Raw genomic sequence first — 115,343 nt, 5'->3', positions numbered from 1 at the left:
GATAAGAATACTATTTGGCTAGCTGACTCAGCATTGGGTAATCGCACCTACAGTAAATCTCAGTTTTTAGATATGTGGGACACTAGAAATGATGAATTGTTAAAAGGAAAGATATTAGCAATATTACCTAACCATAAAGTTAAACAGTCGGTTGATTTTTTCACAAAAATACCGAAACGACAAACTTCTCTTGCAAGTAGTTTACAAGCATTACATAACTTGTAAAATAATAAATGGGGACAGTAATAAATGAGAATAAATGGGGACAGGCTACTTTTATCATAGTTTTTTCTTATTTTTTGGTCTTCCTCTAGCCTTTAGAGTTGACAGCAAACCATGCTTCTTTGCCATTTTTATAACCCAGTTTTCATTGCCAAGTGGTGCTTGTCTATTAATACTGTTTCTGATTTTATCTATTTCTTTTTGAGTTTGTGGCGTATTGACATATTCCACCCAGTTATCTAGTTCTCCATAAGGCTTGTTCAATATCTTTCTATTTCTAAAAACTCTTTCTGATAATGACCCGTATTGCCAATCTTGTGCTGTTTTGCTTAAATCAGCCCTTAATGCATTAGCCTCTATATAGCGCATCAAAGTTAGATAATAACTGTCTTTTTCAACAATAAAACTTTTAAATCTACCTTGCCAAATATGTCCTGAAGTTTTGTTTTTATTATGATAATAACGCACATGAGAAGTCATCACCCATTGCATAAATTTACTCAGACTATTTTCACCTTGTGGTACAAGTAATAAATGAAAGTGATTAGGCATCAGGCAATAGGCGTGTAACTCAATATTCTCTCTTTCTAGCCCTGTTTTTAATAATTTTAGGAAAAACTCGTAATCATCCTCATCATCAAAAACTTGCATACGCATATTTCCTCTATTGATAATATGATAGATTCCGCCTTGGGTTTGACCTCTTGGTATGCGTGGCATTTTAGTGTTGGGGTAAAAGTGGGGAATTATATCATAAAAAGTAGCCTGTCCCCATTATACCATGATGAAAGATGGCGTTTTGATGATTATTCATATTTATGCAAAGGTCTCTTCTATAATTTAAAGTTTGTTGCTGCAGTTAAAAAAAATACCCAGAAGTTAGACTTTTTGGGTATTTTTTTTTGCGGCACCGCTTTATATGGTTGCCCTTTGTGTTTGCTAAGGTTTGGAATTGTTTCATGCTATAATTCATTTTATAATTATAAAATGAATCGATACCTATGTTTGATAATGGGTACTATTTGCTAATGAAAGGCGCAAATATTAAGCAAGAGGCTCTACCATTAGGAGCAGAGTTACATAAATTATCTGTTCCCAATGTTTCAGATGAAAGGTTTTTAATAAAAATAGGAAAAGAAAAATGAAAAAAGTTATTTATAAATTATTAGGCTTGGTTGTTGTTTTGGTTGTTGCTGTTGTCTTTTTTATTGATTCCATTGGCAAAGATTATGCTCAAGATTATGCTCAAAAACTACTCAAAACCCCTGTTAGTATCAGTCAATTTGACAGCCATATTCTTGATAAAAGCCTGAATATTAATTTTATTGAGGTGCAAAATCCGCCTAACTTCAAAGGTAAAAACGCCTTTTCTTTAGACTATTTTTCGTTAAAAATAGGCGATATTTCCGATAATTTGATTGTCATTGATGAAATCAAATTTGATGGATTGAAATTTACCTTAGAGCAAAATGCTAATAAAGTAAACTTAACTCAATTATTGGATAATTTAGAAAAACAAAATAAAAGCACATCAGCAACAACTTCAAAAGCCCAAGAAAACCAAGAAAAACGCATCAAAATAAAACGCTTTAAAGTCAATAATATCAGTCTTAAAGTTGATACTAAATGGCTAAAAACCACACTCAAAGTGCCTAACATTTCAGTACACAATTTTGGCGGAAACTCAGGCGCTAAAATTGACGAAATCGGCAAACAAGTCATCAAAGAAATTTTGCACAGTCTAAAAAAGGCATTGGAAGAAAAAGGCATTGAAGCAGGTAAAAAAGAAATCGAAGCCGATCTTCGTCGTAAAATTGAGCAAAAACTCGGCATTCAAGGCGGCTTAGACAGCCTTAAAAAGCAGCTTGACACGGATGAAATTAAAAGCAAAGCCAAAGATTTATTTAAAAGTTTCGGGTTTTAGTTTATGAAAAAAATAGAAGCAATTGATTTATTCTGTGGCGTTGGTGGTCTAACATATGGTCTACAACAAGCAAAAATAAAGGTACTCGCTGGTCTTGATAATGATAAATCATGCGAGTACTCATACGAAAGAAACAATGGTGTTAATTTTATCTGTGAAGATGTTTCTAAATATGACTTTAAAACTATGAAGAATATGTATTCTAAAGGTAGTATTAAGGTTTTGGCAGGCTGTGCGCCCTGTCAAACATTCTCATCTCACACTTTTAAAGTCAAAAATAAAGAAGACGATAAAAGATGGAATATGATTGATCATTTTTTGCGAGGCATTAAAACCATAGAGCCAGATATTATTTCTATGGAAAATGTACGAGGGATAGCGAAAACCCAAGTATTTTTTGATTTTGTTAAGCAAGTAAAAGAGATGGGGTATAAGGTTTCTTACGAAGTTGTTAATTGTGCGGATTACGGTATTCCACAAAATAGAAATAGGCTGGTTTTTTTAGCCTCTAAATTAGGCGATATATCTGTGCCGCAAAAAACCCACACAAAGGATAACCACATTTCAATTGACAAAATTATTAAAACCCTGCCAACACTAAAAAGTGGCGAGGCTTGCAAAAAAGACAAAGTGCATAAATCTAGAAACCTTTCTAAATTAAATATAAAAAGAATACAACAATCAAAACCGAGCGGCACATGGAGAGATTGGGATAAAAAATTATTACCAGAGTGCTATAAAAAGGAAAGCGGTCAAAGTTATGCAACCGTTTATGGTCGCATGAGCTGGGATAAAGTTTCCCCCACGATAACAACGCAATTTACCAGTTATGGGTCGGGTAGATTTGGGCATCCTGAGCAAAATAGAGCTATCTCTATTCGAGAAGGTTCTTTATTGCAAACATTTCCCAAAGACTATGATTTTGGTGATGATATTAAAATAGTTGCCGTAAGTAGACACATTGGCAATGCCGTTCCTCCAGAGTTGGGGCGAGTAATTGGTGAAACAATTGTAAAGCATATAGGGGGAAACTGTGGCTGATAATAATTCAGAATTTAATTTCAACATATCCCTCAGCGTATTAGACCATCTAGGTAGAAATTTATACCGTAGTTTTATTACAGTGATTGGTGAGGCGATTTCCAATTCATGGGATGCTGGTGCAGAGAATGTGTGGATTACCATTAATAGGGAGGAAAACTACTTCGTTATTAGGGATGATGGTATCGGAATGAGTAAAGAAGATTTTCAAGGGAAATTTTTGAATATTGGCTACTCAAAGAGAAAAGATTCAAATATACAACAATTAAAAGGAAGGCATTTTATAGGCGGAAAAGGAATTGGAAAGTTAGCGTTATTGTCTTGTGCAAAAAAAATTAGCATTATCACCAAGACATCTGAGACAGATTATGTGGGGGGTGTTATTGATAATAATAAATTAGACCAAGATATTAGTGATGGTGTAAATGCACAAGACTCAAAACTTAGTGAAATTGATGATGTAGTTTTCTTAGATTATAAAAAAGGGCATACAAAGGGAACAATCATATATTTTGAAGATATTCATGAAGGTATAAAAAATAAATTAGGTTATATAAAAACATTGATAGCATTATCTTTTAAATTTTCACTCATAGACGAGGAATTCAATATCTTTGTGGGGGGTAAAGAAATCACCATAGAAGAGCTTAAACCTTTAGCAGAAAAGACTCAGTTTTTTTGGAATATTAATGCCATAAGCGACCCTTATCTTGATATGTTGGAGCAACAGAATAGTTTAAAAAATAAAGGGAGTGTGGACTCCGAAATAGGTGTTAATGGATTTATTGCTTCTACTGAAAAACCTAGCGGGTTAACAATTAGAACAATGGATGAAAAGGTAGGTGTTGACCTTTTTGTTAATGGAAGGCTAAGGGAAAAAAATATACTTAGCCATACACCTGATTTTGCAACAAGACATATTGCAAGTTACCTTTATGGTCAAATTCATTTTGATCTACTAGATGATGGCACTCTAACAGATAGGATGACGACTAGTAGAGAAGGCATTAAAGAAGGTGATGAGGAATACGCAAAACTTATTAAAGAATTTAAAGATAATATTTTTGAACAAATATCTAAGGAATGGAATGAGTGGAGAAATGAAATCAAGGTTATTAAGCCTGATATAACAGATACTTCATTATCAACTTTTAGTGCTTTTACAGAATCTAAACAAACGGCTATTAATGAGTTTCTTAATGTGGACGAAGGAGAGGATTTAAAAGAAAAAGCTAAACAGATGATTGCTAACATTTCTCCAGCAGAATCATCTAATAAGAAAATATTAATAACACACTCTAGTGAAGATTCAGAGCAGGCTAATATTATTTATGAATTATTATTATTCTGTGGATTTTTACCAAAAGAAATTCTTTATACCTCTAGCAATAATATAGATTCAAAAACACCCGAGGGGACAAATACCCTTGGTTATATTAGGAAGTTTTTTGTAAATGATTGGTTTAAAAAGCCTTATGTTTTTTTTATAGCAAGTCAAAATATGGAAAACTCTTGGTATGCATGTTTAGAGGTTGGTGCATTTTGGGTGGTAGAAAATACACATAAAATTGCAACTATAAAACCGTATGAACCAAAATTACCGCTAAATCCAGATAATCATATATATTTAACTTTTAATGATAAGAATCAATGCGATAAAGAATATTTATTTGAAATGTTTAAAGAAATATCAGAAGATTTTAATAAAGATTGCCTTGATAAAAAAAGTTTTTTAAATGAGTTTTCACAAATAATTTCGGCTTCCGATACAGAAAAATGCAAATAATTGACTCCCATTGCCATCTTGACCGAGTTGATTTATCGGCCTTTGGTGGCAGTATGGAAAGTTTATTGGCACATGCCAAGACCTTGTCGGTTGAAGAATTTTTATGTGTGTGTATTGACTTAGAGCATTTTGATGATGTGCTTGCTATTGCGCAAAAACACCCCGAAGTTTATGCTTCTGTTGGTGTGCATCCCTGTGAATTAGATGGCAAAGACCCAAGCGTTGAGGAATTATTGACATTGGCGGATGATGATAATATTATTGCTATTGGCGAGACGGGGTTGGATTATTTTCATGTGCAAAAGGACGGGGCTGATTGGCAACGAGAGCGATTTAGACGGCACATTGCCGCATCCAATCAATCGGGTAAACCAATGATTATTCACACCCGCAATGCCAAAGCCGATACCATTGCAATTATGCGAGAAGAGAAGGCGGAAAAAGGGGTGATGCATTGTTTTTCAGAGGATTGGGAAACGGCAAAAGCAGCGATGGATTTGGGTTTTTATATTTCATTTTCGGGTATTGTTACTTTTAAGAATGCAGAAGATTTGCGTGAAGTGGCAAAAAAAGTGCCACTGGATAGAATTTTGGTGGAAACCGACTCACCTTACCTTACACCTGTGCCGTATCGTGGCAAGCCTAATTCCCCTGCCCATACTTATTATGTTGCTGAAAAAATGGCCGAAATTCGTGGTGAAACCATCGAAACTATTGCTAATGCCACCACCCATAATTTCAACACACTTTTTAACTTGGCACTAAATTTAGAGGCAAAGCCTCTAAAAAATTGAGAGAGAGTATGGGGGTTATTTTTCAAACGGTTGATGAATTTTCTGTGGGGCAACGACTGGATAATTATTTATTGAAGCATTTGAAAGGTGTGCCGAAATCACATATTTATCGTATCATTCGAAAGGGTGAAGTGCGGGTGGATAAAGGCAGAAAAAAAGCAGATTATAAATTAATATTGAATAATGTGGTGCGTATTCCGCCGATTCGTATGTCTGAATCCAAACTCACTAAAACTTCTGATAGTCTTAAAAAACTATTGACCGATAGTATTTTATATGAAGATAAAGGTTTGTTGATACTCAATAAGCCAAGTGGATTGGCAGTGCATGGCGGTAGTGGTATTGATATTGGTGTGATTGAGGCGTTGCGGGACATGTCCAATACACCCCTAGAATTAGTGCATCGCATTGATCGTGCAACTTCGGGCGTATTGTTGATTGCTAAAAAACGCTCAGTGTTAAAAAATTTGCACGAGCAGTTGGTAAATCGTCATATGGAAAAGCGTTATACCGCTTTAGTTAAAGGCACTTGGTCAAAAAAACGCCATACTATTGATGCACCTTTGTATCAAAATTCTCGTTGCACAATAGTGGATGCTAAAGGCAAAGAGGCAGTGAGTCATTTTCAACCACTCAAAAATTTCGATAGTATTGATGCCTCCTTGGTGGAAGTGCTGATTGAAACAGGGCGTATGCACCAAATCCGTGTACACGCACAATATGCGGGACATCCATTGGTAGGAGATGACAAATACGGCGATAGAGACTTTGACCGCAAAGTGCATTCACAGGGCTTAAAACGCTTATTTTTACATGCACAACAGTTAACTTTTACCAACCCAACCACCGATACAATCCAAACGGTGAAAGCCCCATTGTCCGCTGAATTGACAGCGTTTTTGGCAACATTATGAACGCCTATTTTCGCCTAATGCGCTTGGACAAACCTGTTGGCATTTATTTGTTGCTCTACCCGACATTGTGGGCATTATTTTTGGCAGAAAGTGGGTTGCCTGCGTTAAAATTGTTGTTAATTTTTGTGTTGGGCGTAGTATTAATGCGTTCAGCAGGCTGTGTGATTAATGATTATGCCGATAGGAAAATTGACAAATTAGTCAAACGAACGCAGGATAGACCGATTACCACGGGTGAAATTAGCCCAAAAAAAGCGTTATTTTTGTTTTTTTCTTTGCTTATTCTGGCATTTTTGTTGGTGCTGATGACTAACGGGCTAACCATTCAATTGGCAATGGTTGCCGCATTGTTGGCAATTCTATATCCATTCACCAAACGCTGGACGCACCTGCCACAGTTCGTGCTTGGCTGTGCATTTGCGATGAGCGTACCGATGGCATTTGCGGCAACGCTTGGCAATGTGCCTAGTAATGCGTGGTGGATTTTTTTGGCAACGGTTGTTTGGACAGTGATTTATGATACGATGTATGCGATGGCAGACAGGGAAGAAGATTTAAAAATTGGGGTGAAATCTAGTGCAATTTTATTTGCAAAATACGATATAATCATCATTGGTGGCTTGCAAATTTGCTTGTTACTGATATTAATGAAAATATCAACTGTTTTTAATTTGGGTATCTTTTACGATATTGCATTAATTTTAAGTGCATTGTTGATGGTTTTTCATCAAACGCTAATCAAAAATAGAGAAAAAAACGCTTGCTTTCAAGCGTTTTTGCACAATCAATACATTGGTATTAGCGTGTTATTAGGTGTGATTTTTAGTGTGAGTTTTAACCAAGGGGTTATATGAGACCTCTGCATAAATATGAATAATCATCAAAGCACCATCTTTCATCAAATTGAAAATTGTTTAAAAACACCCTTAACCCTACTAGGAGTGGATTTAAAAAATTTCCAATTTAATAAAATCTGTCACTTTGCTAATCACCCCTATTTATACAAAGGTCTCTATATGAAATTTTCTAAAATTGTAACAAGTATTTTACTGCTAGCGTCATCTTCATCCTACGCACAATCAAATTATCAATGGGTGCAAATGGTGCCCAATAACCAACTTAGTATTAGAGTGGTTTTATTGGACGATACACAATGTCCCAAAGTTGAGGTCAATAACAAATCCCACTTAATGACATTAAGAGCCGATAAAACAGCAGATTTCCCCGCAGTATGCGAGTTGTTGGTCGGTCGTGATACCTATTCAATCAAAATCAATCAACATTCATTGCCCACTTTGCCTAGTCAGATAGATCGTGTTGCCATTCTAGGCGATACAGGGTGTCGGATTAAAAATAACAGTGTTCAAGCGTGTAATGACATCGAGGCTTGGCCGTTTCGTACATTAAGTGCCAGTCTTGCTGCAAAAACAGCCGATGTGGTTTTACATGTAGGCGACTATTTGTATAGAGAATCCCCTTGTCCTAAGGGCAATGCAGGTTGCAAAGGCTCCCCGAGTGGCTATAACTGGGATACTTGGAATGCCGATTGGTTCGCACCTGCCAATCCATTGTTGCAGTCTGCAGTAATGGCATTTGCCAGAGGCAATCACGAAGACTGTAACCGAGCGTATAACGGCTGGTTCCGTTACTTATCGCCATGGGCCTATCAAGCAAAGGCACAAAAATGCACCGAGATGGAAAATCCTTACATTCTCACGCTAAAAGGCGTAAATTACATCATATTTGACAGCAGTTATGGCAAGGATAGCAGCACTTCTGACGCACAATTGGCATTGTATATAGCCGCAATAAAACAGTTGCAATTGGATAAAAATTTAACTTATGTACTGCTCACCCATCGGGCTATGTGGACTTATAACAAAATGAAGTCAAAATATTATTATGGCAACCTCACTCAGCAAATAGCATTTAAAGATTTACTTCCAAGCAACACACTCTTTATGGCTGGGCATGCACACTATCTACAAACACTGGACATGCAAAGTGATTACGATCAACTGGTTATTGGCAATGGTGGCACACAATTAATTAAAGTCGGCAATACAATACAAAAATCAGTGGACATCGACAAACACCTCGCCAATTTTGTGTATTCTCGCTCAGGTTTTGGCTACAGTATTTTAAGCAATATCGACAAAAAGTTTAGGTTTTACAATCAAAACGGCACCCATATCGGCGAATGCGTATGGTTACTTGATAAACAACAATCCTCTTTGAGTTGCCAATAGTTTTAAGCAAAAAAAAACTCATGAAAATGATTAAAACCACAATATTCACTAACTTTTGAGAGGCAAGGCCTCTATAATTTGGTAATTTATGACAGGGTCAATAAGTATCTCTTTAGTGGTATTATTTTTTATAAATGGTATGACTGCTGTTTTTAGATTAGGGTAAACAAAAAAACCCACTAAAAAGTGGGTTTTTTTCAGTTTTAAAAGGTTAAATACCTCTCAACAACTCGTTAATACCCACTTTGGAGCGAGTTTTAGCGTCAACTTGTTTGACAATAACCGCACAATAAAGTGAATAACTGCCGTCTTTACTTGGTAAATTACCAGACACAACGACTGAACCAGCAGGGATGCGTCCGTAACTAATTTCACCTGTTTCACGGTTGAATATTTTGGTGGATTGTCCGATGTAAACACCCATTGAGATGACAGCGCCTTCTTCGACAATAACGCCTTCAACCACTTCTGATCGGGCACCAATAAAACAATTGTCTTCAATGATGGTTGGGCTGGCTTGTAAAGGTTCTAATACGCCACCGATGCCGACACCGCCTGATAAATGTACATTTTTACCAATTTGTGCACAGGATCCGACGGTTGCCCAAGTGTCAACCATGGTGCCTGAATCAACATAGGCACCGATATTGACATAGCTGGGCATAAGCACGGTATTTTTGCCGATGAATGAGCCACGGCGCGCGGTGGCGGGTGGCACGACACGAATGCCCATTGTATTAAAATCGGCTGGTGACATATTGGCAAATTTTGAAGGCACTTTATCGTAATATTGCGTAAAACCACCTTCCATTGGCACATTGTCTTCTAATCTAAAAGAAAGCAACACTGCTTTTTTTAGCCATTCATTAACTGTCCAATCACCAACGCCTTGTTGCTCGGCAACACGTGCCTGACCTGAATCAAGCAGATGAATTGCCTCAGAAACGGCTTGTTTAACTTCGCTACTTGCAGTTTGTGGGTTGATGTTAGCTCTATTGTCAAAAGCTACTTCAATAATATCTTTCATAATGTATCCGTCGTTCAAAAAACAGACATTATATCAGGGCGAAGCACTAATCTTCGTGACAATGGTTGTGATGGTGTTCATAAGTTGCCATTAATTCATCCATTTGGTCGGCGAATAAATCATTAAATTGACTATTTTTAATAATGGTTTCAGGCTGCCCCATGCAACAAATATGATGATACAGGCATAATACTTGTGTGGATTCTTTCATCACTCGGTGCAAATCGTGAGAAATCATCAGCACTGCACAGCCTTGTTGTTGATGGATGTCTTGGATGAGTTTGTAGAGTTGCATTTGTCCACTGACATCAAGGTTTTGTGCGGGTTCATCGAGGATTAAAACATTCGGTTTATTGAGCAATGCACGCGCTAATAAAACGCGTTGCAATTCACCACCAGAACAATTTTTTAACAGATTTTTTAGCAAACCTTCAATGCCAGTAAGCGCCACCGTCTGATGCAAAAAATCAGGTGCAACTTTTTGATTAAGATTAAGAAAATCAATCACAGAAATCGGAATGAATGGATTTGGGTTAAAAGTTTGCGGTGTATAGCCCAGTTTAATATTTTTAGAACGCACTACCTTGCCACTATCTGCTTTAATCAAACCGAGTAGAATTTTGATAAGTGAACTTTTCCCTGCCCCATTTGGACCAATGACAGTCACAAAATCGCCTTGTTTTAACTCAAAACTTACCTTATCCAGTACACTTTTTCTACGGTGCGTTAGACAAATATCGTGAGCGCTAATTAATGTTTGTGGTGTGATTGTAGTCATGTGCTTATTTTATACCGTTGATAAATAGTTTAAGTGTGTAAAATTCATCTTATGTCACAGCAACTTATTCTATTAGATGGGTCAGCCTTTTTATTTAGGGCTTATTTTTCCACGCTTGCACAAAATTTGACCAATGAGGAAGGCTTTCCAACAGGTGCAATGTTTGGTGTTATTAATGCGATTAAGCGTTTACAGAACCAATACCCTGAAGCAAAACTTATCGCAATTTTTGATGCCAAAGGTAAAAACCATCGCCATGATATTTACCCAGAATACAAAGCCCATCGAAAACCTGCCGAAGATGATTTAGTCGTACAAATTGAGCCTTTGTACGAAATTATTCGCGCTATGGGCTTTCATTTTATGTGTGTGCCAGGGGTAGAAGCAGACGATGTGATTGCGACATTGGCGATGGTTGCCGATGAGCAAAAAATGCAAACTATCATTGCCAGTGGCGACAAAGACTTGATGCAATTAGTTAGCGATAATATTTCCCAGTTGGATATGAAAGGCAAATTATACGACCGCCAAACCGTGATTGAAAAAATGGGCGTTGCACCTGAGCATATTTTAGATTTATTGGCACTTACAGGCGATAGTGCGGACAACATTCCAGGTGTGCCGAGCGTTGGGCCAAAAACGGCGTTGAAATGGTTGGCACAGTTTAAATCCATTGCAGGTATCAAGGAAAATGCCGAAAAAATTGGAGGCAAAGTCGGTGAAAAGTTACGCGAAAATTTTGACAAATTAGACCTATCTTATCAGTTAGTGCAGCTCAAATTTGATGTGGAATTACCCTGCAATATTTTAGACGACGAGCCGAGTGCTAACGATGTAAAACTCGCCAGTTTATATCAGCAATATGGATTTGCAGCTTGGCTCAAACAATTAGGCAGTGTTCCTGCCCAAATAACAGACACAACAGCAACGCCTATTGCTGAAACAGAAATCAAAAAGCCGATAACTGAGTGGTTAAAAGAATACACACAAACCGTTATTTTTGAGCCAACCGATTTTGACGATTTAGTTAAACGATTAGAATCATGCAAAAATTTTGTCTTTGATTTAGAAACCACATCGCTTGACTATATGAATGCCAAAATCGTGGGTTGGGTGTTCTTAGTTGATAAAGACAGTTTTTATATCCCCGTCAGCCATGATTATCTAGATGCACCAAAGCAGTTAAATTTTGATATTGTGCTGACACTACTAAAACCTATTTTAGAAAACAAATCCATCGGTAAAATCGGACAAAACCTCAAATATGATAGCCATATTCTCGCAAATTATGGGATAGCCCTTAACGGCATTGTTGATGATACCATGCTCAAATCCTATTGCTTGAATTCGGTCGCCTCAAGGCATAATATGGATGATCTATCTGAGCATTATTTGGGGCATACCACCATCCATTTTTCCGATATTGCAGGCAAAGGCAAAAAACAAATCACTTTCAACCAAGTCAGTATTAATGATGGCGCTCCGTATGCCTGTGAAGATGTTATTGTAACGCATAAGCTCAACGAAGTTTTGGCACAAGAATTGGTGAATTATGCCAAACTTTACAAACTTTATCAAATGATAGAATTACCCCTAATTGCTGTTCTGGTAACTATGGAACGCAATGGCGTAGAATTGGACGCTACTATCTTAGGCAAGCAGCAATTTGATGTGGCTGCACAAATGGAAATCATTAAGGCGCAAGCATTTGAATTGGCAGGCGATGCGTTTAATTTAGAATCGCCAAAGCAAATCCAGCAAATCTTATTCTCAGAAGAGGGTTTGGGGTTAGAGCCGAAAAAGAAAACCCCGAAAGGCGCACCGTCAACCAACGAAGAAGCGCTGAAATTATTAGACCATCCATTAGTAGATTTGATACTCAGTTATCGCACATTAACCAAACTCAATTCCACTTATTTAGAAGCATTGCCTAAGCAAATTGACCTACACACTAAAAGATTGCACACTTCTTATCATCAAGCAGGCACTGCCACAGGTCGCCTATCATCTAGCAATCCCAACCTACAAAACATCCCCATTCGTAGTGAACAAGGTGCCAAAATTCGTTCGGCTTTTATTGCCAGCAAAGGTAATGTCATTATCGCCGCAGACTACTCCCAAATTGAGCTTAGAATTATGGCACACATATCCCAAGACGAACATCTGCTAAAAGCCTTTAATAACGACGAAGATGTTCATCGTGCCACAGCATCAATGATGTTTAACCTCCCAATTGAGCAAATTACCAACGACCATCGTCGTAAGGCCAAAGCCATTAATTTTGGTTTGATTTATGGTATGAGTGCCTTCGGACTTGCCAAGCAAATCAATGTCTCACGCACCGAAGCCAAGCAATATATTGATGCATATTTTGCAAATTACCCAAGCGTACTCAATTATATGGACAGCACCAAAGAATTGGCAAAAGAAAAAGGCTTTGTGGAAACGCTAATAGGCAGGCGTTTATACCTGCCACAAATTAACGCCAAAAACAAAATGTTACAACAGCACGCCTTACGCACCGCCATTAACGCCCCGATGCAAGGCTCATCCGCCGATATTATCAAACAAGCCATGCTTGATGTTAATGCGTGGATAGGCAAAAATAACCCTGACATTAAAATGATAATGCAAGTCCATGATGAATTGGTATTTGAAGTCAACGCCTCAAAAGCCGACGAATTTGCCCATAAAATACAAGGCTTGATGGAAAACGCTTACCCACTAGACATTCCCCTTAAAGTTGATGTTGGTATTGGTGGTTCTTGGCAGGAAGCACACTAAGCAAAAATAAACAATCAAATGTTACTTTTGTTTTATAATGTTGACTTTGCAATACAATGAATGACAAATGAATACAACACCTAGCATCGCTATCTCCACTAGAATCCCAGCAGAAATGGTTAAAGGACTGGATGAAGTCGCAAGTCTTACTGAAAGAAGCCGTAGTTTTCACATTAAAAAAGCGCTCAATTTATATTTAATAAATTGCAAACAACAAAGTGTAAAAAATGATACTTTACAAGAGCTTGACTCCGCTTTTTCAGAATTAAATGCAGCGTTAAAAAATCAAAATAATCTCAGTACTTTAGATAACTTGATTGATGAACTTGAACATAGAGACCTTTGCATAAATAGGGATGATTAGCAAAATGACAGATTTTATTAAATTGGAAATTTTTTAAATCCACTCCTAGCAGGGCTAAGGGTGTTTTTAAAAAGTTTGTAATTTGATGAAAGATGGCGTTTTGATGATTATTCATATTTATGCAAAGGTCTCCAAAGATTAAAAAACTGTTCAAAAAGCACAGAAGCGGAAATCAAAGGGTTAGTATCACTTGATTTTATGAATAATTAGGGTAAAAAATCAAGTGATACTAACCCCTTTGATTTCAAATGACATTATTACTGACTATAATATCGGTATTAGGGCAAAAGATTGTTTAATAATGGATGGGCATCAAAAAACCCCAGATATTCTAAGGTGCAATGTTTACAAGGGGTGTCGTTTGGTAGTAATTATTTTGTTGCCAATTTTGATAAGATAACTGGTAGAGATTTAAGGTTTAAGAAGGTTGATAGATCTAAAAAAAGGGTGGCGTCCCCGCCCTCTCCCTTTATTCTTATTTCCATAGGATGGCTTAACATATGAAACAATCATTTAATAGCGATAATTTTATAAAAATATTTTATAGCGAAAATAAGAAGGGGGTGTATTTGGAAAGTAAATACACCATATTTAAACCAATTAAAAAGCACACAAATTCAATATCAAAAATAAATCAAAACTTTAAAGATAATCAATACAACTCTGAAAAATTAAAGGAAAAAGCCAATAGAGTAAAGGATAAGCTCAAAGAAAGAAAATATCGCAAGTTGGAAGGTATTTTTTCTGATTTGGAAAATACAATAGAAAGCCAAGGTATTAACTTTAAATTAATATCAGGCAAATCAATAAGCAATAAGCAAACTTATAAAATAGAAAACACAGGGGACAGCCCTGAGATTTTTTTTGCATTAAAGCAAGTTCAAAATAATATTAAAGCCTCTTTCAAGGTAAGACCATCAAATAGATATGAAATATCAAATCAAGTAATAAATATGCTTGATAATGATTTTCCAAAATGTGTTATTCGCACAGATATAGAAAGTTTTTTTGAGTCAATACCGCATGATAAATTAAAGGAAAAATTAAATAAAAATTATATTCTGAATGCAGAATCAAAGAATATTATTAATAAAATATTGGGTCAATATAGTAAGCTTTCTAAAACGGATAAGGGTATTCCTAGGGGGGTTGGTGTTAGTCCATATCTTGCAGAACTATATATGAGGGATATTGATAATAAAATAAAAGCATTGCCAAATCTTACTTATTATGCTCGCTATGTTGATGATATGATTTTGGTATTTACACCAAATACAAAATATGACAAAACTTGTCATTTGAATAAAATCCTGAAAATTATCAAAAGTGAGGAGTTGCAGTTAAAGGAAGAAAAAACAAAAGCATATAATTTATATGAAAATTCCTGTATTCAATTAGACTTTTTAGGGTATGAAATTGTTAAGGTCAATACGATTAAAATTAATGTATCGATAACCGATTCAAAAGTAAGTAAATACAAAGAAAAAATAGACTCATCAATAAAATACTACACCAGAAGCATTAATTACGATGAAAAATCAGCAAGAAAATTATTAAGAAATAGACTAAAGTATTTAACAGGCAATACAAGACTACTAAATGTCAAAAAAGATATTTTGATTGGTATTTACTTTTCCAATATATTGCTTACTGATACAAAAAAACTTAAAGAGCTTGATGATTATTTAAAATACAAGTTAGACAAATTAAATCCAACAATAAATTTACAGGATAAATTTAGTAAATATAGTTTTGAAAAAGGATTTAAAGAAAAAACTTTTTATAAATTTGATGTAAAAACATTAAAAGCCATCTTAAATATTTGGAGGTAATTATGAACACAAAGAAAAAAGAAAAAATTGCCTACAAAAAAGAAAGAGTTGTTTTATCTGATATATTGCCGTATGAAGTGCCTGCAATATTTAACAATTACATTACCCCAAAACCTCAAACAACTTTCTAAATTTTCTTATATAGCAAACCCTAAGAAGCCCTCTTCTTTTTCTGATTCAATTTTATACTTTCTTGATACACATCCATTGGTTTTTTATATTTCAATGTTTCATGGAATCTTTGGTGATTATAAAACTCAATATAATCATCTACATCCGTGGTTAACTCACTGATAGTTTGGTATTCGTTTAAATAAATCCTTTCACATTTAGCACTTCTCCAGAAGCGTTCAATGCAGATATTATCTGTGGCTCTGCCTTTGCCGTCCATTGAGATAGTAATACCCAGTTTTTTGAGTCGCTTGGTGTGCACCTCACTGGTGTATTGACTGCCTTGATCGGTATTAAATATCTCTGGGTGCGGGTATTTTTCTAAAGCATCGTTGAGTACGCTCATCACTAACTGTGAATCCATTGTGTTGGATATTCTGTGTGATAAAACAGCCTTGGAATGCCAATCAATAATAGCAGCCATATACACCATACCTCCCGCAATCTTAATGTAGGTGATGTCTGTACTCCAAACTTGATTAGCGTGGTTAATACCAAGACCTCGAAGCTTATAACTGTATTTTTTATGTGCTTTGATTGGTATGGCTGTATTAACCTGTTTAACCGCTAACACCGCTTTTAACCCCAACGCTTGGCGATAACGAGCCACTGTGTTTAAACTTACCTTGTAACCGTCTTCAAGTAGTTGTTGATGCACTTTTTTCTCACCGTAAATAGGTATTTGTTCAAACACCTTGGTGATATGAGATTTAATTTTATCTTTACGCACATTGGTACGCGGTGTGTAATATAAGCCACTCCTGTTAATGCTCAACAGTTGGCATTGTTGATTAATTGATAAAGGTTGTGTTGCAGATGTTGAAGACGGCTTGAAGTCAACTAATTGTTTAAGATTAGATAAGCCCAAGCTTTTTAGCTTTTTTGCTAACCATTCCTTCTCTACGGTTACCTTGCCTACCAGAGCTGTTAAGCGCTCATTTTGTTTTTGTGATTTAACAAGCTCTTCTTTGTATTCTTTAACCGCCTTGGATGGCTCCATGGCAATTTCAGCATTAGCAAGGAAGGTTTTCTTCCAGTTTTGTAGGTTTTGTGGAAGGATGTTATGCTTGCTAGCAATCTGTACCAAGGTACTTTCATTTTGTAATAACTCAAGCACTAATTTTGTTTTAAATGCTGAGGTGTATTTGGTTCGTTTTTTACTCATTTTTTTACTCCGATTTTTTTTGTTTAGTTTAACGGGTTTTAAATAAGAAAGTTTAGATTGTTGTCTGAAATTGTTGGGGTTTTATAAATAGATACTTTTATCGATTTTTGGTGGAAAACGAAATTGGGTTAAATGGTGAAAAAATTAGACATAAAGAGGGAGCTAAAAAAGGATTGAATGATGTTATCAAGATAATTTTTAGTCCAATACCTAGAACAATACCTTTTGAATTTAGAATATCACATAAAGACAATAGTTATCGTTCATTGGCAATTATTCATCCTTTAAACCAGCTCCATGTAGTGGCGTTTTATAATGAATTTAAAGAAATCATCAAATATTTTGCTAATGTTAGCCAATATTCAATCAGAAAGCCATATAAAGTTGCAAAAACTAGATTTGTAAATGACTACATTCATCAGCATCAACAGCAAGAATCAGAGAATGCTAGTAATATAGAGATATATAAAGATAAAGATGAAAATCTTAAAACATTTTTCTCATATGAAAAATATAGCAATATTTATAAATTTTTTGAGTCGCACGAATACCAAAGAGCTGAGAAAAAATTTACTCATTTGTATAAGTTTGATATTGGTAAATGTTTCGATAGTATTTATACACATTCTATCTCTTGGGCGTTATACGAAAAAGGAATTGTAAAAGATAACATACCATCATCCAAAACAACTTTTGCAGGCAAGTTTGACACTTTAATGCAGAGTATGAATTATGGAGAAACTAACGGAATATTAATTGGACCAGAGGTATCTAGAATTTTTGCTGAATTATTATTACAGCAAGTGGATAAGGCTGTATTTGATGAGTTGTTTCATGATGGAAAAATACATAAAAAAGATTATGAAGTTTTTAGATATGTCGATGACTACTTTTTATTTTGCAGTGACGAGATGTTAAAAAATACTATAAAAGATAAGTTTATCCATCATCTAAAACAATACAATTTATTTATCAATGAAGCAAAATCTTATGAATATTCTCGCCCAATTATTACAGACTTAACCATTGCCAAAATAAAGATTGTAGATTTGATAGATGATAAATTAGGCATTAAAAAAAATAAAGAGAAAGAGAAAGGGTGGAGTATTGGCTTTAAGTCAAAGGATTTAATTACAAGATTTAAAATTATTATTAGAGAATCCAATATTGAATACAAGGATGTAGTAAATTATTCTATTGCTATTATTGAGAAAAAGGCATTAAAGGTTATTTTAAAAATAGAAAATGAAGAAGATATCAAGCCTTATAAAAAAGATTTTATTAGCTATTTTTACAATATATTGGATTTAATATTTTTCATATACTCAGTTGCACCAAGGGTGAGTGGTACCGTCAAAATTGTCTCTTTATTGAGTAAATTGCTTGCTTTTTTGAAAAAAAATGAAAATATAAATAAACATCAAAAGGATGCTTTATATAAAAAAATATTTGACGAGTCGCATCAAATAATTAAGGGCAACCAACATAAAAAATATGTTCAAAATGAAACCTTGTACTTATTGATAATATTAGCTGAATTAAATCAAGAGTGTTATTTTATAGATAATGACACTTTAAAAAAATACTTTCTTTCCAATACAGATAATACAGAGGTGAATTACTTTGTAATTACAACATTGCTGTTTTATATTAAAAATCAAGAAATCTATAAAAATATTAAGATGGAAATTATTAAAGAAATTTATAAAAAAATCAATAACTGTAATAAAGATAATCGTAAAAAAGATTCTGAACTTGTGATGTTGTTGCTTGATTCATTAAGTTGTCCTTTTATTAGTGAAAAAGACAAGAGGGGTCTTTTAAAATCTTTTGGAATAACTGAGAATGAAGAAAATTTAATAGACTTTAGAGAAGAATGGTTTATTAAATGGGAAAATTTTGACTTATCAAAAGAAATGGAACTTAAAAAAAGTCAAGAAGTTTATAGTTAGATAGTTTAAAATTGGAAGTTGCACTACTGCCATCAAATTACACACACAAGTGTAGAGTTAGCAAACTAAGCAGTGCTTGCTAGCCCCTTATCATTAAATAAAGGTAAATAAAGGGATGCACTCTTTTATTGTAAAACTTTGCTAAGACAGACTTTATACCAAGACAACCTAGTAATATATTTACTAACATCCCTTATCATATCACCCAAAAAGGAAATCACAAGGAATATATTTTCTTTTCCCGACTTCCGCAAAGCACCACACAAAAAATCCGAAAAAAATAAAAAACCCATAAAAATCAAAGACATAAGATTTTAAACAAAAAATTCATTTTGTAGTGCCCTGTAAATATTATATTTACAATCAAAGGGGTCAGTATGCGGTTCCCCCACTTGACTGGACACCACTTCAATAAATTATACCCTTGTTCTTTTTGATTGAACAATGGGGTTAAATCTTTGAGGTATACCGTAGGGGCAACCCTTGTGGTCGCCCGAGCCCGAGGTAATTTGGATATCGATTCTAAAAACAGCAATAAAAAAACCACTGACAATCGTGGCTGAGTGTTGGATAACTGTATTTATATTAAACGCCGTTCGGGCGGGATTAGCGGTAGCGGTTGCTAATTGAAAAGAATTTAATTTTAAATTTGATGAAAGCCTGAATTTAGGCGTTGTGCCTTTTGCACTGAATGATGATAAAATGAGGGACTTTGATTTACAAGCATTACCTAAAACAAATCCTTAATCTAACAATCACACAATGAAAACACAACTACAAACACTATTAAAACAAGCATTAAACACATTGATAAAGGACGGCGTACTGGCGTGTATGCCGGATAATATTCGTATTGACCATTCTAGGGATAAGACCCAGGGAGATTTTGCGACCAATATTGCGATGGTATTGTCGAAGCAGGCGAAGTGTACGCCACGGGTGTTGGCGGAGCAAATTTTGGCGAATTTTCCTGATGATGAAATGGTGGAAAAGGTGGAAATTGCAGGGCCTGGGTTTATTAATTTCTTTATGTCGCAAGATTGTGCGGCTTCAGTGGTTAGTCAGATTTTAGAGCAAGGGATGGAATATGGCACTTCAACTGTGGGGGCTGGGCAGCGGGTATTGTTAGAGTTTGGTTCGGTTAATCCAACTGGGCCTTTGCATGTTGGGCATGGTCGTGGTGTGGCGTATGGCTCAACTATGGCAAATATTTTGCGTGCCATTGGTGTTGAAGTAGATTGTGAGTATTATGTCAATGATGCAGGGCGGCAAATGGATATTTTGGCGGTTTCGGTGTATATGCGTTATATTGATGCAGATAAATTTCCTGATAATGGCTATCAAGGCGATTATATTCAAAATATTGCCAATCAAATAAAAAGGGTTGAAAAGTTGGATATTTTTTCAGGGGTTACTTGTAAAGATGAACGAGACGGCGGCGATAAAGAGCAATACATTGATTCGTTGATTGCAAACTGTAAGGTAATGCTTGGTAAGGATTATAAAACTATTTTTGATTTGGCAATTAAGGATGTATTGGCGGATATTAAAGAAGATTTGTTGGAGTTTGGGGTTGAATATCAGCAGTGGTTTTCAGAGCAATCTTTGATAGACAACGGTTTGAGTGAAAAAATTGTCCAACAGTTGCAGGCTTCTAATCATATCTATGAAAAAGATGGCGCATTGTGGTTTAAGACGACGGATTTTGGCGATGATTTGGATCGTGTGGTGGTGCGTGATAATGGCATGCACACTTATTTTGCCTCAGATATTGCCTATCATTTTGAAAAACTTGAACGCGGTTATGGGACGATTGTTGACATTTGGGGGGCGGATCATCATGGCTATATTGCTCGTGTTAAAGCGTCTATTAAGGCACTTGGAAACGACCCTGAAAAACTGAAAGTATTGCTTTCGCAGATGGTGCATTTATATCGAGGGGGCGAAAAGTTGAAGATGTCCACTCGTAGTGGCAAGTTTGTAACTTTAAGAGAATTGCGTTATGAAGTGGGTAACGATGCGGCGCGTTTTTTCTATATTTTGCGTAAATCGGAGCAGCATATGGATTTTGACTTGGATTTGGCAAAGTCTAAAACTAATGAAAATCCTGTGTTTTATATTCAATATGCTCATGCGCGTATTTGTTCGGTGCTTAGTAAAGCGCAGGGTAATCAAACGCCAGATTTGACGCTACTTAATAATGAATATGAGCAAGCGTTGATAAAGCAACTCAGTCGTTATAGCGACATAGTAAAAACCTCAGCCCTCAATTACGAGCCCCATTTACTGGCCTATTATTTGCGTGATTTGGCGGGCGATTTCCATAGTTATTACAATAATTGTGATTTTTTAATTGCAGATAAAACCTTACAAGCCAGTCGTTTAGAATTGGTGAAAGCCACAAAACAAATACTTCAAAATGGTTTGGGGTTGTTGGGTGTGAGTGCGCCTGATGAAATGTAATTTAAAATAGGGTTAAAAGTGAAATAAAGTTAGGTTTTGGTTAAAAAACAGACAAAATAGAGGTTTAATTTAGTTAAAAATTGAAATAAAGGGCTTTTAAAGGAAATATGAAGGGTGGTGAAAATAATGAACAATTCTTTATTAAAATTGATTTATATGTTAAATAAAATTGTATTTTTGACAAATAATGTTAAAATGTTTACTTTAATTCAATTTTAATGTGATTTAGATATGCTTTTAGAATTCAGTGTTACTAATTTTCGATCCATTAAGGAGAAACAAACGCTTAGTTTGTTAAAAACCAACAAGAACGAACTGCCCAATAATTTTACAACCGTCACCCTGTCCACAGGTAAAACGCTAGATGTGCTTAACAGTGCTGTGATTTATGGTGCGAATGCGAGTGGTAAGTCTAACTTAGTCTTGGCACTCACCACTATGCTAACTATTGTAGGTAGTTCATTTAATTATAAACAAAATGAAAGTATTCCAGGCGTTGAATCATTTGCATTTACTAGTAATGGTGTTAGTGAATTTGAAATTGACTTTATTAACGATAAAGGTGTGCGTTTTGTTTATGGATTTTCTGCTACACAAGAAAAATTTATTGATGAATGGCTATATCAATACCCAAAAGGCAGGCCACAGATTTTAATTAGTCGAGATAATACAAGTACTTGGGGAGAAATGAATGCCCTCAAAGGGAGTAAAAAACTACTTAAGGATAGCACAAAGGAAGTTTCGCTTTTCTTATCAACAGCCTATCAGTTTAATAATGAACAATTATCAAGTGTATTGCAAGATATTTTCACACTAAAGACTACAATAGTTGACTTTCAAGACCCTCATTTTACAATTGCACAAGTTGAAGAGAACAATAAAAAACAGTCTGTATTAGACTTTTTAAATAATGCGGACATAGGTATTGAGGACATTATTATTGAAAGCCATGAAGTAAATGTTGATAATGTTCCAGAAATGGCAAGAATGATTGTGGAGGTAGATGGCATCCAACAAAAACCTAAATATATTGAAACTAAAATTCATATTGTCCACACTGACGGAATTAGATTTGATCTACATCAAGAGTCAAGTGGAACGCAAAAATTATTCTTTTTGATTGGCGTTTGGCTAGATGTTATAGAAAAAGGCTACACTTTAATTTTAGATGAATTGCAAAATAGTTTACACCCCAAACTGGTAGAGCATTTGATAACAATGTTCCACGATTCAAAAGTCAATAATAAAGGAGCGCAGTTAATCTTTGTTACACACGAAACTTCATTGCTTAGCCAAGAAATTTTCCGCAGAGACCAAGTTTGGTTTTGTGAAAAAGAAAACAATGCGACAGAGTTGTTTTCTTTGGCTGATTTTTCAGTGCGGAAGGGGGCAGAAAATGTAGAAAAGTTTTACTTATCTGGGCGCTATGGTGCTGTGCCGTATTTGAGAAGTTAATGGCAAAACGCAAACCAAAGCCACAATATAGCCCTAGAAAGACGAATATAAGGCAACCTTATGATAGGGTTTTAATTGTTTGTGAGGGCAGTAAAACGGAGATTAATTATTTTAACGGCTTGATTAACCATTTAAAACTAAGCACTGTTAACATTCAAATGTTAGATATTAAACAGACAACGCCCGATAGTTTATTTAGGGAGGCAAAAGAACTTTATCAAGATGCAAAAAGAAAAGGGAATTCTTATGATAAAGTGTATTGTATTTTTGACAAAGATAGGCACGCCAAATATCAAGAAACTAAAGATAATATAGAGCAAGCTAAAAACTTTTATGTTGCTTTTTCAGAGCCTTGTTTTGAATATTGGTTGTTGTTGCATTATGAAAATACCACTAAACCGTTTACTTGTTTCGACGAATTAAAAAAAGACAAAATGTTTAAAAAGCATTTTCCTGATTATCAAAAAAATCAGGATGTTTTTACAAACTTGCAAGATAAGATACCAACCGCTTGTCAAAATGCAGAAAACAATCCACACACCAATATTCATAAACTAATAAAATATTTGCAAAACATTAAAAACCGATGAATGATCAAACCCAACGCCAGAAAGCCCTAGACATTAGCCAGTCTTTTATTGTGCAAGCACCTGCGGGGTCGGGAAAGACGGAATTACTCACACAACGGTATCTAAAATTATTAGCAAATTGCACTGAGCCTGAGAATGTGATTGCGATGACATTTACGAATAAGGCGGTGGATGAGATGACGCATCGAGTGTTGTCGGCGTTAAAATTGACTAAGCAATCTCGTCCAGAAGAGCCACATAAACAGGTTACTTATGATTTAGCAAGGGCAGTTATTCAGCATTCAGATAAGCAGGGGTGGGATTTGTTGCAAAATCCGAAACGGCTGAAAATATCTACCATTGACGGGTTGTATAGTTTGATTACCAATCGTTATCCATTGCCAAAGCAACTAGTCCCCCGCCAAATTATGGCACAGCAGTGGGAGCGTGATTGGGCTTATCAGTATGCAGCGCGTGAGACTTTGAAGATGATTGATGATGCGGATTATGGCAAGGATATTAGGTATTTATTGTTGCATTTGGATAATAATGTTAATAAGTTTGAAGGTTTGGTGATGCAGATGTTGTCCAAACGCGACCAGTGGTTGGGGCGCTTGTATCAAGATAATGTGTTGGATTTACAGATATTGCAAGATAGTGCAAAACGCATTATTTTGGAGCATTTGCAGGCATTGCATAGCTTGGCGGAACCGTATTTTGGTGAGGAATTTTTTGCGTTGATGCTGTCTAGTAATAATTTAGACTACAACAAGGTTGTATCTTTGCCGAATGCTGATTATCTAGATTTGGAAAAATGGCAATTGATGAGTGATTTCTGTTTGACCAAAAAGGGTACTTGGCGCAAGACTTTGGAAAAAAAATTACCAACAGATATTTTTAACGAAGCGTTAAGAGAAAGTTTGCAACAATTAAATGTCTTGCCCGATATTGATTTCTCTCAGGCACAGGCGGACACTTTAAAGACGATTGCACAAGTGTTAAAACTGTGCGTGGCGCAACTCAATATTTATTTTGAAGACCAGCAAATGCACGATTTTATTGAGGTGGCATTGAATGCCAATCAGGCACTGGATGATCAGGTGGGCGTGAGTGATATTGCTCTGTTTCTGGATTATAAAGTGCAACATTTATTAATTGATGAGTTTCAAGACACCTCAGCGTCGCAGTTTAATACTCTTGAAAAAATGATGAGCGAATGGCAGACAGGTGATGGCAAAACGCTGTTTTTGGTGGGCGATCCGATGCAGTCAATTTACCGATTTAGAGAATCGCAAGTGGGATTATTTTTGCAAGTTCGAGACAAGGGTATTGCTCAACTGCAGCCAATATCGTTGGTACTAGAGACAAATTTCCGTTCATCGCAGAGTATTGTGAAGGGTAATAACGAGATTTTCCAAGGTATTTTTCCAAAAAATGATGAAGTACATCAGGGAGCGATTTCTTACTCGTCATCGACGGCAAATTCAGAGGTAACTGAGGAACGGGCCATTACTTTTCACCCCTTTGCACACGACCAATGCTTGCTTGAAGCACAAGCGGTGAGTGGTGCGGTTAAAAACGCGTTGGTAAAAAATGCAAGCGGCACAGTGGCAATTTTGGTGCGTACGCGCAACCATTTGACACATATTACTCAGCAACTTAAATGCGATAATATCGAATTTGAATCGGTGGATATTACCCAATTGCAAAATCATTTATTGACCCGTGATTTATTCTCCTTAACAAAGGCATTATTACACCTTGGTGACAAATTGGCATGGCTAAGTGTGTTGCGTGCGCCGTGGTGCGGGTTAATTTTGAATGATTTGTTGATATTATCTGACAATGATGATTGTATTATTTACCAACAATTGAATGATACGGGAGTGGTGTCAAAGTTGAGCAAAAACGGGCAAAAACGCGTCAAACATCTGCACCATTGCCTACAAAAGGTGGTTAATAATCAGGGGCGATTTAATTTTGTGGAATTACTGACTGATGCGATTAATCAATTGGGTTATACAAATGATGTTTTGTCGGAAGTTGAGTTAGCGATTAAGGATAAATTTTTGCGTATTATTTATGATTGCGAACAGCAGCAAAGGCTGAATGTTAAGACCATTCAAAGTGCGATAGAAAGTCTGTATGCGCCGAGCGACACTGCACAGGTAAAGTTGATGACTATTCATCAATCTAAGGGTTTGGAATTTGATACGGTGATAATCCCTGGTTTGGGCAGAAGTCCGAGAAATGCGGATTCTCCTATCATTCACTTGCGTGAATTTTCTAATAATTCTTTGTTATTAGCCCCCGTCAAATCAGCGATGGATGCGAGTGATAGTGGGGCTTATAATTATTTGAAATTTATTGAGTCAAGACAAGATTATTTTGAAAGTATGCGTTTATTGTATGTGGCAATGACGCGTGCTAGAAGCAATTTACACTTATTGGGTGCGGTAAATAAATCGGGCAATGTTGCTAAAAACACTTTGTTGACATTGTTAGCACCATTTTTTTCGCATTATTTTGATGATATTGATGAAACACCTGATACGGTTGAGTCTTCGGCAGTATTGCAATTGCAACGCTTTGCTGAATTAAAAACACCAACTAATCAAGTCCAAACAGAAGGCGAAAGAGTTGAATATCGACAAAATTTTGAACGCTTATTTAAAAGTGCCTTAGGGACTTTGGTGCATCGATATTATGAACAAAAGTTGTTTAATCCGAGTGTTGATAATATACGCAATCGCCTGATTGAAATTGGCACAGCATCGAGTGAAATTGAGCATTGGCAGAGGTTTATTCTGAAATTATTGGAGAATACCAAAAATGACACGCAATTTGAATGGCTGTTCAAAGACAGAGAACTGGCACAAAATGAAGCGGCATTTTTTGTTAATGGACGCACTATTGCTATTGACAGATTGTTTGTTGATGAAGGTACACTGTGGGTGATTGATTTTAAAACTGCCGAACTTAATGAAGGCGAATTGTTGGATACATTCATCAAACGCCAACAAAAACAACACAGCAAGCAACTGTTATTTTATAAAACTGCAATGTCTGACATTTATGAGTATCCAGTGCGTTGTGCGTTATATTGTCCGAGCGTTAGCCAATTAATTGAAATTACTTAATGAGACCTTTGCATAAATATGAATAATCATCAAAACGCCATCTTTCATCAAATTACAAACTTTTTAAAAACACCCTTAGCCCTGCCAGGAGTGGATTTAAAAAATTTCCAATTTAATAAAATCTGTCATTTTGCTAATCATCCCTATTTATGCAAAGGTCTCTTAATTCCATAAAGCATTAATCATTGCCACGCTATTACAGCCTGCATCTAAAGCAGATTGTTGATTATTAAAATCAATGCCACCAATGCCGACAATTGGAATAGTCAGGATTTTTTTCGCTTGTCTGATAATGTCTAAGCCACATTTTGGTGCATTAGGTTTGGTTAATGATGAAAATAAAGCACCAAATGCCACATAATCCGCTCCTTGTTGTTGTGCCATTTGCGCCAAAGAAATATCGTTATAGCACGATACTCCAATGACAGCGTCCGCACCGAGTTGTGCACGCGCTTGTTGAGTTGATACATCATTTTTGCCAAGATGCACACCATCAGCGGCTATTTTTTGCACAAGGTTAATGTCATCATTGAGAATAAATAAAGTATGATGTTTTGCACACAACTGCTGTAGTTGTGTCGTTTCATTGAATTGCGTTTTTGTATCCACCGTTTTATGTCGATATTGTAAAATACTGATGTGATGTTGAACAATCACTTTTTCAATAGCGTCAAGGTTTAAGGCACGGCTTGGCGTGATAGCGTAAATACCACTTATATTATGCAAAAAATTAGTTTTCATTTAAGAAGAAATTTGTTATTCACGGGCGTTATTATAGTGCTTATCGGCATTATATGGCTTTTTATATCATTGGTTTTTTCAATATTTACTTCGGACGAACAAAAAGTGGCCGATCCGGACGAAATTACCAATTACATTGAAAAAATCAACCAATTTGTATTGCAAAGTTTTAATGAAAAGCAACAATTAGTCCATTTTGTGGAAGCTGATAAATATTATAATTTTAAAGACGAGCCTGCTTTACTATTAGACCCAAAAGTAATTACCTATAATGCCAAAGGAGAAGAAATCTACACCCTAACTTCAAAACGAGCTAATTATTTAGATGATGGAAAGATTAAATTTAACGGTAAAGTTGATATCAATTCCAAATCCGGCATTAATTACCAAATCAACGCCAAAGAACTGTCAATTAATACCAAGACCAATGATTTAATGAGCGACAAACAAATTGTTTATTTAGACAAAACCGCACAAGTTATCGCCCAAGGTATGCGGATGAAAGCCATAGATGATAAAATGCGCTTAATCGGTAAAACCATCATTAATCAAGACAGCGGACAAAAAATATTAACCCGTAATTTGTTCATTGACCAGGCCAAATCAAAGAAGCGTTATTACTCTAAACACAAGACTACTTATTTAGCATCGGGTAATAAAATTGACTCTCAAGGCTTGGATATGGATATGAATAAAGGTATTGCTACCCTGCTTGGTAAAGTTAAAATCTTACAAAAATCAGGCACCAAAATTGATACTAAAGCACTCACCATTGACCAATCAAAAGAGCATGATATTTACAGAACCACAGAAAAAGTGCATTATCAATCAAAAATTTCAGATATTCGTGCAAAAAAAGGCATGCGTTATGATGCTAAAGACCAAAAGGTGAGATTGACAGGGGGCGTTGTTGGTCGTTATGAATAAGATTATTTACCTTTTATTGTTGTTGCCTTTTTCGGCACAAGCATTGCTTGATGATAAAATCCCAGTCGATGTTAAAGCCTATACAGTAGTGGTTGATGAGCGTTTGGGGCTAAGTATTTATATGGGCGATGCACAAATTGTGCAGGGAGATCTGACTATCAACGCTGAGACAATACAAATTTTTAGCAGAAATCAGGCTATTACCAAAGTAATTGCCATCGGCACTAAAAAAAATCCCGCTCATTACAAGCAAAATCAGCCCAATCAACCGCGATTTATTGAGGCGAAAGCACAGAAGATTATCTATTTTATTGATAAGAAATTGGTGCGACTTAAAGGAGGTGCACACCTGATTCAAGGCTTTGATTCCTTTAGTGGCGGTGTTTTGAATTACGATATCAACAAAGACAAAATTATTGCCACGAAATCTAAGGACGGCACTCAACGGGTTAAGTTTAAAATTAAACTGTAAAATATTGCCATCAAAAAACCACTATTCGGTATAATTTCCCTCTTTAAATTAAATAGAGGATGAGGTATGTCAAAATTAGTCCCACCACATGGTAGCGATACAATCAAGGCGCTAGCACTATCAGGCGATGCTTTAACAGCAGAGTTAGCGAGAGCAAAATCATTAATAAAAATTACATGTTCTTCTAGAGAGGAAGGCGATATCGTTATGTTGGGTATTGGCGGGTTTAATCCATTAGATGGTTTTATGGGCGAAGCAGATTGGAAAGGTGTTTGTGATAATATGACAATGACCAATGGGTTGTTTTGGCCAATTCCTGTAACACTTTCAACTGACAATGAAGCCGTTAAAGCAGGAGATGAAATTGCAATTGCAAGTAGTAAATCTGGTGAAGTTTTAGCAACGATGACTGTTACTGAGAAATATACCATTGACAAGGACCACGAATGTGAAACTGTTTTTAAAACTACCGAAGATGCACACCCAGGTGTAGTAATGGTTCAGGCACAAGGTAAATATAATCTTGCAGGTCCTATCAAAGTATTATCTGACGGTGGCTTTCCTGCAAAGTTCGGCGATTTATATATGACACCTGCTGAGACGCGTGCTTATTTTGATGACAAAGGGTGGAAGACAGTTGCTGCCTTTCAAACGCGTAATCCAATGCACCGTTCACACGAATATTTGGCGAAAATCGCAGTAGAAATTTGTGATGGTGTAATGATTCATTCAGTTTTAGGCGGGCTTAAAGCGGGTGATATTCCTGCCGATGTGCGTTCAGAAGCAATTTCAGTCTTAATTGAAAACTATTTTGTTGATAACACAATCTTACAGTCGGGTTATCCATTAGATATGCGTTACGCAGGTCCTCGCGAAGCATTATTACATGCATTATTTAGGCAAAATTATGGTTGTTCACACTTAATTGTTGGTCGTGACCATGCAGGTGTTGATGATTATTATGGGCCATTCGATGCACATAATATTTTTGATGAAATTGCAGATAATGCACTAATAACACAGCCACTTAAAATTGATTGGACTTTCTGGTGTCACGAATGTGGTGGTATGTCTTCGATGAAAACTTGCCCGCATGAAGCCAAGGATCGTGTTTTATTGTCAGGAACTAAAGTCCGTAAGATGCTTTCAGACGGTGAAGATTTACCAGAAGAATTCTCACGCCCTGAAGTTGCTAAGGTGTTACAAGCATACTACGCAGGTATTAAAGATGAAGACAAAGTAGAAATTAAGTTGAGTGGTCACTCAGCTAAGTAAAGTAAAATTTATTTAAAACAAAGGACTAATAGTATATAATTGCTGAGTTTTAAAATTTCTAATTTTAAAACTTGATGATTTTTTTGATGTGATTAACTACCTAAAGGAGGAATAAAACCATGATCACTAACACACCAATAGCCTTGCTTGCAGAAGCGGGCATCTCATACGAGACAATGCAAACTTATGTAATAATAATGGTTGCACTTGTTGTCGTAATGACAGTAATGGATATGTTGCACAAGCAAAGTGCTAAGTATTTCTTTGCTAACGCAAAGAAAGCCAAAGCAAATGCAACAACGCAGTTGAGTGCAGGCGATAAAGTCGGTATTGCAGCGGCAACAATCGCAACAGATGTTTTATCAGCGGGTGAGTTCCATAACCCAGTGCGTCGTTTGGTTCACTTGTTGACTATGTACGGTTTCATTTTGTTTAATGCAGCAACGGCAGTAATGATATTTACTGCAAATGGTGCTGACGCAACTTGGACGCAAATATGGCACATTGGTGCGATTATGTTACTCGTAGGTAGTTTTTGGTTTTGGTTTGCCTTTAAAGTAGATGTGGTTGCCGAAGGTAATTCACCTTTTAGTATTGACCTTAAAAGAGATGCGTTCAGTTTGTCATTAATGGCAACTTCTGTTGCTGCGTTAATTTGGTCTTTTAATACGGGTAACGGCGCTAATGTAAAAGGCTGGGAATTTGGTTTCGTCATTCTTGCTACTGCTTCATTGTTTGGCGGTGTTTACTGGTCTAAGTTTTCACATATGTTCTTTAAGCCATTTGCTGCATACGATAAACGAATCACCAAAGCGGATGGTTCTGCTGAAAACTTACCAACAATTACTAGAGATGAGTCTGAGCAACAGCAACGCCACTCTATGGAATTGTTAGTAGATGCACCTATGGATATGGGTCTTGGCATCAAGCGTGAAAAGCCACAGCACTACTAAAATTTATTTATTAATTAAACTAAGGAGAATAATATGCCAACTTTTGTATATATGACCCGTTGTGATGGTTGTGGACATTGTGTAGATATCTGCCCATCTGACATTATGCACATCGATAAGAAATATCGTCGTGCACTTAACATTGAACCTAACATGTGCTGGGAATGCTACTCATGTGTCAAAGCATGCCCACATCAAGCCATTGATGTTCGTGGCTACGCAGACTTTGCGCCGCTAGGTCACAGTGTTCGTGTAATTCGTGATGAAGAAAAAGGCACGATTGCATGGAAAATTAAATTTAGAGATGGTCGTGAGAAGAATTTCTTGTCACCTATCACTACTAAGCCATGGGGTTCTACAATCCCTGACTTTAGAAACGAAGCTGAGCCTACGGCCGAAGCGCGTAATTCTGAGTTATTGGCATTTGAACCTGAGTCAATTCGTTTAGACGATGGTGGTTTACATACGTTAGAGTCTAACGGTTTAAAACTTGTTGAAGGAGTATATTACTAATGAAAACTATTATTGAAGACAACATTGACATTTTAGTGGTTGGTGCAGGTTTAGGTGGCACAGGTGCTGCTTATGAAGCAAGACATTGGGGTCGCGACAAGAAGGTGATTATTGCTGAGAAAGCAAACATTGACCGTTCTGGTGCGGTTGCTCAAGGTCTATATGCGATTAACTGTTATATGGGTACTCGTTGGGGTGAAAATAACCCTGAAGACCATGTGCGTTATGCACGAATGGACTTAATGGGTATGGTTCGTGAAGACTTAGCTTTTGATATGGCTCGCCATGTTGACTCAGCAGTTCACAAATTTGAAGAATGGGGTTTACCATTAATGAAAGACCCTAAAAGAGCAGACTTGCCTGCAGATGATTTAGGTAAAGGTGCTTATATGCGTGAAGGTCGTTGGCAGATTATGATTCATGGTGAATCTTATAAGCCTATCGTTGCTGAAGCTGCTAAAGTGAATGCCGATAAGACTTTTAACCGTATTATGGTAACGCATTTATTGATGGATGATGCACAAGATAACCGTGTTGCAGGTGCTGTTGGTTTTAATGTGCGCACAGGTAACTACCATGTATTCAAATCTAAGACAGTTATTGTTGGTGCCGGCGGTGCTTCTAATATCTTTAAGCCGCGTTCAGTGGGTGAAGGTGCAGGCCGTGTTTGGTACGCTCCATGGTCATCAGGTTCTGCATACGGTTTATTAATTGAAGCGGGTGCAAAAATGACACAAATGGAAAATCGTATCGTTTTGGCTCGATTCAAAGACGGTTATGGCCCTGTTGGCGCTTACTTCTTGCACCTTAAAACTTATACTCAAAATGCTTATGGCGACGAGTATGAGTCTAAGTGGTTCCCAGAATTAGCAGAAAGAGTAGGCAAGGCATATCTTGATACTGAAAACCAACATTTCTCACACAAGCCTATTCCAACTTGTTTGCGTAACCACGCATTCATTTCTGAAGTAGCAGCTGGTCGTGGTCCAATTCACATGGTAACAGTTGAAGCATTCCAAGACCCACATTTAGAAGAAGTAGGGTGGGAAAACTTCCTAGGTATGACGGTTGGTCAAGCGGTATTGTGGGCTGCAACAGACATTGATCCTAAATACATCAACCCTGAGTTAACAACTTCTGAGCCGTATGTAATGGGTTCACACGCCACAGGTTGTGGTGCATGGTGTTCAGGTCCTGAAGATATTTCAGGTAATATTCCTGAGTATTTTTGGGGTTACAATCGTATGACGACGGTTAATGGTTTATTCGGTGCAGGCGACTCTGTTGGTGGAACACCACACGCATTCTCTTCAGGTTCATTTACGGAAGGTCGTTTGTCTGCTAAAGCTGCTTGTAAATATATTGATGACGGTAAAGCAGAAGGTATCAATGTTTCACAAAAGCAAATTGATGAGCGTAAAGCGCAAATCTTCAAACCTTTAGAGACTTACACAGTAGGTCGCAACGAAATCGTTGGTGGCACTGTATCGCCAAGCTACATCTTGCCATTCCCTGGTCTACAGCGTTTACAGAAGTTGATGGATGAGTATGCAGGCGGTGTAACGGTTCAGTATATGACTAACGACAAACTTCTAAATATGGGACTTCATAAATTGAAAATCCTAGAAGAAGATTTGGAGAAAGTGGGTGCAGAAGACATTCACCAATTGTTGCGTGCATGGGAACTTAAACACCGTCATCGTACTTCTGAGTGTGTGGTCCAACACACCTTGTTCCGTGAGGAAACTCGCTGGCCTGGTTACTACTACCGTGGCGATAAAATGAAACTTGACGATGAAAATTGGCATGTTTTAACTACCTCACAACGCGATCGTACTACTGGTGAATACAAGATGGAGAAACAACCTTTGTACCACTTAGTGGGTGACGCTGAGAAGTAGAAATCTCGCTTAACAAAGATTTAGTAACAAGTCTTTGTTGGAAACAATAAAAAACCAACATTTTATGTTGGTTTTTTATTTTAAGCAGACCTTTATAGGCATTGGATAATATTCAGTGTCTATATGAGTCTTAAATAAAATAAAAAATTATGAATATTATTGAAAAAACAGATGAGGAAATTTTAGCGATTGCCAATCCATTTTGGAATGACTTAGTGAAATATTCTAACAATAAAAATTACGGTGCATTTACCAGAAATTTTTCTGAAGATATGCTTCGTGGTGCAAATGAAATTGAAATGGGTAAACAATTTGCCCGCAGTAAATTGACTAAAGGGTTAGAAAAAGACCCTGAGTATCTAGGGCTAATTCGTCGTGGTGAACATGTAACTGTGCTTTACAAACAAACCAACAAAAACAGAGTGGGAGACGAATATCTTGGGCGTTTAGTATTGGGCTATAATGAAGAGGGCGAGATTAAAATTTTCGGTGCAACTATTTTTTAAAGGCTAGAATAATGATTATTGAAGACGGAAAATTTGTTGAATTAAATTACAAAGTGATAGACAAAAAAACCAAAGATATTTTATCTGCAGTTGAATTTCCACTCGGCTATATACACGGCATCAGCGAAATTTTATCACCTGAAGTAACAGCAGAACTAGTAGGGCAAGAAAAAGGCGATGTGATTGAGTTACCCATTAACTGCGACCTAATTTATGGACCAAGAGATGAGTCATTAGTATTTACCGACCACCTCGAAAATGTACCAAAAGAATTCCACAAAGTCGGCAACACAGTTACTATGGAAAATGAAAATGGAGAGCCCAAAGATTTTATTGTTACCCGTGTCGATGAAAAATCAATAACCATAGATGGTAACAACCCACTCTGTGGCAGAGAAGTTATTTTTATCCTAACAGTATTGACAGTGCGTGAACCAACTGATGAAGAGGCAGCAGCAGGCGGTCCTATCGATGCCGAACCACCAGAACTTAAAATGCCAAATGCACGCAAAATTCACTAACCTCTAACTTTTATAAAACTGATATTATTATGGCAATAGACTTTACCCAATCCGAAACCGGAATTATTAAAAAACATATAGATGCCCGTTGGACAAAAAAAGACCACGGCTTACACATGGGCGACATTGAAGTTGGCGATGTAGAAAAACCTTCAGCCGTTTGGGAAGATGGATACTACACCTTTATTGTCATTAAAATGGCAGACAGCATTTATAAAAATATGTTCTACTTTATGCGTGACAAACGCTTTGATACTGGCACAGACGAGTACACCGACCTTGATGAATGCGTAGATTCCATTATGAAAGCACAAGCTGACTTTTCTTTATCAAAAAACACCAAGGGTTTGAATGTAGAAATTAATAAAGAATAATTATACAAAAGTCTCAATGAAAAACCTTTGTATGAATCAATCTCCCAAACTTGTGGATAATAGCCCCCATTATTTCACTAAAGCACACCTAATGTTTACATTCACCTTTGATGTAATTGACTATATGGACGAATTCGTAACAGTCTAATTTACTTAAACACATTTCAAGCTACTTTTTTCAATTCAGCCATCTTCTGAACAGGTGTAATATACCCAATTGCTGAATGACTCCTTTTGTAATTATAAAAATAAATATAACTCTCTATATTTTCTACTACTTCGTTATGATTAGTGAAGCTTTGGTAGTTTCATCTCTCAGTTTTTAAACTTTTAAAGAGTCGTTCCATCACTGTGCTCGGGGCATTGTTCCAACAATTGCCACCTACTCTAGGTAATATGTTTGTACAGTATTGCACATAAGTTTATTGATGTTTTGATATAGTACTTTGCAATACATCTTTAAATAATTGAGCATTAGGCTGTTTTGACAATGCCCAGCTCAAAAACTACCTTAGTCCTAAATCTAGAACACTGGCTAAATAACACACAGCCTTGATAGGTCTTAATATAGGTAATATCACCCACTCAATGAGTATTGATTGATTATTTAAAGACACTTACATCCTGTGTTTGCCATAAGTATGCCTAACTTCAATGGCAGTTTATTTGATGAATTTAATCATAGTATTGGTATTATCATTGGCTGATTTATCTTTGATCCGATAGTAATAACTGTTATAAGGAAGTTTTAGAATTGGCGAGAGCGTAAATTAAACTGTGTAAATCCGCCTTTTCACTCTTAACTATTTCTCGTATTTTTCCATAATCTCATCAAAAAATATACATAATTGAGGGTAAATCTCACCCCAGTTTCTAACTCTAGTTCTTTGCCATTTTTCCTGTATTTGTTGTGTTGCCAAGTATACCATTTTAAGCACTGATCCTTGTGTTGGGAATGAGCCCTTAGATTTGGTTTTCTTCTTGATAATAGCATTTAATGATTCTATTGGGTTAGTTGTGTATATCAATGTTCTAACGCTTTGCGGATACTTAAAGAATGTTGATAGCTCACTCCAATGGTTATGCCATGATTTGGCAATATTAGGGTATTTTTTATCCCAAATATGTTTAAATTCATCTAGTGATAATAATGCCTGCCCTTCGTTTAAAGCCGTGTAAACAGCTTTTAAATCTTTAGCAACTGCCTTTGTGTCTTTCCAAGACACAAATCTTAGCGATGAGCGGATTTGGTGAACAATGCAGCGCCGAACCTCAGCTTTTGGGTAAACAGCCTCTATTGCTTTATTAAAGCCATTTAATCCATCAATAGCAAAGATTAAAACATCGTTAATACCACGCTTTTTAATATCGTTTAACACTGTGAGCCAGTACTTAGATGTTTCGTTTTCACCTATCCAAAATCCAATAATCTCTTTTTTACCTTCAAGACTTACACCCAGCATAATATACACAGCAATGTTTTTAACCACAGAATCAATCTTGATTTTAAGTACGGTAGCATCCATAAATATGATGGGATAAATCGCCTCTAAAGGACGATGCTGCCACTCATCTACCTTAGCCATAATCTTCTCGGTAATGTTGGATATGGTGGTGGTAGATAGCTCATAACCATACAAATCATCAAGATGATTTTGAATGTCTCTAACGCTCATGCCTTTGGTATAAAGAGACAAGATTAAATCCTCACTGCCGTCTAAAATGACTTCACGCTTTTTGACTAGTTGTGGCTCAAAACTGGCTTGCCTATCTCTGGGGATGGCGACATCTATATTGCCATACTTGGATTTTAAAGTCTTTTTGTTATGCCCATTGCGATAATTACGACCGTCGTTATCTTTTAGTGATAACTGATTTTTTTGATAGCCAAGATGGCTTGATAGTTCTTCTTCGCTAGCAGTTTGAATAACCTCTCGCATTATGTTTTTAAATTCATCTGCGATGTTATCAAGGGAGGTAAATTCCCCTGTTTGGATTTGTCTTTTTAGTTCGTTGTGGTTGATTAAACTCATTTGTGTTTCTCCTTGTATTTTTAATGCTTTTGATTTTATAGGATCAAAAGCTTTTTAAGGATTTACACAGTTTAATTTACGCTCTCCAATCAATAGTGTATTTTGATTGTTCGCTGTAAACGAGGCTTTTTTTCTAGTGATCCTTTTGGGTATTTTTTAAGATTTCATTATTCTTTCGCGAACGCCAAAGTTGTTTTTTTTAAGCGATTGTACTTCTTGTTTCGGGCATCTGCTCACTTATTTCAGCTAGGTTTCCTTATAGTTTTTGTTATAAGGAGACCTTTGCATAAATATGAATAATCATCAAAACGCCATCTTTCATCAAATTACAAACTTTTTAAAAACACCCTTAGCCCTGCTAGGAGTGGATTTAAAAAATTTCCAATTTAATAAAATCTGTCATTTTGCTAATCATCCCTATTTATGCAAAGGTCTCATAAGGTGACATCAATATCAATCCCTGACAAGGTCGAACCTTGTCATAAAAAAAACCAACTTAATTGCTGGGTTCTTTAATGATTATTTTAGAGGCAAGTCCTCTAAAATAATCATTAAGCAGGAGGCTGGTTCGTTTTTATGACGAAGCAGAGTGAGCCTTTCGCTGATAAAATACAGGTTAATAAAACTATCAGGTTTTTTGATGAATAAGTCAACTACAATTTGTGCATTAGCAAGTGCTTTAGGACAAGGCGGTATCGGTATTGTGCGGGTTTCTGGTGCAGGTGTGGTTGAGATTGCTAAGTGTATGCTTGGGCATATCCCCAAAGCGCGTTATGCACATTATGGTTCGTTTTTTAGCCAGGATGGCAGTGAAATTGATAAAGGCGTGGCGTTGTTTTTTCCAGCACCACATTCGTTTACGGGTGAAGATGTTTTAGAATTACAAGGCCATGGTGGTATTGTAGTGATGCGTTTGTTGTTAGAGGCTGCGATGTCATTGGGGGCAGTGGCGGCTGAACCAGGGGAGTTTTCTAAGCGGGCTTTTCTGAATGGAAAAATGGATTTGGTGCAGGCGGAGGCGGTGGCAGACATTATTGATGCCAGTTCGCAGCAATCGGCTCGTTGTGCACTTAGGTCTTTATCGGGTGAGTTTTCTGATCAGGTGAATGCCTTAACGCAGGCATTGATTGAACTGCGGGTTTTTGTTGAGGCGACGATTGATTTTTCTGATGAGGAGATTGATTTTTTAGCCTCAGGGGAGGTTAAGAAGAAGATTGAAAAGATTGGAAAGGACATTCAAATGATTTTAAGTGCTGCTGAACAAGGTGCGATTTTAAGAGAGGGGTTGAATGTTGCGATTGCCGGCAAACCAAATGCGGGAAAATCTTCTTTGTTGAACGCGTTAACGCAGGTTCCCAGTGCGATTGTAACGGATATTGCGGGGACGACACGGGATGTGTTAAAAGAGACGATACATATAAAGGGTATGCCACTGAATATTATTGATACGGCAGGTTTACATATAAGTAAGGATAAGGTAGAGCAGGAAGGCATTAAAAGAGCGTATTTGGAAATCGAACGGGCTGATGTGGTGTTGTTGGTGTTTGATGCACAAGATGAGGCGCCAGATTTGTCAATTTTACCGAGTGGGCTTGAGGGTAAGCCGATATTGTTGATTAAAAATAAGGTGGATTTAACTGATGATGCTGTGGGTGTGTCGTATTTAGACCACCAAACACAGTTGTCTCTTTGTGCCAAGAAATCAAAAGGGATTGATTTATTAAAACAAAAACTTTCAGAGATTGCGGGTTTAAACGATACAGGCGAAGGGATTTTGTTGGCACGCAAACGACATATTATTGCCTTGGAGGCAGCATTCGAGTCCGTGCATAGTGCGTTGATACAACTGGATAATAGTGCCAGCGAGTTAATTGCCGAAGATTTACGCCAAGCTGCACAAGATTTAGGTAGTGTCACGGGCGAGTTTTCCTCTGACGATTTGCTGGGTGAGATTTTTTCTTCTTTTTGTATTGGTAAGTGATGGGTATTAAAACTAAATTTTATCTTTATTTATTAACAACGATTATTTTATCGCCGTTTTTATTCCGTGAATTAGTATCAGTCTATCAGTCTCCTAATATGATAGGGGCAGTATTTGTTATCTTGATATTGTTAGTTTATTTAGGTTTATATATTGCAATTCGCAAAGATTTTTTATCTCCATTTAATGATTTGCAACAATGGGTGAATGACTACAATATCGATCAAAGTGCGCGTCTTAGCGACAAGGAAAAAACTACCTTTCAACCTGTAGCCACCGCAATCAACCATTTAATTGACGAAAATCAATACTTGTATGACGATATGGAAGATATCTTGCACAAACAAGTTCAGCGTTTGAGTAAAAAATCTGCCTCGTTAGAAACCCTTTACAGTGTCTCATCTAAGCTCAATTCCATGCATTCCAGCACCGAATTATTTGAATATTTTTTAGATATTTTTATGAAAATGACACTCGCTTCTTCGGGCGTAGCACGCTGTTTAAGTGGTGATGACGAACTACATTTAGTGGCACAACGCGGGGTAATTGACACCCAAGGGCAAGTTACCAATGTTTTGAATAGCGACTGTTTTTGTGGCGAAGTGGCAATGGCAGAAACCACTTATGTGCAATTTAGTATCCATACCTGTGCAAAATGTGTGGGTGAAAAATCCGAAGTTAAAGACAATGTCGGCACGATTTTTATCCCTTTAAAGTATCACGGCAAAACTTTGGGTATCTTCAACTTATTTTTTGACACCGAGCCATCACTTGCTTTTGACGAACGCGCATTATTAGAATCCATTGCTGATAATATCGCCATTGCACTTGATAAATCACGACTTGATGAGGAAACCAAACGCATGGAACTTTCGCAAGAAGGTTTGTTTTTATCACAGGAAATTCACGACTCTTTGGCACAAACTATTTACAGTTTAAAATTGCAAGTAACTGTTTTGGGCGATATGTTAAAACAAGGAGATAAAGTCAATGCGGATGAAAAAGTAACCAGTTTGCAATTAAATATTACTCAAGCAAATCAAGAGCTTAGAGAATTAATGTGTAACTTCCGTGTGCCATTAGACCCACGAGGCATTGAAGTCTCATTAGCAAATTTAGTCAATCGTTTCAAAGCCGAAGAAGGCATTGCCACTTATTTACAAGTAGAGGGTAAGTTTAATTTAACCCCAGAAATGGAAATGCAGATTATGCGTATCACCCAGGAAGCCCTGTCCAATATTCGTAAACACGCTCAAGCACGGAATGTGCGAATTTTATTTTCTGCTGAGCCATATTGTCAGTTGTTGATTGAAGACGATGGCGTGGGCTTTGAAAAAAGGCAGTTAGATATCGAAACAATGGGAAATAATATCGGTATGAATATTATGCAAGAACGCGCTCAACGCATTGGTGCTCAAATTGAGATTGAATCCGAAGCCGACGAAGGCACCCGAGTTATTGTTACTTTTGGAGAAAATGCATGAAAGTTTATATCATTGATGACCACGCCCTATTTCGCAACGGACTCGTGTCATTATTAGAATCCAGAAAAATCAGTGCTAAATCTGCCTCATCGCCTGAACAAGGAATTGATGAAATCCCAGACTTATTGGTTGATGTCATTTTATTGGATTTGCGGATGCCAAGTATGTCAGGCATTGAAGTTCTAAAAGCACTCAAAGACCAAGGTGAAGAAACCCCAATCGTAATGCTCACCACTAGCACCGAAGAAAATGATTTACGCGATTGTTTAAAATACGGTGCACAAGGGTACCTATTAAAAGATATGGACCCAGATGAACTGGTCAATGCACTAATTGAAATTCAAACTGGTTCAATTATCGTGGCACAAGATATGACCCCTGTCTTAGCAAAAGTATTGCGTAACGAATTAACCGACAGTGAGCCGTCTTTTGAAACACTTACCAAGCGTGAAAAAGAAGTGGCTTGTCAAATTGCTATCGGGCATAGTAATAAAGTCGCTGCCAAAGAATTGGGTATTTCAGACGGCACGGTAAAACTGCATATGAAATCAATTTTGAAAAAATTAAGCCTGTCATCGAGAGTAGAAGTCGCTGTAATGGTAACCAAAAAAGGAGTGTGTAAATAATGGACGATTATCAAAAATTAGTCGCAAAAGCATTAGAAACGGTGGACGAAGTGATGCCATGGGATTTGGAAGAAGACAAATTAAATTCAAATTTAATACTATTAGACATAAGAGAGCGGGACGAATTTGAAATGATGCACATTCCAAATTCCATCCACATCCCCCGAGGCACACTGGAAGGTGCTTGCGTTTGGAACTATGACGATACCAACCCAGCACTTGCACAAGCTAGAAATCAAAACATCATTCTTATCTGTCGTTCAGGCAATCGTAGCGTCTTAGCAGCCCAAACCATGCAACAAATGGGCTTTGAAAATGTGCGCTCATTAAAACTGGGTATTAAAGGTTGGAATGACAACGACTTTGAAATGCTCGATGTAAAAGGCAACATTATTGATATTGATGTCGCTGATGAATGGCTTAACCAAAAGGTTTCAGAAGAAAAGTTGCAACCAAATTCACAATCTTAGGAATTATTTTCACAAAAAAGTAAAATAGTTCTTGACGGATGAATTTATCCTTGTATAATTGCCACCTTTCACTGAGACAAAGAATTTATTTCCAAGTCTTAGTTGCTCTTTAAAAATCTATCAAACAACTTGTGTGGGCACTCGTACATTAATTGTGCAAGTGCACATAAAAAAACTAAAGCAAATTAAGCTTTTAAAAAAATTGAACGCAAAGCGCACTTATTTATAAGTGTTGCCAATGTTCTAAATAGTTAGAATTGAACTGAAGAGTTTGATCCTGGCTCAGATTGAACGCTGGCGGTATGCTTAACACATGCAAGTCGAACGGAAACGATAAGAGCTTGCTCTTAGGCGTCGAGTGGCGGACGGGTGAGTAACGCGTAGGAATCTACCTAGTAGTGGGGGATAGCCCAGAGAAATCTGGATTAATACCGCATAATATCTATGGATTAAAGTGGAGGATCTTCGGACTTCACGCTACTAGATGAGCCTGCGTAAGATTAGCTTGTTGGTGAGGTAAAAGCTCACCAAGGCGACGATCTTTAGCTGGTCTGAGAGGATGATCAGCCACACTGGAACTGAGACACGGTCCAGACTCCTACGGGAGGCAGCAGTGGGGAATATTGGACAATGGGGGCAACCCTGATCCAGCAATACCGCGTGTGTGAAGAAGGCCTGAGGGTTGTAAAGCACTTTCAATTGGGAAGAAAAGCTAGCAGTTAATACCTGTTAGCCTTGACGTTACCTTTAGAAGAAGCACCGGCTAACTCCGTGCCAGCAGCCGCGGTAATACGGAGGGTGCAAGCGTTAATCGGAATTACTGGGCGTAAAGCGTGCGTAGGTGGTTTGTTAAGTCAGATGTGAAAGCCCTGGGCTCAACCTAGGAACTGCATTTGAAACTGGCAAACTAGAGTATAGGAGAGGAAAGTGGAATTTCAGGTGTAGCGGTGAAATGCGTAGATATCTGAAGGAACATCAATGGCGAAGGCAGCTTTCTGGACTAATACTGACACTGAGGTACGAAAGCGTGGGTAGCAAACAGGATTAGATACCCTGGTAGTCCACGCCGTAAACGATGATAACTAGCCGTTGGGGGGGATTTACCTCTTAGTGGCGAAGCTAACGCGTTAAGTTATCCGCCTGGGGAGTACGGCCGCAAGGTTAAAACTCAAAGGAATTGACGGGGACCCGCACAAGCGGTGGAGCATGTGGTTTAATTCGATGCAACGCGAAGAACCTTACCTGGTCTTGACATACACGGAACTTTCCAGAGATGGATTGGTGCCTTCGGGAACCGTGATACAGGTGCTGCATGGCTGTCGTCAGCTCGTGTCGTGAGATGTTGGGTTAAGTCCCGTAACGAGCGCAACCCTTATCTTTATTTGCCAGCACATCATGGTGGGAACTATAAAGAGACTGCCGGTGATAAACCGGAGGAAGGCGGGGACGACGTCAAGTCATCATGGCCCTTACGACCAGGGCTACACACGTGCTACAATGGGAAGGACAAAGGGTCGCTAAGCCGCGAGGTGGTGCTAATCTCATAAACCTTTTCGTAGTCCGGATCGGAGTCTGCAACTCGACTCCGTGAAGTCGGAATCGCTAGTAATCGTAGATCAGAACGCTACGGTGAATACGTTCCCGGGTCTTGTACACACCGCCCGTCATACCATGGGAGTGGGTTGCAAAAGAAGTGGGTAGCTTATCTGGGCGCTCACCACTTTGTGATTCATGACTGGGGTAAAGTCGTAACAAGGTAACCCTAGCGGAAGCTGGGGTTGGATCACCTCCTTAAGAAAAGTCCGAGTGTCCACAACAAGTTGTTTGATAATTAATAAAGAAGAATGAAATAATATCTTATCTTTTGATTTTGATAGATTTATATATAATAAAAAAGTGTACTTAGGTTAGGAATACCTTCTGAGGTTAGTATTTTTTTAAAATATGCAGTACATTTAATATGTTTAATTTTCAATGTGTATATCGCAAAGGAGGATAGCAACATGAATATAAAATTTATCTTTGTAATATTTAAGTTAGTTGTAAAATGTTTATTGCTAACCTAAGTGCACTTAGTATTCTAATCTATTTTTTCTCGAAAGATAATACCATTCGGGTCTGTAGCTCAGTTGGTTAGAGCGCACCCCTGATAAGGGTGAGGTCGGTGGTTCAAATCCACCCAGACCCACCAAATTTTGTTTTTTGCGGCGTTAAGCCTTCAATCGCTTATTAGCATAAGCTCAATCAGTCTTTCCTTGCAAAAAATCAAAATTACAGTGTTTTTAATACTGTTTTTAGGGGGCCATAGCTCAGCTGGGAGAGCGCTTGCCTTGCACGCAAGAGGTCGGGAGTTCGATCCTCCCTGGCTCCACCACTTTCTATTTTGCCTTGCAAAATATAAGTTTTCATTTTCTTGAAAACTTAAATAAAATCATTTTAATGTGATTTTAATTTAAGTTTTTATATCTCGCCTTCGGGTGTGATGCTCTTTAACAATTTAATACATGAAGTAAAGTTTGTAAATATACAATATAACAACGCGAAGACTGTTGTGATGACAGTCTTCATTGGTGTATTGCATTGACACAACAATTTCAAAAAATATGGATTCTCATTGGCGGTGTAAAAACCGCTGGTGAAATAAGAAAGAAAAGAATTCACCGATTGTGATTTATCGCAATTTGTGACTTCTTGGTGAAATACGAAACCATAAGCACCAAATTCTGGGGCTTTGGATTTTATTCATTTTCAAGGAATTTTTATCTTGATTGAGAGAGAGTGTGGTTTTCCACATGATCGATTGAAAGATAAAAATGACGCAGTAAAATGGACAAAAACCGAAGCCATATACAGATAGTTTGGGGTTATATGGTCAAGTGAATAAGTGCATACGACGGATGCCTTGGCATTAGAAGGCGATGAAGGACGTGATAATCTGCGATAAGCTTCGGTTAGCTGATAATAAGCATTATTAGCCGGAGATCTCCGAATGGGAAAACCCAGTGGTCATCAGACCATTATCCTTAACTGAATACATAGGTTAAGGAGGCAAACCTAGGGAACTGAAACATCTAAGTACCTAGAGGAAAAGAAATCAACCGAGATTCCCTTAGTAGCGGCGAGCGAACGGGGAACAGCCCTTAAGCATATTTTAAATTACTAGAATGTTCTGGAAAGTTCAACGATACAGGGTGATAGTCCCGTATAGGAAAGTTTAATTTATGTGAAATCGAGTAAGGCGGCGCACGTGAAACGCTGTTTGAATATGGGGGGACCACCCTCCAAGGCTAAATACTCTCTAATGACCGATAGTGAACAAGTACCGTGAGGGAAAGGCGAAAAGAACCCCGGGAGGGGAGTGAAATAGAACCTGAAATCGTATGCATACAAGCAGTAGGAGCGGATTTATTCCGTGACTGCGTACCTTTTGTATAATGGGTCAGCGACTTACTTCTCAGTAGCAAGGTTAACCATTAGGGGAGCCGTAGGGAAACCGAGTCTTAAATGGGCGATTAGTTGCTGGGAGTAGACCCGAAACCGGGTGATCTATCCATGGTCAGGGTGAAGGTTAGGTAAAACTAACTGGAGGCCCGAACCCACTTATGTTGAAAAATGAGGGGATGAACTGTGGATAGGGGTGAAAGGCCAAACAAACCCGGAGATAGCTGGTTCTCTCCGAAATCTATTTAGGTAGAGCGTCATGTATTACTTCAGGGGGTAGAGCACTGTTATGGCTAGCGGGTCGTCAAGACTTAGTAAACCATTGCAAACTCCGAATACCTGAAAGTATGAGCATGGCAGACACACTGCGGGTGCTAACGTCCGTAGTGGAAAGGGAAACAACCCAGACCGTCAGCTAAGGTCCCAAAATTGTAGTTAAGTGGGAAACGATGTGAAAAGGCCCAGACAGCCAGGAGGTTGGCTTAGAAGCAGCCATTCCTTTAAAGAGTGCGTAATAGCTCACTGGTCGAGTCGGTTTGCGCGGAAGATTTAACGGGGCTAAAACTACATACCGAAGCTACGGATCATAATTTATTATGATGGTAGGAGAGCGTTCTGTAAGCCGTTGAAGGTGTCCTGTGAGGGATGCTGGAGGTATCAGAAGTGCGAATGCTGACATGAGTAACGATAAAGGGGGTGAAAAACCCCCTCGCCAGAAGTCCAAGGTTTCCTACGCAACGTTAATCGGCGTAGGGTTAGTCGGCCCCTAAGGCGAGGCAGAAATGCGTAGTCGATGGGAAACAGGTTAATATTCCTGTACTTCATATAACTGCGATGGGAAGACGGAGTAGGTTAGCGCAGCTTGGCGATGGTTGTCCAAGTTCAAGCGTGTAGAGTAGAGTTTTAGGAAAATCCGGAACTCTTAGTTTAATCTAAAGCTCAAGGCGTGATAACGATCCCTCTTTTGGGAGAAGTGCGTGATACCATGCTTCCAGGAAAATCCTCTAAGCTTCAGGTTATATGAAACCGTACCCCAAACCGACACAGGTGGACGAGATGAGAATTCTAAGGCGCTTGAGAGAACTCGGGTGAAGGAACTAGGCAAAATGACACCGTAACTTCGGGAGAAGGTGTGCTCTTGCCGGTGATTTTACTTGCTAAATGAGCTGGTAAGAGTTGAAGATACCAGGTGGCTCCGACTGTTTATTAAAAACACAGCACTCTGCAAACACGTAAGTGGACGTATAGGGTGTGACGCCTGCCCGGTGCTTGAAGGTTAATTGATGAGGTTAGGATTCGTCCGAAGCTTTTGATCGAAGCCCAAGTAAACGGCGGCCGTAACTATAACGGTCCTAAGGTAGCGAAATTCCTTGTCGGGTAAGTTCCGACCTGCACGAATGGCGTAACGAGGGCCACACTGTCTCCACCCGAGACTCAGTGAAATTGAAATTGCTGTTAAGATGCAGTATACCCGCGGCCAGACGGAAAGACCCCGTGCACCTTTACTACAGCTTTGCATTGAACTCTGATCCTACTTGTGTAGGATAGGTGGGAGGCTTTGAAGCTTGAACGCTAGTTTGAGTGGAGCCACCCTTGAAATACCACCCTGGTATGGTTGGGGTTCTAACCTAGGTCCATTATCTGGATCGGGGACAATGCATGGTGGGTAGTTTGACTGGGGCGGTCTCCTCCTAAAGAGTAACGGAGGAGCGCAAAGGTACCCTCAGCACGGTCGGACATCGTGCAATGAGCGCAAAGGTAAAAGGGTGCTTGACTGCGAGACTGACACGTCGAGCAGGTAGGAAACTAGGTCTTAGTGATCCGGTGGTTCTGAGTGGAAGGACCATCGCTCAACGGATAAAAGGTACGCCGGGGATAACAGGCTGATACCGCCCAAGAGTTCACATCGACGGCGGTGTTTGGCACCTCGATGTCGGCTCATCACATCCTGGGGCTGAAGCAGGTCCCAAGGGTATGGCTGTTCGCCATTTAAAGTGGTACGCGAGCTGGGTTTAGAACGTCGTGAGACAGTTCGGTCCCTATCTACCGTGGGCGTTGGAGACTTGAGGGAAGCTGTTCTTAGTACGAGAGGACCGGAATGGACAAACCTCTGGTGTTTCGGTTGTGACGCCAGTCGCATTGCCGAGTAGCTATGTTTGGAAAGGATAACCGCTGAAAGCATCTAAGCGGGAAGCCCCTCCCAAGATTAGGTCTCCCTGGATATTTAATATCCCTAAAGATCCCTCGAAGACTACGAGGTTGATAGGCAAGGTGTGGAAGCGCAGTGATGTGTGAAGCTAACTTGTACTAATTGATCGTGAGGCTTGACCATATAACACCCAAATTATTTGAATGAATTCATAATTTTTGTGTTGTTGTGTCATGCAATACACTGAGTAAGTGTTCAAACTTTATAACATGTATTATTTTGTTATACCTTCTTTAAGGTGTAAAAACTTTTAAATTCGTCTCTGGTTTGATTCCAATAATCAGGCTAAAGATTCGCTTATTTTTGGAATTTTACAAGGCAAATTTTCAAAATGTGAAGGAGCATGGTGCAAACTATGTGACTGAACATTTTTAAAATTTAACGCCGAAAAAACCAAAAATAAGCGAATGAGACAAACAGTTTGCTTAGTGACAATAGCGAGTGTGACCCACCTGATCCCATACCGAACTCAGAAGTGAAACCACTTAGCGCCGATGGTAGTGTGGGGTCTCCCCATGTGAGAGTAGGACATTGCTAGGCTTTAAATTCAAAATACCCAATTTCTAAATACAGAAGTTGGGTATTTTTTTATCTACTATTTTTTTATAACTAAAGAGACCTTTGCATAAATAGGGATGATTAGCAAAATGACAGATTTTATTAAATTGGAAATTTTTTAAATCCACTCCTAGCAGGGCTAAGGGTGTTTTTAAAAAGTTTGTAATTTGATGAAAGATGGCGTTTTGATGATTATTCATATTTATGCAAAGGTCTCTAATAGGCTTTTTTATGTTTGATTTTAAATTAAGTAAGGCATTACATCAATAATTCTTCTTTCTATCGTTGTATGAGGTTAAAATTCAAACACCATAATAATTTTTGAAAAACCTATGATTTATAACGATATTGAATTTAACCAAAAAACCATTTTAATCACTGGCGGTGCTGGTTTTATTGGTAGTAATTTAGTTTTTTACTTTCAACAACATTATCCTAATTCACATATAGTGGTATTTGATTGCTTTAGGAATGAAGCGACTTTTGCTAATGGCAATTTACAAAGTTTTGGTCATTATAAAAATTTAATTGGTTTTACGGGTGATGTTGTCTGTGGCAATATCAATAGTAAAGTTGATTTAGCGTTGCTAAATGACTATGAGTTTGATTTTATTTTTCATCAGGCGGCAATTTCTGATACACGGGTGTATGATCAGGAAATCATTATGCAAACCAATGTAAATTCATTTTATGATTTGTTGAATAAAGCCAAAAAAGACAATGCGGTCATGGTTTACGCAAGTTCAGCGGCGACTTATGGCAGTCTACCTTCGCCACAAACGGTGGGGCAGGAGAACCCTGAAAATCCTTATGGATTTAGCAAATATATGATGGATCAGATTGCTTATCGGTTTGCAGATGAACATCCTGAGATGACGATTGTTGGTTTAAAATTTTTCAATGTTTATGGACCTCGTGAATACTATAAAGCCAAAACCTCCTCTATGGTTATTCAGTTAGGGCACCAAATTTTAGCGGGAAAAGCACCAAAATTATTTGAAAATTCAAAACAAATATTACGGGATTTTATTAATATTGAAGATGTTGTTCAAGCCAATATTAAAGCCTGCAACCCTCAACAAAATGGCACTTATAATGTTGGCACTGGAAGCCCTAGAAGTTTCCAAGATATTGCTGATATTTTACAAAAAGAATTGAATACTAATTTGGGCACTGACTATATTTCCAATCCTTATGATGGCTATCAAATGCACACACAAGCAGATATTTCCACTTCAAAAACCAATCTTGGATTTGAGCCAAAAATTAGCTTAGAAGCAGGTATTAAAGCCTACATTCCTGAGATTAAACGCTTATATGGTGCTGAATTGTTATGAGGCCTTTGTATCAGCGACACATGGTAATTCTTTGGAGTAATGATGATTAACTTACAAGGCAAATCACCCAAACTTTTGGTTGTTGGTGATTTAATGATTGACCATTATTTGTGGGGGTCGTGTGAGCGAATATCCCCTGAAGCACCCGTGCAAGTGGTTAATATCGATAAAGAAACCACAGTATTGGGTGGAGCAGGTAATGTGATTAATAATTTGTCTGCATTGGGCGCTGAAGTTGGTGTTATGAGTGTGATTGGTGATTGTCCGATTGCCGATGAACTTAAAGCATTATTGGTTAATATTCAAGTTAGCACTGAGTATTTAATCACGCAAACAGGCAGAATCACCAGTAAAAAAAGTCGTATTATTGCCTCACAACAACAAGTGGTTAGATACGATAGAGAGAGCACTAATGCTATTAGTGAAGAATCACAATCGAAACTTTTAGAGAATTTTATAGCCATTATTGAGAGTTATGATGTTATTTTACTATCAGATTACGGTAAAGGGATTTTAACCAAGCCATTAACTCAATCGCTAATCAAACTTGCTAAGCAGCATCATAAAAAAGTGTTGATTGACCCTAAAGGTTTGGATTATTCAAAATACCAAGGTGCTTATTTACTAACTCCTAATAAGAAAGAAGCCAGCGAAGCCACAGACATTAACATTACAGATAAAAAAAGTTTGTTTTCCTCTATAAAAAAACTCAAAGATGAATGTCATTTAACCGCATCCTTAATTACTCTTAGTGAGCAAGGTGTAGCAATTTATGATGACGAGTTACGCACACACCCTACAGCTTCTAGGGAGGTGTTTGATGTTACGGGTGCAGGTGATACAGTGCTGGCAGCCCTTGGTTTTGCATTGGCATGTGGTTATGATATTGACAGCGCGGTTAAATTTTCCAATTTGGCAGCGGGTGTTGTTGTCGGTAAAATTGGTAGTGCAACTGCCACACTGAATGAAATTATTGAATATGAATCCAGTTTGAACAAGTCAAGTAGTGCGGCACATATTAAAACTTTGAAAGAAATTACTATTTTGAGTGCTGAATTAAAAGCAAGAGGTAAGAAAATTATTTTTACTAACGGTTGTTTTGATTTATTACATGCAGGACATGTGCGTTATTTGGAAGCCGCAAAGAATTATGGCGATGTGCTAATATTAGGACTTAATTCCGATCAATCAGTTACCGCTTTAAAAGGACAAGGTCGCCCCATTAATACACAATTAGATAGGGCTTATTTATTAGCTGCACTTGAAGCGGTGGATTATGTGGTGGTATTTGATGAAGACACGCCTTATAATTTGATTAAAGCAATTCAACCTCATGTGCTAGTCAAAGGTGGGGACTATGAAGGCAAAAAAGTGATTGGACAAGAGCTGGCTGATGAATTAAAACTGGTACAATTTGTCAAGGGAAAAAGCACCACTAAAATCATTAAAAAAATCCAACAAAGGAAGGAATAATGCGTTCAATTATCGAATCTGAATTCAATGCACACCTGAAAACTACTCAGGCAACAATGGGTGTTATTCCCCTTCAACTTGAGATAGCGGCAAATTTATGCATAAGCAGCCTCAAAAATGGCGGCAAAATTTTAATTTTTGGTAATGGCGGTAGTGCGGCCGACGCACAGCATATTGCCGCAGAACTGGTTGGACGCTATAAAGTTGAACGCCCAGGCTTGCCAGTCATCGCACTTACGACTGACACCTCTGCATTGACTTCAATCGGCAATGATTACGGTTATGAATTTATTTTTTCCCGCCAAGTGGAAGCCTTAGCGAATAAGAATGATGTGGTTATTGGCATCAGTACCAGTGGTAGTAGTGAAAATGTCATTAATGCTTTGGCATTGGCGGGGAAATTAGGCGCTAAAACCATTGGCTTTAGCGGTCGAGATGGCGGAAAAATGAATGATTTATCTGAAGTCAACTTAATAGTGCCAAGCGATGATACGCCACGCATTCAAGAAATGCATATGCTTATCGGACACACACTTTGTCATTTGATTGAGCAAGAATTTTCACAGTAGCATCCAACACTTCATTTGCTTTAATTTTTTTCATACAGTTATGGTGTTTCAAAGGACAAATGCGTTTCATACAAGGCTGGCATTCAAGATTTTTTTTGATAATAACACTTTTTTGATTCATCCATTGGGCGGTTTCTTTATCTTTTGTAGGTCCAAAAATTGCCACCGTCGGTACTTGAAAAGCAGCAGCCACATGCATTGGACCACTGTCCCCAGTAATAAATAAATCAAGTATCGAAAGTTGCTTAATTAACGCTGAAACGCTTGTTTTTCCTGCCAGATTGGTGTAATTTTTTACCCCATTATCAACCAACTTTTTTTCAATATCACTCGCAATATCAACTTCGCTATTACCGCCAAAAATTACAATATTATATTGTGCAGATAATACACTAGCCACTTTAGCAAATTCGTCTGGATACCAACGCTTGGCGCTGCCGTATGATGCGCCTGGATTGATACCCAGTATTTTTTTATCAAGTTTAAGTGGTTTTGAGTTTGTGTGAATGATTAATTTTGAGGCAATATTATTTTTATGCAGGGCAATATTAACAAAATCATTGTATCGATTGACTTGGTGCGTGGGTATTTTATCGTAACGCCTATATTTTTTTTTAAGCGATGCCTTAGTAAAAAATATAAATAATTTACTGGTTATGGTGCGCCTGAAGGATAGGGCACAATCAAATCTCCCCAGTTGCTTGGCTAATCGATACAAATAATAAATTCGGTATTTTTTATTTCTGCTTTCATCAACAACAATACGATCAACCTGTGGATGGTATTTAAAAATTTCGGTAGCAACGCTAGAGCCGAAAATAGTTATTTGGATATTGGGGTATTGTTTAATGATATTTTCAATCGCAGGCGTTGCCATCACGCAATCACCTAACCAAGTTGGAATTTCTATTAATATTTTACGCATATTAAATTTGTTTGATTAATTGTTTAAATTTATAAAATGCAGGTGTTTTCCTGATTATTCCATCGCGATTATCCACCAAACCATAACCTGGAGCAATCAGTTGATGCCAATAGAGATGGCTAATTTTTTTGGTCTTTTTGGCAATATCAATATAATCTTGCATATATTGCTCATATTCCAATTCGCTAACACACTCTTTTTCGCTAGTAGGTGCGTAAGGTGCTGTTGCTTTTAATGGGTAATTGGTTTCAGTAATCACTATTTTATTATTGACTTTTGGCGATAAATTCACCATCGCTGCCAAAAGATTAATTTTATTTTTTAAATTAAAACCATATTGTCTTTCTCTAGGTGTGCCCCTTCTATCCACATAAAGTAGACTTGATAATGTATCAAATTTAATTTTTTTGAAATTAAATAGAGCATAAGCAGTGTAGTAATATTCAAAATCAATCACACTTGAACCCAGTAACTTTAATTGTGGAAAATGTTTATCTCTAATGTTTTGTGCGGTTTGATAAAATGCCAAATATTCGCTAACTGAAAAAACCCCCCATTTGCTTCGATTGGTGGCATTGCCGATTTGATAGACTTTGGCAATATCTTGAAATTTGTCAAATATTAGTTGAATATTTTGTTGAAAAAGTACCAAATCTTCAATATGTTCTCTGTCTTGCAATACATTAATCATAATGATTTTATTCTCACCAAAGCCTTTGGCAAACCGCACAAATTCATCAATTTTTTCAACCTCCCAAAGCGGCATTCTAATAATTAAATGCTGCACACCCAATTCTTCTACTAATGCATATTGCTCCTCACCTTTGTCTAAATTTACACCAATGCCAACCTGCATTTTTGTTGTTGGAAAACGCATGACAAACTGCCACACAAAAGCAATTGGAAAAACAACAATAAACAACCAAAACATCATAAAATACTCAAGCAAGTATTTTTGTTTTTGCTGTTTTTTAAAGGTTTTATCCGTAATAATATAAGGTTGGTCGGAATGATGATCCCACTTATAAATATTATTTATCTTTGACATTAAACAATAAATTTTGATAATAATGAGTGAAAGATAGTGCGTGATTTTTTAAGTTGTCGTGTTTATTTTCACATTTAACGACTTGTTTTTGTAGTTTATTTAATACAAAACACGATAAATCACCTGTTTGAACATTTATTTCTACAATGTCTTCTGCTTCAATCCAGCCCAGTATGTTGTTGTGAAAATAATCAGCAAAATAATAGTCGTTTCTAAAGATTGATTTCCCGCTAAACTTAGTTTTTGTGTAATCACCCATAATTAAATCATAAAGACTCGGTGCTATATCTCTTTGTGACATGACAACATCTTTGTATTGTGCAGTTAAAATGTTAGGCGCATAAATTGCAAATGGAATTAAGTAATTTTCCAAGTTGTCTGAAATTCTACTGCCTGTATGGTCGGCAAACAGAACGAATACAGTATTAGGGTATTTTTCTTTAATTTTTTCCATGAAATACTCTAAAGAAAAATCAGCAAAACGATAGGTATTCAGCATTGCATTCAAATCTTTATCGTCGGAAAAATGCTTCTGCTGAAACCCCTCAGGTACAACAAGGTCGTGTGTTGTTGCGCCATTAATACCAATCATAAACGGCGATGACATTGATTGCGTTTTCTTTAAAGCAAACTGATACAAATCATAATCTTGTACACCCCAATTATTGTTAGGATATTTTGAGTTTGTAATATCTCGTTTTCCAAACGAATCTATAAATCCAAGAGATTGGGCAAAACTTCCAACGCCACTGGTTTCCTTGCTTGTACCTTGAAAAAAAGCACTAGAATACCCAGCTTGACTTAAATCTTTGACAATAGAAGGATAATCGTTATCTTGCAGTGGGGTTTTGGCAATCGTTTTACCTAATGGATTTTGCATAGAGCTCAAAGCTGCAAACATGCCTTCTGAGGTTCGATGCCCGCCTGCAACCATCACTTTAGGGCGAATTGAGTGTTTAAGAATGCTATCAAAGTAAGGTGTGGTTGGGTGTTGATAGCCATAAGATTGCATATATTTAGCACTCCAACTTTCTAAAAACAGCATTACAATATTGGGCTTACTCGTCAAAATTGGTGTTTTAATTTTAGTGTTTTTATCGGCATACAAAACCTTAAGGGATTGCTTGATGGTATTTTGATTAATGTTAGGAATATGTAATTGTTGAATTGTCTTATCTTTATTAGTTAATGCAAAAATCACACTGTATGTGGCATTTAGTGCTAATATTGCCTGTTGATTATTTGCAAGTTGTCCCGCCTGCCAAGGATTAAGTGGAATACCTTGAACTGACATGCCTCTGATAAAAAATATTGATAAAACTAAAAGTATGAGTTTTTTGGGTAAATAATAACGATTAAACTCAGTGGCAACAGCCATTTTCCATCTAAAAAAGCTAATAACGCAAGCAGCGATACTCAAAATTAATGCCACCAACGCCAGCCAAAAATGTTGAGAATAAGCAGTCAATAAAAGACTTTCTGCGTCAACGAAAACATCAAATATTTCATAACCTGTATGCCTGCCAGCTTCTGAAAAATAAAGCATATCACCAATTTGAATATTGATAATTAAAACCAAAAAAAGTGTTGATACCAATGTATAAATCTTTTTATTAAAATCAAATAATGAAGCGATAAATACTAATAACGCAGCAGCCGCAAAATCAAACTTATATCCCCAAAAAATAGCATAAATAGACGACTGCCACGATAAATCTGAAAACTCATTTTGCAGATAAATATAAAATAAAACTTTCGTTGTAACAATTGACACAACATAAAGCAATAATAGTTTGTAATATTGTTTGAATGATGACATGCGCTTATTTTAATTTTTTTAAATAGAGACCTTTGCATAAATAGGAATGATTAGCAAAATGACAGATTTTATTAAATTGGAAATTTTTTAAATCCACTCCTAGCAGGGCTAAGGGTGTTTTTAAAAAGTTTGTAATTTGATGAAAGATGGCGTTTTGATGATTATTCATATTTATGCAAAGGTCTCAAATAGAAGTGCTACGCTTATGGGTTGAGTTATCCAATTTAAAAATAGATATTTTTTAACGATAGGTTATATTTACCCTTCAACTAAGGTTGTTAATGCCACCCACATGACGAATCAATGAATCGTTTGTTTAGCCACAAAATTATATCATAAGAGACCTTTGCATAAATAGGGATGATTAGCAAAATGACAGATTTTATTAAATTGGAAATTTTTTAAATCCACTCCTAGCAGGGCCAAGGGTGTTTTTAAAAAGTTTGTAATTTGATGAAAGATGGCGTTTTGATGATTATTCATATTTATGCAAAGGTCTCTATAAGATAGTTTAAAACCCCAACAATTTCAGACAACAGTCTAAATTTACTTATTTCAAACAAGTTAAACTAAACAAAAAAATCGGAGTAAAAAAATGAGTAAAAAACGAACCAAATATACATCGGTATTTAAAACAAAACTGGTGCTTGAAGTATTACAAATCAACCAATCAAAGAACACAAAAAATACAGTTATAAGCTACGAGGACTTAATATCAGTCATTCTAATCATGTATGGAGTGCTGACATTACCTATATCAAGATTGCAGGTGGTATGGTTTATATGACTGCCATTATTGATTGGCACAGTAAAGCTGTGCTATCGTACAAAATATCTAACACAATGGATTCACAGTTAGTGATGAGCGTACTCAACGATGCTTTAGAGAAGTATCCACACCCAGAGATATTTAATACTGATCAAGGCTCTCAATATACCAGTGAGATACACATTAAGCGACTCAAAAAACTGGGTATCACTATCTCAATGGACGGCAAAGGTAGAGCCACAGATAATATTTGCATTGAACGCTTCTGGAGAAGCGCAAAATGTGAGAGAATTTATCTAAATGAATGTCAGACTATTGGTGAGTTAATCACTGATGTGGATGATTATATTGAGTTTTCACCCCTCAAGGGGGGGGGCACTAAAAAGAGATAATCATCGAAGATTCCATGAAACATTGAAGTACAAAAAACCAATGGATGTGTACCGAGAAAGTATAAAATTAAATCAAGAAAAAGCGAGGGCTTCTTAGGGTGTTCCTATATAAGAGAGACCTTTGCATAAATATGAATAATCATCAAAACGCCATCTTTCATCAAATTACAAACTTTTTAAAAACACCCTTAGCCCTGCTAGGAGTGGATTTAAAAAATTTCCAATTTAATAAAATCTGTCATTTTGCTAATCATCCCTATTTATGCAAAGGTCTCTTTATAACAATCGAATAGTTAAATAAATTACTACGCTACAAGCGTAAGTGTCAGATAAAACTCTAATACAATAAACAAAAAGAACATTTTCAAGTACTCTGATTGAAACTTTTTCTTTTGCTCTTCCTTGAACTTTTTATCGGTAATTATATGGGGTTGGTCAGAGTTCTCATCCCATACAAAATATGAATTTTGCATATTCAAAAATCCTTAGCTTTTAATTTACATAAGCGCAAATAAAAACCACTTGTTTTTTTCCAAAAATCAAACTTTTTTGTGCTTGGAAATATTTGTATGCGACGAATAGCGTAATAATTATCCGTTAGGTTGAGAGGTCCGTTAACTGTCCCAATCGCAAAATCATATCCAGATTCATACGCCAAAATCTCTTCTCTTTTTCCGTAATCACCATAGGGATAAGCAAAAGAAACAACTTTATCGTTAATCAATTTTTCTAGGTTTGACTTTGATGATTCAAGTTCTTCTTTGACTTCTGCTTCACTCAAATCAGGCAAGTGTTGGTGCTTTAGTCCATGAGAGGCAATTTCTATCAATCCTGAATTATGACATTCTTGGATTTGATAATCACTCATTAAATTGGCGCTAGGCTCGCCTAATTTTTCATCCCATATATTGTTTTGAATTGAACGATTACCTAGGCAATAAATCACCGCTTTTTCTTGATGTTTTTTTAACAAAGGAAGGAGGTTTAGATAATTATCTTCATAGCCATCATCAAAAGTAAGGATAATTGGTTTTTTAACTTTAATACCATTAGCAAGGTCTTTAAAAGTAATTATATTAAAACCTTGCCTCTTTAAGAATCCAATTTGCCAATCCAATTTTTCTTTGGTGATGTATACATTAAATTTAGAATCAGTAAGTTTTTCATTGACTACTCGGTGATAAATCAAAACTGGCACTTCCTTCTTCTTTGCAAAAGTTACATCTGCTAATGCATGTGAATAAACTTGATTGATTTTAGGCATAATATTTGCTGGTGAATATTGATTGACAACTGCAGACAAATCCTCTCGCTTAAGATTAAACTGAATAAAGTCCTTTAAATCGCTACTTATTTGATTAAAGTCATGAAATTCATCCAATGCACAATCTCCAAAATTACTTTCCTGAGCTTGTACAATGTTATTTTTATCTAAAATACCTACATATTGTTTCTCACCAATAGCCAACACAGGCGTATTTAATTGCAATGCTTCAATTGCAACACGACCAGCGCCAATCACCAAATCCGCTCCTTTAATTACTTTAGGAACATCATCAACAAATCCATAGAATATAACATTATTAGATGCTAATGCCTTAAATCTTGAAGATACTGGTCCACCTGCAATATTGAATTTCACTAAAGGAAATTGAGGTGCGATTTTGGATAGAATTTGATAGGCAATATCTCCTTTTGGACCTGTTAGCCTTCCAATAATACTAATGTTCATCAATAATATTCCGAATTAAATATACCTTTTCATCAATATGCAATTCATTGCGAATATGTGTTTGCAAGTGTTCACATACCGTAATAATACGCCGACCATATACATTCTTACTTTTACTTGAAAAATGTACACCTTGCCTCCCATGAATAGTTGATATATAAGCAACATCAACAAATAAACGCACAATATTTACCAACCAACTGCCCGCCCTAGAATGAGTATGAATTAAATTAATTTGATGTATTTTACAAAATTTAATAATCGCCCTGATATTACGAAAGCGATTTAAATAACTACGATTATGAATTGGCATTGGATAATACTGAACAGCAGTTTTAACCGACAAGGTGTCCGAAATAATAAAACACTGATGTCCATACTGAGTTTGATATTTGCATAAGTCAGCCGCATACACCTCGGCCCCTGTTAGGTGTGTTTGTGACAGTAAATGTAGAATGTTCATGCAACTACAGTCTTTAATTTCTCTGCATAGACTTCAATTGATTAATAATAACATCAAGGTTGTCTATCTTTTTAACAACCCAAAATATATCTTTATAAATTAAAGTTGTTGGTAACAGATTTAACTTGACCCTATCCCATAATATTTTGCTCCTTATGTTTTTATCAATATGTTTATTCTTATTTCTGTAAGAAAAATAAGTCAACAAACTAAATAATATGAATATCGGATATAGCATCACACCCAATATTAATGATGTGCTTCCAATATCTGTTTTGATTCTTTGTTTGGTTTTAAAGCCTGAAATGGTAAGTAGTGTCTGTAAGTGATGTACACCTAGTAGAAACAAATGTCCAAAATATAGTTTATCTTGCGTATTATTGGCAAACCAAATGCCATCAATTTCTGTTGGTGGCATTCTTTTGTAAAAATCTGTTTCAAATAAAAAATGTGATAATCTTGCTCTAATGTGTGAATTGCTTGGTGTGGTAATTAAAGCAATGCCATTTTTTTTCAACACACGATTAAACTCTTGCAATACATTTAACTGATTTGGGATGTGCTCTATTCCTTCTTGACAGATAATATAATCAATTGACTCGTCTTCTATTGGTAATTTTTCTGATAAATCGGCATATTTTGCCTCTATATCTGGTACTTCCATAAATTCTGGGAACAAGTCAAGCGCAATAACCTTGGCACCTTTTCTTTTGAATTCACAACTGGCCTTGCCACTGCCGCAAGGAATGTCTAATACTGTTTTCCCTGAAAGGTCGGGTAATGATTGAATATACTTGACAACATGTCTGTGTATGCCTTCAATTGGAAAATTACATTTTTTATCCATTTGCCATATTGATTATTAAAACAATTAGAGTAATTTTACACGCTTGCTTGTCAATAATTGCCACTAATCTTTCTTTAAAACTCATCTTGGCAATGGGTTTCTATTCAGCCAAGTTGAAGGCAAGTAGAGTGTTTTGCCAAATATTACAACTTGCTTTTAATTACAAAATAAATTCTATCAAAACCAATAATTATTTACTCACTGCAAAGGCCTCTTTTAGAAAGAACTATTTTATTTTCTGACAGTGAAATTACAATACTTTTGGATTACTTGGTTTCAAAAAATCAACAAGTTTCGAAGTATAAAATAGACTCCCGGCATTGCTTAAATGGTCAAAATCATGGTAGAGAAATCCATATTCAGGATTAAAGCCTTTGCACTTATTCTTATCACAAAAAAATTCAGTTGGATCAAAGACGCGCACCTTGGAAAATTCTGATGTTACTGTGTTGATAATACTTTTGTATGCTCGCGAGCGTTCATTATAATTTTTTCTTGAAACAAAGCATTCGTCCGTTATTGGGTTCTTAACAAAATCACCAAACTTACTTCCAAAAAGGACCGCCTCTTTTTCTTGTTTAGAGCAGCCGTAATCAATGCCAAGTTCGGGAATATCGATAGCAACTACTATAACGGCATTCTTTAATTGAGATAATTCTGCTAGCGTAGTTCGAAGTCCAATTTCAAATACTTTTCCTCTATTTTTAATGGATTTATCTGTAATTAGCTCAACACCTAATCCAGTCACACGAGCGTAATCTTTATTATTAAAAGGTTTACCGTCAATATATACAGGACCCATTGAACTAAGAATTATCGTTGCCTTAGGGTTTTTAGCAATAATTTGGTCAAGATGACCATTGATTTTTTTGGCGCAGGCTCCTGGTTTAAAACGATAGTCATATCTATCTACATTTCTAAATGGGATACAACCACTACCAGTGTAGTCAGTAATATTTCCAGAAGTTATAGAACTAAGTCCGCTTATTAAGTGACTAGCATGAGAGTCACCAAGTACAATAAAATCATCATTAATGCGATGTTTTTCTGTGAATGCCTTTTTAATGTCTGTAGTTTTCGGAAACCCTTTGTTAAGATGTCCAAAAATACCTATAGAAATAAAAATCGCCATTCCAAAAGCACTAAACAAGAAAATAAATTTGCGTGAAAATTTTGATTTAACCCTAAAAGGAGTTTCAATATACTTCCAAGTGAAGTACGCCAAAACAATAGAGGCAAGGGTTAGAATAATAAAAACTATATTGCTAGGTTCGTTATAACTTATATTTCTAGCAAAAACAAATAATGGCTGGTGCCAAAGATATGCACTGTAACTTATTAATCCAATACTAACAAAAATTTTATTACCAATAAACTTCCCAATTGTTGTCTGTTGAGTGGCAAACAGGATGATTAGAGCAGTGCCAATTGTTGGAATTAATGCGTAAAAACCAGGAAATGGAGTTGCCTTACTGTAGCTAAAAACGGAGAAAAGTATTAGTGCTAAACCTAGCCAACCACCTGTTTCACTTACATTACTGGTAAATTTTACACGATTATTTTGGAGCAAGAAAAAGGCAGAAAAAGCACCAATCATTAACTCCCAAGTGCGTGTTGGCAAGAGATAAAAGGCCATAGATGGGTTGGCAATAGATGCCCATTGTGCGAATACAAAACTTGTAATACAAATGATAGTAAGTACAATAAATATCCAATGCTTACCATGTCGCCAAAAGAACATCATTAAAAGGGGAAACAAGATGTAATATTGCTCCTCAACAGCCAAGCTCCAAGTGTGCAAGAGTGGTTTAAGTTCAGTTGCTGTATCAAAATAACCACTCTCACTCCAAAATAAAATATTGGATAAAAATAGTGAGACAGCGAAAAGACTTTCAAAAAAATCTTTCATGTCGTGAGCTCGTAACCAAAACCAAGCAAAAGGAATTGAGCAAAGCATAACCAAGAATAAGGCTGGCAAAATACGCCTAGCACGCCTTTCATAAAAATTAACTATCGAAAATTTGCCACGCTCAAGTTCAGAAACAATAATAGTAGTGATTAAATAACCGCTAATCACAAAAAATACATCAACACCTACAAAACCACCACTAAACATATTAAAGCCAGCATGGAACAAAATAACTGGTAGTACGGCAAGAGCCCTAAGTCCGTCTATCTCTCTTCTATATTTCATTAATTATTCCATTTGTTTAGCTCAAGGTGCAGAAGTACTTCAATCAAAAAATCTTACTGTACTGTATTTTTATCATTATTTTCGGCCGTTTGATACCGCATTCGTCTTTCTATTTTTTTTGCCTTTTTAGATAGCGGGCCATTAATAATAAAAAACCAGTAAAATACAACATCAGTTCATTTTACAGCATAGTGCTAATTTTAAAAGAAATACAACATAATGATTTATCTTAAAAAAATTAAAAGAGAATTTATTGCGGGGCTGTCAGAAATATACATTCGCTATGTTAGATCAAATTATTTGGGGTTAAAAATCAAAGTTCCATTAATTCACGGCATGAGGAATGGTGGCTACATTGTGCCTTCTGAGTTTTGGATGTCTGATTGCCTAGCATCCTTCGTTGAAACAAAACCAGGATGTGTAATAGATGTAGGGGTTAATGTTGGCTTGTATTTGGTTAAACTCAGGGTTATCTCAGATGATGTGGCATATTATGGTATAGATCCAAACCCATCGTGCACATTCTATACTCAGGAATTAATTAGACTCAATCAGTTTGGTAATGCAAAATTATTAACTACAGCATTAAGCAACTCTAGCGGTGTGGTTGATTTTTATACACAGACTTCAGCAGATAGAATGGGGTCACTATGCGGTTCCCCCACTTGACTGAACACCACTTCAATAAATTATACCCTTGTTCTTTTTGATTGAACAATGGGGTTTGGGGGCTTGCCCCCAAATTGGCGAAGCCAACCCAACTTAAGCCTAAAAGGCTTTTGTTAAGTTGGGTAATTCTCCTTATAAAACGCTTGTTCATAATCATTGGGTGAATAATAACCAATCGTTGAATGTCGTCTAATCTTGTTGTAAAACACTTCAATATATTCAAAGATTGCACTTGTTGCTTGTGCTCTGGTTTGGTAGGTTTGTTGATTGACTAGCTCGGTTTTGAGTGTGTTAAAGAAGCTCTCAGCAACTGCATTATCATAGCATTCTCCTTTTCTACTCATGCTTTGGGTAATGTTATTTGCTTTAAATAATGCTAAATACTCATAAGCCCTGTAAGTAGAACCTTGATCTGAATGCAGTAATACTTGCTGTTGTCTTGGCTTGTTTTTGATTGCCATGCTCAGAGCGTCAATTACGAGCACTGTGTCATTATTCTTGCCCATTGACCAACCAGCAACTTTGCGTGAGTATAAATCAATCACAGTTGCTAAATACAACCAACCTTGCTGCGTCCAAACAAAGGTAGTGTCGCTTACCCATTTGCTATTGGGTGTTGTTGCAATAAATTCCCTGTTCAGTATATTATTAGCAAAGTTAATATTGTTTCTAGGTATTTTTGCCTTTTTATGGCGAATACTAAAATGGGCATATATGTCGTTCTTGTTCATCAGCCTCGCCACTTTATTCAGGCTAACCTTAACGCCTTGGGCTTTTAGTTCGTGATAAATCCTAGGCGAACCATAGGTTTGCCTACTATTTTTAAAGGCTTGAATGATTTGTAATACGATTTTATCGTTCTATAAAACCCCAACAATTTCAGACAACAATCTAAACTTTCTTATTTAAAACCCGTTAAACTAAACAAAAAAAATCGGAGTAAAAAAATGAGTAAAAAACGAACCAAATACACCTCAGCATTTAAAACAAAATTAGTGCTTGAGTTATTACAAAATGAAAGTACCTTGGTACAGATTGCTAGCAAGCATAACATCCTTCCACAAAACCTACAAAACTGGAAGAAAACCTTCCTTGCTAATGCTGAAATTGCCATGGAGCCATCCAAGGCGGTTAAAGAATACAAAGAAGAGCTTGTTAAATCACAAAAACAAAATGAGCGCTTAACAGCTCTGGTAGGCAAGGTAACCGTAGAGAAGGAATGGTTAGCAAAAAAGCTAAAAAGCTTGGGCTTATCTAATCTTAAACAATTAGTTGACTTCAAGCCGTCTTCAACATCTGCAACACAACCTTTATCAATTAATCAACAATGCCAACTGTTGAGCATTAACAGGAGTGGCTTATATTACACACCGCGTACCAATGTGCGTAAAGATAAAATTAAATCTCATATCACCAAGGTGTTTGAACAAATACCTATTTACGGTGAGAAAAAAGTGCATCAACAACTACTTGAAGACGGTTACAAGGTAAGTTTAAACACAGTGGCTCGTTATCGCCAAGCGTTGGGGTTAAAAGCGGTGTTAGCGGTTAAACAGGTTAATACAGCCATACCAATCAAAGCACATAAAAAATACAGTTATAAGCTTCGAGGTCTTGGTATTAACCACGCTAATCAAGTTTGGAGTACAGACATCACCTACATTAAGATTGCGGGAGGTATGGTGTATATGGCTGCTATTATTGATTGGCATTCCAAGGCTGTTTTATCACACAGAATATCCAACACAATGGATTCACAGTTAGTGATGAGCGTACTCAACGATGCTTTAGAAAAATACCCGCACCCAGAGATATTTAATACCGATCAAGGCAGTCAATACACCAGTGAGGTGCACACCAAGCGACTCAAAAAACTGGGTATTACTATCTCAATGGACGGCAAAGGCAGAGCCACAGATAATATCTGCATTGAACGCTTCTGGAGAAGTGCTAAATGTGAAAGGATTTATTTAAACGAATACCAAACTATCAGTGAGTTAACCACGGATGTAGATGATTATATTGAGTTTTATAATCACCAAAGATTCCATGAAACATTGAAATATAAAAAACCAATGGATGTGTATCAAGAAAGTATAAAATTGAATCAGAAAAAGAAGAGGGCTTCTTAGGGTTTGCTATATAAGAAAATTTAGAAAGTTGTTTGAGGTTTTGGGGTAATGTATTCTGCCTACTTCTAGGGCTTTGTGGCGTATGCTTCCAGTAGTAATATCCGCTCTTGGATACCTGCATACAGCGACACAAAACAGTGATTGGGTAGTTTATCGCCTCTGAGGCGATAAACTTAAATCTTAACTGTTTTGACCTTTGAAGAAGGCTTGAGCCTTTTTTAGGATTTCTACCTCCATTTGAGCCAGTTTAAGGTCTTTTGCAAGTTGTTTGTTTTGCTTTAATAACGCCGAATGTGTTGCTTTGTGATGTGCTGTGTTGGCAGTATCGGCGGTTCTTTTAAAGGCTTTATCTTGTTTTTGATTCAATTCAATCCTCCATTTGTAGATCATGTTTCTGCGTAAACCTAAATCTCTTGCAAGCTGTGCAATGCAAGTATTTGGTTGATTTGCTAGTGCTAGGGTTTCTAGTTTAAAGGCTTTGGTGAAGGCTGTGTATTTTCTTGTCATTTTGGACTCCTAAATGTTAAAATTTAGTGTCCAGTTTATTGGGGGAGCTTCACTTACAATGACAGGTGATGCATTAATTGATGTGCTTAAATTAGATGAAATATCGGCTGTAAAAATTGATGTTGAAGGTGCAGAATCATTAGTTTTGGAAGGAATGTTGGCAAGCATAAAGAAATATACACCCTATATTTATATAGAAATACTTGACGCTAAAAATCCTGATTCAATCAAAATATGTGAGTTAATTCAAAATATGCACTACTCTTTGGTAGGGCGTGAGTTAATAAGTGGGGAGGTGAAAATTATTGAGAGTATTAGTAAAACGAATGAGAAATATGATTGTAATTATGTGTTTGCACCTAACGACTATCTAGGTGCTTTTATGGGTAGTATGAAACAGTAAATGCGACTCAGAAATGCACCTAATTTATTAAAATTCAGTCGTCTAATAAAACTGCGTAGGGATTTTAAAAGGCCGTGGGTTGCTTTTATAGCGGCATCTGGACTCTTGAGTCAAACATATACATTGTTAGATAAAGCAGGCAATAAAATGTGTGTAAATCGCGATGATTTACCTATTTGGTTGGCATATTTTAAGAGTAATAATATATGCAGTGTTAGTATTTTAAACGGATTGTTTCACATTGTGCCAATGCAAGAAGGTCATCCAAGTTACTACATCCAAGGTGCAAATTCAAGGCTTACCTATAAGCCTAAGCGTTGGTCCAAACAATTGCATCCACTTATATCTGAATTGGAGCAGTCAGAACAGCAATTCTTTTCTCAACATGGAGAAGATGGCGTAATACAAAAAATTCTATCTAAAGAGACCTTTGCATAAATATGAATAATCATCAAAACGCCATCTTTCATCAAATTACAAACTTTTTAAAAACACCCTTAGCCCTGCTAGGAGTGGATTTAAAAAATTTCCAATTTAATAAAATCTGTCATTTTGCTAATCATCCCTATTTATGCAAAGGTCTCTCTTAATTTATTGGTTTTTCTTGTTTCATTTCCCATTCGCTGTCCTTTTGTAATAGTTGTATTTTTTCTATAATTGTATCAGATTGAATATGGCCCATATTATTTTTGCCCATTAACGCTATAGATTTATTAATTTTAATGAGTCTAGTTGTCGGCTCAATATGGTAGAATAGAGCCACGACGGGCGTTAGAACAGCATTTGCAGCATGCAACAAGCCACCATCAGCACAGACTAATAAGTTAGATTTCTTAATAATTTGAGCCGTTTGATTAAAAGAGCACCTTCCAGTCGTATCGATTATTTTATTTGGGTGTTTTCGTTGAATTTTTCTTGCTTCAATTTTTGCATTTTTTGCACCAATCAAAACAATATTCTCCACAATATCTTGTGTAAATATAGCATCAACAATCACATCCCATTTATTAAAATTACGATCAACACTTGCTGAACCAATGACAATGGCTATAAAATTATCAGGCAAATTGAGGCTTGAAATGGCTATCTTGTCCTGTTTACTAATTGGTAATAATGGTTTTGCAATTTGTTCTATTTGTTGTTGGTTATAATGACAGCCAGTAAGTTTGTTAATGTGGAAAAATGAAAAATATAAACGATTAAAATCATCAACATTGTAGTAACCGTATAAAGAAATATGTGGCAATTGTAGCAAATCTTTTGTAAGAACCTTTAAACTGCGTTGCCTATAACTGTCAATTATTAATAAATCATATTGATTGGACGCACATTGCTTTGGATCGGTAAAAATATGCCTAAAAATAGTATCATTTTGATAAATATTAGCCACATTTTCTTTGGTTAATAAATCTATTTCTTTATCCTTTAACAAGATTCTACTTGATAAATCCATTAAGCTGTCGCCCAAATAACTATCCACCCATTGCACCCATAAAATCTTTTTATGTTGTTTAGTGATTGTATTTAATTTTTGAGAGTCTCTTAAAGTAATCTCTGAATATATGTAACGCCCAAAAAATCTTAAAAATCTTTTAAATAAGGGAACACGCAAGAAAAAAACCTCTACAAAAGTTGGTATTTTTTCCTTAAAAGGCGTTGTGTAAGTGCGATAAAATCTTAACATAAAATTTCTGTAACGAGTTGCTTTACATCGGCTAATTTAAAATATTTGTCAACAGTGAAATTATGTTGCCTACTTAAATTATTGATTGTTGCCCAGCGTTTGGGGCTGGCAAATAAGTTGTCGCCAAAAAAACTAATGGTTTGTATGTTAAGTGCACCCGCTAGGTGCATGGGACCAGTTGAGGTGCTAATTATTAGCAAACTGTTATTTATCAAATTACAGAAATCAAGTAGTGTTTTTGGCTGGTGAATAATATCTTTTTTGTTTATTTTTGATTGAAGTTGATTTTTTGTTGATAAATCATCAGGTCCGAAAGTCCACACGATTTGGGTGTTGTCTTTACTTCTGATTATTTTGGCAAGACTCAAATAATCTTTTAACGACAAATTACCATCACTGCTGCCACCATATCCAGGATGAAGCAATACTATTTTTTTGCCTTGGTCTATTTGGTGTTGTTCTCTAAATTTTGTATTGTTGGGTAATGTTAATAAGGGTTTTTTAAATTCTAGGGAAATGTTTTTATTGAGTAATTTTGCCAAATCAAGATTGTATTCAAATTCAGTTTTTTCTACTTTACTGCGTTTTTGTTTGCGTGTTTTGTTAAAAAACAGTTGAGCAATTTTTGTCGCTGGTGCAATGCGTGTTTTAATACGACTTAAAAATAAAAGCCAACCTAATTGGGTATCAATGAAGGCGCTAATACCAACCTCAATATTTGCATTTTTTATTACCTTTAGCGTTTGCCAAAAATGATTTCTATCATACAAAATAACTTTATCAATAAAATCAATTTGTTCAGCTAACTCAAAATTGATATTTGATACTAAAGCAAAAATTTTGGCATTAGGATAAGTTTTTTTTATTACATAAAATAAAGGCAAGGTCGTAATAAAATCACCAATCTTATCGTGACGAGTAATTAGAATATTCATTTTTTCTGATTAAGTTCATACAACTTAATATATTTATAAAAATTAGTTGCCATGTGTGAAAAAGCAATAACCAAGCCTGCATACCCATCTAAAAAACCGCGTTTTAGGAAATAGGTTTTAAAAAATGAAAAGCCACAATTAAACACTGCTTTTATAGGTGAAGAGGTTTTTTTCCCAACATTGTCCAACGCAAATTCACTGGAGTAAATGTCTAATTTTTTGATAAAATCACTGATATTACTGTATGGATAATGGTTAACAAAACCAGTTAAGGGCTTGATGTTTAAGCCATCAGTCAATACATTTTCATGTACTTTATTGTTGGTAAATCGGGTTTTTTGACGGTGATATAATCGCACTATTTTGTCGTTATTCCAACAGTGTTTAATGTGTTTTTGTTGATAAAAATTTTGTCTAAAGATTTGATAAACAGTTGTTTGATTTAAAACTAGGTTTTCTAAGCCAATTAAAAAGTTGGCACCTAAAACTTCGTCTGCATCTAGTGATAGAATCCAATCATTTTTGGCATAAGTGGCGGCTTTATTTTTAGTCATTCCAAAGCCTAAAAAATCACCTTGAATAAGATTAACATTAGGATAAGCGCCGACTATATCTAAAGTATTGTCCGTTGAACCATTGTCATAGACCACGACATCAGAAAATTTGACGAGTGCATCAAGTGTTGGTTTAATGGTTCTCTCGCCGTCTTTAATGATAATAACAACAGAGATATTTTTTACCATAGTCCTAATACCTGTTTGATTTTGCGTTTGCGTGTCTTGCGTGCTTTATTTTGCTGATTGTATTTAACGCCTAATTGCACAAAACTTACCTCGTCAAATTTAGCTAGTTTTGCATACGCTTTAAGTATAACGCCTAAATCAATGTCATCCGCCCAAAGTTTGTTAAAATTCTTTGCTCGCTGTTGTAAGTTGAGTATTTTAAAATTCATACGATTGATGTCAATAATTTTAAACTCATAACCCAGTTGATTTTTTTTAATCAAAATATTACCCGGAGATAAATCTTGATGAAGGATGTTATTTTGATGCAGTTGATAAATAAATTCAGCAAATTTAATAAAAATTATTTGCTTTTCTGGGTGGTCTTTAAACAAAGGTGCTTGCATATTAAAATCTGCTTCACATTTATAACAAATTAAATAACTTTTTGTCAGCAACGGCTGAAAATATTCAATTCTAGCAACAACTTTAGGGGTAAATTCAGCAATTTTTAGCCCGTATTCATATGCCCTCCAAGCTTTAGATTTTTTTAAATAAGTATAAATAAACCCGCGAAACCAGCTCAGTTGCTTATATGATTTAACCACGAGCATTTCGTTGTTAAAATCAACTTCTTTGATTATATTCCTCGCATCGTGCAACACAATATCGCTCTGTGCAAAATAATATTCTATTTTGTCAACCAAAGGTTGATAGTCAGTATGAATGAGCTGTTGTTTAATCATGTCTGTAAATTACTTTAAGAGACCTTTGCATAAATAGGGATGATTAGCAAAATGACAGATTTTATTAAATTGGAAATTTTTTAAATCCACTCCTAGCAGGGCTAAGGGTGTTTTTAAAAAGTTTGTAATTTGATGAAAGATGGTGTTTTGATGATTATTCATATTTATGCAAAGGTCTCTTTAAAATATTCATTTTAATGTAAACTTCCTATTAAACAATTATAAAAACTTCAATGTCATTATTAATTTTAACTTGCAACAGATGTTCAAAGCTTATTGGTAATTTGAGTAAAGTATTTATCAGCTATCCTTTTCATTTCTTTCTACCTAAAAAACGCTTTACTATACCCAAATATAGTAAAGCACTTGTTCAAGGAAAAAAGCAGATTATTCCTAAAAAAATTTGGCAAACTAACTACACTAATCGAGTAAGTTTACCAATTTATTTAAACTATTTGTTTAATCGGCTAATGAGCCTTAGTTATGATTATCATTATGTTAGCACTGAAGATCGTCTGATTTTTATCAAAGAAAATACTGGTGCTGATATAGTTAAAGCCTATGAGCGTTTAAATGACGGTGCAGCACAGGCTGATTTATGGCGTTTATTGGTGTTGCAGCATTTGGGCGGTATTTATATGGATATTGATGCACACCTGGTTTTTCCATTATCAGGTCTTATTAAAAAAACAGATAAGGAACTTTTTATTCTTAAAGGAAGTGACAATACGCATACTAACTATTTTATCGCCTCCCAGAAAAATCATCCAATTTTAGAAAAAGCCACTGAAATTATTCTTGAAAACATTAACAGCAATCAAGTTGTCGGTGTCTTTTCACTGACTGGACCTGTGCCTTTTAGCGATGCTATCAAACAAAGTAAGATTGCAATTAATGATAAGTCATATCGCTATGTTTGTGTTCAAGGTGACTTTACCAATGAACATTTTCAATATATTGACAAGCCTAGAGGGAAGTGGACACACAAAAAGCCTAGTGAAATTTTAAAATGAGAATTGTTTTTTTAGACCGTGATGGTGTCATTAACCAAGAAAAAAATTACCTCTATAAAATAGAGGATTTTATTTTTATTGACGGTGTGTTTGACGCTTGCCGACAATTTCAAGAGCTCGGATTCAAAATTATCATTGTTACCAACCAATCGGGTATTGCTAGAGGTTATTATAATGCTGATGATTTTGACAAACTCAATATCTGGGTATTGGCGCAGTTTAAACAGCAGGGGGTTGATATTTTGGATGTGTTTTATTGCCCACACACACCAGAAGATGATTGCGAATGTCGAAAGCCTAAACCAGGTATGCTGCTAAGTGCACAGAAAAAACACAATATTGCTATGCAAAATTCTTGGATGATTGGCGATAAGGAGAATGACATTTCTGCAGCAAATAAGGCAGGGATAAAAAACACGATTTTAGTCAGGAGCGGGCATAAAATTAATGAAAAAAAATCAAAAGCCCAATTTATTCTTAACTCAATTAGTCAGTCAAAAACAATAATTCTTTAGCGGTATTGGTAATATTATCTACTTCAATAGTTTGAATTGACATATCGTCTTTGTTGATTTTGTTAGGGTTTACCTTAGAATTAGACTCAATAATTTTATTAATTTTAGTGAGATAAGTATTCCGATAACCGGGTGTTGAGCCAAATAGTGTAATAGAAGGAATGTTAAGCGCCCAAGCCATATGAGTTGGACCCGTATCACCACCAATCACAAGATTCATCTGCCCGATGAATGCTTTTAATTCTCCTAACGACAATTGAGCAGAAAGCGTTACTTCTGGAGCAATTTGTTGTATCTTTTCAGCCATTATTTTTTCCTTTTCATTACCCCATAAAAGTGTAATATTGGCATCCAATGCCAACGCTAATTGCCCAAAATTCTCCACAGGATAAACCTTAGAATCAAACGAAGCCCCTGGCACAAAGGCAATATTCGGCCTGTCATTTTGCAGAAAGTAGGGTTTAAAGCTATTATTAAAATGCAAAAATGGTTGTTTATTTAAAATATCATTGTGTGAAATAATCAGCCCCAAGGCACTAGAAACGATAAATGCATTGCGTTTAATTACATTTTCAGCATATTTTATCTGACAAGTGTCGGAATAAAAACTCGTCGCAGATCTCTCACGCAAAGAAGCTTTATCAAAGCCAAAAGTTTTTTCTGATGGAATGAGGCTAGAGACAATAGCAGATTTGAGCAACCCCTGCATATCAATAACAATATCGTATTTTTTAAGCTTTTTAAGCTTTCTTAAAGTCTGAAATAGTAATTTAAAAGATTTTTCTTTTTTCGCTCTTTTGATGTTGACCGTAAGAATTTGGTTGATATCTGGATTGCTAGCCAAAACATCTTTAAAACCTTCCTCCACTACCCAATCGACCGTAGAATCTGGCAAATGCCGCTTAATAAATTGCAATACACTCATAGCATGAATAATATCTCCTAAGGCAGAAAGTTTAACAATAGCAATTCTCATTAGTATATTTTATCGGGAATATTTTAATCTGTGTTGATGATATGTAAGAGTCTATCAGGGCATAAAGGGTTATAAATAGTTGATGGTTAATCACTCTGTGGGGGGCGTTTGTTAACGGCGAGGCACATACCAAAATACCTAACTTTGTTAGTAGAGACCTTTGCATAAATATGAATAATCATCAAAACGCCATCTTTCATCAAATTACAAACTTTTTAAAAACACCCTTAGCCCTGCTAGGAGTGGATTTAAAAAATTTCCAATTTAATAAAATCTGTCATTTTGCTAATCATCCCTATTTATGCAAAGGTCTCTATATTTCATTCTTTACGGTGAAATATATCAGCAGGCGGGGCGGTGATAATGGTTCAAGTAATTGTTGTAAAAACGATTCCCAATAAAAGTTCGGCAATGATTAAGTTGATAGTTGTTGTATGTTTTGTGATATTTGGTTAATATTTTATGGCAATATTTTTAAATCTGAACGGGTAGATTTGCGTTTAGAGCGGGGGATTTTTTCTTCTTTGAGTTTGATTTGTTCGGTTTTGGAGATGATGTTATCAACTGAAACCAAGTCATCAACGCTTGCACTGATTTTTTTGAAGGCTTTGGGCGCTTGGATTTCAATCATTTGTTGCACAATCCATTTTTCATCAACATCAGTCATGGCAGATTTAACTTTTTCAGCAAAGTATCTAAGGAAGTGATAATCGGGTTCATTGCCGATAAATTCATAATCAGAGTAGTCTTTTGAGCGTTGGTTGTAAGTGTTGATGAATGCCTTCCAATGGTTGCCTTCGACAATTCGGTCAGTTTTATTTTCTTGGTAATAAAACGCCGATTGTTTTGCTAGCTTATTAATGAGTTCTTGGCGTTGTTTGGTGTTGAGTGTTTTGAATATTAGTCTGTCGATGGACTGAATAAGAAAACATAAGTATTCGGCAATAACATCGAAAACTTGTTCTTTTTCAATGACAAAGCCTTCGTTGATTAAGTCTTCAAGGTGGTTTTTGGTGATACGCCAACAAATGAACGCCATTGCGCCACCGATATCTTCGATGGTTTTAACTTGGGTTTTATGCCATTTACTTTTTACTCGCATAACGAGATTTTAACAAAAAATAACTTAGTCGCAATTGTAGTTTTTAAATGAACCTAAATCGTTTACATTATCAAAACCCATTTGCAATAGATAGTTTTTGGCAGTTGCAGAGCGAGCACCACTAACGCAGTATAAGATGATGGCTTTGTTTTCGTCAAGAATATTTTTAGCATTCATCACAGATTGCAGGGGTAAATTGACAGCATTTGGTAAAGCACCTTGTGCAAATTCAGAAGTTGAACGAACATCGACTAATTGAGCGCCATTGGCTAAGAGTTTACAAGCATCGTCGCCCGAAAATGAGTTGAACATAGTATAATTCCTTGATAAATTTTTGAGTGAATACTAAATTTGACAGTATTCCTTTTATATAAGGATATAATTATATACTAATGTTAGATACGAAACAACTAAGAAATGATATTAAATCAGTGGAAGCCGCTTTAAAAAGGCGCAATTTTTCTTTTGATGCGAGTGCCTTGTCTGTTTTAGAGGAGCGACGCAAAAAAAATCAAATGGAAACACAGGAGTTGCAAAATTCACGCAATTCACAGTCAAAAGCGATTGGCAAAGCAAAGGCGGCCGGCGAAGACATTAAACCTTTATTGGATGCCGTTGCTGATTTGGGCGACAAACTGGATGCGGCAAAAAGTGAATTGCAAGGTATTCAGCAAAGAATTGATGATATTGTGATGGCGATGCCGAATATACCGCACGAATCTGTGCCAATAGGTAATTCTGAAGAAGATAATATTGAGGTGTTGAAATGGGGTAAGCCACAGCAATATAATTTTGTGGCGAAAGATCATGTTGATTTGGGCGAGATGCATGGTTTAGATTTTGAAACGGCTGCTAAGATATCGGGTGCACGATTTTCAGTAATGACAGGGAAAATCGCTCGCTTGCATCGTGCTTTGACGCAGTTTATGATTGACCAACATGTGGATAATGGTTATACAGAGGTTTATGTGCCTTATTTGGTGAATGCAGAATCGCTGACAGGGACGGGGCAATTGCCTAAGTTTGAGGCAGATTTGTTTAAAACTTCCCTGCATGGCGAAGAGGGTGATGCAAAAACTTTGTATTTGATTCCAACAGGGGAAGTGCCGATTACCAATATTATGCGTGACACTATGGTGAAGGAGAGCGAGTTACCGATTAAATTTGTGGGACATACGCCGAGTTTTCGTTCTGAGGCAGGTGCTTATGGACGCGATACACGAGGCTTGATTCGCCAGCATCAATTTGAAAAAGTGGAAATGGTGCAGATGGTGAAAGCAGAGGATTCTTATGCGACTTTGGAGACTTTGACAGGACATGCGGAAAGTATTTTGCAGGCGTTAGAATTGCCTTATCGTAAGGTCAATTTATGCACAGGTGACTTGGGTTTTTCAGCGGCTAAGACATATGATTTAGAAGTGTGGTTGCCAGGGCAAAGTGCATATCGTGAGATTTCTTCTTGTTCGTGTTTTGAAGATTTTCAGGCAAGACGCTTGCAACTCAGATGGAAAAATCCAGCAACGGGCAAAGTGGCGTTATTGCACACCTTGAATGGTTCGGGATTGGCAGTTGGCAGAACTTTGGTGGCAGTGTTAGAAAACCACCAACAGGCCGACGGAAGTATTAAAATACCCGATGTATTGCACCGTTATATGGGTGGCATCAGTATTATTAATTAATCAATTTTTTTTATATAGGAGAAAAAACAATGAGTTTATTAGATTTAATCATCACACCCGCATTTGCAGAAGGTGAGGCAACTGGGGTAGTATCAGGTTTGGGCGGTTTGGGGGATTTAATACCCATCGTATTGTTATTTATCGTTTTCTACTTTTTGTTAATTCGTCCACAGCAAAAACGCGCCAAAGACCATAAAACCTTATTGGCAGCCTTAAAAGCAGGCGATGAAGTGGTTACAAATGGCGGCACTATTGGTGTTGTAAAATCGGTTGATGAATCTTTTGCTATCATTGAAATTGCCGCAGGCGTTGCTATCAAAGTGCAAAAACAAGGCATCAATCAAAAATTGCCCAAAGGCAGTGCCGCTATTTAACCATTATTTAATCCACTATAAAGGTTGTAAGAAGTTGAACCTCTTACAGTAAAAAAATGAATCAATATTCAACATTAAAAAATACACTGATTGGCTTTTTCTTGTTGCTTTCTGCTTTATACGCTTTGCCCAATATTTTTGGTGCAGATTTGGCGGTGCAAGTGTCGAGTGCTGGGGATAAGATGATTACCGAGACTGATTTAAACAAAGTTACAAGCACTTTAAATGCTAAGGGCGTTAATTATAAGTCGGCCACTTTATCGGGTCGGCGTATTTTGGTGCGTTTTAAAGACAATGCCAGTCAACTTTCTGCCAATGATTACCTTAAAACAGGATTGGGTCGCAATTTCGTTGTTGCCCTTAATCTTGCCCCTTCAGTGCCTTCTTGGCTGACTGGTTTAGGTGGTAAGGCGATGTCGTTAGGGTTGGATTTGCGTGGTGGAGTGCATTTCTTATTAGAGGTAGATATGCATTCGGTATTGTTAATGTCAATGGATAAATACTATAATGAGTTACGCACATTGTTACGCACTGAGCGTTTGTATAAGAGTATTAAAAAGCAGGACGATTATATTGCTATCCGCCTTAAAACACTTGAGTCAAAACCCAAAGTATTAAAAATTATTAAATCCGAGTTAAATGATTTGGTTATTTTAGACAGCGATAATGAAGAGGCGTTGATGGTTTTTGTCGGTATTAGTGACAATGCCAAAAAACAAGCTAAAAGCAATGCATTAAAGCAAAATATGACCACGCTAAGAAACCGAGTGAATGAGTTGGGTGTGGCAGAGCCAATTATTCAGCAACAGGGTTTAGAGCGTATTGTGGTGCAGTTGCCAGGGGTACAAGATACTGCAAGAGCCAAAGAGATTTTAGGCGCAGTAGCAACGCTGGAATTTAGATTGGTGGATGAAGAAAATGACCCGCAAATAGCGGTTCAATCGGGCAGATCGCCGATTGGCTCAAAATTGTATTATTTTAAAGACGGCAGACCTTTGTTGTTAAAAAGCAGAGTGATTGCAACAGGTGAAAATATCACGGGTGCGGCGTCTGGTATTGACCAAGAAAGCAGCACGCCACAAGTCAATATCACTTTGGATAATGCTGGTGGTCGTGCAATGTTAGATACAACAAAGAAATATGTGAACCATCGTATGGCAGTTGTTTTTATTGAAAATAAGGTAGAGACGATACGCAAAGGTGAAAAAATTGTTAAAAAACGCACAACAACGAAAGACATCATTAATGCAGCCACTATTCAAGGCACTTTCTCATCGCGTTTCCAAATCACTGGTATTGACAGTGCCCGTGAAGCACGCAACTTGGCGTTATTGCTCAGAGCAGGTTCGCTTTCAGCACCGATTGAGATTGTTGAAGAACGCACCATCGGTCCAAGTCTTGGTGCAGATAATATTGCCAAAGGGGTATTGAGTGTGATTGTGGGTTTTGTATTGGTCTTATTGTTTATGGCATTTCGTTATCGTGTATTTGGCATGGTAGCCAATGTGGCATTGACCTTAAATCTAGTAATGATTGTAGCCGTATTATCATTGCTGCAAGCAACACTCACTTTACCGGGTATTGCGGGTATCGTTTTAACGGTAGGTATGGCAGTTGATGCGAATGTGTTGATTTTTGAGCGTATCAAGGAAGAGTTGGGAGTAGATAGCAACATCCAAAAAGCCATTTCTAGCGGTTATGATAAAGCGGTATTGACGATTGCAGATGCGAATATTACTACGCTGATTGCTGCATTAGTGTTATTCAGTTTTGGCACGGGGCCGATTAAAGGTTTTGCTATTACTTTGTCCATTGGTATCATTACTTCGATGTTCACGGCGATTATTGTCTCAAGAGCAATTATCAATAAGATTTACGGTGGTAAAAAAATACAGGGGTTATCAATATGAAGGCATTAAATATTCCTACGATTGACTTTGTTGGCAAGCGTACTTACTCAATTATTTTTTCGCTGTTGTTGATTATTGTTTCAATATTTTCATTAACAACGAATGGCTTAAAATTTGGCATTGACTTCACAGGCGGTACTTTACTTGAAGTGGGTTATCAGCAAGATGCAAATTTGGCAGATATTAGAAAGGTGCTAAATGATGCAGATTTCAAGGGTGTCAATGTGCAGTATTTTGGCTCAACCAAAGAAATCTTAATCCGTCTTGAACCACAGGCTATTTCCAGTGCAAAACTCAGCTCTAAAATTATCCATTTATTAGGGTATGGTGTGGATATCCGTCGTGTGGAATTTGTCGGCCCTAAAGTGGGTGAAGAACTGGCCAATGATGGTGGTTTGGCGATGCTATATGCATTAATTGGTATTTTAATTTATGTGGCATTTCGGTTTGAATATCGCTTTGCCTTGGGTTCAATCTCAGCTCTTATCCACGATGTTATTATTACCCTAGGTATCTTTTCAATTCTGCAAATAGAATTTGATTTGACCGTATTGGCAGCGATTTTGGCGGTAATTGGTTATTCACTGAATGATACGATTGTGGTATTTGACCGTATTCGTGAAAATTTCCTATCAACTCGCCATACAGACCCCACAAAGATTGTGAATGGCGCACTCAACCAAACGCTTTCTAGAACGATTATGACCTCAGTTACTACTTTATTGGTATTGGTGGCATTGTTCTACCTTGGTGGTGAAACTATTCATAGTTTTGCATTGGCATTGTTGATTGGTGTGGTGATTGGTACTTATTCTTCAATCTATGTGGCAAGCACAATGATTTTGGCACTGGGCATTAGCAAGGAAGATTTATTACCATCAGAAAAAGAAGAGCAAGCAATCGATAACCGCCCTTAGTCGTGTTATAATGAGACCTTTGCATAAATATGAATAATCATCAAAACGCCATCTTTCATCAAATTACAAACTTTTTAAAAACACCCTTAGCCCTGTTAGGAGTGGATTTAAAAAATTTCCAATTTAATAAAATCTGTCATTTTGCTAATCATCCCTATTTATGCAAAGGTCTCAATATTTGAAAATCAATAAACCTACAGAGGAAATATGTCAGATAATACAAATTATCCAGCACAATTAAATATTAAATACAATGACAGTTCTAATCGAGTTACTGTATTTTTTCGTTTATTGTTGGTTATTCCTGCTGCTCTAATTATCGCTTTACTTTCAGGATTTTTAGTGGAAGGTAATAATTCTAATGCATTGCAAGTAGGTGGTGGTTTTTTGTTTCTACCCATTATGTTGATGATTGTTGTTAGAGGAAAATATCCAAAATGGTGGTTTGATTGGGTTTGTGAGCTAAGTAAACTTAGTTATAGAATTTTAGCGTATTCAATGTTATTAACGGATAAGTATCCATCAGTTGATGAAGAGCAAGATATTGAGTTGGTTTTAAAATATCCCGATGTGAAGAAAGAGCTAAATCGGTATTTACCATTGATTAAATGGCTATTAGCTGCCCCGCATTTTTTAATATTGATAGTAATATACGCCGCTATATTTGTGCTATCACCTGTTATCTGGCTGACTGTGCTAATTATGGGGAAAATGCCAGAAACATTGTTTAATTTTTTGGTTGGATTTCTGCGTTATAACTTCAGAGTAAGTGCTTACGCAATATTACTAATCACCGATAAATATCCACCATTTAATGGCAAACCCTAAGTTTATTTTTTAAACTTTTCAAACACCAAACAAGCATTCGTGCCACCAAAGCCAAAACTATTAGACATTACTCGATTGAGTGATTGTACCGTTGTTGCCTGAACGATTGGCACACCATCGGCGGCTTCGTCCAAGGTATCGATATTCACCGATTCTGCCATAAAATTATTTTCTAGCATTAATAATGAATAGATAGATTCATTCACCCCTGCAGCACCAAGTGCATGGCCAGAAAGTGATTTAGTTGAGCCAACATTGGGGATCTCATCACCAAACACTGCTTTAATTGCACCTAATTCTTTGGCGTCACCAACAGGTGTTGAAGTCCCGTGTGCATTGATATAATCAATTGGACCGTCAACAGTTGAAATGGCAAGTTGCATACAGCGTTTAGCACCTTCGCCTGATGGTGCAACCATATCATAACCATCAGAAGTGGCACCGTAACCTGTTAATTCTGCAAGAATCGTTGCCCCTCGTGCTTCAGCGTGTTCTAGTGATTCTAACACCAAAGCACCACCACCACCCGAGATAACAAAACCATCTCGTTCTGTATCAAAAGCACGGGAGGCTTGCTCAGGGGCTTCATTGTATTTAGAAGACAACGCACCCATCGCATCAAATAGCATAGTCAACGACCAATTTAATTCTTCACCACCTCCTGCAAATACCACATCTTGTTTGCCGAGTTGAATTTGTTCCATCGCATTACCAATACAATGTGCACTGGTCGAACAAGCTGAACTGATTGAATAGTTAACGCCTTTGATTTTGAACAAGGTAGATAAACAAGCAGAAGTAGTGGAACCCATAGCGCGTGGTACACGATATGGGCCAACGCGTTTAATACCTTTCTCTCTTAAAATATCAGCAGCCTCAACCACATTTTGGTTAGATGCCCCGCCAGAACCCATAATCAGTCCTGTGCGTTCGTGAGAAACCTGTGTATCGGTTAACCCAGATTGCTTGATAGCTTCGTCCAAAGCAATGGCATTATAAATGGCTGCATCTGCCATAAAGCGCTTCATTTTTCTATCAATGATTTCACTACTATCCACCTCAGCAACCTGACCAGACACATGCGACCTAAGCCCCAATTCCGCATATTTTTCATCGAATTTAATGCCTGATTTGGCAGTTTTTAAAGACTCTAAAACTTCGTTACAATTCGCACCCAAACTTGAAACGATGCCCATTCCTGTAATAACAACTCTATTCATTACATTTTGCTGGTGTCAGTAAACAATCCAACTTTCAAGTTGGCAGCTTCGTAAATTACTTTACCATCCACTTCCATCGTTGCATCGCCAACACCCATATAAAGTTTGCGTTCGATTACGCGCGATAAATTAATTCTGTAAACAACTTTTTTAGCATTCGGTAATACTTGACCGGTAAATTTAATATCACCAGCACCTAGTGCGCGACCACGACCAGGGCCTCCTAACCATCCCAAGTAAAAACCAATCAATTGCCACATTGCGTCAATACCAAGACAACCTGGCATCACTGGGTCTTCATTAAAATGACAATCAAAAAACCACAACTCAGGCTTAATATCTAGCTCAGCAATAATCTCACCCTTGCCAAATTTCCCACCTTCTTTATTGATTTCTATCACTCTATCAAACATCAGCATTGGCGGTTTTGGCAATTGTGCATTACCTGGACCGAATAACTCGCCGTTGCCACATTTAATAAGCTCTTCGTAAGAATAAGAATTTTGCATAGTTTTTATTGATTATAAATTTGTTGAATATTATACCGAAAGCCCTTTATCTATATCCGCTATTAAATCATCCGCATCCTCTAAGCCGATTGAGAGTCGAATCAAGCCATCGGCGATATTGGCATTGACTTTTTCTTCATCGCTTAAACGACTGTGTGTAGTGGTTGCTGGATGAGTAATAGTAGATTTGGTATCGCCTAGATTAGCAGTAATGGAAAATATTTCAGTTGCATTAATTAACTTAAATGCCGCTGCCTGGCCACCTGCCACTTCAAATGAAACAATACCGCCGAAACCCGATTGCTGTTTTTTTGCCAATTGATGATGAGGATGAGACTCTAAACCTAAATAGTACACTTTTTCTACTTGCGGTTGGTTTTTCAGCCAAGTTGCAACTTTGAGTGCATTTTTAGAATGTGCTTCCATCCTAAGACTGAGTGTGTCCAATCCTTTTAGCACAATCCATGCATTAAATGCACTCAAACTCGGACCAGTTGCACGGGTAAAAGCAGATATTTGCTCAATAATATTTGTGTTGCCTAGTACTGCACCTGCCAAGCAACGACCTTGCCCATCAATATATTTAGTGGCTGAATGAATCACAATATCCGCCCCTAATTTGATTGGTGTTTGTAACGCTGGCGATAAAATCGCATTATCCACCGCTAATAAAATATCATTGGCTCGGCTAATTTCGCTCAACGCAACAATATCCACCACCTCACCCAACGGATTAGAGGGTGTTTCTAATAAGAATAATTTTGTGTTACTTGCCACCGCACTTTTCCACTGTGATAAATCACTTAAATCAACATAACTAACTCCAATATCAAATTTACTAATAATGGTGTTGAGTAGCACAATTGAGGTGCCAAACATATTACGCGAAGCCACAATATGGTCGCCCGATTTAACCAATGCCATAATCGTAGCAAAGATTGCCGCCATACCGCTCGAGGTCGCAACACAACCATCTGCACCCTCAAGTGCGGCTAATTTTCTCTCAAAAGCATCAACCGTAGGATTGGTAAATCGTGCGTAAATATTACCTGGTTCTTCTTTAGCAAAACGAGCCGCCGCCTGTTCTGCGGAGTCAAACTTAAAACTAGAAGTAAGAAAAATCGCCTCAGAATGCTCCTGCTCGTTAGTGGCTTGATAACCTTCTCGGATGGCGGTTGTGTTGAATTTATTGTTTTTCATATTCTTTATACCTTATAGTTTTTGTCGATAAATTGCAAAATTATCGTTTTCTATATCTTTTCTTTTGATTGATATTTTTTTATTTCTTGGCGTTCCATCGCTATTTCTTCCTTGTTTAAAATCAACTAAATATTGCTGGTTAAATTGATTTATCTCCAGTACCACAAAATTATCCAGCATAACAGAATGTTTCATTCTTGATAAATAACTAGTTAATTTTTTCTTTTTACCTTTGTTACTATTTAACTTTTGATTCCAAAATTGAGTTGTTACACCATTCTTATCTTTATCTTTAATGGTGTGATGAGAAAAAGCAATATACCAAACTTTTTGATACTCTTTTATTGCTTTGTCAATATTTGTCTTATCATTGCCGAGTAAATTTTGGTTAATATTATGGGCTTTTAAATCTCCATAATATTTACCTTGTTTAAACCACAAATCTAAATCAATCGAACCTTTCGTTTTATTTTGTATATATTGACAAGTATTTTGATAATTGGGATTGCTGTTTAAAAACTGCTCAAATTTATATTCTAAATAGAGTCCAGCCCATTCTGATAGATAAGCGTTATTGAAATTTGCATTTATCATCTCTGTATAGCAATCAATACCATTCCAATTGGTATTTAAAGTATTAGAAAATTTACTAAAAATATCCAGTTCATTTGATAAAGCGGTTTGTTTACTTAACAAAATCATACCAAACACTTTTTCAAAATTTTGTTCAGTAAAAACAATGAGATTATTGCCTTTTTTGTCGACTTTTTCAAATATACCTAATTTTCTTGCCTTGTGTATATCCATTGTATGGATGTGGGCACTTGCATTATTTGCTGAACTATTTTCATAACTTTGTTTATCAAAAATACAGAATACATTTGCATTATCATAATGATACACGCCTAATAACAAGGTGTTTTTTTGCTTGGATACTGGTTTAAAGTTTTTACCAATTTGTATTCGTTTTTTATAATGCTCCCAATCATTATAATTGCCAAATTTATCTTTTTTCCTACCTAAATAAGTAATATTTTTTACATATAAATTTATGTCTTTATTTTTATATTTGACAATGTAGGGATTTTTGTTAGACTTAATTTCTATATGTTGCTGTTTAGATAAAAGTAACTTAATGTCATTGGGTTTTAGTTTTTTATCATAATCACTAACAACCAAACCAGTTTTTGTAATTTGTTCTACTTTAATTGGCATAATCTCTCATCTTTTGGATAATTTTTTTAACCACTTCCATATTGACGGAGTTTCCCAGTTGTTTTAAGGCTATATTATGTTGATTATGCAAGATAAAATTATCAGGAAATGATTGTAATTTTTTGGTTTCATCAAGGGTTAGTCTGCGTTTATATTTTCCGATAATTTGTGGTTGGTTCATTGCCACTAAGGTTGAAAACTTATTGGGTCTTTTTACTCGAACGCCTGAGGGTCTAAATTGGATTAAACCCTCGTAAATATTGTTAATGTCTGCACCTGCCTGCCATTCCATTTTTTGTTGTGTTGGCTTCATCCACTTTAAATAATCGTATTTTTTCAGCCATTTGTCAATAAATTTTTTATTGCGTTTATAAAGTGCTCTGTTTTTCAAAATAATCGTTACCTTCCATTCAGGTGTATCAATAATTTTGTATTCTTTATTAAATTCGTTTGCCCATATTGGATACCCGATTACTTTAATATCAATACCCAAATAAAAATCATTCCAAACTTTTAAAACTTTTGTTTCATAATCAGAAATATAGAATTTTTTATCAACTGGTTTCTTATCTACAATGCCATAGGCCCCTTGCTCATCAACCAAAGATAAAGCACTAGAAAGATTTAACATAAGTTTGTCTTTTTTTATCAGTGTCTTTTTAATAGCTGGGATAAAAATACGCTTTCTAATGGCTGGAATCCCAAAGTCATCAGGACTTAAAATTAAAGGAGTGGTGTTTATTGCATAACCTAATTCATCCAAAGTGTTGCAAATTGTCTCAAATGTTTTACCGCTATCGTGGGTAACTAAATTTTGCACATTTTCAAGTAGCACATAGTTGGGATTATGGTGTTTTATAATTCTTGCAACATCAAAAAACAAAGTGCCTCTGGTGTCTTCAAAACCTTTTCTGTGTCCTCCTTTGGAAAATGGCTGACAAGGGAAACCCGCAAATAAAAAATCAAAACTGGGAATGTCTTTTTCATCAACTTCAGTAATATCACCTGCAAAGTTATTTGAATAGAATAAATCTTTATTGTGTTTTAGAAAGTTTACTTCATAAGTTTTACGGGCATTGTCGTCACACTCACTAGCAAAAACACATTTTCCACCTAAATTTGAAGCCGCTAGATGAAAACCACCAATACCTGCAAATAAATCAATAAAAGTAAAATCAGGTTTATTGTGGTCGAATTCTTTTGTTTCAAAACGATCTAACAATCCCATCTGAAAGGCACCATCTATATAATCAGGTGTTTTATTACGCTCTAAAATTGGGTAAGAAATATCGCACCCCTTGCTTGAAGGGTGACTAATCTTTGGCGTGTCTTTGATTTCTAGCATGGAGTTATTCTACATCATTACAAATTAATTCTGAACTTTCGTTGGTGTTGTTTTCTTGTTTGGCAGTGTCAGAGCGTATATCTTCAATGCTTTGTAGGTAGTTTTTGTCAATATCGCCAGTAACATATTCACCATCAAAACAAGAATTGTCAAAGGTTTTAATGCTTGGGTTTCCTTGCTGAACGCACCAAATTAAATCATCTAAATCTTGGTAAATTAGTTTATCAGCACCAATCGCTGTGCATACTTGCTCGGCGGTTTTGTCATGGGCAATAAATTCTTTGTTACTTGCCATATCAATGCCGTAAACATTGGGGTAGCGTACTGCAGGGGCAGCCGAGGCAAAAAATACATTTTTAGCACCAGCATCCCGTGCCATTTGCACAATTTGTTGACTGGTGGTGCCACGCACAATCGAATCATCAACCAATAAAACATTTCTACCTTTAAATTCAAGTTCAATCGCACTGAGTTTTTGACGCACAGATTTTTTACGCTGTTTTTGCCCTGGCATAATAAAGGTGCGGGCAATATAACGGTTTTTAATCAAACCTTCGGAGTATTTCACCCCTAATTTTTGTGCTAATTGCAAGGCTGCCACACGAGAGGTATCTGGGATTGGAATCACCACATCAATTGTCTCACTCCATTCATTTTGGATTTTTTCTGCCAACTTTTCACCCATTCTAAGGCGTGATTTATACACGGAAATATTATCAATCACCGAATCTGGACGGGCAAAATAAACAAACTCAAAAATACAAGGACTGTATTGCGACTTGTCTGAGCATTGCTTAGTAAAAATATTGCCTTTTCTGTCAATTACCACGCCTTCGCCTGGGGCAATATCACGAGTTACTTTGTAGCCTAACGCTGTGAGTGCCACGCTTTCCGAAGCCAGCATATATTTGGTGCCGCCTTTAGTGGTGCGTTTTCCTAAGATGAGTGGGCGGATGCCATTTGGGTCACGGAAGCCAAAAATACCATAGCCTGGAATCATACCAACGGCTGCATAAGCACCTCGTACGCGTTTATGTACTTGCATGATAGAAGTAAAAATATCTTTTTCATTAATACGCTGTTTTTCTAATTTTGCCAATTCCCCTGCAAAGACATTGAGTAAGATTTCAGAATCAGAATTGGTGTTAATATGGCGTAAATCTTGTTCAAATAATTCTTTTGCTAATTCTGCAGTATTGGTCAAATTGCCGTTATGAGCAAAGGTAATACCATACGGTGAATTCACATAAAAAGGCTGTGCTTCCGCACCCGATGAACTGCCCGCCGTCGGATAACGCACATGTCCAATGCCCATATCGCCCAGTAAGCCAGAGATGTGTTTTGTCCTAAAAGCGTTTCTAACTAAGCCATTTGACTTACGCATATAAAAGCGACCTTTATGCGAAGTAACAATGCCTGCGGCATCTTGCCCACGATGCTGAAGAATAGTTAGCGCATCGTAAATATAAATTGCCGTGTCTTTTTTAGTGGTGGATAGAATGCCAACAATACCGCACATAAGTTATTCCTTAATAAAGAGTAAGTATTTTGATAATTCTGGTTTGATATTTGATGCTACATCTTGGAATACTCTGAGTGAACTTTTAGACTCAACCCAGAAATATTCCTGCGATACAATGTCAATACTTTGTAATATTAAAATCACAATAATAATAAACATAAAGCCTTTTATTAGCCCAATAACTGAGCCAAATATAGAATTGCTTCTACTGATGACACTGACCGCATTAAGTTTGTTATTCAAGGAGCTTAATAGATTTAAGATCCCTTGAATAAAAGAGGATAAAAAGCAAGGATATGAAACACTAATTGAAAGTTTGAGTGGTTTAGATATGGTAACAAATAAACCAATAATGGCAAAAAAAGTGATAATAAATGATGAGCCAGTGCGCAACAATCCAGTAGTTACTACGGTTTCTACGGTGTTGAAATTGAGAAATACATCTATATAGTAATTAAATATAGCGGTGGCAATCAGCAGAAAAAGGATTAAAAGTGATTTATTTAATACACAGGGGTCAGTTATTTCTGATGCCATTGCGGTTAATCGATAAAGTGCTATTTTAGCCGCTTGCATCAAAACAAAAATAACGCCAAAGGCAATTGCCATATTTGATTGTATTGATAACGACATCCAAGTAATCAGTGTGTGGGTCGATAAGGAATCGTAAAACAACCAAGCAATGACGAATGAAAGTATCATAAAGCCTAAACCAATTAACTCTTTTGCCAAGCCGCGCTTAAATCCGCGCATACCAAACCCAATAAAAATAATTATGGAAATCCAGGCTGACCAGTGTATTTGTACGATTGAGTTCCCAATATTTGTTAAAAATTCATTCATTATTGCCCTTTAGTTGTTTTTTTTATCAAAGTTAATTTTACAACACTTTGAGTGCATCGGTAACAACATAAAAAGAGCCAAAAATTACAATGCGTTTAACTCGATTTGCATTTAGTGCCTGATGAAGGGCGGATGGCATATCCTTGTAAACTTTGACTTTATTTAACAGACTAAATTTTTGAATTAAATTTTGCATAGAAATTGCACGCCCAGTATTTAATGGGACTAATAGCCATTCGTCAATTGATGGGGAAATAATATCAATCATTTCTTCAATATTTTTGTCCTCTAAGACGCAAAAAATCGCAATCGTCGGTTGTTGATTGCATTGGAGCGTATCAGTTAATGCTTGAACTGCTGCCGGGTTGTGAGCGACATCTAATACAATTGTCTTATCACTTTTGCTTTTGACTTGAAAGCGACCTACTAATTTAGCATTGGAAATACCAGCAGATACTTGATTAAAGGGGAGGGTGTGCAATTGATTAACCGCTTCAATCGCTAATGCCGCATTGCGTTTTTGATGCTCACCCTGTAAGCCGATATTACCAAGATAAGGTGCATTGACAAATGTCAGCAACGCACCAATTTCCTGAGCGTATTGCACTATCGTTTTTGGTGGGTTTGTATCGCCACAAATACACGGCATATTCGGACGCATAATGCCCGCTTTTTCCAAGCCAATACTTTCACGCGTGTTACCCAAATAATCAGCGTGATCAATATCAATACTGCTAATTACAGCCACATCATTGTCCACCACATTGACTGAATCTAGGCGCCCACCAAGTCCAACTTCTAATATTGCTACTGCTACTTTTTGATGGGTGAAAATAAGTAGTGCTGCCAAGGTTGAAAATTCAAAATAGGTTAAAGAAGTCATTCCTCTTGTTTGTTCAATTTGTGCAAATGCATCGCATATTTGTGCATCGCTGGCTTGCACGCCGTTGATAATAAATCGTTCATTATATTGAATAATATGCGGAGAGGTAAACGAGGCAACTTTAATGTTTACCTGTTGATAAATACTGTCAATAAAAGCAATGGTAGAACCTTTACCATTTGTGCCTGCAACAGTAATAACTTTAAAATTAACCCCATTTGGAAACAGTTTTTGATAAACTTTTTGGATGCGTTCTAGCCCCAAATCAATCTTTTTTGTATGTAGATTTTCTTGATAATCTAGCCACTCATCCAGCGTTTTCATTCTTCCCAAAATTCGCCTTCAATAGTTTTTTCACTTTTCATTGTTTTTTGATTTTGTTGCGGTTTTTGTCTCTGTGTCGCGGTAAAAACCTTATTTGCATTTTTTTCTAAAAAATGTTTTAAAAAGAATGCCCTACTCCAAGGCATTAATCCCAATAGTCCAATACTATCAGTAATAAACCCAGGAGTTAAAAGCAAAATTCCCGACACCATAATAACCACACCTTCTAACATTTCAAACGAAGGATTTTTACCTTCCATCGTTGCTATTTGCACTTTTTGTAAGGTAGAAAACCCCTGTTGTTTCAATAAATATGAGCCAATAAAAGCCGTCAAGATAATCAACAAAATCGTATTGCCCGTGCCAATTGATCCGCCAACTTCAATTAGCACCATTAATTCCAAAGTAGTTGATATAACAAAAATTAAAAATAACATTAGCCTGCCTCGTTAATAAAAATTAAATCCCAAACACCGTGTCCCAATCGTTTACCGCGTTTTTCAAATTTGGTCATCGGGCGATAGTCCGGTCTTGGTGAATAGATAGGGTCGCTTTGCGTGTTTTTAAAGTCGGGGTGATTTTCTAAAGTTGCCAGCATCGCAATGGCATAATGTTCCCAATCAGTCGCCATATGAATCCGTCCACCCGGTTTGACCTTTTGCGATAATATATCCAAAAAATCAGGATTAACAATGCGTCGTTTGTGGTGTTTTTTCTTATGCCACGGGTCAGGAAAAAAAAGTTGAAAAGTATCAAAACTGTCATTCTCTATATGCTGGATTAAAACCTCAACTGCATCCGCTTGAATAATTTTTAAATTGCGTAATTGGTGTTTATGTGCCTCATTAATCAGCCTGCCAATACCCGCCTCATACACCTCAATACCCAAAAAATTCCTATCAGGTGTGTTAATCGCCATCTCCAGCAAACTGTCCCCATTACCAAATCCAATTTCCAAAACAACCTGCTGCCGTTTAACAAACAAAGCATCCAAATCAATATTGCCTTCTGGCAAATCCACACCATAATCCCCCCAAAACTCCGTTAACCCCGCCTTTTGCCCCAGTGTCAATCGACCTGAACGACGCACAAAACTTTGGATTTTTCGTAGGTTAGTCATGGCCTTTTAGTTGATTTAAGATAAATAAGTTTTGTTGCTTGACAGGCGAGTCGTCAAGATTGTTGATGTAACTTTCTAGCAAATCAAAATTTTGTTTTTTGGCGTAATCAATGAGGCTAGGAAAAATTGCACTGGCTTTTTGATAGGCATTAATTGCTTTTTGGTATTCCTTTAACTCACCATAAGCATTCCCCATATTGTAATAAGCCCCATGATTATCGGGTTTAATCTCAATGGCTTTTTGATAGGCATTAATTGCCTTTTGGTATTCCTTCAACTCTTTATAAGCAACCCCCATACTGTTATAAGCCTCATTATTATCGGGTTTAATCTCAATGGCTTTTTGATAGGCATTAATTTCCTTTTGGTATTCCCCTAATTTACCATAAGCATTCCCCATATTGTAATAAGCCTCATGATTATCGGGTTTAATCTCAATGGCTTTTTGATAGGCATTAATTGCCTTTTGGTATTCCTTCAACTCTTTATAAACAACCCCCATATTGTAATAAGCCATATCATTAGGCTTAATCTCAATGGCTTTTTGATAGACATTAATTGCTTTCTGGTATTCCTTTAACTTATTATAAGCATTCCCCATATTGTAATAAGCTATATCATAATCAGGCTTAATCTCAATGGCTTTTTGATAGGCATTAATTGCCTTTTGGTATTCCTTCAACTCATCATAAGCATTCCCCATATTGTTATAAGCCACATCATTAGGCTTAATCTCAATGCCTTTTTGATAGGCTTTAATTGCCTTTTGGTATTCCTTCAACTCATCATAAGCATCCCCCATATTGTTATAAGCCACATCATTAGGCTTAATCTCAATGGCTTTTTGATAGGCATTAATTGCCTTTTGGTATTCCTTCAACTCTTTATAAACAACCCCCATATTGTAATAAGCCATATCATTAGGCTTAATCTCAATGGCTTTTTGATAGATATTAATTGCTTTCTGGTATTCCTTTAACCCATTATAAGCATTCCCCATATTGTTATAAGCCTCATGATTATCGGGTTTAATCTCAATGGCTTTTTGACAGGCATTAATTGCTTTTTGGTATTTCTTTAACTCATTATAGGCATTCCCCATATTGTTATAAGCCTCATGCATATCAAGCTTAATTTCAATGGCTTTTTGATAGGCATTAATTGCCTTTTGGTATTCCCCTAACTCACCATAAGCATTCCCCATATTGTAATAAGCCGCATCATCAGGCTTAATTCCAATGGCTTTTTGATAAAGCACTATTGCTTGCTCCGCATTGTCTTCCTCATAGGCTTCTTGAAAATAATCTGATTCTGTTTTTATGCTGAGTTTGTGTTTTGTGTTGTTTACTTGAGCAAACCCATAAATATCTTGGAATAGAGTTTTTTCTTCAATGTTAAAATATTGTTTTAATTCTTGCCGAATAAAGACTTTATCCTCTTTCTTAATCGTAATAGATGCTACATTATCAATATCAATATCCTGATAGCCAAATATGAACACACCTTTTTGAGCAGAAATGCGTGCATTACTCTTAAAATTTGTATGTAAATAGTAGTGTGGAGGTTTGGTTTTATCTTTTTCTTTTTCTTTTTCTTTAAATAAATCACCTCCAGAAACTAAGTGTTCAAATTGATCTGTCCACACATCAAGGAAAAATACTTTGCCATTTTCATCAGGCTTATCGCAAGCAAACCACAAAGCAATTAACAAATCTTCACTAAAATCAATCAGCCCTGTTGCCGCACCGTAGTGCTGTAAATCAATCAATAATTCTGTGTCGTTTAATTCTGATTCTTGACCATAGCGATAACTTCTAGCATCTTTAATCAAATTTGTATGATATTCAAAATATTCATCTTCGTTAGGCGTGAGATCTGAGTGTTTAAAACGCCTCTTTGCTGTTGAGGTAATGCCATCGTAGATTTTTGATTGCCCTCGATAAATGTATCTTTTACTCTCTGAAGATTGTTCAGCAATTTGATTAATATATCCACTAACGATTGTACTCATAATTGATATTCCATAATCAATGGCGCGTGGTCAGAAAAGCGTTCCTCTTTATAAATACGGGTATTTTTAACCGTGCCTTGCAAATTCGGTGTGAGGATTTGGTAGTCGATACGCCAGCCTGTATTATTTGCCCACGCCTGTCCGCGATTGCTCCACCAAGTGTATTGATGATCTTCTTGATTGACCGCACGGAAGGCATCGATGAAGCCGATTTGATTAAATAATTCATCGAGGTAGGCGCGTTCTTCGGGGAGGCAACCCGAGCGGTTTTTGTTGCCAGTGAAGTTTTTGATGTCGCGTTTTTGATGAACGATATTGACATCGCCACAGAGGATGACTTTTTTACCATCGGCTTTTAATTGCTTGAGATACGGCATAAAGCGTTGGGTTAAGAATGCCATTTTTATATCTTGGCGTTCTTGTTTAGCGCTACCAGAATGGACATAAATGGAAACGACGGACAAATCATCAAAATCAGCTTGGATAAGGCGACCTTCAAAATCTATGGTTTCCCAGTTGGTTTTTTTGATGATTTTATTGGGTTTCTTCTTACTAAAAATTGCTGTACCCGAATAGCCTTTTTTCTCGGCAGGGTGATAATAGCAGTGGTATTCTTTGGGATAAAATCGCTCGTCTAACTGGTCTTCTTGTGCTTTGATTTCTTGCAAGCAAACCACATCAGCATTTTCTTTTTTTAACCATTCAAAAAAACCTTTTTTTTCAGCTGCTCGAATTCCGTTGACATTGACTGTTATAATTTTCATACTTAAATTTTACTGATTAAATACGATGAAAGATTACAAAAAAGACTTTATTAATTTCGTTTTAGAAGTGGGCGCGTTGAAATTTGGCGAGTTTGAACTGAAATCGGGGCGTATTAGCCCTTATTTTTTCAACGCAGGACTATTCAATCAGGGCAAACATCTTTCGCAACTCGGTCGTTTTTATGCGCAAGCAATTGAGGACAGTAAAATGGACTTTGATGTTTTATTTGGCCCTGCTTATAAAGGCATTCCCTTGGCAACAGCGACTGCAATGGCGTTGAATGACAGTTTTGATAGAAATATGCCTTATAGTTTTAACCGCAAAGAAGCCAAAACTCATGGAGAGGGAGGCAATATTGTGGGTCATGCACTGACAGGCAATATTTTAATTATTGACGATGTAATTACCGCAGGGACGGCAATTCGTGAGGCGATGGATATTATTGCAGCCAATGGGGCGAATGCCAAAGGCGTGATTGTTGCCTTGGATAGGCAAGAAAAGGGCAAAGGTGAGCAGTCTGCCATTCAGGAAGTGGAGCGAGATTTTGGTTTGACAGTGCTGAGTATTATTTGCCTTGCCGATATTATTGATTATCTTAAACAGGGGGATGACCCGTCATTGATTGCGCGTATTGAAGGGTATCGTCAGCAATATGGGGTTTAATGCGTCCCCATCTCAATATCTTTATTAGATATAGACATATGTATCATTAAAAACCGAAGTTTTCCCAAAAATAAATTTTATTATTTAGCCACTTATGGCAGTGATTTATTAGGTTTAAAACTAGACGAGACCTTTGCATAAATATGAATAATCATCAAAACGCCATCTTTCATCAAATTACAAACTTTTTAAAAACACCCTTAGCCCTGCTAGGAGTGGATTTAAAAAATTTCCAATTTAATAAAATCTGTCATTTTGCTAATCATCCCTATTTATGCAAAGGTCTCTAGACATATATTGAAGGCTCAAAACTAACTGATAGCGAGATTGAAACTCTACTTGGTGAGGTTAAAAATCAGTCTTTTTCTCATCGGGACGAGCAAGAGGTGGCAGGTTATTCTGAGGTAATGGAAACCATCTTTGCTAATTCTGAGTATATTAAAATCAGTGAAAACTATATCAAGCAACTGCATATTATTTTACTTAAACACTCAGACAAAGATACTCGCCACCGTGGTGAGTATAAAAAACACACCAACAATGTTGAGGCTTTTGATGGGCTGGGTAAAAGTTCGGGTGTGGTTTTTGCAACGACATCGGCTTTTGACACGCCGAACAAAATGCAAGAATTGATTTATTGGACTCGGGAAACTTTGAATGACAAAAGCTATCACCCATTGATTGTGATTGCGGTTTTTAACTTGGTATTTTTAGCCATTCATCCTTTTCAAGACGGCAACGGCAGGCTTTCTCGTGCTTTAGTATCTCTACTAATGCTGAAATCGGGTTATGGATACATTTCTTATACCTCACTTGAAAGCATCATTGAAAAAAACAAAGACGGCTATTATCTCGCCCTGCAACGCACGCAGAAAACACTCAATTCAACAATAGACTGGAGTGCCTGGCTAAACTTCTTTTTTCGTTCGTTGAAACGACAGAAGGACCACCTACAGACAAAAATCAGCAACGCTGAAAGATACAGCCACCCACCAAAAGAAAGTGTGATTATTATTCATATTTATGCAAAGGTCTCTTTTTGATATATTTAATGACTTAAAGCCCTTAAAACAACACTTGGTTCTTTAGCGACCACATTAAGCAAAACCAAAGCCGGACCTCGGGGATTTCTATCGCCTCGCTCCCAATGACGCAGAGTGCTGACGCTAACGCCAAAAGCATTAGCAAATTCATTTTGGCTCATACCAACATTAGCACGAATATTGTTTATATCTAGTGGGTTCATATCGTGGACGATAGCCTTTGATTTTTTACCTTCAGAAAAATCAATCGTCTCGCCCAAACCTTGTTTGATGCTATTAAATAATTCACTCATTTTCAAACCTCATAATTACCTTTTAGAGACCTTTGCATAAATAGGGATGATTAGCAAAATGACAGATTTTATTAAATTGGAAATTTTTTAAATCCACTCCTAGCAGGGCTAAGGGTGTTTTTAAAAAGTTTGTAATTTGATGAAAGATGGCGTTTTGATGATTATTCATATTTATGCAAAGGTCTCTTTATACAAGAATAAGATTATCAGTTATAAAGTGCCCTAATGCAACTGTGTCGGGAGTAGGGGAGCCACCAATACCAGAAACCCCTTGTAGATTGATAACCAAATCAGCAACATCATCTGTAACCGTGCCATCAGCATCAATCGTTAGTTTAGCACTACCTGCAGTGCCAGTATCTGACACTGTAATATATTTATCAATATTAGCAAAAAGTGTCGCTTGGTTACCACTAGCAGTAATAAAATCTTTTAAATCTAATTTATCACCGCCAGCACCAAATATGAAGCCAGTTATGGTGTCTTCGCCATTATCTGTATTTGCATAAACAAAAATATCACTGCCTGCACCGCCATTTATAGTATCGTTGCCTGCACCACCATTTATAGTATCGTCACCTGCACTACCCGTTATAGTATCGGCGTTATCGGTGCCGATATAAAAATTATATGCAAATGCCCAAGTTTTACCTGAGGTATTATCAATACCTGCAAAGTCATTACCCGAGGTGTCAGTTATAACGCCTGATGCCATTTTGATGTAATAAACACCTGAAGTTAAACTACTTGGGTTAAGAGTGAGCGTTGTGTCGCTAATATTAGCATTAGTAATGCTAATAGTTGCAACTTTTTCTGCGCTATTCCAGATTTCAACAATGCCGCCATTTGTTTTGATGTTTTCAGAAAACTCAATTACTAGATTTGAAGGCTCGCCTAAGACATTGGTATCGCTGGTTTTTTCTGTAAAGGTTGGAACTTGTCCATCTACAGAAGAAGGCTGTTGATTGTAGTAGTATTTAAGGGTGCCATAAACCTCACCCACTACCAAATCTAGATCACCATCGCCATCAATATCGGCTAGGGTTGGTTTGGAAGAATCCCCCACATCAATGCCATTAAAAGGATTGTCATCTCCAGTTTTTGCTTCATAAGCAGGGTTAGAAGTAGTACCTGTATTTTGATAGTATTTAATGGTGCCATAAAACTCACCCACCACCAAATCCAGGTCGCCATCGCCGTCAATATCGACTAGGATTGGTGAGGAAGAATATCCCGCATCAATGCCATTAAAAGGATTGTCATCTCCAGTTTTTGCTTCATAAGCAGGGTTAGAAGTAGTGCCTGTATTTTGATAGTATTTAAGGGTGCCATCATTCCCACCCACTACCAAATCTAGGTCGCCATCGCCGTCAATATCGACTAGGATTGGTGAGGAAGAATATCCCACATCAATGCCATTAAAAGGATTACTATCTCCAGTTTTTGCTTCATAAGCAGGGTTAGAAGTAGTGCCTGTGTTTTGATAGTATTTAAGGGTGCCATTATTCTCACCCACCACCAAATCTAGGTCGCCATCGCCGTCAATATCGGCTAGGGTTGGTGAGGCAGCATTTCCCACATCAATGCCATTAAAAGGATTGCTACCTCCAGTTTTTACTTCATAAGCAGGGTTAGAAGTAGTGCCTGTATTTTGATAGTATTTAAGGGTGCCATAATTCTCACCCACCACCAAATCCAGGTCGACATCGCCGTCAATATCAACCAAGATTGGCACAGAAACAATCCCCACATCAATACCCTCAAAAGGATTATTGCCCGAACCTGTTTTTTCAATATACTCAAGCTTAGTCTTAGCCAACACTACTCTATCAGCGGTAAATACTGGTGCATTACCTGCGACATCTGTTATATTATTTAGCGTAATATCGCTTGTTGGATTGTCAATATCAAAGTCTGTAGCGGCAATGCTATCTCCAGCTTGAACACTATATTTAAACACCAGTTTCTTATCACCTGCAGTTGTAGAGGCAGTTTTATCCAAAACAAAGTCTTTGCCTGCAATGACCACTTTAGAGCCTGTGGTGTTATTAAGTTTCAAAGTCTCACTCATTGTCAGTGTTAGGCTGATAATATCGCCTGCCTTAAAAGCAGATTGCCCTGCTGGAATATTGCTTAGAGTCCATGGATTGGTCGTGATTGGGATTGGGTTAATGGTGTCATAAGTTACTGCTGTGCTAGTGCTAATTGTTGAATTGGTGCCATCACTAAGCGTTACTACAGCCGTGTAGGTTTTTCCATCGGCTAATTCAGATGGCATATTGGCATGTGCCAGTGTCCAAGTTTTATCATTCGCAATGGTTGGCAAACTTGAAACTGTAGCCACTGAATTACTGCCTTCAAAAAATTCAATCTTAGTAATAGATAAGGTACCTGCTCCCGCTACTGTGCCTGAGAGTGTGGTTGCATCTTTCTCGTTATTATTAATGTAATTATCATCGGCACCTGCCCAAACAATGTCGGTAGTAAGAACGATGGTTTTAAATGCCCATTGGTTGCTGTTTTTAGCAATACCCAGTGCATCGTTGCCTGACATATCCGTTATAGCACCAGAGTTCATTTCTAAATAGTAACTGCCTACGGTAAGTTTATTATTGGTTAAACCTAATGCTGATACATCAATAGTAAGTTTATCATTGGTAATGCTAAATTTATTTGTATCACTAGCGATATTAATAGTTGCTACTGTTACATCGCTACTATTCTTGATGAGAATACTGCCCGTACCTGCTTTAATATTTTCACTAAAGTCAAGCACTAGATCTGAGGTTTCACCTAAGGTAACACTGGCTTGTGTTGTTAGAGTTGGAACTTGTCCATCTACAGAAGAAGGTGGTTGATTGTAGTAATATTTAAGGGTGCCGTCAATTTCACCTATCACCAAATCCAGGTTGCCATCGCCGTCAATATCGGCTAGGGTTGGTGAGGAAGAATATCCCACATCAATGCCATTAAAAGGATTATCATCTCCAGTTTTTGCTTCATAAGCAGGGTTAGAAGTAGTGCCTGTATTTTGATAGTATTTAAGGGTGCCATAATACTCACCCACCACCAAATCTAGGTCGCCATCGCCGTCAATATCGACTAGGATTGGTAAGGAAGAATATCCCACATTAATGCCATTAAAAGGATTGTCATCTCCAGTTTTTGCTTCATAAGCAGGGTTAGAAGTAGTGCCTGTATTTTGATAGTATTTAAGGGTGCCATAAACCTCACCCATCACCAAATCTAGGTCGCCATCGCCGTCAATATCGGCTAGGGTTGGTGCGGAATAATCCCCCACATCAATGCCATCAAAAGGATTACTATCACCAGTTTTTGCTTCATAAGCAGGGTTAGAAGTAGTGCCTGTGTTTTGATAGTATTTAAGGGTGCCATTATACTCACCCACCACCAAATCTAGGTCGCCATCGCCGTCAATATCGGCCAGGGTTGGTGCGGAAAAATCCCCCACATCAATGCTATTAAAAGGATTGCTACCTCCAGTTTTTACTTCATAAGCAGGGTTAAAAGTAGTGCCTGTATTTTGATAGTATTTAAGGGTGCCATAAGCCTCACCCATCACCAAATCCAGGTCGCCATCGCCGTCAATATCAGCCAAGATTGGCGTGGAATAACTTCCCACATCAATGCCATTAAAAGGATTATTGCCCGAACCTGTTTTTTCAATATACTCAAGCTTAGTCTTGGTCAACACCACTCTATCAGCGGTAAATACTGGTGCATTACCTGCGACATCTGTTATATTATTTAGCGTAATATCGCTTGTTGGATTGTCAATATCAAAGTCTGTAGCGGCAATGCTATCTCCAGCTTGAACGCTATATTTAAACACCAGTTTCTTATCACCTGCAGTTGTAGAGGCAGTTTTATCCAAAACAAAGTCTTTGCCTGCAATGACCACTTTAGAGCCTGTGGTGTTATTAAGTTTCAAGGTCTCGCTCATTGTCAGTGTTAGGCTGATAACATCGCCTGTCTTAAAAGCAGATTGTCCTGCTGGAATATCGCTTAGAGTCCATGGATTGGTCGTGATTGGGGTTGGGGCTTGAGTATCTACAGAAGAAGGTTGTTGATTGTAATAATATTTAAGGGTGCCATTCTGCTCACCCACCACCAAGTCTAGGTCGCCATCACCATCAATATCAGCTAGGACTGGTGCGGAATAATCCCCCACATCAATGCCATCAAAAGGATTGCTATCTCCAGTTTTTACTTCATAAGCAGGGTTAGAAGTAGTGCCTGTATTTTGATAGTATTTAAGGGTGCCATAAGCCTCACCCATCACCAAATCCAGGTCGCCATCGCCGTCAATATCGGCTAGGGTTGGTGAGGAAGAATATCCCACATCAATGCCATTAAAAGGATTGTCATTTCCAGTTTTTGCTTCATAAGCAGGGCTAGAAGTAGTGCCTGTATTTTGATAGTATTTAAGGGTGCCATCACTCTCACCCACCACCAAATCTAGGTCGCCATCGCCATCAATATCGGCTAGGGTTGGTTTGGAAGAATCCCCCACATCAATGCCATTAAAAGGATTGTCATCTCCAGTTTTTGCTTCATAAGCAGGGTTAGAAGTAGTGCCTGTGTTTTGATAGTATTTAAGGGTGCCATCATTCTCACCCACTACCAAATCTAGATCACCATCGCTGTCAATATCGGCTAGGGTTGGTGCGGAATAAATCCCCACATCAATGCCATTAAAAGGATTATTGCCTCCAGTTTTTGCTTCATAAGCAGGGCTAGAAGTAGTGCCTGTATTTTGATAGTATTTAAGGGTGCCATCATCCTTACCCGCCACCAAATCTAGATCACCATCGCCATCAATATCAGCCAAGGTTGGTGTGGAATAATACCCCACATCAATACCCTCAAAAGGATTATTGCCCAAACCTGTTTTTTCAATATACTCAAGCTTAGTCAACACTACTCTATCAGCGGTAAATACTGGTGCATTACCTGCGACATCTGTTATATTATTTAGCGTAATATCGCTTGTTGGGTTGTCAATATCAAAGTCTGTAGCGGCAATGTTATCTCCAGCTTGAACGCTATATTTAAACACCAGTTTCTTATCACCTGCAGTTGTAGAGGCGGTTTTATCCAAAACAAAGTCTTTGCCTGCAATGACCACTTTAGAGTCTGTGGTGTTATTAAGTTTCAAGGTCTCACTCATTGTCAAAGTTAGGCTGATAACATCCCCTGCCTTAAAAGCAGATTGTCCTGCTGGAATATTGCTTAGAGTCCATGAGTTAGTAGCCGTTGGAGTTGGGGCTTGTCCATCTACAAAAAAAGATTGTTGATTGTAATAATATTTAAAGGTGCCACCACCATTACCCACCACCAAATCTAGGTCGCCATCACCATCAATATCGGCTAGGGTTGGTTTGGAAGAATATCCCGCATCAATGCCATTAAAAGGATTGTCATCTCCAGTTTTTGCTTCATAAGTAGGGTTAGAAGTAGTGCCTGTATTTTGATAGTATTTAAGGGTGCCATAAACCTCACCCATCACCAAATCTAGGTCGCCATCGCCGTCAATATCGGCTAGGGTTGGTGAGGAAAAATACCCCACATCAATGCCATTAAAAGGATTGTCATCTCCAGTTTTTGCTTCATAAGCAGGGTTAGAAGTAGTGCCTGTATTTTGATAGTATTTAAGGGTACCATACATCTCACCCACCACCAAATCCAGGTCGCTATCGCCGTCAATATCAGCCAAGGTTGGTGTGGAATAATACCCCACATCAATGCCATTAAAAGGATTGTCATCTCCGGTTTTTGCTTCATAAGCAGGGTTAGAAGTAGTGCCTGTATTTTGATAGTATTTAAGGGTGCCATAAAACTCACCCACCACCAAATCCAGGTCGCCATCGCCGTCAATATCGGCTAGGGTTGGTTTGGAAGAATATCCCACATCAATGCCATTAAAAGGATTGCTATCTCCAGTTTTTACTTCATAAGCAGGGTTAGAAGTAGTGCCTGTATTTTGACAGTATTTAAGGGTGCCATAATTCTCACCCACCACCAAATCCAGGTCGCCATCGCCGTCAATATCAGCCAAGATTGGCGTGGAATAACCTCCCACATCAATGCCATTAAAAGGATTATTGCCCGAACCTGTTTTTTCAGTATACCCAACCTTAGCCAACACTACTCTATCAGCGGTAAATACTGGTGCATTACCTGCGACATCTGTTATATTATTTAGCGTAATATCGCTTGTTGGATTGTCAATATCAAAGTCTGTAGCGGCAATGCTATCTCCAGCTTGAACACTATATTTAAACACCAGTTTCTTATCACCTGCAGTTCTAGAGGCAGTTTTATCCAAAACAAAGTCTTTGCCTGCAATGACTACTTTAGAGCCTGTGGTGTTATTAAGTTTCAAGGTCTCACTCATTGTCAGTGTTAGGCTGATAACATCGCCTGTCTTAAAAGCAGATTGTCCTGCTGGAATATTGCTTAGAGTCCATGAGTTAGTAGCCGTTGGAGTTGGGGCTTGTTCATCTACAGAAGAAGGTTGTTGATTGTAGTAGTATTTAAGGGTGCCATCATCCTTACCCACCACCAAATCTAGGTCGCCATCGCCGTCAATATCGGCTAGGGTTGGTGAGGAATAACCTCCCACATCAATGCCATTAAAAGGATTATTGCCTCCAGTTTTTACTTCATAAGCAGGGCTAGAAGTAGTGCCTGTATTTTGATAGTATTTAAGGGTGCCATTCCTCTCACCCACCACCAAATCTAGGTCGCCATCGCCGTCAATATCGGCTAGGGTTGGTTTGGAAGAATTCCCCACATCAATGCTATTAAAAGGATTGCTACCTCCAGTTTTTACTTCATAAGCAGGGCTAGAAGTAGTGCCTGTATTTTGATAGTATTTAAGGGTGCCATTACCCTCACCCACCACCAAATCTAGGTCGCCATCGCCATCAATATCAGCCAAGTTTGGCGCAGAAACATACCCCACATCAATGCCATTAAAAGGATTGTCATCTCCAGTTTTTGCTTCATAAGCAGGGTTAGAAGTAGTGCCTGTGTTTTGATAGTATTTAAGGGTGCCATTACCTTCACCCACCACCAAATCTAGGTCGCCATCGCCGTCAATATCGACTAGGATTGGTGAGGAAGAATATCCCGCATTAATGCCATTAAAAGGATTGTCATCTCCAGTTTTTGCTTCATAAGCAGGGTTAGAAGTAGTGCCTGTATTTTGATAGTATTTAAGGGTGGCATTACCTTCACCCATCACTAAATCCAGGTCGCCATCGCCGTCAATATCAGCCAGGGTTGGCGCAGAAGCATTCCCCACATCAATACCCTCAAAAGGATTATTGCCCGAACCTGTTTTTTCAATATACTCAAGCTTAGTCAACACTACTCTATCAGCGGTAAATACTGGTGCATTACCTGCGACATCTGTTATATTATTTAGCGTAATATCGCTTGTTGGATTGTCAATATCAAAGTCTGTAGCGGCAATGCTATCTCCAGCTTGAACACTATATTTAAACACCAGTTTCTTATCACCTGCAGTTGTAGAGGCAGTTTTATCCAAAACAAAGTCTTTGCCTGCAATGACCACTTTAGAGCCTGTGGTGTTATTAAGTTTCAAGGTCTCACTCATTGTCAGTGTTAGGCTGATAACATCCCCTAGCTTAAAAGCAGATTGTCCTGCTGGAATATCGCTTAAAGTCCATGGATTGGTCGTGATTGGGGTTGGGTTAATGGTGTCATAAGTTACTGCTGTGCTAGTGCTAATTGCTGAATTGGTGCCATCACTAAGCGTTACTACAGCCGTGTAGGTTTTTCCATCGGCTAATTCAGATGGCATATTGGCATGTGCCAGTGTCCAAGTTTTATCATCCGCAATGGTTGGCAAACTTGAAACTGTGGCTACTGAATTACTGCCTTCAAAAAATTCAATCTTAGTAATAGATAAGGTACCTGCTCCCGCTACTGTGCCTGAGAGTGTGGTTGCATCTTTCTCGTTATTATTAATGTAATTATCATCGGCACCTGCCCAAACAATGTCGGTAGTAAGGACGATGATTTCAAATGCCCATTGGTTGCTGTTTTTAGCAATACCCAGTGCATCGTTGCCTGACATATCCGTTATAGCACCAGAGTTCATTTCTAAATAGTAACTGCCTACGGTAAGTTTATTATTGGTTAAACCTAATGCTGATACATCAATAGTAAGTTTATCATTGGTAATGCTAAATTTATTTGTATCACTAGCGATATTAATCGTTGCTACTGTTACATCGCTACTATTCTTGATGAGAATATTGCCCGTACCTGCTTTAATATGTTCACTAAAGTCAAGCACTAGATCTGAGGTTTCCTCTAAGATAACGCTGGCTTGTGTTGTTAGAGTTGGCGCTTGTCCATCTACAAAAAAAGATTGTTGATTGTAATAATATTTAAGGGTGCCATCATTCTTACCCACCACCAAATCCAGGTCGCCATCGCCGTCAATATCGGCTAGGGTTGGTGCGAAAAATTCCCCCACATCAATGCCATTAAAAGGATTGCTACCTCCAGTTTTTGCTTCATAAGCAGGGTTAGAAGTAGTGCCTGTATTTTGATAGTATTTAAGGGTGCCATAAACCTCACCCACTACCAAATCTAGATCACCATCGCCATCAATATCAGCCAAGGTTGGTGTGGAATAATACCCCACATCAATGCCATTAAAAGGATTGTCATCTCCAGTTTTTGCTTCATAAGCAGGGTTAGAAGTAGTGCCTGTGTTTTGATAGTATTTAAGGGTGCCATTACCTTCACCCATCACTAAATCCAGGTCGCCATCGCCGTCAATATCGGCTAGGGTTGGTTTGGAAAAATCCCCCACATCAATGCTATTAAAAGGATTGCTACCTCCAGTTTTTACTTCATAAGCAGGGTTAGAAGTAGTGCCTGTATTTTGATAGTATTTAAGGGTGCCATAAGCCTCACCCATCACCAAATCTAGGTCGCCATCGCCGTCAATATCGGCTAGGGTTGGTCCGGAATAAATCCCCACATTAATGCTATTAAAAGGATTGTCATCTCCAGTTTTTGCTTCATAAGCAGGGTTAGAAGTAGTGCCTGTATTTTGATAGTATTTAAGGGTGCCATACTTCTCACCCACCACCAAATCTAGGTCGCCATCGCCGTCAATATCAGCCAAGATTGGCGTGGAATAACCTCCCACATCAATGCCATTAAAAGGATTATTGCCCAAACCTGTTTTTTCAATATACTCAAGCTTAGTCTTAGCCAACACTACTCTATCAGCGGTAAATACTGGTGCATTACCTGCGACATCTGTTATATTATTTAGCGTAATATCGCTTGTTGGGTTGTCAATATCAAAGTCTGTAGCGGCAATGCTATCCCCAGCTTGAACGCTATATTTAAACACCAGTTTCTTATCACCTGCAGTTGTAGAGGCAGTTTTATCCAAAACAAAGTCTTTACCTGCAATGACCACTTTAGAGCCTGTGGTGTTATTAAGTTTCAAGGTCTCGCTCATTGTCAGTGTTAGGCTGATAACATCGCCTGTCTTAAAAGCAGATTGTCCTGCTGGAATATCGCTTAAAGTCCATGGATTGGTCGTGATTGGGGTTGGGTTAATGGTGTCATAAGTTACTGCTGTGCTAGTGCTAATTGCTGAATTGGTGCCATCACTAAGCGTTACTACAGCCGTGTAGGTTTTTCCATCGGCTAATTCAGATGGCATAGCAGAATGTGCGAGTGCCCAAGTGCCGTCAGCTGCAACAGCTGGTAATCCTGAAGTTATTGCTGTGCCTACTGTATTACTACCTTCAAAAAACTCAATTTTGGTAATCGTTAAAGTACCTATTCCAGTTACTTTGCCTGAGAGTGCGGTTGCGTCTTTTTCACTATCATTAATGTAGTTATCATCGGCACCTATCCAAGCGATTGTGGTAGAAAGTGCTTCGGCTGTAGCGTCTTCATTGTCAGTAATGGTTACAGTTGGTGCAACCGTATCAACTTTAAAATCACCTATTTTCTCTATCGCTGGGTTACCAGCAGTATCTTTTATATTGACTTTATAGCTGTAAGTTTGCCCATGGGTTAATGCTTGTAAATCTGTGGCTGCAACAGTAATGGTTGCACTATTGCTGGTAACAGTGCCTGTATAAGTTTTTTGGTTAATAACTAGTGAGACTTCTTGATTGTTTTCTACACCAGTTGTAGCAACTGTTACAGTGCCATTGCTGTTGTCTTCAATAGCGTTTAAAATATCTCCCCAGTTTAGTGTAATGTCTCCAATAGTTGGTACAACACCATCAACATTACGGTCTAATTCAATAGGATAAGTGCCTGTGGTGGTAACTATATTACCTACTGCATCGGTTACTCCTGTTAAGGCAATTGCACTTGCACTGGTAATCTCAAAATCTGCTTTACTAACGCTATCATCGACTTTAACAGTGTAGGTAAAGAATAATTGTTTTAATTCATCTGCTGATGCCCATGCTTTGGCGGCACCTTTGCCGGTATCTAGTGTAAATTCCTTATTACCAATGGTCACTTTGCTACTGGTAGCATTGCTTAACGAGAGTGCTTCATTAGTTGTCATGGTTAGCTCAATAACATCACCTACTTTAAAGCCTGATTGTCCATCTGTTGGTGAATTGACTGCCCAGTCTGTTATGGTTGGGGCTATGGTGTCAATTAGAACAGGGGTGGTATTGCCACCTGTGCTTGTGCCGCCGCCTGTTGAAGATAAATTTATTTCAATTGTGTAGGTCTCGCCACTGACTAAAGCCGGTATTTTACTATTGGCTAATGTCCATTCGGTACCATTGGCAGATGCAAAAGTGGGTAGGTTACTGGTATCTACAACTTTGTCATTGGCTGTTCCACTGGCTGCTTTAAATGTAATAGCACTGATAACAACGCCTGCTGCACCGCCAGAATTTGTTAATGTGCCTTGAATGGCAAGTGTGCTAGATTCACTGGCATTGATGCCATTGTCGCTAACAGAGTTGCCACTTGCATCTACCCATTGTGCTGTGGTGGTGAATGAAGAAACCAGAAAGCCCCAACCACTATTGCTGTCAATACCCTCATAATTATTACCTGCAGTATCTTTAAAAGTGCCTGCATCAATTTTGACATAGTAATTCTTATTGACTATTAAATCACTACCTGGATTAATAGTGATAATTTTTTTGGTGCTATCAAGGCTAACTTGGTTAGCTATATCAATCGTAATAAGAGTGTCAGAGTTGGCTTTATCATAAATGACAATACTGCCTGCTGTGTTTATTGTAACTGCCTCTAAAAAGGTCATCGTTAAGTTTGCATTAGGTGCCATATTGCCACTGAGTGCTGCTACTGGGGCTTTGGTGTCAATTGCTTGCTCGTTATTTGCTGCTGTTGTGCTGTAAGCATTGCCCGCACTGTCTGTAATTGCAGGATTAGCAGACACTGACACTGTTAAGTTAGAACCTACATCTAGGTCACTGCTAGGTACAACAGTTAAGGTATAGACTTTACCTGCATCAGCAGGTGTTGTGCTGGCAATTAAGTCAGTACCTGTCTTAATAGCACCATTGCTGATGTTGATAACGCTTTTGTCAAAACCTGTTACTGCTTCACTAAAGGTAAAGGTATAGGTGATTGTATCGCCAGTTTTAAGGGTTAAAGCATCAGCCTTGTCATCGCTGATAATCAAAGTTGGGGCTTGAGTATCAAAACTTTGATTATTGCTGGCAGCAGCTGATTTTAGTGCTGTGTTAACTTTAGAAGTAGCAGCATCAACGGCAACTGTAAGGCTTATTATGCCTTTACTGTTTGCAGGAGGGGTTAGTTCTAAAGTATAGACACTTTCACTACCATTAACAGAGGTAAAAGTACCTTTTGTACCGCCTGTAACTGTAATATCATTTATATCAAAATCTGTAACTGCTTCATCAAAAGTAAAGGTATAGGTAATAACTTCACCAACTTTAGCGGTGTCGGACTTGTCATCAGTAATGCTTAAACCAATCCCCAAACCTGGAGTTGACTCACTGTTGTCAATATCAGTGGATTCAATTCTCTTAAAAGCGCCTGTATTTAAATTTAATAGCCCGTCATTGCCGGTTATATCAATCTTAACAAAACCATCTGCAAAATAAACCCTATCGCCATTAGAGGCTGTGAAGGAGACTTCTTCTTGGTATCCAGTACCGTTAATATTAACAGTTCTTTTGAAGGTGTAGGTATTGCCATCTAGTGTTTGTTCGTAGTTGTTAAAAGTGCCGGTTAAATAAATTGAATCATTGCCACCTGTTGAAGTAAGCCCTGTTGCATCGACTTTGGTGCCTTGTCCTACATAGACGGCATCGTCTCCACTATTGCCAGATGCTTTTAATGCTTGTCCGTGAGATTCAACTCCGGTGATATCGGAATACCAGTTGACGAAGAAGCCGTTGGTGTTGCTGATGAAGTATTTTGTTTGTCCTGGCATGAGATTGTCCTTTGGGTGTTATAACTGATTATTATTATACATAGAGACCTTTGCATAAATATGAATAATCATCAAAACGCCATCTTTCATCAAATTACAAACTTTTTAAAAACACCCTTAGCCCTGCTAGGAGTGGATTTAAAAAATTTCCAATTTAATAAAATCTGTCATTTTGCTAATCATCCCTATTTGTGCAAAGGTCTCACATAATTTACTTATTCTTCTAAGTTCAAGTTTTTAAATTTTTAAATTTTTGGTTGATATTTTTCCATAAAAAAACCCGCCTAAATAAGGCGGGTTTTTGTTTTTATAGGTGTCTTACTTTATACAAGAATAAGATTATCAGTTATAAAGTGCCCTAATGCAACTGTGTCGGGAGTAGGGGAGCCACCAATACCAGAAACCCCTTGTAGATTGATAACCAAATCAGCAACATCATCTGTAACCGTGCCATCAGCATCAATCGTTAGTTTGGCACTACCTGCAGTGCCAGTATCTGACACTGTAATATATTTATCAATATTAGCAAAAAGTGTCGCTTGGTTACCACTAGCAGTAATAAAATCTTTTAAATCTAATTTATCACCACCAGCACCAAATATGAAGCCAGTTATGGTGTCTTCGCCATTATCTGTACTTGCATAAACAAAAATATCACTGCCTGCACCGCCATTTATAGTATCGTCACCTGCACTACCCGTTATAGTATCGGCGTTATCGGTGCCGATATAAAAATTATATGCAAATGCCCAAGTTTTACCTGAGGTATTATCAATACCTGCAAAGTCATTACCCGAGGTGTCAGTTATAACGCCTGATGCCATTTTGATGTAATAAACGCCCGAAGTTAAACTACTTGGGTTAAGAGTGAGTGTTGTGTCGCTAATATTAGCATTAGTAATGCTAATAGTTGCAACTTTTTCTGCACTATTCCAGATTTCAACAATGCCGCCATTTGTTTTGATGTTTTCAGAAAACTCAATTACTAGATTTGAAGGCTCGCCTAAGACATTGGTATCGCTGGTTTTTTCTGTAAAGGTTGGAACTTGTTCATCTACAGACAGAGGTTGTTGAGCTTGTCCATCTACAAAAAAAGGTTGTTGATAATATTTAAGAGTTCCACCATCATTACCCACCACCAAATCTAGGTCGCCATAACCATCAATATCAGCTAGGACTGGTACGGAATAAAGCCCCACATCAATGCCATCAAAAGGATTATCACCTCCAGTTTTTGCTTCATAAGCAGGGTTAAAAGTAGTGCCTGTATTTTGATAGTATTTAAGGGTGCCATAATCCTTACCCACCACCAAATCTAGGTCGCCATCGCCATCAATATCGGCTAGGGTTGGTTTGGAAGAATATCCCACATTAATGCCATTAAAAGGATTGTCATCTCCAGTTTTTGCTTCATAAGCAGGGTTAGAAGTAGTGCCTGTATTTTGATAGTATTTAAGGGTGCCATCATTCTCACCCACCACCAAATCTAGGTCACCATCGCCGTCAATATCAGCTAGGGTTGGTTTGGGGGAAAACCCCGCATCAATGCCATTAAAAGGATTGCTATCTCCAGTTTTTGCTTCATAAGCAGGGTTAGAAGTAGAGCCTGTATTTTGATAGTATTTAAGGGTGCCATAATTCTCACCCACCACCAAATCTAGGTCGCCATCGCCGTCAATATCAGCCAAGTTTGGTGTGGAATAACCTGTCACATCAATGCCATTAAAAGGATTGTCATCTCCAGTTTTTGCTTCATAAGCAGGGTTAGAAGTAGTGCCTGTATTTTGATAGTATTTAAGGGTGCCATAAAACTCACCCACCACCAAATCTAGGTCGCCATCGCCGTCAATATCAGCCAGGGTTGGCGCAGAAGCTTTCCCCACATCAATACCCTCAAAAGGATTATTGCCCAAACCTATTTTTTCAATATACTCAATCTTAGCCAACACTACTCTATCAGCGGTAAATACTGGTGCATTACCTGCGACATCTGTTATATTATTTAGCGTAATATCGCTTGTTGGGTTGTCAATATCAAAGTCTGTAGCGGCAATGCTATCTCCAGCTTGAACGCTATATTTAAACACCAGTTTCTTATCACCTGCAGTTGTAGAGGCAGTTTTATCCAAAACAAAGTCTTTGCCTGCAATGACCACTTTAGAGCCTGTGGTGTTATTAAGTTTCAAGGTCTCACTCATTGTCAGTGTTAGGCTGATAACATCCCCTGCCTTAAAAGCAGATTGTCCTGCTGGAATATTGCTTAGAGTCCATGAGTTAGTAGCCGTTGGAGTTGGGGCTTGTCCATCTACAGAAGAAGGTTGTTGATTGTAGTAATATTTAAGGGTGCCATCATACTTACCCACCACCAAATCTAGGTCGCCATCGCCGTCAATATCGGCTAGGGTTGGTTTGGAAAAATTCCCCACATCAATGCCATTAAAAGGATTACTATCTCCAGTTTTTACTTCATAAGCAGGGTTAGAAGTAGTGCCTGTATTTTGATAGTATTTAAGGGTGCCATTCTGCTCACCCACCACCAAATCTAGGTCGCCATCGCCGTCAATATCGACTAGGGTTGGTGCGGAAAAATTCCCCACATTAATGCCATTAAAAGGATTACTATCTCCAGTTTTTACTTCATAAGCAGGGTTAGAAGTAGTGCCTGTATTTTGATAGTATTTAAGGGTGCCATCACTCTCACCCACCACCAAATCTAGGTCGCCATCGCCGTCAATATCGACTAGGATTGGTGAGGAATAATTTACCACATCAATGCCATTAAAAGGATTGCTATCTCCAGTTTTTGCTTCATAAGTAGGGTTAGAAGTAGTGCCTGTATTTTGATAGTATTTAAGGGTGCCATCATCCTTACCCACCACCAAATCTAGATCACCATCGCCATCAATATCAGCCAAGTTTGGCGTGGAATAACCTCCCACATCAATGCCATTAAAAGGATTATTGCCTCCAGTTTTTGCTTCATAAGCAGGGCTAGAAGTAGTGCCTGTATTTTGATAGTATTTAAGGGTGCCATTCCTCTCACCCACCACCAAATCTAGGTCGCCATCGCCATCAATATCAGACAAGGTTGGCGCAGAAGCATTCCCCACATCAATACCCTCAAAAGGATTATTACCCAAACCTATTTTTTCAATATACTCAAGCTTAGTCTTAGCCAACACTACTCTATCAGCGGTAAATACTGGTGCATTACCTGCGACATCTGTTATATTATTTAGCGTAATATCGCTTGTTGGATTGTCAATATAAAAGTCTGTAGCGGCAATGCTATCTCCGGCTTGAACGCTATATTTAAACACCAGTTTCTTATCACCTGCAGTTGTAGAGGCGGTTTTATCCAAAACAAAGTCTTTGCCTGCAATGACCACTTTAGAGCCTGTGGTGTTATTAAGTTTCAAGGTCTCACTCATTGTCAAAGTTAGGCTGATAACATCCCCTACCTTAAAAGCAGATTGTCCTGCTGGAATATTGCTTAGAGTCCATGAGTTAGTAGCCGTTGGAGTTGGGGCTTGTCCATCTACAGAAGAAGGTTGTTGATTGTAGTAGTATTTAAGGGTGCCATTATTCTCACCCACCACCAAATCTAGGTCGCCATCGCCGTCAATATCGGCTAGGGTTGGTTTGGAATAATGTCCCACATCAATGCCATTAAAAGGATTACTACCTCCAGTTTTTGCTTCATAAGCAGGGTTAGAAGTAGTGCCTGTATTTTGATAGTATTTAAGGGTGTCATTCTGCTCACCCACCACCAAATCTAGGTCGCCATCGCCGTCAATATCGGCCAAGTTTGGCGTGGAATAACCTCCCACATCAATGCCATTAAAAGGATTATTGCCCGAACCTGTTTTTTCAATATACTCAAGCTTAGTCAACACTACTCTATCAGCGGTAAATACTGGTGCATTACCTGCGACATCTGTTATATTATTTAGCGTAATATCGCCTGTTGGGTTGTCAATATCAAAGTCTGTAGAGGCAATGTTATCCCCAGCTTGAACGCTATATTTAAACACCAGTTTCTTATCACCTGCAGTTGTAGAGGCAGTTTTATCCAAAACAAAGTCTTTGCCTGCAATGACCACTTTAGAGCCTGTGGTGTTATTAAGTTTCAAGGTCTCACTCATTGTCAAAGTTAGGCTGATAACATCGCCTGTCTTAAAAGCAGATTGTCCTGCTGGAATATTGCTTAGAGTCCATGGATTGGTCGTGATTGGGGTTGGGTTAATGATGTCATAAGTTACTGCTGTGCTAGTGCTAATTGCTGAATTGGTGCCATCACTAATCGTTACTACAGCCGTGTAGGTTTTTCCATCGGCTAATTCAGATGGCATAGCAGAATGTGCGAGTGCCCAAGTGCCGTCAGCTGCAACAGCTGGTAATCCTGAAGTTATTGCTGTGCCTACTGTATTACTACCTTCAAAAAACTCAATCTTAGTAATAGATAAGGTACCTGCTCCCGCTACTGTGCCTGAGAGTGCGGTTGCGTCTTTTTCACTATCATTAATGTAGTTATCATCGGCACCTATCCAAGCGATTGTGGTAGAAAGTGCTTCGGCTGTAGCGTCTTCATTGTCAGTAATGGTTACAGTTGGTGCAACCGTATCAACTTTAAAATCACCTATTTTCTCTATCGCTGGGTTACCAGCAGTATCTTTTATATTGACTTTATAGCTGTAAGTTTGTCCATGGGTTAATGCTTGTAAATCTGTGGCTGCAACAGTAATGGTTGCACTATTGTTGGTAACAGTACCTGTATAAGTTTTTTGGTTAATAACTAGCGAGACTTCTTGATTATTTTCTACACCAGTTGTAGCAACTGTTACAGTGCCATTGCTGTTGTCTTCAATAGCGTTTAAAATATCTCCCCAGTTTAGTGTAATGTCTCCAATAGTTGGCACTACACCATCAACATTACGGTCTAATTCAACAGGATAAGTGCCTGTGGTGGCAACTATATTGCCTACTGCATCGGTTACCCCTGTCAAGGCAATTGCACTTGCACTGGTAATCTCAAAATCTGCTTTACTAACGCTATCATCGACTTTGACAGTGTAGGTAAAGAATAATTGTTTTAACTCATCTGCTGATGCCCCTGCTTTGGCGGCACCTTTGCCGGTATCTAGTGTAAATTCCTTATTACCAATGGTCACTTTGCTACTGGTAGCATTGCTTAACGAGAGTGCTTCATTGGTTGTCATGGTTAACTCAATAACATCATCCACTTTAAAGCCTGATTGCCCATCTGTTGGTGAGTTGACTGCCCAGCCTGTTATGATTGGGGCAGCAGTGTCAATTAAAACAGGGGTGGTATTGCCACCTGTGCTTGTGCCACCACCTGCTGAAGATAAATTTATCTCAATTGTGTAGGTCTCGCCACTGACTAAAGCCGGTATTTTACTATTGGCTAATGTCCATTCGGTACCATTGGCAGATGCAAAAGTGGGTAGGTTACTGGTATCTACAACTTTGTCATTGGCTGTTCCACTGGCTGCTTTAAATGTAATAGCACTGATAACAACGCCTGCTGCACCGCCAGAATTTGTTAATGTGCCTTGAATGGCAAGTGTGCTAGATTCACTGGCATTGATGCCATTGTCGCTAACAGAGTTACCACTTGCATCTACCCATTGTGCTGTGGTGGTGAATGAATAGACCAGAAAGCCCCAACCACTATTGCTGTCAATACCCTCATAATTATTACCTGCAGTATCTTTAAAGGTGCCTGCATCAATTTTGACATAGTAATTCTTATTGACTATTAAATCACTACCTGGATTAATAGTGATAATTTTGTTAGTGCTATCAAGACTAACTTGGTTAGCTATATCAATCGTAATAAGAGTGTCAGAGTTGGCTTTATCATAAATGACAATACTGCCTGCTGTGTTTATTGTAACTGCCTCTAAAAAGGTCATCGTTAAGTTTTCATTAGGTGCCATATTGCCACTGAGTTCTGCTACTGGGGCTTTGGTGTCAATTGCTTGCTCGTTATTTGCTGCTGTTGTGCTGTAAGCATTGCCCGCACTGTCTGTAATTGCAGGATTAGCAGACACTGACACTGTTAAGTTAGAACCTACATCTAGGTCACTGCTAGGTACAACAGTTAAGGTATAGACTTTACCTGCATCAGCAGGTGTTGTGCTGGCAATTAAATCAGTACCTGTCTTAATAGCACCATTGCTGATGTTGATAACACTTTTATCAAAACCTGTTACTGCTTCACTAAAGGTAAAGGTATAGGTGATTGTATCGCCAGTTTTAAGGGTTAAAGTATCAGCCTTGTCATCGCTGATAATCAAAGTTGGGGCTTGAGTATCAAAACTTTGATTATTGCTGGCAGCAACTGATTTTAGTGCTGTGTTAACTTTAGAAGTAGCAGCATCAACGGCTACTGTAAGGTTTATTATGCCTTTGCTGTTTGCAGGAGGGGTTAGTTCTAAAGTATAGACACTTTCACTACCATTAACAGAGGTAAAAGTACCTTTTGTACCGCCTGTAACTGTAATATCATTTATATCAAAATCTGTAACTGCTTCATCAAAAGTAAAGGTATAGGTAATAACTTCACCAACTTTAGCGGTGTCGGACTTGTCATCAGTAATTCTTAAACCAATCCCCAAACCTGGAGTTGACTCACTGTTGTCAATATCAGTGGATTCAATTCTCTTAAAAGCGCCTGTATTTAAATTTAATAGCCCGTCATTGCCGGTTATATCAATCTTAACAAAACCATCTGCAAAATAAACCCTATCGCCATTAGAGGCTGTGAAGGAGACTTCTTCTTGGTATTCAGTACCGTTAATATTAACAGTTCTTTTGAAGGTGTAGGTATTGCCATCTAGTGTTTGTTCGTAGTTGTTAAAAGTGCCGGTTAAATAAATTGAATCATTGCCACCTGTTGAAGTAAGCCCTGTTGCATCGACTTTGGTGCCTTGTCCTACATAGACGGCATCGTCTCCACTATTGCCAGATGCTTTTAATGCTTGTCCGTGAGATTCAAGTCCGGTGATATCGGAATACCAGTTGACGAAGAAGCCGTTGGTGTTGCTGATGAAGTATTTTGTTTGTCCTGGCATGGGGTTGTCCTTTGTGTTGTTATAACTGATTATTAATTATACATATTTACTTATTCCTCTAAGAGGCCTTTGCATAAATAGGGATGATTAGCAAAATGACAGATTTTATTAAATTGGAAATTTTTTAAATCCACTCCTAGCAGGGCCAAGGGTGTTTTTAAAAAGTTTGTAATTTGATGAAAGATGGCGTTTTGATGATTATTCATATTTATGCAAAGGTCTCTCTAAGTTCAAGTTTTTAAATTTTTAAATTTTTGGTTGATATTTTTCCATAAAAAAAACCCGCTTTAATAAGGCGGGTTTTTGTTTTTATAGGTGTCTTACTTTATACAAGAATAAGATTATCAGTTATAAAGTGCCCTAATGCAACTGTGTCGGGAGTAGAGGAGCCACCAATACCAGAAACCCCTTGTAGATTGATAACCAAATCAGCAACATCATCTGTAACCGTGCCATCAGCATCAATCGTTAGTTTGGCACTACCTGCAGTGCCAGTATCTGACACTGTAATATATTTATCAATATTAGCAAAAAGTGTCGCTTGGTTACCACTAGCAGTAATAAAATCTTTTAAATCTAATTTATCGCCACCAGCACCAAATATGAAGCCAGTTATGGTGTCTTCGCCATTATCTGTACTTGCATAAACAAAAATATCACTGCCTGCACCGCCATTTATAGTGTCGTTGCCTGCACCACCATTTATAGTATCGTCACCTGCACTGCCCGTTATAGTATCGGCGTTATCGGTGCCGATATAAAAATTATATGCAAATGCCCAAGTTTTACCTGAGGTATTATCAATACCTGCAAAGTCATTACCCGAGGTGTCAGTTATAACGCCTGATGCCATTTTGATGTAATAAACACCTGAAGTTAAACTATTTGGGTTAAGAGTGAGTGTTGTGTCGCTAATATTAGCATTAGTAATGCTAATAGTTGCAACTTTTTCTGCGCTATTCCAGATTTCAACAATGCCACCATTTGTTTTGATGTTTTCAGAAAACTCAATTACTAGATTTGAAGGCTCGCCTAAGACATTGGTATCGCTGGTTTTTTCTGTAAAGGTTGGAACTTGTCCATCTACAGACAAAGGTTGTTGAGCTTGTCCATCTACAGAAGAAGGTTGTTGATTGTAGTAATATTTAAGGGTGCCACCAACCTCACCCACCACCAAATCTAGGTCGCCATCACCGTCAATATCGGCTAGGTTTGGTGCGGAATAACTCCCCACATCAATGCCATTAAAAGGATTACTATCTCCAGTTTTTACTTCATAAGCAGGGTTAGAAGTAGTGCCTGTATTTTGATAGTATTTAAGGGTGCCATAAGCCTCACCCATCACCAAATCTAGGTCGCCATCGCCGTCAATATCGACTAGGATTGGTGAGGAATAATTTACCACATCAATGCCATTAAAAGGATTGCTATCTCCAGTTTTTGCTTCATAAGCAGGGTTAGAAGTAGTACCTGTATTTTGATAGTATTCAAGGGTGCCATAAGTCTCACCCACCACCAAATCTAGGTCGCCATCGCCATCAATATCGGCTAGGGTTGGTTTGGAAGCATTTCCCACATCAATGCCATTAAAAGGATTGTCATCTCCAGTTTTTGCTTCATAAGCAGGGTTAGAAGTAGTACCTGTATTTTGATAGTATTTAAGGGTGCCATAAGCCTCACCCACCACCAAATCCAGGTCGCCATCGCCATCAATATCGGCTAGGATTGGTGCGGAATAATACCCCACATCAATGCCATTAAAAGGATTGTCATCTCCAGTTTTTGCTTCATAAGCAGGGTTAGAAGTAGTACCTGTATTTTGATAGTATTTAAGGGTGCCATTCTCCTCACCCATCACCAAATCCAGGTCGCCATCGCCGTCAATATCGGCTAGGGTTGGTTTGGAATAATCTCCCACATCAATGCCATTAAAAGGATTATTACCCAAACCTGTTTTTTCAATATACTCAAGCTTAGTCTTGGTCAACACTACTCTATCAGCGGTAAATACTGGTGCATTACCTGCGACATCTGTTATATTATTTAGCGTAATATCTCTTGTTGGATTGTCAATATAAAAGTCTGTAGCGGCAATGCTATCTCCGGCTTGAACGCTATATTTAAACACCAGTTTCTTATCACCTGCAGTTGTAGAGGCGGTTTTATCCAAAACAAAGTCTTTGCCTGCAATGACCACTTTAGAGCCTGTGGTGTTATTAAGTTTCAAGGTCTCACTCATTGTCAAAGTTAGGCTGATAACATCCCCTACCTTAAAAGCAGATTGTCCTGCTGGAATATTGCTTAGAGTCCATGAGTTAGTAGCCGTTGGAGTTGGGGCTTGTCCATCTACAGAAGAAGGTTGTTGATTGTAGTAGTATTTAAGGGTGCCATTATTCTCACCCACCACCAAATCTAGGTCGCCATCGCCGTCAATATCGGCTAGGGTTGGTTTGGAAAAATCCCCCACATCAATGCTATTAAAAGGATTGCTACCTCCAGTTTTTA

Annotated in this window: 101 protein-coding genes, 2 tRNA genes and 3 rRNA genes (2 of these 106 running past the window's edge); 60 read left to right on the top strand and 46 right to left on the bottom strand. The window is 37.5% G+C overall.

Going from position 1 to position 115,343, the window contains the following annotated elements:
* Window positions 1–225, top strand: the 3' portion of a protein-coding gene (locus tag AB8525_RS05255; RefSeq protein WP_369149928.1) for a C39 family peptidase. It extends 405 nt beyond the left edge of the window; the window shows 225 of its 630 coding nt (coding positions 406–630); the start codon falls outside the window, past its left edge; its stop codon occupies window positions 223–225.
* A 54-nt stretch (window positions 226–279) separates the two neighbouring features.
* Here the strand turns inward: AB8525_RS05255 and AB8525_RS05250 are convergent, their stop codons facing one another.
* Window positions 280–942, bottom strand: a complete 663-nt coding sequence (locus AB8525_RS05250) for a transposase (RefSeq protein WP_369176686.1) — start codon at window positions 940–942, stop codon at window positions 280–282.
* Between the two features lie 421 nt (window positions 943–1,363).
* Between AB8525_RS05250 and AB8525_RS05245 the strand changes: the two genes are divergently transcribed.
* From AB8525_RS05245 to AB8525_RS05215, 7 genes are read left to right on the top strand one after another with little or no spacing between them, the layout of a single operon-like run.
* Window positions 1,364–2,146, top strand: coding sequence for a hypothetical protein (locus tag AB8525_RS05245; protein ID WP_369176685.1), 783 nt, complete (start codon window positions 1,364–1,366; stop codon window positions 2,144–2,146).
* Between the two features lie 3 nt (window positions 2,147–2,149).
* Window positions 2,150–3,187 (top strand): DNA cytosine methyltransferase, encoded by a 1,038-nt coding sequence (locus AB8525_RS05240; RefSeq protein WP_369176683.1) that lies wholly within the window; start codon window positions 2,150–2,152, stop codon window positions 3,185–3,187.
* Window positions 3,180–4,973, top strand: coding sequence for an ATP-binding protein (locus AB8525_RS05235; RefSeq protein ID WP_369176681.1), 1,794 nt, complete (start codon window positions 3,180–3,182; stop codon window positions 4,971–4,973). Before AB8525_RS05240 ends, AB8525_RS05235 begins: the two co-directional genes overlap by 8 nt.
* The gene (locus AB8525_RS05230) at window positions 4,964–5,767 is read left to right on the top strand and encodes a TatD family hydrolase (protein ID WP_369176679.1); all 804 of its coding nucleotides are present in this window, start codon (window positions 4,964–4,966) and stop codon (window positions 5,765–5,767) included. Before AB8525_RS05235 ends, AB8525_RS05230 begins: the two co-directional genes overlap by 10 nt.
* An 8-nt stretch (window positions 5,768–5,775) precedes the next feature.
* Window positions 5,776–6,681, top strand: a complete 906-nt coding sequence (locus AB8525_RS05225) for an RluA family pseudouridine synthase (protein ID WP_369176677.1) — start codon at window positions 5,776–5,778, stop codon at window positions 6,679–6,681.
* Window positions 6,678–7,535: a 4-hydroxybenzoate octaprenyltransferase gene (gene ubiA, locus AB8525_RS05220; protein ID WP_369149913.1), complete on the top strand. Its 858-nt coding sequence runs from the start codon at window positions 6,678–6,680 to the stop codon at window positions 7,533–7,535. The genes AB8525_RS05225 and ubiA overlap by 4 nt, the downstream gene beginning before the upstream one ends.
* A 15-nt stretch (window positions 7,536–7,550) precedes the next feature.
* Window positions 7,551–8,930 (top strand): metallophosphoesterase, encoded by a 1,380-nt coding sequence (locus AB8525_RS05215; protein WP_369176675.1) that lies wholly within the window; start codon window positions 7,551–7,553, stop codon window positions 8,928–8,930.
* 211 nt (window positions 8,931–9,141) lie between these two features.
* Here the strand turns inward: AB8525_RS05215 and dapD are convergent, their stop codons facing one another.
* Window positions 9,142–9,957 carry a 2,3,4,5-tetrahydropyridine-2,6-dicarboxylate N-succinyltransferase gene (gene dapD, locus AB8525_RS05210; protein ID WP_369176674.1) on the bottom strand — a complete coding sequence of 272 codons (816 nt, stop codon included), beginning with the start codon at window positions 9,955–9,957 and terminating at the stop codon, window positions 9,142–9,144.
* Between the two features lie 46 nt (window positions 9,958–10,003).
* Window positions 10,004–10,735, bottom strand: a complete 732-nt coding sequence (locus AB8525_RS05205) for an ATP-binding cassette domain-containing protein (protein ID WP_369176672.1) — start codon at window positions 10,733–10,735, stop codon at window positions 10,004–10,006.
* A gap of 51 nt (window positions 10,736–10,786) precedes the next feature.
* Between AB8525_RS05205 and polA the strand changes: the two genes are divergently transcribed.
* Both polA and AB8525_RS05195 read left to right on the top strand, forming a co-directional pair.
* Window positions 10,787–13,519: a DNA polymerase I gene (gene polA / locus AB8525_RS05200; protein WP_369176670.1), complete on the top strand. Its 2,733-nt coding sequence runs from the start codon at window positions 10,787–10,789 to the stop codon at window positions 13,517–13,519.
* 67 nt (window positions 13,520–13,586) lie between these two features.
* Window positions 13,587–13,883 carry a ribbon-helix-helix domain-containing protein gene (locus tag AB8525_RS05195; RefSeq protein ID WP_369176668.1) on the top strand — a complete coding sequence of 99 codons (297 nt, stop codon included), beginning with the start codon at window positions 13,587–13,589 and terminating at the stop codon, window positions 13,881–13,883.
* Here the strand turns inward: AB8525_RS05195 and AB8525_RS05190 are convergent.
* On the bottom strand, window positions 13,816–13,998 hold the full coding sequence (locus AB8525_RS05190; protein ID WP_369176666.1) for a hypothetical protein: 183 nt from the start codon (window positions 13,996–13,998) through the stop codon (window positions 13,816–13,818). The two genes, AB8525_RS05195 and AB8525_RS05190, sit on opposite strands and share 68 nt — an antisense overlap.
* A gap of 385 nt (window positions 13,999–14,383) precedes the next feature.
* On the opposite strand from AB8525_RS05190, the gene drt3a reads away from it, so the two are divergent.
* Together drt3a and AB8525_RS05180 are read left to right on the top strand one after the other, a co-directional pair.
* Complete coding sequence (gene drt3a, locus AB8525_RS05185) at window positions 14,384–15,715, top strand: antiviral reverse transcriptase Drt3a (protein WP_369176664.1); 1,332 nt, start codon at window positions 14,384–14,386, stop codon at window positions 15,713–15,715.
* 2 nt (window positions 15,716–15,717) lie between these two features.
* Entirely contained in the window at window positions 15,718–15,846 is a 129-nt protein-coding gene (locus AB8525_RS05180; protein ID WP_369176662.1) for a hypothetical protein, read from the top strand.
* A 20-nt stretch (window positions 15,847–15,866) separates the two neighbouring features.
* Here AB8525_RS05180 and AB8525_RS05175 read toward each other — a convergent pair whose 3' ends face one another.
* Window positions 15,867–17,051, bottom strand: coding sequence for an IS3 family transposase (locus AB8525_RS05175; RefSeq protein ID WP_369150786.1), 1,185 nt, complete (start codon window positions 17,049–17,051; stop codon window positions 15,867–15,869).
* A gap of 110 nt (window positions 17,052–17,161) precedes the next feature.
* Here AB8525_RS05175 and drt3b point away from each other — a divergent pair, with 110 nt between their 5' ends.
* The 6 genes from drt3b to AB8525_RS05145 all read left to right on the top strand — a co-directional run bounded on the left by drt3b (window position 17,162) and on the right by AB8525_RS05145 (window position 26,804).
* Window positions 17,162–19,003, top strand: a complete 1,842-nt coding sequence (gene drt3b, locus AB8525_RS05170) for an antiviral reverse transcriptase Drt3b (RefSeq protein ID WP_369179023.1) — start codon at window positions 17,162–17,164, stop codon at window positions 19,001–19,003.
* A gap of 762 nt (window positions 19,004–19,765) precedes the next feature.
* Window positions 19,766–21,466, top strand: a complete 1,701-nt coding sequence (gene argS / locus AB8525_RS05165; RefSeq protein WP_369176660.1) for an arginine--tRNA ligase — start codon at window positions 19,766–19,768, stop codon at window positions 21,464–21,466.
* A 291-nt stretch (window positions 21,467–21,757) separates the two neighbouring features.
* Window positions 21,758–22,921, top strand: a complete 1,164-nt coding sequence (locus AB8525_RS05160) for an ATP/GTP-binding protein (RefSeq protein WP_369176658.1) — start codon at window positions 21,758–21,760, stop codon at window positions 22,919–22,921.
* Complete coding sequence (locus tag AB8525_RS05155; protein ID WP_369176656.1) at window positions 22,921–23,511, top strand: RloB family protein; 591 nt, start codon at window positions 22,921–22,923, stop codon at window positions 23,509–23,511. The genes AB8525_RS05160 and AB8525_RS05155 overlap by 1 nt, the downstream gene beginning before the upstream one ends.
* The gene (locus AB8525_RS05150; protein ID WP_369178990.1) at window positions 23,508–26,630 is read left to right on the top strand and encodes a UvrD-helicase domain-containing protein; all 3,123 of its coding nucleotides are present in this window, start codon (window positions 23,508–23,510) and stop codon (window positions 26,628–26,630) included. The genes AB8525_RS05155 and AB8525_RS05150 overlap by 4 nt, the downstream gene beginning before the upstream one ends.
* 18 nt (window positions 26,631–26,648) lie before the next feature.
* Window positions 26,649–26,804: a hypothetical protein gene (locus AB8525_RS05145; RefSeq protein WP_369178988.1), complete on the top strand. Its 156-nt coding sequence runs from the start codon at window positions 26,649–26,651 to the stop codon at window positions 26,802–26,804.
* Here AB8525_RS05145 and thiE read toward each other — a convergent pair.
* On the bottom strand, window positions 26,793–27,371 hold the full coding sequence (gene thiE, locus AB8525_RS05140) for a thiamine phosphate synthase (protein ID WP_369153025.1): 579 nt from the start codon (window positions 27,369–27,371) through the stop codon (window positions 26,793–26,795). The genes AB8525_RS05145 and thiE overlap by 12 nt on opposite strands.
* On the opposite strand from thiE, the gene lptC reads away from it, so the two are divergent.
* The 9 genes from lptC to AB8525_RS05095 all read left to right on the top strand — a co-directional run bounded on the left by lptC (window position 27,351) and on the right by AB8525_RS05095 (window position 34,813).
* A complete protein-coding gene (gene lptC, locus AB8525_RS05135) occupies window positions 27,351–28,298 on the top strand; it encodes an LPS export ABC transporter periplasmic protein LptC (protein WP_369178986.1) in 948 nt (315 codons plus the stop codon). The genes thiE and lptC overlap by 21 nt on opposite strands.
* A complete protein-coding gene (gene lptA / locus AB8525_RS05130; RefSeq protein WP_369178984.1) occupies window positions 28,291–28,770 on the top strand; it encodes a lipopolysaccharide transport periplasmic protein LptA in 480 nt (159 codons plus the stop codon). Before lptC ends, lptA begins: the two co-directional genes overlap by 8 nt.
* Window positions 28,771–28,836: 66 nt before the next feature.
* The gene (gene sat / locus AB8525_RS05125) at window positions 28,837–30,045 is read left to right on the top strand and encodes a sulfate adenylyltransferase (protein WP_369178982.1); all 1,209 of its coding nucleotides are present in this window, start codon (window positions 28,837–28,839) and stop codon (window positions 30,043–30,045) included.
* A gap of 176 nt (window positions 30,046–30,221) precedes the next feature.
* Window positions 30,222–30,998, top strand: coding sequence for an adenylyl-sulfate reductase (locus AB8525_RS05120; RefSeq protein WP_369153075.1), 777 nt, complete (start codon window positions 30,222–30,224; stop codon window positions 30,996–30,998).
* 33 nt (window positions 30,999–31,031) lie between these two features.
* Window positions 31,032–31,511 carry an adenylyl-sulfate reductase subunit beta gene (gene aprB, locus AB8525_RS05115; RefSeq protein ID WP_369153021.1) on the top strand — a complete coding sequence of 160 codons (480 nt, stop codon included), beginning with the start codon at window positions 31,032–31,034 and terminating at the stop codon, window positions 31,509–31,511.
* The gene (gene aprA, locus AB8525_RS05110) at window positions 31,511–33,412 is read left to right on the top strand and encodes an adenylyl-sulfate reductase subunit alpha (protein ID WP_369153020.1); all 1,902 of its coding nucleotides are present in this window, start codon (window positions 31,511–31,513) and stop codon (window positions 33,410–33,412) included. Before aprB ends, aprA begins: the two co-directional genes overlap by 1 nt.
* Before the next feature lie 149 nt (window positions 33,413–33,561).
* The gene (locus tag AB8525_RS05105; RefSeq protein WP_369153019.1) at window positions 33,562–33,918 is read left to right on the top strand and encodes a hypothetical protein; all 357 of its coding nucleotides are present in this window, start codon (window positions 33,562–33,564) and stop codon (window positions 33,916–33,918) included.
* An 11-nt stretch (window positions 33,919–33,929) separates the two neighbouring features.
* Window positions 33,930–34,439 (top strand): peptidylprolyl isomerase, encoded by a 510-nt coding sequence (locus tag AB8525_RS05100; protein WP_369178980.1) that lies wholly within the window; start codon window positions 33,930–33,932, stop codon window positions 34,437–34,439.
* A 116-nt stretch (window positions 34,440–34,555) separates the two neighbouring features.
* Window positions 34,556–34,813, top strand: coding sequence for a hypothetical protein (locus AB8525_RS05095; protein ID WP_369178978.1), 258 nt, complete (start codon window positions 34,556–34,558; stop codon window positions 34,811–34,813).
* 164 nt (window positions 34,814–34,977) lie between these two features.
* On the opposite strand, the gene AB8525_RS05090 is transcribed toward AB8525_RS05095, so the two are convergent.
* Together AB8525_RS05090 and AB8525_RS05085 are read right to left on the bottom strand one after the other, a co-directional pair.
* Window positions 34,978–35,067 (bottom strand): hypothetical protein, encoded by a 90-nt coding sequence (locus AB8525_RS05090; protein ID WP_369179021.1) that lies wholly within the window; start codon window positions 35,065–35,067, stop codon window positions 34,978–34,980.
* A gap of 549 nt (window positions 35,068–35,616) precedes the next feature.
* Window positions 35,617–36,846, bottom strand: coding sequence for an IS256 family transposase (locus tag AB8525_RS05085; RefSeq protein WP_369178976.1), 1,230 nt, complete (start codon window positions 36,844–36,846; stop codon window positions 35,617–35,619).
* A 292-nt stretch (window positions 36,847–37,138) separates the two neighbouring features.
* Here AB8525_RS05085 and AB8525_RS05080 point away from each other — a divergent pair, with 292 nt between their 5' ends.
* The 10 genes from AB8525_RS05080 (at window position 37,139) to rrf (ending at window position 47,597) form a co-directional block, all read left to right on the top strand.
* Window positions 37,139–37,291, top strand: coding sequence for a hypothetical protein (locus AB8525_RS05080; protein ID WP_369153012.1), 153 nt, complete (start codon window positions 37,139–37,141; stop codon window positions 37,289–37,291).
* Window positions 37,292–37,486: 195 nt separating this feature from the next.
* Window positions 37,487–38,827: a tRNA uridine-5-carboxymethylaminomethyl(34) synthesis GTPase MnmE gene (gene mnmE / locus AB8525_RS05075; protein WP_369153010.1), complete on the top strand. Its 1,341-nt coding sequence runs from the start codon at window positions 37,487–37,489 to the stop codon at window positions 38,825–38,827.
* Window positions 38,827–40,311: a GAF domain-containing sensor histidine kinase gene (locus AB8525_RS05070; protein WP_369178974.1), complete on the top strand. Its 1,485-nt coding sequence runs from the start codon at window positions 38,827–38,829 to the stop codon at window positions 40,309–40,311. The genes mnmE and AB8525_RS05070 overlap by 1 nt, the downstream gene beginning before the upstream one ends.
* Window positions 40,308–40,937: a response regulator gene (locus tag AB8525_RS05065; RefSeq protein ID WP_369153007.1), complete on the top strand. Its 630-nt coding sequence runs from the start codon at window positions 40,308–40,310 to the stop codon at window positions 40,935–40,937. The genes AB8525_RS05070 and AB8525_RS05065 overlap by 4 nt, the downstream gene beginning before the upstream one ends.
* Complete coding sequence (locus AB8525_RS05060) at window positions 40,937–41,407, top strand: rhodanese-like domain-containing protein (protein WP_369153006.1); 471 nt, start codon at window positions 40,937–40,939, stop codon at window positions 41,405–41,407. The genes AB8525_RS05065 and AB8525_RS05060 overlap by 1 nt, the downstream gene beginning before the upstream one ends.
* Window positions 41,408–41,666: 259 nt before the next feature.
* A 16S ribosomal RNA gene (locus tag AB8525_RS05055) occupies window positions 41,667–43,201 on the top strand.
* A 320-nt stretch (window positions 43,202–43,521) separates the two neighbouring features.
* Window positions 43,522–43,598: transfer RNA gene (locus AB8525_RS05050), tRNA-Ile, on the top strand.
* A 107-nt stretch (window positions 43,599–43,705) separates the two neighbouring features.
* Window positions 43,706–43,781, top strand: a tRNA-Ala gene (locus tag AB8525_RS05045).
* Between the two features lie 496 nt (window positions 43,782–44,277).
* Window positions 44,278–47,180 (top strand): 23S ribosomal RNA (locus tag AB8525_RS05040).
* A 301-nt stretch (window positions 47,181–47,481) separates the two neighbouring features.
* Window positions 47,482–47,597, top strand: a 5S ribosomal RNA gene (rrf, locus tag AB8525_RS05035).
* Together the 16S, 23S and 5S rRNA genes with 2 tRNA genes alongside form the textbook arrangement of a ribosomal RNA operon.
* 23 nt (window positions 47,598–47,620) lie before the next feature.
* Here rrf and AB8525_RS05030 read toward each other — a convergent pair.
* Window positions 47,621–47,815 (bottom strand): hypothetical protein, encoded by a 195-nt coding sequence (locus tag AB8525_RS05030; protein ID WP_369178972.1) that lies wholly within the window; start codon window positions 47,813–47,815, stop codon window positions 47,621–47,623.
* A gap of 132 nt (window positions 47,816–47,947) precedes the next feature.
* Between AB8525_RS05030 and rfaD the strand changes: the two genes are divergently transcribed.
* The 3 genes from rfaD to gmhA are packed head-to-tail and all read left to right on the top strand — an operon-like array spanning window position 47,948 to window position 50,994.
* Window positions 47,948–48,952, top strand: a complete 1,005-nt coding sequence (gene rfaD / locus AB8525_RS05025; RefSeq protein WP_369178970.1) for an ADP-glyceromanno-heptose 6-epimerase — start codon at window positions 47,948–47,950, stop codon at window positions 48,950–48,952.
* A 42-nt stretch (window positions 48,953–48,994) separates the two neighbouring features.
* A complete protein-coding gene (gene rfaE1 / locus AB8525_RS05020) occupies window positions 48,995–50,425 on the top strand; it encodes a D-glycero-beta-D-manno-heptose-7-phosphate kinase (RefSeq protein WP_369178968.1) in 1,431 nt (476 codons plus the stop codon).
* Window positions 50,425–50,994 (top strand): D-sedoheptulose 7-phosphate isomerase, encoded by a 570-nt coding sequence (gmhA, locus tag AB8525_RS05015; RefSeq protein WP_369153003.1) that lies wholly within the window; start codon window positions 50,425–50,427, stop codon window positions 50,992–50,994. Before rfaE1 ends, gmhA begins: the two co-directional genes overlap by 1 nt.
* Here gmhA and waaF read toward each other — a convergent pair.
* From waaF to AB8525_RS04990, 5 genes are all read right to left on the bottom strand, one after another.
* Window positions 50,945–51,919, bottom strand: a complete 975-nt coding sequence (waaF, locus tag AB8525_RS05010; RefSeq protein WP_369178966.1) for a lipopolysaccharide heptosyltransferase II — start codon at window positions 51,917–51,919, stop codon at window positions 50,945–50,947. The two genes, gmhA and waaF, sit on opposite strands and share 50 nt — an antisense overlap.
* Window position 51,920: 1 nt before the next feature.
* Window positions 51,921–52,967 (bottom strand): hypothetical protein, encoded by a 1,047-nt coding sequence (locus AB8525_RS05005; protein ID WP_369153001.1) that lies wholly within the window; start codon window positions 52,965–52,967, stop codon window positions 51,921–51,923.
* A complete protein-coding gene (locus AB8525_RS05000; RefSeq protein WP_369152999.1) occupies window positions 52,951–54,786 on the bottom strand; it encodes an LTA synthase family protein in 1,836 nt (611 codons plus the stop codon). The genes AB8525_RS05005 and AB8525_RS05000 overlap by 17 nt, the downstream gene beginning before the upstream one ends.
* Window positions 54,787–54,790: 4 nt before the next feature.
* Window positions 54,791–54,955 (bottom strand): hypothetical protein, encoded by a 165-nt coding sequence (locus AB8525_RS04995; protein ID WP_369152997.1) that lies wholly within the window; start codon window positions 54,953–54,955, stop codon window positions 54,791–54,793.
* 164 nt (window positions 54,956–55,119) lie between these two features.
* Window positions 55,120–55,269: a hypothetical protein gene (locus AB8525_RS04990; protein WP_369150108.1), complete on the bottom strand. Its 150-nt coding sequence runs from the start codon at window positions 55,267–55,269 to the stop codon at window positions 55,120–55,122.
* 291 nt (window positions 55,270–55,560) lie between these two features.
* On the opposite strand from AB8525_RS04990, the gene AB8525_RS04985 reads away from it, so the two are divergent.
* Both AB8525_RS04985 and AB8525_RS04980 read left to right on the top strand, forming a co-directional pair.
* Window positions 55,561–55,947 (top strand): transposase, encoded by a 387-nt coding sequence (locus tag AB8525_RS04985; protein WP_369178964.1) that lies wholly within the window; start codon window positions 55,561–55,563, stop codon window positions 55,945–55,947.
* A gap of 131 nt (window positions 55,948–56,078) precedes the next feature.
* The gene (locus AB8525_RS04980) at window positions 56,079–56,240 is read left to right on the top strand and encodes a hypothetical protein (protein WP_369152996.1); all 162 of its coding nucleotides are present in this window, start codon (window positions 56,079–56,081) and stop codon (window positions 56,238–56,240) included.
* 182 nt (window positions 56,241–56,422) lie between these two features.
* Here AB8525_RS04980 and AB8525_RS04975 read toward each other — a convergent pair whose 3' ends face one another.
* The 4 genes from AB8525_RS04975 to AB8525_RS04960 all read right to left on the bottom strand — a co-directional run bounded on the left by AB8525_RS04975 (window position 56,423) and on the right by AB8525_RS04960 (window position 61,183).
* Entirely contained in the window at window positions 56,423–57,679 is a 1,257-nt protein-coding gene (locus AB8525_RS04975; protein WP_369178962.1) for a polysaccharide deacetylase family protein, read from the bottom strand.
* Complete coding sequence (locus tag AB8525_RS04970) at window positions 57,669–58,142, bottom strand: glycosyltransferase (protein ID WP_369178960.1); 474 nt, start codon at window positions 58,140–58,142, stop codon at window positions 57,669–57,671. The genes AB8525_RS04975 and AB8525_RS04970 overlap by 11 nt, the downstream gene beginning before the upstream one ends.
* Window positions 58,143–58,155: 13 nt before the next feature.
* A complete protein-coding gene (locus AB8525_RS04965; protein WP_369178958.1) occupies window positions 58,156–58,989 on the bottom strand; it encodes a class I SAM-dependent methyltransferase in 834 nt (277 codons plus the stop codon).
* A gap of 250 nt (window positions 58,990–59,239) precedes the next feature.
* On the bottom strand, window positions 59,240–61,183 hold the full coding sequence (locus AB8525_RS04960; protein ID WP_369152992.1) for an acyltransferase family protein: 1,944 nt from the start codon (window positions 61,181–61,183) through the stop codon (window positions 59,240–59,242).
* A 219-nt stretch (window positions 61,184–61,402) separates the two neighbouring features.
* Between AB8525_RS04960 and AB8525_RS04955 the strand changes: the two genes are divergently transcribed.
* A complete protein-coding gene (locus AB8525_RS04955; protein ID WP_369152991.1) occupies window positions 61,403–61,852 on the top strand; it encodes a hypothetical protein in 450 nt (149 codons plus the stop codon).
* A gap of 113 nt (window positions 61,853–61,965) precedes the next feature.
* On the opposite strand, the gene AB8525_RS04950 is transcribed toward AB8525_RS04955, so the two are convergent.
* On the bottom strand, window positions 61,966–62,688 hold the full coding sequence (locus tag AB8525_RS04950) for an IS3 family transposase (RefSeq protein ID WP_369179019.1): 723 nt from the start codon (window positions 62,686–62,688) through the stop codon (window positions 61,966–61,968).
* 111 nt (window positions 62,689–62,799) lie between these two features.
* On the opposite strand from AB8525_RS04950, the gene AB8525_RS04945 reads away from it, so the two are divergent.
* Window positions 62,800–63,984, top strand: coding sequence for an IS3 family transposase (locus AB8525_RS04945; protein WP_369150786.1), 1,185 nt, complete (start codon window positions 62,800–62,802; stop codon window positions 63,982–63,984).
* A 180-nt stretch (window positions 63,985–64,164) separates the two neighbouring features.
* Here AB8525_RS04945 and AB8525_RS04940 read toward each other — a convergent pair whose 3' ends face one another.
* The gene (locus tag AB8525_RS04940; protein WP_369150253.1) at window positions 64,165–64,491 is read right to left on the bottom strand and encodes a transposase; all 327 of its coding nucleotides are present in this window, start codon (window positions 64,489–64,491) and stop codon (window positions 64,165–64,167) included.
* Between the two features lie 58 nt (window positions 64,492–64,549).
* Between AB8525_RS04940 and AB8525_RS04935 the strand changes: the two genes are divergently transcribed.
* Genes AB8525_RS04935 through AB8525_RS04925 form a run of 3 tightly spaced genes read left to right on the top strand, consistent with a single transcriptional unit; the run spans window position 64,550 to window position 65,484 of the window.
* A complete protein-coding gene (locus AB8525_RS04935; RefSeq protein ID WP_369152986.1) occupies window positions 64,550–64,894 on the top strand; it encodes an FkbM family methyltransferase in 345 nt (114 codons plus the stop codon).
* Entirely contained in the window at window positions 64,895–65,332 is a 438-nt protein-coding gene (locus AB8525_RS04930) for a hypothetical protein (protein ID WP_369152984.1), read from the top strand.
* 2 nt (window positions 65,333–65,334) lie between these two features.
* Window positions 65,335–65,484: a hypothetical protein gene (locus AB8525_RS04925; protein ID WP_369150451.1), complete on the top strand. Its 150-nt coding sequence runs from the start codon at window positions 65,335–65,337 to the stop codon at window positions 65,482–65,484.
* Here AB8525_RS04925 and AB8525_RS04920 read toward each other — a convergent pair.
* Genes AB8525_RS04920 through AB8525_RS04900 form a run of 5 tightly spaced genes read right to left on the bottom strand, consistent with a single transcriptional unit; the run spans window position 65,481 to window position 69,143 of the window.
* Entirely contained in the window at window positions 65,481–66,578 is a 1,098-nt protein-coding gene (locus AB8525_RS04920; protein ID WP_369152983.1) for a glycosyltransferase family 9 protein, read from the bottom strand. The genes AB8525_RS04925 and AB8525_RS04920 overlap by 4 nt on opposite strands.
* Complete coding sequence (locus AB8525_RS04915; protein ID WP_369178956.1) at window positions 66,572–67,513, bottom strand: glycosyltransferase family 9 protein; 942 nt, start codon at window positions 67,511–67,513, stop codon at window positions 66,572–66,574. Before AB8525_RS04915 ends, AB8525_RS04920 begins: the two co-directional genes overlap by 7 nt.
* On the bottom strand, window positions 67,510–68,256 hold the full coding sequence (locus tag AB8525_RS04910) for a glycosyltransferase family 2 protein (RefSeq protein ID WP_369178954.1): 747 nt from the start codon (window positions 68,254–68,256) through the stop codon (window positions 67,510–67,512). The genes AB8525_RS04915 and AB8525_RS04910 overlap by 4 nt, the downstream gene beginning before the upstream one ends.
* A complete protein-coding gene (locus tag AB8525_RS04905) occupies window positions 68,250–68,981 on the bottom strand; it encodes a lipopolysaccharide kinase InaA family protein (protein ID WP_369178952.1) in 732 nt (243 codons plus the stop codon). The genes AB8525_RS04910 and AB8525_RS04905 overlap by 7 nt, the downstream gene beginning before the upstream one ends.
* Before the next feature lie 9 nt (window positions 68,982–68,990).
* On the bottom strand, window positions 68,991–69,143 hold the full coding sequence (locus AB8525_RS04900) for a hypothetical protein (protein ID WP_369152978.1): 153 nt from the start codon (window positions 69,141–69,143) through the stop codon (window positions 68,991–68,993).
* 71 nt (window positions 69,144–69,214) lie between these two features.
* On the opposite strand from AB8525_RS04900, the gene AB8525_RS04895 reads away from it, so the two are divergent.
* Both AB8525_RS04895 and gmhB read left to right on the top strand, forming a co-directional pair.
* Window positions 69,215–69,994 carry a glycosyltransferase family 32 protein gene (locus AB8525_RS04895; protein ID WP_369152977.1) on the top strand — a complete coding sequence of 260 codons (780 nt, stop codon included), beginning with the start codon at window positions 69,215–69,217 and terminating at the stop codon, window positions 69,992–69,994.
* Entirely contained in the window at window positions 69,991–70,509 is a 519-nt protein-coding gene (gene gmhB / locus AB8525_RS04890) for a D-glycero-beta-D-manno-heptose 1,7-bisphosphate 7-phosphatase (RefSeq protein ID WP_369152976.1), read from the top strand. The genes AB8525_RS04895 and gmhB overlap by 4 nt, the downstream gene beginning before the upstream one ends.
* On the opposite strand, the gene waaC is transcribed toward gmhB, so the two are convergent.
* Window positions 70,481–71,485: a lipopolysaccharide heptosyltransferase I gene (waaC, locus tag AB8525_RS04885; RefSeq protein WP_369178950.1), complete on the bottom strand. Its 1,005-nt coding sequence runs from the start codon at window positions 71,483–71,485 to the stop codon at window positions 70,481–70,483. The two genes, gmhB and waaC, sit on opposite strands and share 29 nt — an antisense overlap.
* A gap of 170 nt (window positions 71,486–71,655) precedes the next feature.
* On the opposite strand from waaC, the gene AB8525_RS04880 reads away from it, so the two are divergent.
* On the top strand, window positions 71,656–71,886 hold the full coding sequence (locus AB8525_RS04880) for a hypothetical protein (RefSeq protein WP_369178949.1): 231 nt from the start codon (window positions 71,656–71,658) through the stop codon (window positions 71,884–71,886).
* Between the two features lie 59 nt (window positions 71,887–71,945).
* Here AB8525_RS04880 and AB8525_RS04875 read toward each other — a convergent pair whose 3' ends face one another.
* Entirely contained in the window at window positions 71,946–72,587 is a 642-nt protein-coding gene (locus AB8525_RS04875) for a hypothetical protein (protein WP_369178947.1), read from the bottom strand.
* Window positions 72,588–72,611: 24 nt separating this feature from the next.
* Window positions 72,612–72,899, bottom strand: a complete 288-nt coding sequence (locus tag AB8525_RS04870; RefSeq protein WP_369152971.1) for a rhodanese-like domain-containing protein — start codon at window positions 72,897–72,899, stop codon at window positions 72,612–72,614.
* 80 nt (window positions 72,900–72,979) lie between these two features.
* On the opposite strand from AB8525_RS04870, the gene serS reads away from it, so the two are divergent.
* Genes serS through AB8525_RS04840 form a run of 6 tightly spaced genes read left to right on the top strand, consistent with a single transcriptional unit; the run spans window position 72,980 to window position 78,295 of the window.
* On the top strand, window positions 72,980–74,266 hold the full coding sequence (gene serS / locus AB8525_RS04865; RefSeq protein WP_369152969.1) for a serine--tRNA ligase: 1,287 nt from the start codon (window positions 72,980–72,982) through the stop codon (window positions 74,264–74,266).
* A 29-nt stretch (window positions 74,267–74,295) separates the two neighbouring features.
* A complete protein-coding gene (gene yajC, locus AB8525_RS04860; protein ID WP_369178945.1) occupies window positions 74,296–74,640 on the top strand; it encodes a preprotein translocase subunit YajC in 345 nt (114 codons plus the stop codon).
* A gap of 56 nt (window positions 74,641–74,696) precedes the next feature.
* A complete protein-coding gene (secD, locus tag AB8525_RS04855; protein ID WP_369152967.1) occupies window positions 74,697–76,550 on the top strand; it encodes a protein translocase subunit SecD in 1,854 nt (617 codons plus the stop codon).
* A complete protein-coding gene (secF, locus tag AB8525_RS04850; protein ID WP_369179017.1) occupies window positions 76,541–77,467 on the top strand; it encodes a protein translocase subunit SecF in 927 nt (308 codons plus the stop codon). The genes secD and secF overlap by 10 nt, the downstream gene beginning before the upstream one ends.
* A 29-nt stretch (window positions 77,468–77,496) precedes the next feature.
* On the top strand, window positions 77,497–77,649 hold the full coding sequence (locus AB8525_RS04845; RefSeq protein ID WP_369178943.1) for a hypothetical protein: 153 nt from the start codon (window positions 77,497–77,499) through the stop codon (window positions 77,647–77,649).
* Window positions 77,650–77,674: 25 nt separating this feature from the next.
* Window positions 77,675–78,295 carry a DUF4389 domain-containing protein gene (locus AB8525_RS04840; RefSeq protein WP_369178941.1) on the top strand — a complete coding sequence of 207 codons (621 nt, stop codon included), beginning with the start codon at window positions 77,675–77,677 and terminating at the stop codon, window positions 78,293–78,295.
* A gap of 2 nt (window positions 78,296–78,297) precedes the next feature.
* Here AB8525_RS04840 and fabB read toward each other — a convergent pair whose 3' ends face one another.
* Genes fabB through AB8525_RS04780 form a run of 12 tightly spaced genes read right to left on the bottom strand, consistent with a single transcriptional unit; the run spans window position 78,298 to window position 91,251 of the window.
* The gene (gene fabB, locus AB8525_RS04835; RefSeq protein ID WP_369178939.1) at window positions 78,298–79,515 is read right to left on the bottom strand and encodes a beta-ketoacyl-ACP synthase I; all 1,218 of its coding nucleotides are present in this window, start codon (window positions 79,513–79,515) and stop codon (window positions 78,298–78,300) included.
* A complete protein-coding gene (gene fabA, locus AB8525_RS04830; RefSeq protein WP_369178937.1) occupies window positions 79,515–80,024 on the bottom strand; it encodes a 3-hydroxyacyl-[acyl-carrier-protein] dehydratase FabA in 510 nt (169 codons plus the stop codon). Before fabA ends, fabB begins: the two co-directional genes overlap by 1 nt.
* Before the next feature lie 30 nt (window positions 80,025–80,054).
* The gene (locus tag AB8525_RS04825) at window positions 80,055–81,224 is read right to left on the bottom strand and encodes an O-succinylhomoserine sulfhydrylase (protein ID WP_369178936.1); all 1,170 of its coding nucleotides are present in this window, start codon (window positions 81,222–81,224) and stop codon (window positions 80,055–80,057) included.
* 12 nt (window positions 81,225–81,236) lie between these two features.
* A complete protein-coding gene (locus tag AB8525_RS04820; protein ID WP_369178934.1) occupies window positions 81,237–82,439 on the bottom strand; it encodes a hypothetical protein in 1,203 nt (400 codons plus the stop codon).
* Window positions 82,429–83,784, bottom strand: coding sequence for a DNA cytosine methyltransferase (locus tag AB8525_RS04815; RefSeq protein WP_369178933.1), 1,356 nt, complete (start codon window positions 83,782–83,784; stop codon window positions 82,429–82,431). The genes AB8525_RS04820 and AB8525_RS04815 overlap by 11 nt, the downstream gene beginning before the upstream one ends.
* A gap of 4 nt (window positions 83,785–83,788) precedes the next feature.
* Window positions 83,789–85,303 (bottom strand): amidophosphoribosyltransferase, encoded by a 1,515-nt coding sequence (purF, locus tag AB8525_RS04810; protein WP_369178931.1) that lies wholly within the window; start codon window positions 85,301–85,303, stop codon window positions 83,789–83,791.
* Between the two features lie 3 nt (window positions 85,304–85,306).
* Window positions 85,307–86,149 (bottom strand): CvpA family protein, encoded by an 843-nt coding sequence (locus AB8525_RS04805; protein ID WP_369178929.1) that lies wholly within the window; start codon window positions 86,147–86,149, stop codon window positions 85,307–85,309.
* Between the two features lie 37 nt (window positions 86,150–86,186).
* The gene (locus AB8525_RS04800; protein WP_369178927.1) at window positions 86,187–87,356 is read right to left on the bottom strand and encodes a folylpolyglutamate synthase/dihydrofolate synthase family protein; all 1,170 of its coding nucleotides are present in this window, start codon (window positions 87,354–87,356) and stop codon (window positions 86,187–86,189) included.
* Window positions 87,353–87,793 carry an FxsA family protein gene (locus AB8525_RS04795; RefSeq protein WP_369152949.1) on the bottom strand — a complete coding sequence of 147 codons (441 nt, stop codon included), beginning with the start codon at window positions 87,791–87,793 and terminating at the stop codon, window positions 87,353–87,355. Before AB8525_RS04795 ends, AB8525_RS04800 begins: the two co-directional genes overlap by 4 nt.
* On the bottom strand, window positions 87,793–88,476 hold the full coding sequence (gene trmB, locus AB8525_RS04790) for a tRNA (guanosine(46)-N7)-methyltransferase TrmB (protein WP_369178925.1): 684 nt from the start codon (window positions 88,474–88,476) through the stop codon (window positions 87,793–87,795). Before trmB ends, AB8525_RS04795 begins: the two co-directional genes overlap by 1 nt.
* The gene (locus AB8525_RS04785; RefSeq protein ID WP_369178923.1) at window positions 88,469–90,487 is read right to left on the bottom strand and encodes a tetratricopeptide repeat protein; all 2,019 of its coding nucleotides are present in this window, start codon (window positions 90,485–90,487) and stop codon (window positions 88,469–88,471) included. The genes trmB and AB8525_RS04785 overlap by 8 nt, the downstream gene beginning before the upstream one ends.
* Window positions 90,484–91,251 carry an exodeoxyribonuclease III gene (locus AB8525_RS04780; RefSeq protein WP_369178921.1) on the bottom strand — a complete coding sequence of 256 codons (768 nt, stop codon included), beginning with the start codon at window positions 91,249–91,251 and terminating at the stop codon, window positions 90,484–90,486. The genes AB8525_RS04785 and AB8525_RS04780 overlap by 4 nt, the downstream gene beginning before the upstream one ends.
* Before the next feature lie 25 nt (window positions 91,252–91,276).
* Here AB8525_RS04780 and pyrE point away from each other — a divergent pair, with 25 nt between their 5' ends.
* From pyrE to AB8525_RS04765, 3 genes are all read left to right on the top strand, one after another.
* Window positions 91,277–91,915 carry an orotate phosphoribosyltransferase gene (pyrE, locus tag AB8525_RS04775; protein ID WP_369178919.1) on the top strand — a complete coding sequence of 213 codons (639 nt, stop codon included), beginning with the start codon at window positions 91,277–91,279 and terminating at the stop codon, window positions 91,913–91,915.
* A gap of 143 nt (window positions 91,916–92,058) precedes the next feature.
* The gene (locus tag AB8525_RS04770; RefSeq protein WP_369149988.1) at window positions 92,059–92,205 is read left to right on the top strand and encodes a hypothetical protein; all 147 of its coding nucleotides are present in this window, start codon (window positions 92,059–92,061) and stop codon (window positions 92,203–92,205) included.
* Between the two features lie 96 nt (window positions 92,206–92,301).
* On the top strand, window positions 92,302–92,958 hold the full coding sequence (locus tag AB8525_RS04765; RefSeq protein WP_369178917.1) for a Fic family protein: 657 nt from the start codon (window positions 92,302–92,304) through the stop codon (window positions 92,956–92,958).
* Window positions 92,959–92,963: 5 nt separating this feature from the next.
* On the opposite strand, the gene nadS is transcribed toward AB8525_RS04765, so the two are convergent.
* The 3 genes from nadS to AB8525_RS04750 are packed head-to-tail and all read right to left on the bottom strand — an operon-like array spanning window position 92,964 to window position 105,741.
* Window positions 92,964–93,251, bottom strand: coding sequence for a NadS family protein (gene nadS / locus AB8525_RS04760; protein WP_369152938.1), 288 nt, complete (start codon window positions 93,249–93,251; stop codon window positions 92,964–92,966).
* Between the two features lie 22 nt (window positions 93,252–93,273).
* A complete protein-coding gene (locus AB8525_RS04755; RefSeq protein ID WP_369149988.1) occupies window positions 93,274–93,420 on the bottom strand; it encodes a hypothetical protein in 147 nt (48 codons plus the stop codon).
* An 18-nt stretch (window positions 93,421–93,438) separates the two neighbouring features.
* Window positions 93,439–105,741: an FG-GAP-like repeat-containing protein gene (locus AB8525_RS04750; protein ID WP_369178915.1), complete on the bottom strand. Its 12,303-nt coding sequence runs from the start codon at window positions 105,739–105,741 to the stop codon at window positions 93,439–93,441.
* 60 nt (window positions 105,742–105,801) lie between these two features.
* Here AB8525_RS04750 and AB8525_RS04745 point away from each other — a divergent pair, with 60 nt between their 5' ends.
* A complete protein-coding gene (locus tag AB8525_RS04745; RefSeq protein ID WP_369150026.1) occupies window positions 105,802–105,951 on the top strand; it encodes a hypothetical protein in 150 nt (49 codons plus the stop codon).
* A 113-nt stretch (window positions 105,952–106,064) separates the two neighbouring features.
* On the opposite strand, the gene AB8525_RS04740 is transcribed toward AB8525_RS04745, so the two are convergent.
* The 3 genes from AB8525_RS04740 to AB8525_RS04730 form a co-directional block, all read right to left on the bottom strand.
* Window positions 106,065–112,838: an FG-GAP-like repeat-containing protein gene (locus AB8525_RS04740; RefSeq protein ID WP_369178913.1), complete on the bottom strand. Its 6,774-nt coding sequence runs from the start codon at window positions 112,836–112,838 to the stop codon at window positions 106,065–106,067.
* Window positions 112,839–112,888: 50 nt separating this feature from the next.
* A complete protein-coding gene (locus AB8525_RS04735; RefSeq protein WP_369151063.1) occupies window positions 112,889–113,044 on the bottom strand; it encodes a hypothetical protein in 156 nt (51 codons plus the stop codon).
* Window positions 113,045–113,163: 119 nt separating this feature from the next.
* Window positions 113,164–115,343, bottom strand: partial view of a beta strand repeat-containing protein gene (locus tag AB8525_RS04730; RefSeq protein ID WP_369178911.1) — the final stretch only. It continues 7,048 nt past the right edge of the window; only the last 2,180 of its 9,228 coding nucleotides appear in the window; its start codon lies off the right edge, out of view — the gene reads right to left on this strand; its stop codon occupies window positions 113,164–113,166.

This window comes from Candidatus Thiodubiliella endoseptemdiera, from assembly GCF_964212635.1.
In the GTDB taxonomy this organism is placed as follows: Bacteria; Pseudomonadota; Gammaproteobacteria; order PS1; family Pseudothioglobaceae; genus Thiodubiliella; species Thiodubiliella endoseptemdiera.
Note: the sequence above shows the minus strand (reverse complement) of the source record. Positions and strands in the feature narration are given on the sequence as shown.

Coding starts and splice junctions, on each gene's coding strand:
- AB8525_RS05250 (WP_369176686.1), bottom strand. CDS start 942: ATGCCACGCATACCAAGAGGTCAAACCCAAGGCGGAATCTATCATATT.
- AB8525_RS05245 (WP_369176685.1), top strand. CDS start 1,364: ATGAAAAAAGTTATTTATAAATTATTAGGCTTGGTTGTTGTTTTGGTT.
- AB8525_RS05240 (WP_369176683.1), top strand. CDS start 2,150: ATGAAAAAAATAGAAGCAATTGATTTATTCTGTGGCGTTGGTGGTCTA.
- AB8525_RS05230 (WP_369176679.1), top strand. CDS start 4,964: ATGCAAATAATTGACTCCCATTGCCATCTTGACCGAGTTGATTTATCG.
- AB8525_RS05225 (WP_369176677.1), top strand. CDS start 5,776: ATGGGGGTTATTTTTCAAACGGTTGATGAATTTTCTGTGGGGCAACGA.
- ubiA (WP_369149913.1), top strand. CDS start 6,678: ATGAACGCCTATTTTCGCCTAATGCGCTTGGACAAACCTGTTGGCATT.
- AB8525_RS05215 (WP_369176675.1), top strand. CDS start 7,551: ATGAATAATCATCAAAGCACCATCTTTCATCAAATTGAAAATTGTTTA.
- dapD (WP_369176674.1), bottom strand. CDS start 9,957: ATGAAAGATATTATTGAAGTAGCTTTTGACAATAGAGCTAACATCAAC.
- AB8525_RS05205 (WP_369176672.1), bottom strand. CDS start 10,735: ATGACTACAATCACACCACAAACATTAATTAGCGCTCACGATATTTGT.
- polA (WP_369176670.1), top strand. CDS start 10,787: ATGTCACAGCAACTTATTCTATTAGATGGGTCAGCCTTTTTATTTAGG.
- AB8525_RS05195 (WP_369176668.1), top strand. CDS start 13,587: ATGAATACAACACCTAGCATCGCTATCTCCACTAGAATCCCAGCAGAA.
- AB8525_RS05190 (WP_369176666.1), bottom strand. CDS start 13,998: ATGAATAATCATCAAAACGCCATCTTTCATCAAATTACAAACTTTTTA.
- drt3a (WP_369176664.1), top strand. CDS start 14,384: ATGAAACAATCATTTAATAGCGATAATTTTATAAAAATATTTTATAGC.
- AB8525_RS05180 (WP_369176662.1), top strand. CDS start 15,718: ATGAACACAAAGAAAAAAGAAAAAATTGCCTACAAAAAAGAAAGAGTT.
- AB8525_RS05175 (WP_369150786.1), bottom strand. CDS start 17,051: ATGAGTAAAAAACGAACCAAATACACCTCAGCATTTAAAACAAAATTA.
- argS (WP_369176660.1), top strand. CDS start 19,766: ATGAAAACACAACTACAAACACTATTAAAACAAGCATTAAACACATTG.
- AB8525_RS05155 (WP_369176656.1), top strand. CDS start 22,921: ATGGCAAAACGCAAACCAAAGCCACAATATAGCCCTAGAAAGACGAAT.
- AB8525_RS05150 (WP_369178990.1), top strand. CDS start 23,508: ATGAATGATCAAACCCAACGCCAGAAAGCCCTAGACATTAGCCAGTCT.
- AB8525_RS05145 (WP_369178988.1), top strand. CDS start 26,649: ATGAATAATCATCAAAACGCCATCTTTCATCAAATTACAAACTTTTTA.
- lptC (WP_369178986.1), top strand. CDS start 27,351: ATGCAAAAAATTAGTTTTCATTTAAGAAGAAATTTGTTATTCACGGGC.
- thiE (WP_369153025.1), bottom strand. CDS start 27,371: ATGAAAACTAATTTTTTGCATAATATAAGTGGTATTTACGCTATCACG.
- lptA (WP_369178984.1), top strand. CDS start 28,291: ATGAATAAGATTATTTACCTTTTATTGTTGTTGCCTTTTTCGGCACAA.
- sat (WP_369178982.1), top strand. CDS start 28,837: ATGTCAAAATTAGTCCCACCACATGGTAGCGATACAATCAAGGCGCTA.
- AB8525_RS05120 (WP_369153075.1), top strand. CDS start 30,222: ATGCAAACTTATGTAATAATAATGGTTGCACTTGTTGTCGTAATGACA.
- aprB (WP_369153021.1), top strand. CDS start 31,032: ATGCCAACTTTTGTATATATGACCCGTTGTGATGGTTGTGGACATTGT.
- aprA (WP_369153020.1), top strand. CDS start 31,511: ATGAAAACTATTATTGAAGACAACATTGACATTTTAGTGGTTGGTGCA.
- AB8525_RS05105 (WP_369153019.1), top strand. CDS start 33,562: ATGAATATTATTGAAAAAACAGATGAGGAAATTTTAGCGATTGCCAAT.
- AB8525_RS05100 (WP_369178980.1), top strand. CDS start 33,930: ATGATTATTGAAGACGGAAAATTTGTTGAATTAAATTACAAAGTGATA.
- AB8525_RS05095 (WP_369178978.1), top strand. CDS start 34,556: ATGGGCGACATTGAAGTTGGCGATGTAGAAAAACCTTCAGCCGTTTGG.
- AB8525_RS05085 (WP_369178976.1), bottom strand. CDS start 36,846: ATGAGTTTAATCAACCACAACGAACTAAAAAGACAAATCCAAACAGGG.
- AB8525_RS05080 (WP_369153012.1), top strand. CDS start 37,139: ATGAATAATCATCAAAACGCCATCTTTCATCAAATTACAAACTTTTTA.
- mnmE (WP_369153010.1), top strand. CDS start 37,487: ATGAATAAGTCAACTACAATTTGTGCATTAGCAAGTGCTTTAGGACAA.
- AB8525_RS05070 (WP_369178974.1), top strand. CDS start 38,827: ATGGGTATTAAAACTAAATTTTATCTTTATTTATTAACAACGATTATT.
- AB8525_RS05065 (WP_369153007.1), top strand. CDS start 40,308: ATGAAAGTTTATATCATTGATGACCACGCCCTATTTCGCAACGGACTC.
- AB8525_RS05060 (WP_369153006.1), top strand. CDS start 40,937: ATGGACGATTATCAAAAATTAGTCGCAAAAGCATTAGAAACGGTGGAC.
- AB8525_RS05030 (WP_369178972.1), bottom strand. CDS start 47,815: ATGAATAATCATCAAAACGCCATCTTTCATCAAATTACAAACTTTTTA.
- rfaD (WP_369178970.1), top strand. CDS start 47,948: ATGATTTATAACGATATTGAATTTAACCAAAAAACCATTTTAATCACT.
- rfaE1 (WP_369178968.1), top strand. CDS start 48,995: ATGATTAACTTACAAGGCAAATCACCCAAACTTTTGGTTGTTGGTGAT.
- gmhA (WP_369153003.1), top strand. CDS start 50,425: ATGCGTTCAATTATCGAATCTGAATTCAATGCACACCTGAAAACTACT.
- waaF (WP_369178966.1), bottom strand. CDS start 51,919: ATGCGTAAAATATTAATAGAAATTCCAACTTGGTTAGGTGATTGCGTG.
- AB8525_RS05005 (WP_369153001.1), bottom strand. CDS start 52,967: ATGTCAAAGATAAATAATATTTATAAGTGGGATCATCATTCCGACCAA.
- AB8525_RS05000 (WP_369152999.1), bottom strand. CDS start 54,786: ATGTCATCATTCAAACAATATTACAAACTATTATTGCTTTATGTTGTG.
- AB8525_RS04995 (WP_369152997.1), bottom strand. CDS start 54,955: ATGAATAATCATCAAAACGCCATCTTTCATCAAATTACAAACTTTTTA.
- AB8525_RS04990 (WP_369150108.1), bottom strand. CDS start 55,269: ATGAATAATCATCAAAACGCCATCTTTCATCAAATTACAAACTTTTTA.
- AB8525_RS04985 (WP_369178964.1), top strand. CDS start 55,561: ATGGTTTATATGACTGCCATTATTGATTGGCACAGTAAAGCTGTGCTA.
- AB8525_RS04980 (WP_369152996.1), top strand. CDS start 56,079: ATGAATAATCATCAAAACGCCATCTTTCATCAAATTACAAACTTTTTA.
- AB8525_RS04975 (WP_369178962.1), bottom strand. CDS start 57,679: ATGAACATTAGTATTATTGGAAGGCTAACAGGTCCAAAAGGAGATATT.
- AB8525_RS04970 (WP_369178960.1), bottom strand. CDS start 58,142: ATGAACATTCTACATTTACTGTCACAAACACACCTAACAGGGGCCGAG.
- AB8525_RS04965 (WP_369178958.1), bottom strand. CDS start 58,989: ATGGATAAAAAATGTAATTTTCCAATTGAAGGCATACACAGACATGTT.
- AB8525_RS04960 (WP_369152992.1), bottom strand. CDS start 61,183: ATGAAATATAGAAGAGAGATAGACGGACTTAGGGCTCTTGCCGTACTA.
- AB8525_RS04955 (WP_369152991.1), top strand. CDS start 61,403: ATGATTTATCTTAAAAAAATTAAAAGAGAATTTATTGCGGGGCTGTCA.
- AB8525_RS04945 (WP_369150786.1), top strand. CDS start 62,800: ATGAGTAAAAAACGAACCAAATACACCTCAGCATTTAAAACAAAATTA.
- AB8525_RS04940 (WP_369150253.1), bottom strand. CDS start 64,491: ATGACAAGAAAATACACAGCCTTCACCAAAGCCTTTAAACTAGAAACC.
- AB8525_RS04935 (WP_369152986.1), top strand. CDS start 64,550: ATGACAGGTGATGCATTAATTGATGTGCTTAAATTAGATGAAATATCG.
- AB8525_RS04930 (WP_369152984.1), top strand. CDS start 64,895: ATGCGACTCAGAAATGCACCTAATTTATTAAAATTCAGTCGTCTAATA.
- AB8525_RS04925 (WP_369150451.1), top strand. CDS start 65,335: ATGAATAATCATCAAAACGCCATCTTTCATCAAATTACAAACTTTTTA.
- AB8525_RS04920 (WP_369152983.1), bottom strand. CDS start 66,578: ATGTTAAGATTTTATCGCACTTACACAACGCCTTTTAAGGAAAAAATA.
- AB8525_RS04915 (WP_369178956.1), bottom strand. CDS start 67,513: ATGAATATTCTAATTACTCGTCACGATAAGATTGGTGATTTTATTACG.
- AB8525_RS04910 (WP_369178954.1), bottom strand. CDS start 68,256: ATGGTAAAAAATATCTCTGTTGTTATTATCATTAAAGACGGCGAGAGA.
- AB8525_RS04905 (WP_369178952.1), bottom strand. CDS start 68,981: ATGATTAAACAACAGCTCATTCATACTGACTATCAACCTTTGGTTGAC.
- AB8525_RS04900 (WP_369152978.1), bottom strand. CDS start 69,143: ATGAATAATCATCAAAACACCATCTTTCATCAAATTACAAACTTTTTA.
- AB8525_RS04895 (WP_369152977.1), top strand. CDS start 69,215: ATGTCATTATTAATTTTAACTTGCAACAGATGTTCAAAGCTTATTGGT.
- gmhB (WP_369152976.1), top strand. CDS start 69,991: ATGAGAATTGTTTTTTTAGACCGTGATGGTGTCATTAACCAAGAAAAA.
- waaC (WP_369178950.1), bottom strand. CDS start 71,485: ATGAGAATTGCTATTGTTAAACTTTCTGCCTTAGGAGATATTATTCAT.
- AB8525_RS04880 (WP_369178949.1), top strand. CDS start 71,656: ATGAATAATCATCAAAACGCCATCTTTCATCAAATTACAAACTTTTTA.
- AB8525_RS04875 (WP_369178947.1), bottom strand. CDS start 72,587: ATGCGAGTAAAAAGTAAATGGCATAAAACCCAAGTTAAAACCATCGAA.
- AB8525_RS04870 (WP_369152971.1), bottom strand. CDS start 72,899: ATGTTCAACTCATTTTCGGGCGACGATGCTTGTAAACTCTTAGCCAAT.
- serS (WP_369152969.1), top strand. CDS start 72,980: ATGTTAGATACGAAACAACTAAGAAATGATATTAAATCAGTGGAAGCC.
- yajC (WP_369178945.1), top strand. CDS start 74,296: ATGAGTTTATTAGATTTAATCATCACACCCGCATTTGCAGAAGGTGAG.
- secD (WP_369152967.1), top strand. CDS start 74,697: ATGAATCAATATTCAACATTAAAAAATACACTGATTGGCTTTTTCTTG.
- AB8525_RS04845 (WP_369178943.1), top strand. CDS start 77,497: ATGAATAATCATCAAAACGCCATCTTTCATCAAATTACAAACTTTTTA.
- AB8525_RS04840 (WP_369178941.1), top strand. CDS start 77,675: ATGTCAGATAATACAAATTATCCAGCACAATTAAATATTAAATACAAT.
- fabB (WP_369178939.1), bottom strand. CDS start 79,515: ATGAATAGAGTTGTTATTACAGGAATGGGCATCGTTTCAAGTTTGGGT.
- fabA (WP_369178937.1), bottom strand. CDS start 80,024: ATGCAAAATTCTTATTCTTACGAAGAGCTTATTAAATGTGGCAACGGC.
- AB8525_RS04825 (WP_369178936.1), bottom strand. CDS start 81,224: ATGAAAAACAATAAATTCAACACAACCGCCATCCGAGAAGGTTATCAA.
- AB8525_RS04820 (WP_369178934.1), bottom strand. CDS start 82,439: ATGCCAATTAAAGTAGAACAAATTACAAAAACTGGTTTGGTTGTTAGT.
- AB8525_RS04815 (WP_369178933.1), bottom strand. CDS start 83,784: ATGCTAGAAATCAAAGACACGCCAAAGATTAGTCACCCTTCAAGCAAG.
- purF (WP_369178931.1), bottom strand. CDS start 85,303: ATGTGCGGTATTGTTGGCATTCTATCCACCACTAAAAAAGACACGGCA.
- AB8525_RS04805 (WP_369178929.1), bottom strand. CDS start 86,149: ATGAATGAATTTTTAACAAATATTGGGAACTCAATCGTACAAATACAC.
- AB8525_RS04800 (WP_369178927.1), bottom strand. CDS start 87,356: ATGAAAACGCTGGATGAGTGGCTAGATTATCAAGAAAATCTACATACA.
- AB8525_RS04795 (WP_369152949.1), bottom strand. CDS start 87,793: ATGTTATTTTTAATTTTTGTTATATCAACTACTTTGGAATTAATGGTG.
- trmB (WP_369178925.1), bottom strand. CDS start 88,476: ATGACTAACCTACGAAAAATCCAAAGTTTTGTGCGTCGTTCAGGTCGA.
- AB8525_RS04785 (WP_369178923.1), bottom strand. CDS start 90,487: ATGAGTACAATCGTTAGTGGATATATTAATCAAATTGCTGAACAATCT.
- AB8525_RS04780 (WP_369178921.1), bottom strand. CDS start 91,251: ATGAAAATTATAACAGTCAATGTCAACGGAATTCGAGCAGCTGAAAAA.
- pyrE (WP_369178919.1), top strand. CDS start 91,277: ATGAAAGATTACAAAAAAGACTTTATTAATTTCGTTTTAGAAGTGGGC.
- AB8525_RS04770 (WP_369149988.1), top strand. CDS start 92,059: ATGAATAATCATCAAAACGCCATCTTTCATCAAATTACAAACTTTTTA.
- nadS (WP_369152938.1), bottom strand. CDS start 93,251: ATGAGTGAATTATTTAATAGCATCAAACAAGGTTTGGGCGAGACGATT.
- AB8525_RS04755 (WP_369149988.1), bottom strand. CDS start 93,420: ATGAATAATCATCAAAACGCCATCTTTCATCAAATTACAAACTTTTTA.
- AB8525_RS04750 (WP_369178915.1), bottom strand. CDS start 105,741: ATGCCAGGACAAACAAAATACTTCATCAGCAACACCAACGGCTTCTTC.
- AB8525_RS04745 (WP_369150026.1), top strand. CDS start 105,802: ATGAATAATCATCAAAACGCCATCTTTCATCAAATTACAAACTTTTTA.
- AB8525_RS04740 (WP_369178913.1), bottom strand. CDS start 112,838: ATGCCAGGACAAACAAAATACTTCATCAGCAACACCAACGGCTTCTTC.
- AB8525_RS04735 (WP_369151063.1), bottom strand. CDS start 113,044: ATGAATAATCATCAAAACGCCATCTTTCATCAAATTACAAACTTTTTA.